This is a genomic window from Novacetimonas pomaceti (genome assembly GCF_003207955.1).
GTDB lineage: Bacteria > Pseudomonadota > Alphaproteobacteria > Acetobacterales > Acetobacteraceae > Novacetimonas > Novacetimonas pomaceti.
Map to the genome: position 1 here is coordinate 112912 of NZ_NOXG01000003.1, position 115343 is coordinate 228254.

At 64.7% G+C, this 115343-nt stretch carries 99 protein-coding genes, 1 tRNA gene, 1 other RNA gene and 2 pseudogenes (2 of these 103 only partly in view); 40 read left to right on the forward strand and 63 right to left on the reverse strand.

Features of this window, described 5'->3' with window-relative positions; translation table 11 throughout:
- The 3 genes from mdoH to CFR71_RS04905 all read right to left on the reverse strand — a co-directional run.
- On the reverse strand, positions 1-1093 hold the 5' portion of the coding sequence (gene mdoH, locus CFR71_RS04895) for a glucans biosynthesis glucosyltransferase MdoH (RefSeq protein ID WP_110527927.1). It extends 1106 nt beyond the left edge of the window; only the first 1093 of its 2199 coding nucleotides appear in the window; its start codon is at positions 1091-1093; the stop codon falls past the left edge of the window.
- Positions 1081-2565 carry a glucan biosynthesis protein gene (locus CFR71_RS04900; protein ID WP_239020282.1) on the reverse strand — a complete coding sequence of 495 codons (1485 nt, stop codon included), beginning with the start codon at positions 2563-2565 and terminating at the stop codon, positions 1081-1083. Before CFR71_RS04900 ends, mdoH begins: the two co-directional genes overlap by 13 nt.
- 200 nt (positions 2566-2765) lie before the next feature.
- Complete coding sequence (locus CFR71_RS04905) at positions 2766-3107, reverse strand: winged helix-turn-helix domain-containing protein (protein WP_110527933.1); 342 nt, start codon at positions 3105-3107, stop codon at positions 2766-2768.
- Positions 3108-3238: 131 nt separating this feature from the next.
- Here CFR71_RS04905 and CFR71_RS04910 point away from each other — a divergent pair, with 131 nt between their 5' ends.
- Positions 3239-3730, forward strand: coding sequence for a GNAT family N-acetyltransferase (locus CFR71_RS04910; protein ID WP_110528502.1), 492 nt, complete (start codon positions 3239-3241; stop codon positions 3728-3730).
- 213 nt (positions 3731-3943) lie between these two features.
- Here the strand turns inward: CFR71_RS04910 and CFR71_RS04915 are convergent, their stop codons facing one another.
- From CFR71_RS04915 to CFR71_RS04935, 5 genes are all read right to left on the reverse strand, one after another.
- Positions 3944-5407 (reverse strand): mannitol dehydrogenase family protein, encoded by a 1464-nt coding sequence (locus CFR71_RS04915; RefSeq protein ID WP_110527936.1) that lies wholly within the window; start codon positions 5405-5407, stop codon positions 3944-3946.
- Between the two features lie 166 nt (positions 5408-5573).
- Complete coding sequence (locus CFR71_RS04920; RefSeq protein WP_110527939.1) at positions 5574-6662, reverse strand: FUSC family protein; 1089 nt, start codon at positions 6660-6662, stop codon at positions 5574-5576.
- The gene (locus CFR71_RS04925; protein ID WP_110527942.1) at positions 6662-8269 is read right to left on the reverse strand and encodes a DegQ family serine endoprotease; all 1608 of its coding nucleotides are present in this window, start codon (positions 8267-8269) and stop codon (positions 6662-6664) included. Before CFR71_RS04925 ends, CFR71_RS04920 begins: the two co-directional genes overlap by 1 nt.
- Positions 8270-8337: 68 nt before the next feature.
- Complete coding sequence (locus tag CFR71_RS04930; protein ID WP_110527946.1) at positions 8338-9015, reverse strand: SGNH/GDSL hydrolase family protein; 678 nt, start codon at positions 9013-9015, stop codon at positions 8338-8340.
- A gap of 201 nt (positions 9016-9216) precedes the next feature.
- Complete coding sequence (locus CFR71_RS04935) at positions 9217-10416, reverse strand: OpgC family protein (protein WP_110528505.1); 1200 nt, start codon at positions 10414-10416, stop codon at positions 9217-9219.
- Between the two features lie 240 nt (positions 10417-10656).
- On the opposite strand from CFR71_RS04935, the gene CFR71_RS04940 reads away from it, so the two are divergent.
- Positions 10657-11793 carry an Mrp/NBP35 family ATP-binding protein gene (locus tag CFR71_RS04940; protein ID WP_110528508.1) on the forward strand — a complete coding sequence of 379 codons (1137 nt, stop codon included), beginning with the start codon at positions 10657-10659 and terminating at the stop codon, positions 11791-11793.
- Positions 11794-12095: 302 nt separating this feature from the next.
- Here CFR71_RS04940 and CFR71_RS04945 read toward each other — a convergent pair whose 3' ends face one another.
- From CFR71_RS04945 to queA, 5 genes are read right to left on the reverse strand one after another with little or no spacing between them, the layout of a single operon-like run.
- Complete coding sequence (locus tag CFR71_RS04945; protein WP_110527949.1) at positions 12096-12923, reverse strand: TerB family tellurite resistance protein; 828 nt, start codon at positions 12921-12923, stop codon at positions 12096-12098.
- Between the two features lie 35 nt (positions 12924-12958).
- Positions 12959-13234, reverse strand: a complete 276-nt coding sequence (locus tag CFR71_RS04950; RefSeq protein ID WP_408889727.1) for a ribbon-helix-helix domain-containing protein — start codon at positions 13232-13234, stop codon at positions 12959-12961.
- The gene (gene queG, locus CFR71_RS04955; protein WP_110528510.1) at positions 13231-14316 is read right to left on the reverse strand and encodes a tRNA epoxyqueuosine(34) reductase QueG; all 1086 of its coding nucleotides are present in this window, start codon (positions 14314-14316) and stop codon (positions 13231-13233) included. The genes CFR71_RS04950 and queG overlap by 4 nt, the downstream gene beginning before the upstream one ends.
- A 3-nt stretch (positions 14317-14319) precedes the next feature.
- Positions 14320-15480, reverse strand: coding sequence for a tRNA guanosine(34) transglycosylase Tgt (tgt, locus tag CFR71_RS04960; protein WP_110527954.1), 1161 nt, complete (start codon positions 15478-15480; stop codon positions 14320-14322).
- Entirely contained in the window at positions 15477-16535 is a 1059-nt protein-coding gene (gene queA / locus CFR71_RS04965) for a tRNA preQ1(34) S-adenosylmethionine ribosyltransferase-isomerase QueA (RefSeq protein ID WP_110528513.1), read from the reverse strand. Before queA ends, tgt begins: the two co-directional genes overlap by 4 nt.
- A 297-nt stretch (positions 16536-16832) precedes the next feature.
- Between queA and CFR71_RS04970 the strand changes: the two genes are divergently transcribed.
- Together CFR71_RS04970 and CFR71_RS04975 are read left to right on the forward strand one after the other, a co-directional pair.
- Positions 16833-17057: a hypothetical protein gene (locus CFR71_RS04970; RefSeq protein ID WP_110527957.1), complete on the forward strand. Its 225-nt coding sequence runs from the start codon at positions 16833-16835 to the stop codon at positions 17055-17057.
- A gap of 129 nt (positions 17058-17186) precedes the next feature.
- On the forward strand, positions 17187-17675 hold the full coding sequence (locus tag CFR71_RS04975) for a kinase inhibitor (RefSeq protein WP_110527960.1): 489 nt from the start codon (positions 17187-17189) through the stop codon (positions 17673-17675).
- 146 nt (positions 17676-17821) lie between these two features.
- Here the strand turns inward: CFR71_RS04975 and CFR71_RS04980 are convergent, their stop codons facing one another.
- The 4 genes from CFR71_RS04980 to ssrA form a co-directional block, all read right to left on the reverse strand.
- Complete coding sequence (locus tag CFR71_RS04980) at positions 17822-18214, reverse strand: VOC family protein (RefSeq protein WP_110527963.1); 393 nt, start codon at positions 18212-18214, stop codon at positions 17822-17824.
- 52 nt (positions 18215-18266) lie between these two features.
- The gene (locus CFR71_RS04985; protein WP_110527965.1) at positions 18267-19937 is read right to left on the reverse strand and encodes a fumarate hydratase; all 1671 of its coding nucleotides are present in this window, start codon (positions 19935-19937) and stop codon (positions 18267-18269) included.
- Positions 19938-20039: 102 nt separating this feature from the next.
- Complete coding sequence (locus CFR71_RS04990; protein WP_110527968.1) at positions 20040-20651, reverse strand: SspB family protein; 612 nt, start codon at positions 20649-20651, stop codon at positions 20040-20042.
- A 195-nt stretch (positions 20652-20846) separates the two neighbouring features.
- Positions 20847-21192: a transfer-messenger RNA gene (ssrA, locus tag CFR71_RS04995) on the reverse strand.
- A gap of 113 nt (positions 21193-21305) precedes the next feature.
- Here ssrA and thyX point away from each other — a divergent pair.
- The 4 genes from thyX (at position 21306) to CFR71_RS16395 (ending at position 24193) form a co-directional block, all read left to right on the forward strand.
- Entirely contained in the window at positions 21306-22259 is a 954-nt protein-coding gene (gene thyX, locus CFR71_RS05000; RefSeq protein WP_110527971.1) for an FAD-dependent thymidylate synthase, read from the forward strand.
- 428 nt (positions 22260-22687) lie between these two features.
- The gene (locus CFR71_RS05005) at positions 22688-23419 is read left to right on the forward strand and encodes an MlaA family lipoprotein (protein WP_110527974.1); all 732 of its coding nucleotides are present in this window, start codon (positions 22688-22690) and stop codon (positions 23417-23419) included.
- 20 nt (positions 23420-23439) lie between these two features.
- Entirely contained in the window at positions 23440-24057 is a 618-nt protein-coding gene (locus CFR71_RS05010; protein ID WP_110527978.1) for an MlaC/ttg2D family ABC transporter substrate-binding protein, read from the forward strand.
- On the forward strand, positions 24041-24193 hold the full coding sequence (locus tag CFR71_RS16395) for a hypothetical protein (protein WP_165832033.1): 153 nt from the start codon (positions 24041-24043) through the stop codon (positions 24191-24193). Before CFR71_RS05010 ends, CFR71_RS16395 begins: the two co-directional genes overlap by 17 nt.
- Positions 24194-24277: 84 nt before the next feature.
- Here the strand turns inward: CFR71_RS16395 and CFR71_RS05015 are convergent, their stop codons facing one another.
- Positions 24278-24805 (reverse strand): GNAT family N-acetyltransferase, encoded by a 528-nt coding sequence (locus CFR71_RS05015; protein WP_110527980.1) that lies wholly within the window; start codon positions 24803-24805, stop codon positions 24278-24280.
- A 358-nt stretch (positions 24806-25163) separates the two neighbouring features.
- On the opposite strand from CFR71_RS05015, the gene CFR71_RS05020 reads away from it, so the two are divergent.
- Together CFR71_RS05020 and CFR71_RS05025 are read left to right on the forward strand one after the other, a co-directional pair.
- Complete coding sequence (locus CFR71_RS05020; RefSeq protein ID WP_110527983.1) at positions 25164-25571, forward strand: DNA-binding protein; 408 nt, start codon at positions 25164-25166, stop codon at positions 25569-25571.
- Between the two features lie 244 nt (positions 25572-25815).
- Entirely contained in the window at positions 25816-26478 is a 663-nt protein-coding gene (locus tag CFR71_RS05025; RefSeq protein ID WP_408889733.1) for an OmpH family outer membrane protein, read from the forward strand.
- Positions 26479-26700: 222 nt separating this feature from the next.
- Here the strand turns inward: CFR71_RS05025 and ybaK are convergent, their stop codons facing one another.
- The 6 genes from ybaK to metH all read right to left on the reverse strand — a co-directional run bounded on the left by ybaK (position 26701) and on the right by metH (position 34576).
- The gene (gene ybaK, locus CFR71_RS05030; protein ID WP_110528516.1) at positions 26701-27174 is read right to left on the reverse strand and encodes a Cys-tRNA(Pro) deacylase; all 474 of its coding nucleotides are present in this window, start codon (positions 27172-27174) and stop codon (positions 26701-26703) included.
- Positions 27175-27401: 227 nt separating this feature from the next.
- Positions 27402-28130: an SDR family NAD(P)-dependent oxidoreductase gene (locus CFR71_RS05035; RefSeq protein ID WP_239020273.1), complete on the reverse strand. Its 729-nt coding sequence runs from the start codon at positions 28128-28130 to the stop codon at positions 27402-27404.
- A gap of 44 nt (positions 28131-28174) precedes the next feature.
- Positions 28175-29650, reverse strand: a complete 1476-nt coding sequence (gene purF / locus CFR71_RS05040) for an amidophosphoribosyltransferase (RefSeq protein ID WP_206057953.1) — start codon at positions 29648-29650, stop codon at positions 28175-28177.
- A gap of 91 nt (positions 29651-29741) precedes the next feature.
- On the reverse strand, positions 29742-30266 hold the full coding sequence (locus tag CFR71_RS05045) for a CvpA family protein (protein WP_110527992.1): 525 nt from the start codon (positions 30264-30266) through the stop codon (positions 29742-29744).
- A 265-nt stretch (positions 30267-30531) separates the two neighbouring features.
- The gene (locus tag CFR71_RS05050) at positions 30532-31011 is read right to left on the reverse strand and encodes a phosphoribosyl-ATP pyrophosphatase (RefSeq protein WP_239020274.1); all 480 of its coding nucleotides are present in this window, start codon (positions 31009-31011) and stop codon (positions 30532-30534) included.
- Between the two features lie 55 nt (positions 31012-31066).
- Positions 31067-34576 carry a methionine synthase gene (metH, locus tag CFR71_RS05055; RefSeq protein WP_110527998.1) on the reverse strand — a complete coding sequence of 1170 codons (3510 nt, stop codon included), beginning with the start codon at positions 34574-34576 and terminating at the stop codon, positions 31067-31069.
- A 234-nt stretch (positions 34577-34810) separates the two neighbouring features.
- Between metH and CFR71_RS05060 the strand changes: the two genes are divergently transcribed.
- The 7 genes from CFR71_RS05060 (at position 34811) to CFR71_RS05090 (ending at position 46534) form a co-directional block, all read left to right on the forward strand.
- The gene (locus CFR71_RS05060; RefSeq protein ID WP_110528001.1) at positions 34811-35206 is read left to right on the forward strand and encodes a hypothetical protein; all 396 of its coding nucleotides are present in this window, start codon (positions 34811-34813) and stop codon (positions 35204-35206) included.
- A 77-nt stretch (positions 35207-35283) separates the two neighbouring features.
- Positions 35284-37545, forward strand: a complete 2262-nt coding sequence (locus CFR71_RS05065) for a peptidase domain-containing ABC transporter (protein ID WP_110528004.1) — start codon at positions 35284-35286, stop codon at positions 37543-37545.
- Entirely contained in the window at positions 37542-39047 is a 1506-nt protein-coding gene (locus tag CFR71_RS05070) for an HlyD family type I secretion periplasmic adaptor subunit (RefSeq protein WP_110528007.1), read from the forward strand. The genes CFR71_RS05065 and CFR71_RS05070 overlap by 4 nt, the downstream gene beginning before the upstream one ends.
- A gap of 12 nt (positions 39048-39059) precedes the next feature.
- Positions 39060-40862 (forward strand): tetratricopeptide repeat protein, encoded by a 1803-nt coding sequence (locus CFR71_RS05075; RefSeq protein WP_110528010.1) that lies wholly within the window; start codon positions 39060-39062, stop codon positions 40860-40862.
- A complete protein-coding gene (locus CFR71_RS05080; protein ID WP_110528013.1) occupies positions 40849-43878 on the forward strand; it encodes a glycosyltransferase in 3030 nt (1009 codons plus the stop codon). The genes CFR71_RS05075 and CFR71_RS05080 overlap by 14 nt, the downstream gene beginning before the upstream one ends.
- A gap of 85 nt (positions 43879-43963) precedes the next feature.
- Positions 43964-45181 (forward strand): hypothetical protein, encoded by a 1218-nt coding sequence (locus CFR71_RS05085; protein ID WP_110528016.1) that lies wholly within the window; start codon positions 43964-43966, stop codon positions 45179-45181.
- 96 nt (positions 45182-45277) lie between these two features.
- The gene (locus tag CFR71_RS05090; RefSeq protein WP_110528522.1) at positions 45278-46534 is read left to right on the forward strand and encodes a glycosyltransferase family 4 protein; all 1257 of its coding nucleotides are present in this window, start codon (positions 45278-45280) and stop codon (positions 46532-46534) included.
- A gap of 67 nt (positions 46535-46601) precedes the next feature.
- Here CFR71_RS05090 and ppa read toward each other — a convergent pair whose 3' ends face one another.
- Positions 46602-47129, reverse strand: coding sequence for an inorganic diphosphatase (gene ppa, locus CFR71_RS05095; protein ID WP_110528018.1), 528 nt, complete (start codon positions 47127-47129; stop codon positions 46602-46604).
- A gap of 267 nt (positions 47130-47396) precedes the next feature.
- On the opposite strand from ppa, the gene CFR71_RS05100 reads away from it, so the two are divergent.
- Positions 47397-47470 (forward strand) — tRNA-Ile (locus CFR71_RS05100).
- Positions 47471-47567: 97 nt separating this feature from the next.
- A complete protein-coding gene (gene ettA / locus CFR71_RS05105) occupies positions 47568-49247 on the forward strand; it encodes an energy-dependent translational throttle protein EttA (RefSeq protein ID WP_110528022.1) in 1680 nt (559 codons plus the stop codon).
- A gap of 264 nt (positions 49248-49511) precedes the next feature.
- Here ettA and CFR71_RS05110 read toward each other — a convergent pair whose 3' ends face one another.
- Both CFR71_RS05110 and xseA read right to left on the reverse strand, forming a co-directional pair.
- Entirely contained in the window at positions 49512-49817 is a 306-nt protein-coding gene (locus tag CFR71_RS05110) for a BA14K family protein (RefSeq protein WP_206057954.1), read from the reverse strand.
- A gap of 74 nt (positions 49818-49891) precedes the next feature.
- Entirely contained in the window at positions 49892-51352 is a 1461-nt protein-coding gene (gene xseA / locus CFR71_RS05115) for an exodeoxyribonuclease VII large subunit (RefSeq protein ID WP_110528024.1), read from the reverse strand.
- 64 nt (positions 51353-51416) lie between these two features.
- Between xseA and purD the strand changes: the two genes are divergently transcribed.
- Together purD and CFR71_RS05125 are read left to right on the forward strand one after the other, a co-directional pair.
- A complete protein-coding gene (purD, locus tag CFR71_RS05120; protein ID WP_110528027.1) occupies positions 51417-52703 on the forward strand; it encodes a phosphoribosylamine--glycine ligase in 1287 nt (428 codons plus the stop codon).
- Positions 52704-52788: 85 nt separating this feature from the next.
- On the forward strand, positions 52789-54174 hold the full coding sequence (locus CFR71_RS05125) for an MFS transporter (RefSeq protein ID WP_110528029.1): 1386 nt from the start codon (positions 52789-52791) through the stop codon (positions 54172-54174).
- A 145-nt stretch (positions 54175-54319) separates the two neighbouring features.
- Here the strand turns inward: CFR71_RS05125 and CFR71_RS05130 are convergent, their stop codons facing one another.
- From CFR71_RS05130 to ade, 11 genes are all read right to left on the reverse strand, one after another.
- Positions 54320-54826 (reverse strand): nucleoside deaminase, encoded by a 507-nt coding sequence (locus CFR71_RS05130; protein WP_110528032.1) that lies wholly within the window; start codon positions 54824-54826, stop codon positions 54320-54322.
- Positions 54823-56133 (reverse strand): nucleobase:cation symporter-2 family protein, encoded by a 1311-nt coding sequence (locus tag CFR71_RS05135; RefSeq protein ID WP_110528528.1) that lies wholly within the window; start codon positions 56131-56133, stop codon positions 54823-54825. The genes CFR71_RS05130 and CFR71_RS05135 overlap by 4 nt, the downstream gene beginning before the upstream one ends.
- A gap of 323 nt (positions 56134-56456) precedes the next feature.
- Positions 56457-58892 (reverse strand): TonB-dependent receptor, encoded by a 2436-nt coding sequence (locus CFR71_RS05145; RefSeq protein WP_110528037.1) that lies wholly within the window; start codon positions 58890-58892, stop codon positions 56457-56459.
- A gap of 1165 nt (positions 58893-60057) precedes the next feature.
- Positions 60058-60495, reverse strand: a complete 438-nt coding sequence (locus tag CFR71_RS05160; RefSeq protein ID WP_110528047.1) for an ExbD/TolR family protein — start codon at positions 60493-60495, stop codon at positions 60058-60060.
- Positions 60496-60555: 60 nt separating this feature from the next.
- Positions 60556-60978, reverse strand: a complete 423-nt coding sequence (locus tag CFR71_RS05165; RefSeq protein ID WP_110528050.1) for an ExbD/TolR family protein — start codon at positions 60976-60978, stop codon at positions 60556-60558.
- 2 nt (positions 60979-60980) lie between these two features.
- The gene (locus CFR71_RS05170; protein WP_110528053.1) at positions 60981-62045 is read right to left on the reverse strand and encodes a MotA/TolQ/ExbB proton channel family protein; all 1065 of its coding nucleotides are present in this window, start codon (positions 62043-62045) and stop codon (positions 60981-60983) included.
- A gap of 92 nt (positions 62046-62137) precedes the next feature.
- Entirely contained in the window at positions 62138-62812 is a 675-nt protein-coding gene (locus tag CFR71_RS17120) for an energy transducer TonB (RefSeq protein ID WP_110528056.1), read from the reverse strand.
- 868 nt (positions 62813-63680) lie between these two features.
- The gene (locus tag CFR71_RS05180; RefSeq protein ID WP_110528059.1) at positions 63681-64466 is read right to left on the reverse strand and encodes a hypothetical protein; all 786 of its coding nucleotides are present in this window, start codon (positions 64464-64466) and stop codon (positions 63681-63683) included.
- Complete coding sequence (locus CFR71_RS05185) at positions 64466-65176, reverse strand: hypothetical protein (RefSeq protein WP_110528062.1); 711 nt, start codon at positions 65174-65176, stop codon at positions 64466-64468. The genes CFR71_RS05180 and CFR71_RS05185 overlap by 1 nt, the downstream gene beginning before the upstream one ends.
- Positions 65173-66102, reverse strand: a complete 930-nt coding sequence (locus CFR71_RS05190) for a tyrosine-type recombinase/integrase (protein WP_110528532.1) — start codon at positions 66100-66102, stop codon at positions 65173-65175. The genes CFR71_RS05185 and CFR71_RS05190 overlap by 4 nt, the downstream gene beginning before the upstream one ends.
- A 27-nt stretch (positions 66103-66129) precedes the next feature.
- Positions 66130-67830 carry an adenine deaminase gene (gene ade / locus CFR71_RS05195; RefSeq protein WP_110528065.1) on the reverse strand — a complete coding sequence of 567 codons (1701 nt, stop codon included), beginning with the start codon at positions 67828-67830 and terminating at the stop codon, positions 66130-66132.
- Between the two features lie 367 nt (positions 67831-68197).
- On the opposite strand from ade, the gene thiC reads away from it, so the two are divergent.
- Positions 68198-70054: a phosphomethylpyrimidine synthase ThiC gene (gene thiC / locus CFR71_RS05200; RefSeq protein ID WP_110528068.1), complete on the forward strand. Its 1857-nt coding sequence runs from the start codon at positions 68198-68200 to the stop codon at positions 70052-70054.
- Between the two features lie 194 nt (positions 70055-70248).
- Here thiC and CFR71_RS05205 read toward each other — a convergent pair whose 3' ends face one another.
- From CFR71_RS05205 to CFR71_RS05215, 3 genes are all read right to left on the reverse strand, one after another.
- A complete protein-coding gene (locus tag CFR71_RS05205) occupies positions 70249-71340 on the reverse strand; it encodes a branched-chain amino acid aminotransferase (protein ID WP_110528535.1) in 1092 nt (363 codons plus the stop codon).
- Positions 71341-71523: 183 nt separating this feature from the next.
- Entirely contained in the window at positions 71524-72357 is an 834-nt protein-coding gene (locus tag CFR71_RS05210; protein WP_110528539.1) for a nitroreductase family protein, read from the reverse strand.
- Between the two features lie 128 nt (positions 72358-72485).
- Positions 72486-73925, reverse strand: coding sequence for an NAD-dependent succinate-semialdehyde dehydrogenase (locus CFR71_RS05215; RefSeq protein ID WP_110528071.1), 1440 nt, complete (start codon positions 73923-73925; stop codon positions 72486-72488).
- Positions 73926-74278: 353 nt separating this feature from the next.
- Between CFR71_RS05215 and acuI the strand changes: the two are divergent.
- From acuI to CFR71_RS05245, 7 genes and pseudogenes are all read left to right on the forward strand, one after another.
- Positions 74279-75264: pseudogene (acuI, locus tag CFR71_RS05220) on the forward strand (acrylyl-CoA reductase (NADPH)).
- A 79-nt stretch (positions 75265-75343) separates the two neighbouring features.
- Positions 75344-75499, forward strand: coding sequence for a hypothetical protein (locus CFR71_RS16400; RefSeq protein ID WP_165832034.1), 156 nt, complete (start codon positions 75344-75346; stop codon positions 75497-75499).
- A 122-nt stretch (positions 75500-75621) separates the two neighbouring features.
- Entirely contained in the window at positions 75622-75885 is a 264-nt protein-coding gene (locus CFR71_RS05225; RefSeq protein ID WP_110528072.1) for a FeoA family protein, read from the forward strand.
- Complete coding sequence (gene feoB / locus CFR71_RS05230; RefSeq protein WP_110528076.1) at positions 75882-77732, forward strand: ferrous iron transporter B; 1851 nt, start codon at positions 75882-75884, stop codon at positions 77730-77732. The genes CFR71_RS05225 and feoB overlap by 4 nt, the downstream gene beginning before the upstream one ends.
- 11 nt (positions 77733-77743) lie before the next feature.
- Positions 77744-77989 carry a DUF6587 family protein gene (locus tag CFR71_RS05235; protein WP_110528079.1) on the forward strand — a complete coding sequence of 82 codons (246 nt, stop codon included), beginning with the start codon at positions 77744-77746 and terminating at the stop codon, positions 77987-77989.
- A gap of 391 nt (positions 77990-78380) precedes the next feature.
- On the forward strand, positions 78381-80606 hold the full coding sequence (locus CFR71_RS05240; protein WP_110528542.1) for an EAL domain-containing protein: 2226 nt from the start codon (positions 78381-78383) through the stop codon (positions 80604-80606).
- Between the two features lie 45 nt (positions 80607-80651).
- Complete coding sequence (locus tag CFR71_RS05245) at positions 80652-82379, forward strand: putative bifunctional diguanylate cyclase/phosphodiesterase (protein ID WP_110528082.1); 1728 nt, start codon at positions 80652-80654, stop codon at positions 82377-82379.
- A 259-nt stretch (positions 82380-82638) separates the two neighbouring features.
- On the opposite strand, the gene lpdA is transcribed toward CFR71_RS05245, so the two are convergent.
- The 5 genes from lpdA to zapE all read right to left on the reverse strand — a co-directional run bounded on the left by lpdA (position 82639) and on the right by zapE (position 90476).
- Positions 82639-84384 carry a dihydrolipoyl dehydrogenase gene (lpdA, locus tag CFR71_RS05250; RefSeq protein ID WP_110528085.1) on the reverse strand — a complete coding sequence of 582 codons (1746 nt, stop codon included), beginning with the start codon at positions 84382-84384 and terminating at the stop codon, positions 82639-82641.
- Between the two features lie 75 nt (positions 84385-84459).
- Positions 84460-85710, reverse strand: coding sequence for a 2-oxoglutarate dehydrogenase complex dihydrolipoyllysine-residue succinyltransferase (gene odhB, locus CFR71_RS05255; RefSeq protein ID WP_110528088.1), 1251 nt, complete (start codon positions 85708-85710; stop codon positions 84460-84462).
- A gap of 64 nt (positions 85711-85774) precedes the next feature.
- Positions 85775-85975 carry a hypothetical protein gene (locus CFR71_RS05260; protein ID WP_133251091.1) on the reverse strand — a complete coding sequence of 67 codons (201 nt, stop codon included), beginning with the start codon at positions 85973-85975 and terminating at the stop codon, positions 85775-85777.
- Between the two features lie 20 nt (positions 85976-85995).
- On the reverse strand, positions 85996-88860 hold the full coding sequence (locus tag CFR71_RS05265; RefSeq protein ID WP_110528095.1) for a 2-oxoglutarate dehydrogenase E1 component: 2865 nt from the start codon (positions 88858-88860) through the stop codon (positions 85996-85998).
- 404 nt (positions 88861-89264) lie between these two features.
- A complete protein-coding gene (zapE, locus tag CFR71_RS05270) occupies positions 89265-90476 on the reverse strand; it encodes a cell division protein ZapE (protein ID WP_110528098.1) in 1212 nt (403 codons plus the stop codon).
- A 275-nt stretch (positions 90477-90751) separates the two neighbouring features.
- Between zapE and CFR71_RS05275 the strand changes: the two genes are divergently transcribed.
- The 3 genes from CFR71_RS05275 to CFR71_RS05285 all read left to right on the forward strand — a co-directional run bounded on the left by CFR71_RS05275 (position 90752) and on the right by CFR71_RS05285 (position 92439).
- Positions 90752-91393, forward strand: coding sequence for a 2OG-Fe(II) oxygenase family protein (locus CFR71_RS05275; RefSeq protein WP_110528545.1), 642 nt, complete (start codon positions 90752-90754; stop codon positions 91391-91393).
- A 175-nt stretch (positions 91394-91568) separates the two neighbouring features.
- Complete coding sequence (locus CFR71_RS05280; protein ID WP_110560640.1) at positions 91569-91856, forward strand: hypothetical protein; 288 nt, start codon at positions 91569-91571, stop codon at positions 91854-91856.
- Between the two features lie 67 nt (positions 91857-91923).
- Positions 91924-92439 (forward strand): Spy/CpxP family protein refolding chaperone, encoded by a 516-nt coding sequence (locus tag CFR71_RS05285; protein WP_110528103.1) that lies wholly within the window; start codon positions 91924-91926, stop codon positions 92437-92439.
- A 123-nt stretch (positions 92440-92562) separates the two neighbouring features.
- On the opposite strand, the gene zwf is transcribed toward CFR71_RS05285, so the two are convergent.
- Positions 92563-94098: a glucose-6-phosphate dehydrogenase gene (zwf, locus tag CFR71_RS05290; protein ID WP_110528548.1), complete on the reverse strand. Its 1536-nt coding sequence runs from the start codon at positions 94096-94098 to the stop codon at positions 92563-92565.
- Between the two features lie 360 nt (positions 94099-94458).
- Between zwf and CFR71_RS05295 the strand changes: the two genes are divergently transcribed.
- The 6 genes from CFR71_RS05295 to CFR71_RS05320 all read left to right on the forward strand — a co-directional run bounded on the left by CFR71_RS05295 (position 94459) and on the right by CFR71_RS05320 (position 100061).
- Positions 94459-95490, forward strand: coding sequence for an aspartate-semialdehyde dehydrogenase (locus CFR71_RS05295; protein WP_110528106.1), 1032 nt, complete (start codon positions 94459-94461; stop codon positions 95488-95490).
- Positions 95491-95741: 251 nt separating this feature from the next.
- On the forward strand, positions 95742-96134 hold the full coding sequence (sdhC, locus tag CFR71_RS05300) for a succinate dehydrogenase, cytochrome b556 subunit (protein ID WP_239019471.1): 393 nt from the start codon (positions 95742-95744) through the stop codon (positions 96132-96134).
- Position 96135: 1 nt separating this feature from the next.
- The gene (gene sdhD / locus CFR71_RS05305; RefSeq protein WP_110528112.1) at positions 96136-96564 is read left to right on the forward strand and encodes a succinate dehydrogenase, hydrophobic membrane anchor protein; all 429 of its coding nucleotides are present in this window, start codon (positions 96136-96138) and stop codon (positions 96562-96564) included.
- 100 nt (positions 96565-96664) lie between these two features.
- Positions 96665-98476 carry a succinate dehydrogenase flavoprotein subunit gene (sdhA, locus tag CFR71_RS05310; RefSeq protein ID WP_110528115.1) on the forward strand — a complete coding sequence of 604 codons (1812 nt, stop codon included), beginning with the start codon at positions 96665-96667 and terminating at the stop codon, positions 98474-98476.
- Between the two features lie 26 nt (positions 98477-98502).
- Positions 98503-99285, forward strand: coding sequence for a succinate dehydrogenase iron-sulfur subunit (locus CFR71_RS05315; RefSeq protein ID WP_110528118.1), 783 nt, complete (start codon positions 98503-98505; stop codon positions 99283-99285).
- 113 nt (positions 99286-99398) lie between these two features.
- Complete coding sequence (locus CFR71_RS05320) at positions 99399-100061, forward strand: tyrosine-protein phosphatase (RefSeq protein ID WP_110528121.1); 663 nt, start codon at positions 99399-99401, stop codon at positions 100059-100061.
- Between the two features lie 6 nt (positions 100062-100067).
- Here the strand turns inward: CFR71_RS05320 and CFR71_RS05325 are convergent, their stop codons facing one another.
- The 5 genes from CFR71_RS05325 to CFR71_RS05345 form a co-directional block, all read right to left on the reverse strand.
- Positions 100068-100556 (reverse strand): helix-turn-helix domain-containing protein, encoded by a 489-nt coding sequence (locus CFR71_RS05325; RefSeq protein WP_110528551.1) that lies wholly within the window; start codon positions 100554-100556, stop codon positions 100068-100070.
- A gap of 308 nt (positions 100557-100864) precedes the next feature.
- Positions 100865-102430: an apolipoprotein N-acyltransferase gene (lnt, locus tag CFR71_RS05330; protein WP_110528124.1), complete on the reverse strand. Its 1566-nt coding sequence runs from the start codon at positions 102428-102430 to the stop codon at positions 100865-100867.
- Positions 102431-102472: 42 nt separating this feature from the next.
- Positions 102473-103318, reverse strand: a complete 846-nt coding sequence (locus CFR71_RS05335) for a GNAT family N-acetyltransferase (RefSeq protein WP_110528127.1) — start codon at positions 103316-103318, stop codon at positions 102473-102475.
- A complete protein-coding gene (locus tag CFR71_RS05340; protein ID WP_110528130.1) occupies positions 103315-103809 on the reverse strand; it encodes a Fur family transcriptional regulator in 495 nt (164 codons plus the stop codon). Before CFR71_RS05340 ends, CFR71_RS05335 begins: the two co-directional genes overlap by 4 nt.
- A 46-nt stretch (positions 103810-103855) precedes the next feature.
- Entirely contained in the window at positions 103856-104260 is a 405-nt protein-coding gene (locus CFR71_RS05345; protein WP_110528133.1) for a MucR family transcriptional regulator, read from the reverse strand.
- 90 nt (positions 104261-104350) lie between these two features.
- Between CFR71_RS05345 and CFR71_RS05350 the strand changes: the two genes are divergently transcribed.
- Entirely contained in the window at positions 104351-104608 is a 258-nt protein-coding gene (locus CFR71_RS05350) for a sulfurtransferase TusA family protein (protein ID WP_110528136.1), read from the forward strand.
- Between the two features lie 6 nt (positions 104609-104614).
- On the opposite strand, the gene rimI is transcribed toward CFR71_RS05350, so the two are convergent.
- The 6 genes from rimI to CFR71_RS05380 form a co-directional block, all read right to left on the reverse strand.
- Positions 104615-105100, reverse strand: coding sequence for a ribosomal protein S18-alanine N-acetyltransferase (rimI, locus tag CFR71_RS05355; protein WP_110528140.1), 486 nt, complete (start codon positions 105098-105100; stop codon positions 104615-104617).
- Between the two features lie 3 nt (positions 105101-105103).
- Complete coding sequence (tsaB, locus tag CFR71_RS05360; protein ID WP_110528143.1) at positions 105104-105838, reverse strand: tRNA (adenosine(37)-N6)-threonylcarbamoyltransferase complex dimerization subunit type 1 TsaB; 735 nt, start codon at positions 105836-105838, stop codon at positions 105104-105106.
- A 3-nt stretch (positions 105839-105841) separates the two neighbouring features.
- Positions 105842-106426: a malonic semialdehyde reductase gene (locus CFR71_RS05365; protein WP_110528146.1), complete on the reverse strand. Its 585-nt coding sequence runs from the start codon at positions 106424-106426 to the stop codon at positions 105842-105844.
- Positions 106427-106448: 22 nt separating this feature from the next.
- Positions 106449-107012 carry a NifU family protein gene (locus CFR71_RS05370; protein ID WP_110528554.1) on the reverse strand — a complete coding sequence of 188 codons (564 nt, stop codon included), beginning with the start codon at positions 107010-107012 and terminating at the stop codon, positions 106449-106451.
- Positions 107013-107209: 197 nt separating this feature from the next.
- Positions 107210-108595, reverse strand: coding sequence for an ATP-binding protein (locus tag CFR71_RS05375; RefSeq protein ID WP_110528148.1), 1386 nt, complete (start codon positions 108593-108595; stop codon positions 107210-107212).
- Positions 108596-108614: 19 nt separating this feature from the next.
- Entirely contained in the window at positions 108615-109391 is a 777-nt protein-coding gene (locus CFR71_RS05380) for a response regulator (RefSeq protein WP_110528557.1), read from the reverse strand.
- Between the two features lie 156 nt (positions 109392-109547).
- On the opposite strand from CFR71_RS05380, the gene CFR71_RS16110 reads away from it, so the two are divergent.
- Entirely contained in the window at positions 109548-109751 is a 204-nt protein-coding gene (locus CFR71_RS16110) for a hypothetical protein (protein ID WP_133251092.1), read from the forward strand.
- 2 nt (positions 109752-109753) lie between these two features.
- Here CFR71_RS16110 and CFR71_RS05385 read toward each other — a convergent pair.
- The 5 genes and pseudogenes from CFR71_RS05385 to CFR71_RS05405 form a co-directional block, all read right to left on the reverse strand.
- Positions 109754-111098, reverse strand: a pseudogene (locus CFR71_RS05385) (tetratricopeptide repeat protein).
- Positions 111099-111256: 158 nt separating this feature from the next.
- Positions 111257-112135: a MotA/TolQ/ExbB proton channel family protein gene (locus CFR71_RS05390; protein WP_408891669.1), complete on the reverse strand. Its 879-nt coding sequence runs from the start codon at positions 112133-112135 to the stop codon at positions 111257-111259.
- 1 nt (position 112136) lies between these two features.
- A complete protein-coding gene (locus CFR71_RS05395; RefSeq protein ID WP_133250316.1) occupies positions 112137-112439 on the reverse strand; it encodes a hypothetical protein in 303 nt (100 codons plus the stop codon).
- 286 nt (positions 112440-112725) lie between these two features.
- A protein-coding gene (gene prfB / locus CFR71_RS05400; protein WP_110528157.1) for a peptide chain release factor 2 occupies positions 112726-113857 on the reverse strand; the annotation gives its coding sequence in 2 pieces (ribosomal slippage) (positions 112726-113787 and positions 113789-113857; 1131 coding nt in all).
- Between the two features lie 81 nt (positions 113858-113938).
- On the reverse strand, positions 113939-115343 hold the 3' portion of the coding sequence (locus tag CFR71_RS05405) for a penicillin-binding protein 1A (protein WP_110528160.1). It continues 1235 nt past the right edge of the window; 1405 of the gene's 2640 nt are visible here — the last part of the coding sequence; its start codon lies beyond the right edge, outside the window — the gene reads right to left on this strand; the stop codon is at positions 113939-113941.

A 115343-nucleotide genomic window follows, 5' to 3' on the forward strand; every position in this document is an offset into this window, starting at 1 on the left:
GGCGCATCAGCGCGGCCTCGACGAAATCATGGCTCATGATAGCGCCGCCAAACGGCTTGCGCCCCGGCAGGTGCGGCAGCGCGGCCTGTTCGGCAAAGGCACGGGTGCGGATGACCGCGTTATGGCCCCAGTAATTCCCCTCCGACCCATGCCACCATGCGATGCCATGGGCGATCAGCGGGCCGTACACCCGTCCGGCGAACTGCTGCATGCGGGCGAACAGGGTCGTGCCATTGACGATCACCGGCAGGGACTGGATCAGTCCTACGCCCGGATTGGCCTCCATCGCGGCGGTCAGACGCACGATGGTGTCGCCCGCCATCACGCTGTCGGCGTCAAGCGTGATCATCTGTTCGTACGCCGCGCCGAAACGGCGGACCCATTCGGCGACATTTCCGGCCTTGCGGTCTATATTCTGCGCCCGACGACGGTAATAGATGCGTACGCCCCCACCCGCCGCGCGACGCAGGGCCATGTATGCCTCTTCCTCCGCCACCCAGACATCGGGGTCCGTGGTGTCCGACAGGATGAACAGGTCGAACGCCGCCGCCTGCCCGGTCGCGACCAGACTGTCGCAGATCGCGCGCAGGCCCGCCATCACACGGCCCGGGTCCTCGTTATAGGTCGGCATCAGGAGTGCCGTGCGCGTGCGCAGCGTGGGCAATGGCCCGTCGCGATGGATGCCCAGCCCCAGTCCGCCCTTCGCCATCAGGGAGCCAAACCCCGCCAGCGCCGAGGTAAAGGCCAGCGCGATCCACAGGAACAGCACCACGAACAGCACCAGCATGATGATACCGGCGATGGAGACGCTGATGGCATTGAACACGAGGTTCATTTCATAGGTGGCCCACCCCGTCAGCGCCAGCGCGCCGCCAAGGACAAGGCACCGGCGCGCAACGATACCCGACCACTGCGTGACGGGCGTGCCGGCATGCCCGCCCGGCGGCAGTTGCGACAGGGGATGGACCGGCATGTCCAGCGGGGCCGGCGGCGGCAGGGTGGCATACGTGCCGGCCGTCGCCGCGGCCTGCGGCTGCGGGGTGGACTGCACCCCGGAATGCCCCGTGGCCGCCCCGCGCGTCACGGCGTCCATCGATAGACCCAGTCCTCTGACACCGTGCCCTGATCGTTCGCCAGGGAACAGTCAAGTTCGGCGATACGGGCCTCCTTGGGGTCGAATTCGAACGTGGCGCGCCAGCCATGGATGTCGGGATTCGGCTCGACCACCACGTTGCGGATCTCGCCAGCCGAAGTCCGGTTCTGCAGATGGAATTTCGCATCCGGCGGCAGGTGTTCAAAGGGCGCGCCATCGAAATCTATGTCGAAAAAGCGGGTATGCGACCCATCGGTGGACGCCCCCACGCGCGTTGCGGCGACCCGCGCCAGATGGGTGGGCCATGGCGTGTCCCATCCCCAGTACATGCGATAGGTAAAGGCATATTCGTGCCCCGCCGCCATCGCGTCACGCGGCCGCCAGAACGCGACAATGTTGTCATTGACCTCGTTGGGGGTCGGGATTTCCACAAGGTCCACGCTGCCCGCGCCCCAGTCGCCGATCGGTTCGATCCACAGCGAGGGCCGCTTTTCGTAACTGAGGGACAGGTCCTCGAAATCGGTAAAGGCGCGCTTGCGCTGCATCAGGCCAAAGCCATGGGGACGGACATCGGCGAACGCCGAAAACTGGAGGTCCTGCGGGTTGCGCAACGGACGCCACAGCTGCTGGCCGCCGCCGGTCCACATCGACAGCGCCTCGCTATCATGGGCGGCGGGCCGCCAGTCATCGACATGGTTGCGGTCGTTCGCGTCGAAATAGAACATCCCCGTCAGCGGCGCGATGCCGGACTGGGAAATCTCCTTGCGCGGATAAAGATAGGTCTGCACATCAAAGACCGTCGTCTCGCCCGGGCGGATGGTGAAGCGGAAGGCCCCCGTCAGCGACGGACTGTCAAGCAGCGCATGCACGACCACGCTGTCCACGCCCGAACGTGGCTTTTCCAGCCAGTAGGCGCGGAACATGGCGAATTCCTCGCCCTTCGGGTCGCCCGTGCCGTCGGCGAATCCCCGCGCCGACAGGCCATAGTTCTGTCCCTTGGCCACGGCGCGGAAATAGGACGCGCCAAGGAAGACGCAGAATTCCTCCATCACGCCGGGCGTGTTGATCGGCGCGCGGATCCGCAGCCCGGAAAAGCCCAGATTGTCCTCCACCCGCAGCGCCGGGTTGCCATAGGTAAACAGGTCCGGGGAATAGGGCACCGGCGCCGCCTTGCCGTCGATGACCTCATACATCTCGATCCGGGGACGGTACAGGTAGCCGCGCGGGAAGAATTCCACGTCGAAACCCAGGTTCTCCCCATGCCACAGCGCCTGTTCGGAGCGATAGGCGATGGAGGTGAACTGATCGAAATTCATGTCCCGTATGGCGGCGGGCAATGTTTCCTCGGGCGCGTGATAGGACTGCTGCGACAGGCGATGCGCAAGCTGCCTTACGGTGGTGTCATCGAAAACCGTCGTGCCCGCGGGATCCGCCGCGCGTGCACCGCGAAGCGTGCCAACGCCCCCGAACATGGAAAGAACCGACAGGCTTGCCCCGGCTTTTACAATATCACGTCGCAACACTGAAAATATTCCCCGATCATTATCATTATCGGTCCGCCGCGGGCCAATGCCGCGATGGACATCTTTATCAATCGAACCCGCGTCACTTCAGCGCGGTGGCAGTATGGTCATTCTTTCCTATACATCACGTACATCACGGCATGGCTTTTTCACGGCACCTCGCACATCGCCGCCATTTCCGCCAGCGGCGCCTCGACCGCCTGGCGGGAAAGCCGTTCAATTTCCCTGTAAAGTGTCAGGACCCTGCGCCCGTCATCGGACAGGCCCGCGCCGCCGCCGCCGCCGGGACGCGCGGCGACAAGCGGCCTTACGAAAACGCCATTCATCGATTCCACCAGCAGCCACGCCCGACGATAGGACATGCCCATGGCCCGCGCCGCCGCCGAGATGGAGCCTGTCTCCTCGATCTGTTCCAGCAGGCGGATCTTGCCGTGTCCCAGAAGGGGCTTGCCATTGGCATCAATACGTAACGTAAGACGCAGATCCGTCATTCTGTCATGTGCTCCTGCACCGTGGGATAGGATGGCCATTCCGGACAGAAATAACCGGTATATGACTATATCGTCCAATAAAGCCGGGAAATGTTTTATTATATGTCCCGTCTATACGCACAGTGGTGAAAATGACAGCACAATGGCGCCCCATGTACCGTTCCGACCTGTCACGGATTCAGGCGCTGGCTGGCACGATTCATCCCGCCTATCCCGAAGATGACGCCGTTTTCGCACAGCGCCTGTCCCTGTGCCCCGCGGGCTGCCTTGTGCTCGGGACGCCTGATGCGACGGCGGGATATGTGCTGAGCCATCCGTGGCGACGCGGCGCGCCACCCCGGCTGAATACCCTGCTGGAAGGCCTGCCGCCACGACCGGAGTGCTGGTACGTGCATGACCTCGCCATCGCGCCTGCCTGGCGTGGGCAGGGGGCTGCCGGCATGGCGCTGGATCTGGTGGAACGGGTCGCGCGGCAGGCGGGATTCGGGCGCATGGAACTGGTCGCGACATCCGGGGCCGTCCCATTCTGGAAACGCCGTGGCTTCATGCCCGCGCCGGACGGCGCACTCCTTGCGGCCTCGTACGGGGACGGGGCACTCCTGATGGAACGCCCCGTCACGTGATCAGAAGACTGCCCCGAAAGTCAGTCCAGCAAAACCCTGAAGTCATGAAAGTTTTTGGTGAAGCTTTTTGCAAAAAGCTTCAGGGAACGTCGCCTTTTTGAAAAAAGGCGACACCCAAAAACTTCTGTCACTTTATCAGCCATGTTGTTTTCAGACACTCTCCCTTATGCCGCACCCGCCAGAAGGGGATGCGGCGCAAGGACGGTCCGCTCATCAGTCGGGAAGGCTGGCGCGCACGCCACGGCTGCGGATGGCCTGACGCGCCGCCACGATCGCCTGTGTCAGCTGCGGCGTCTGGACATCGCGCCACCCATCGAACGCCGGCAGTGCAAGGGCGGCGGCAAGGTCGGGATCACGGGCCAGCGCCACCTCCCCCTCGGTCAGGGTCGGCTCCAGCGGGGTATAGGTTCCCCCCTTTTCATCGACGCCACGCAGCATTTCCAGATAGGCGGCAAGGCCGAAGGCAATGCGTGACAGGTCATGTCCGGAGTGCAGCGACCGGCGCACCGTATCGGTCCAGAAAACCTGTGACTTCGACGCGCCATCGCTGCAGATGCGCAGCAGGGTATCCGCCACGGCGCGGTTGGAAAAGCGGCTGATGACCTTGCGGCGATAGGCGTCGGGATCCAGCCCCGCCGGCGCCTCGATCTGCGGCATGACATCCTTTTGCAGATAGGCATTGATGAAACGGCGCAAATCCTCATCCGCGATGGCGTCATGAACGTACCGGTATCCCAGCAGCAGGCCCAGCGCCCCCAGCGTCACGTGCGAGGCGTTGAGCATACGCACCTTCACCTGCTCGTATCCGGTCACGTCGCGGACGAATTCCACCCCGGCCTTTTCCAGCGGGGGGCGACCGGCGCAGAAACTGTCTTCGAGGACCCACTGACTGAAATCCTCCGCCAGTACCGGCAGCGCGTCATCCAGCCCGCTTTCGCGGTTCAGGATCGTGCGCGTCTGCGCATCCACGCTGGGGGTAATGCGATCGACCATGCTGCATGGAAAGGTCACGTTGGCCTCGATCCACCGCGCCAGTTCGGGATCGCGGGCACGCGCATATCCGACAAAGGCAGTGCGGGCCACGCGGCCATTATGACGCAGGTTGTCGCAGGACATGACCGTAAACGGCCCCGTCCCGGCCGCGCGGCGCCGGCGCAGGGCCTCCACCACGAACCCGAACACGGTGGAAGGGACCTCCGGATTGGCAAGGTCGGCCTGCACCCGGGGATTATCGACGCGGAATTCGCCGGTCTCCTCGTCAATGTTGTAACCGCCTTCGGTGATGGTCATGCTGACGATACGGATCGCGGGATCACACAGCCGCGCCAGCACCGCCTGCGGATCGTCCGGGGCCAGCAGGTAATCGCGCAGCACGCCGATCACCCTGACGCTGCGTCCCCCGTCGGCATCCACCTCCGTCAGGGAATACAGCCCGTCCTGCGCGCGAAAGGTTTCGGCCTTCTTCTCGCTGCGTGCGCCCGACGTCAGGCCAACGCCCACGATGCCCCATGGACCCGGATCGCCCGCATCAAGGCATCGTTCGACGTACCATGCCTCATGCGCGCGAAAGAAATTTCCCACACCGAAATGCACGATTCCTGGCGCAAGGGTTGCCGGATCATAGGCCGGGCCACGCACACCTTTGGGAAGATTTCCAAGAATCGCTTTATTCAGCATAACTTTTTCCAAACTCCTGACCAACGTGAACAGGTGCCAGTCATCACGTGATGACTGGCACACATCGTATCAACGCGCGAAAACGCCATTGGTGGCATGGAATGTTACACGGAATGTCATATCGGGCGGGGCATCGGGGCAACCTTGCGCCACCCGGCGGCCCATGTCAGGTGGAAGTAGGGACCGTGGCGTGGGCTTCACCAAGGCTCGAGGCCCCTTCGTCCGTGCGCCCGTCGGCCCAGACATTGCGGATGACGACCGTCAGATCGGTATGCAGCAGCCCCAGGGCGAAATGCATCACCGGGGTCCAGTGCGTTCCCGGCTGCGGCAGTTGCGCCAGCACGTCTTCCACCCCATCGTCGGGAAGCGGGTGGCGACGGCTGCGGCTGGCGGCCTGGTCGCAGCGATCGGCAATCAGCCCCAGGACGTGCTGCAGCACTTCGCGTTCGCTGCGCAGGGGATGGCCGGTACTCGCGGCCTCCCCTTCCACGGCGGCGCGCGCGATGAAGATCGCATCCGCGCGCAACCGGCGCAGAAGCCCCGGCAGGCGCAGCACCAGCGGGTCATGCCGCGCGAGGGATCCGGGATGCTCGACCTCCGCCTCCTTCACGCCGTCATTAAGGTCCTGCAACAGTGCGCGGCATGCATCGTCAATCGCGGAAACCGCGTCATTGTCCGGATGCTGGTGCAGCGCCAGCTGCAACAGGTCCGACAGCCGCCGCAGCAGGACCGCCGAATTGCGCAGCACCTCGCGCCGCGCCCCGTTGCGCAGGACGAAGAACGACACCACGAACGAGACCACCACGCCGATCATGATCGAGGCGATGCGGTCAAACGGGCGGGCGAACGGCGCGCCATTGCCGGGGAACAGCAGGACCACCATCAGCGTGATGACCGCCACGCGCATCTTGGGCCGCGCCGCCGCCAGAACCGCCACGGGCATCAGCATGACCCAGAACACGACATCCGTCGGCCAGTAGAGCCACTGTTCCATCGCGATGGCCGAAATCCCGGCGCTGGCCCCGATCAGGGTGCCCACCACCTGATCCTGCCCGGTCGACAGGGTCTGTGTCATGCGGCTTTGCGTAATCACGACCACGGACGTGATCAGCGCCCAGACAGGCTCCTGCAGGTGGACCAGATGGGCGACCACGCCCGACCCGATCAGCGAAACCAGCATGCGCACGACCTGCCGCCATGTTCCCCCGGCCAGCAAGAAGGAATCCTTCAGCGAAAGAAACGAAAGACCCGCCATCAATCGGAATGCGCGCCTGCTTCGGTCAGGGGGAAGGGCACCCAGCGCAGGCCGTCGCTGTTCTGCACCAGGAACAGCACGGTCCGGCGGTGCTGTCCGCGCACAAGGTCGATCTGGTGTTTCAGTTCCGCCGGGGTGTTGACGGCCGTCTGCTGCACTTCGGTAATGACATCGCCGTTGCGCAGTCCGCGTTCGGCGGCGGGACTGTCATCGGTGACGCCCGTCACGACAACACCTTTCTGCCCCTCGGCCATGTTGTATTTCTGGCGCGCGATATCGTCGATCGCGCCAACGGTGAAGCCAAGGCCCGCGACCGCCATGCTGCCCGTGGCGGGGGCCTTCTGGGCGGGCTTGCCATCCGCCTTGTCGGTTTTCTCCTCCGGCAGGGCGCCGATGGTGATCGCGACGTTCATCGGGTGGTCATGGCGCAGGATGCCCAGATGCGCGACGCTTCCCGCCGGAAGCTGTGCCACGAGACGCGGCAGCGCGCGCCCGTCAATGTCCTTGCCATCAAGGGTCAGGATCACGTCACCCGTCTGCAGGTGGGCGACCGCCGCCGGTCCCTTTGCCTCCACCCCGGCGATCAGGGCGCCATGCGCGCTTTTCAGGCCGAGCCCGTCGGCAATATCCTGCGTCACGTCCTGAATCCGCACGCCGATCCACCCGCGCGACACCTTGCCATGCTTGCGCAGCTGTTCGATGATTCCCTGCGCCTCGGCCGAGGGAATGGCGAACCCGATCCCGATCGACCCGCCCGAAGGGGAGAAGATGGCCGTGTTGATCCCGATCACGTCGCCATGCAGGTTGAACAGTGGCCCGCCGGAATTGCCCTTGTTGATCGGGGCGTCCGTCTGGATGAAATCGTCATACGGCCCCTGTTCGATATTACGCCCGCGCGAGGAGATGATGCCCGCCGTGACCGTGCCCGACAGGCCGAAGGGATTGCCGATCGCCAGCACCCAGTCCCCCACGCGCGCATGATCGCTGTCGCCAAAGGGCACGGCCGGCAGCGGTTTGGGGCTGTCCACCTTCAGCACCGCAAGGTCCGTGCGGTCGTCATGGCCCAGCAGGTGCGCCTTGAGCACCGTGTTGTCCTGCAGCGTCACCGTAATCTGTTCGGCATTGCGCACGACGTGGTTGTTGGTCACGACGATGCCGGAAGGGTCGATGATGAAGCCCGACCCCAGCGCCTGCATCTTGCGCGGCGGCGCGTTGGGGGAGTTCTGGCGGTTCATGAAGTCGTGGAAGAACTTCTCGAACGGGGAGCCTTCGGGGAAATTGGGGATCTGCGGGCTGTTGTCGCCCTCGTCCCCGTCGTCGTCCTCCTCGCCGGGGCGGACCATCTCGGTGGTGGAGACGTTGACCACCGCAGGCAGCAGCCGCGCGGCCAGGTCGGCGAAGCTGTCGGGCGTGTCATGGCCGGGCGCGGGCAGGCGCACGGGGTCGCTGACGGGGGTAACGTGTGGGGCGCCCGCCGTCGTCGGGACAGAGGCCGGCGGCACGGCTGGCGGCAGCGCATATGCCCGCGCCGTTACCATCGCCAGGAACGCGGCCCCCATCCCCATGACGGCGCTGGATCGGGAAAAAGCGGAAACGTGATCGGGCATGTGGCAGGTTGCTTCCTGATCTGGACGGGGCCTGAGGATCTACACCATTGCGGCGGACAGGGCGAATGTCACGCCCCGCCTCCCTGATAACATGACGCGACACCTCCCGGCAGCCCCGTCAGTTCAATAAGCCACGCCGCCAGCGCCTCGCCCAGCAGACGATACCCGTGATCGTTCAGATGCAGCCCGTCCGGCGACAGGTCCAGCGGGCTCAGGCCCAGTTCCGTGCACCACGACTTCATCCGGACATAACGCGTGAACAGCGGGACATGATCCTGCGCCGCGATATGATGCACCGCGTCGCGGAACGCGGGGAACGCCGGACAGGTTTCAAGAACCGGGCAATATTGCTGGTCCATCAGCACGACGTCCGCGCCCGATGCGCGCATCGTCGCCAGGTCGTCGCGGGTGCGCGCGACAAAGGCCGCGACATCATCGCCCTTGAGCGGATCGTTGCTGCCGGTCTGCCAGACGATCAGATCGGGACGGTCCGCCAGCATGGCGCCGACGCGCGCGTGCATCGCCTCCGCATCGTCGCCGCCCACCCCGTGGGCCACGACCTGCACCCCGCCGGATGCGAACGGGGCCAGCACCTTTTGCATGATGGCGGGCAGGGCATGCGCGGGCGTGCTGGCCCCCACCCCTTCGATCGTGGAAGACCCGAACAGGACGATGCGCACGCCCTGCCCCCCGCGCAGCATGCGCGTCAGGCGCGGCAGCACGTCCGCCGTAATATTGTCCGTCATGACCGTTCCTCCCTCATGAAACCTGCGCGCGTGAACCCGGCGCGCCCGTCCCCTGCGCATGGGCCCGGGGACAGGCGGCCATTCCATGCCCGTCCGAACGTATTTGCGATATGACGGACGTCAATCGGAAACCGTTTCGAAATCACGCGATGCCGGAAAACCACCTAAAAATGGCCGTGTGACGACCCGGCCACGGCCCCTTTACGCCCGCCGCGCGGCCCGGGCCAGCGCGCGCCTGCGGTCCAGTTCGCGCGTCATGCCCCACAGCAGCACGAACCCCGCCACGTTGATCGTGACCTGCATGCCCCAGCCAACGCCAAAGTTGGTGAAAATCAGCCGCCCGTACAGGTCGAGGATGGTGCCAAGGGTAAATACCTCCAGCGAATGGCGGCCGAACATCGCCATCAGCTGCCCCGCCCGCCCCTGCGACCAGCGCGTTGCCAGCCTGGAGGACTGCACGAGGTAGAACAGGCACAGCACATCCAGCAGCCGCAGGGGGGAAAGCACCATCTTGTCCGTCCATGGCGTGGCCATGGGGCGCATGTCCGGCAGACCCCATCCCGTCCACGGGAACGATTCCACCGCCGAAAACGCAAGATAGGCCCAGCACGCCGCCGCCAGCGGCCGCGACAGCGGCAGGCTGCCGCCATGCCGCCCGGCAAGGATGGCGGCACATGCCCCCAGCACGAACAGGAACTGCCACGCCAGCGGATCGAAATACCACCCGTCCGGATCCAGCCAGTTGGGGAAATTCAGCGACGGGTCGAAATTGACCACCGCCCACAGCGCGCCACTCGCCCCCAGGACCGGCCATGGCCCCACCCGGCGCAGCACCCAGCACAGCGGCGCGAACGCCAGAAGCAGCACGATATAGAGCGGCAGGATATTGAGGTTGCCCGGCAGCGCCTGCAGCAGCATCACCCGCCACAGCGAATCAAGCCCGTGGGCCAGTTCGGGTTCAAGGAAATCGACCGGGACGGGCCAGTAATGCCGCCATGTCCTGATGGTGAAGATCGTCACGACCGCCATCAGCGTCTGGAACACATACAGCCGCCCGCAACGCCGCAGCAGGCGTTCGACAACCTGCATCCATGGCTGGCGCGAAAACGCCCGGCCATAGGCCAGCCACGACGCATATCCCGCCAGCAGGACAAACACCTCCGCCGCGTCGGCGAAACCGACATTGCGCATGGTAAAGCGGTTCAGCACGTCCTGGGGGATATGGTCGATGCACATCATCAGCAGCGCAACACCACGCAGGGCGTCGACGCGATGGTCACGGACCCGGGGCGCGGCCTTTCCCGCCGTTACGCCGGAATCCGCCTTCACCGCGGCGGCACCTGTGTTCGCGCCGCTGGTCGCGGGCACGACGGACCCGCATGCCTGTGCATATGATGTCATGGCAACGCACCATTTCTTCTTCTTTTCCGGCATGCCCCCGTTCCAGGCCGCCGGCGGCGGATGGCGGAACAGCGGATTTCACATTCCCGATACGATATGGATAAAACCCCCGCCAAGGCCAATTTATGGCGCCGGCCATTCGCATTTTGCACAAGACGGCCTGCCCCGCCCCCTTCCGTCATCGCGCCATGCCCCCTATATCCCGGCTGCATCGGTTTTTTTCAGCGCGACAGGGGCAGCATGGCACAGATAACGCAGGCGGCAATCGAACGGGTGCTGCGCGACGTCCGCGATCCTGACACGGGGGCGTGCGCGCTGGACCTTGGCACGCTGGACGCCGCGACCGTGCGCGATGGCGTGGTGCATGTGGCCATCGCCACCGACCGCGACCGCGCCGAACGGATCCGCCCGCTGATCGCCGGGATCGAGGCACGGCTGACACACGAACTCGACGGGGCGAAGGGCGCGTCCGTCATCCTGACCTCCCACCGCGCGGCCGCCACGCCACCGTCCCCCGCGAACGCGCCAGGCGGCGGGGGGCACCGTCCGCTCAACCTTGGCGCGAAAGCCGGCGGCGCGCAGCCTGCCGGGCCACTGCCCCCCAACGTGGGACTGGTCATCGCCGTGGCATCGGGCAAGGGCGGGGTCGGAAAATCCACCACGGCGGTCAACCTTGCCGTCGGGCTGGGGCTGGAGGGGCTGCGCGTCGGCCTGCTGGACGCGGACGTCCACGGCCCGTCGCTGCCGCGCATGATGGGCATGACCAGCCAGCCCGAAGTCCGCGAAGGCCGCCTGCAGCCCCTGCATGGCCATGGCATCACCGCGATGTCGATCGGCATGCTGGTGGAGGAAAGCAAGGCGATGATCTGGCGCGGCCCCATGGTCATGGGCGCGATCGGGCAGCTGCTGGCGGATGTGGACTGGGGCGAACTTGACGTGCTGGTGGTGGACATGCCGCCGGGCACGGGCGACGCGCAGCTGACGCTGGCGCAGAAAACGGCGCTGGCCGGGGCGGTCATCGTCTCCACCCCGCAGGACATCGCCCTGCTTGATGCGCGGCGCGGTGTCGCGATGTTCGAACGGATGCGGGTGCCCGTCCTGGGCATCGTGGAAAACATGTCCTATTTCTGCTGCCCCAACTGCAACCACCGCACCGAACTGTTCGGGCATGGTGGCGCGCGGGCCGAGGCGGAAAAGACCGGCGTGCCCTTCCTTGGCGAAATCCCGCTGCTGGCGGATATCCGCGCCAGCGGCGATAACGGCGCGCCCATCGTCATTTCCGCCCCCGACAGCGCGGCGGGCAAGGCGTACCGCGCGCTGGCGCATACGGTGGGCGGCGCGTTGCGCAGGCTGCTGGACAAGAAACGCGGCGGCTGAACGTCCCCTGTTCCGCGATGGTGGGCCGGGGAATGCTCAAAAGACCGCCTGAAACCAGACTATGATTTAAAAGTTTTGGGTGCCGCCTTTTATCTAAAAAGGCGGCGTCTTCATGAAGCTTTTTAGATAAAAGCTTCACCAAAAACTTCTTCAGGATTTGCGGATCAGGTGATTGGATCTTCCCTTCCGCGGGACGACCCGACAGGCAAAGACCGACCTGCAAGGCGCGCAACGCGAATGCAGGAACATGGCGTGCCCTTCGGGAAAATCCGGCGCACGGCACCAAGGCAGCAGACCGGCCCCTAGATCCGGCGATCGCGCTTGATGCGGTCCCATGCGGCGTTGATCTGCGCGATGCGGGCCACGGCCTGCGCCATCTGCGCCTCGCTCGCGCCACGGGCGGCAAGGATGTCGGGATGGTGTTCGCGCACCAGACGCCGCCACATGGCCCGCACCTCGTCATTGCTGGCGGTGCGCGACAGGCCCAGCACGGCATAGGCGTCAACCTCGCTCACGCCGGGGCGGGCGCGCCCTTCGCTCGCGCGTTCCCACGCACCGGGGCTCAGGCCGAAGGCGCGATGCACGCGACGCAGGAATTCCTCCTCCTGCGCATTGATTTCGCCTGACGGACCGGCATCGGCACGCGCGATGACGAACAGGGAGGCAAGCCCTTCCTCCAGCATTTCGGTGCGGTTGGAAAATGCCTTGCCCAGTTCGCGGGCAAAGGCCTCGTAATCGTCGGTGCGCTGCCGGGCCATGTCAAACAGGCGCCCGACCTCCTTCATGTTTTCGGCGGGAACGTTGAACCGGCGCTTGAACGCGTCGATTTCCGCACGGTTGACCGCCCCGTCGCACTTCGCCAGCTTGGCCGACAGGATGATGATGACCAGTCCGTACATCTGGTCGCGCTTGCCCATCGCGGCGGCAAGCTTGGCCGCCATGAACGTGGCCGCGCCATTGGGATCGGCATTGGGACGGCCGCCCCAGCGATCGGTCCAGCCCCCGGCGGGCGTTTCCAGCAACGATCCGTTATCGGCGGCGTGCCCGAGGGCCGTCCCCACAAGGGCGCCAACGGGACCGCCAACCGCGAACCCCGCGACACCGCCAAACAGTTTTCCCCATATCGCCATGTGCAGAACCTAGCACGACGCGCGTGCCAACCCAACTATTCTTGCCTGTTTCCGCTCCCTGCTGGCGGCAGGGCAGGCATCCATTCCGAAAGGGCCGCAACCCGCAATGCCGAGGCCAGCGCACGCGCCGGATCGCGACCGGCGTCAATGCGCGCGATCAGGATCGTAAGGCCGATCCCCCGCGTGCGCGCCATGCGTTCCAGGGCGTCCCAGAACTCGGGCTCCAGCGCGACGCTGGTGCGATGGCCCGACAGCATCATGCTGCGCTTGCGCAGCATCGGGGCGGCCTGATCGGGACGCCCCCCCGTCACGCGGGCAGGCGTCCCACCGCCCAGCGCGCGGCATCGGCCACGACGGGGGCCGCATCGTCACACAGCCCCTGCGCCACGGGACGCAGTTCGGCGCGTCCGCTGTTGCCGATGGCGATCAGGACATTGCGCACGAAACGCGCCCGCCCGATCCGCTTGACGGGCGATCCGGAAAACAGGCGGCGAAATCCCGCGTCGTCCAGCACCGCAAGGTCGCGCAGCGCGGGCGCGACCAGATCCGCCCGCGCCCGCAGCTTCATCTGCCGCGTCGCGCGGGCAAAGCGGTTCCACGGGCACACGGCAAGGCAGTCATCGCAGCCATAGATGCGATTGCCCATCAGGGGACGCAGTTCAAGCGGAATGGGATCGGGATTTTCAATCGTCTGGTAGGAAATGCACCGCCGCGCGTCGATCCGTCCCGGCGCGGGAAAGGCGGCGGTCGGGCAGATATCGAGACAGCGCGTGCAGGTCCCGCATCCCCCCCCGGACGGGGCGGAGGGCGGCAGGTCGAGCGTGGTATAGATTTCACCAAGGAACAGCCAGCTGCCATGCTGGCGGGAGACGAGGTTGGTATGCTTCCCCTGCCATCCCAGCCCCGCGCTGGCCGCCAGCGACTTTTCCATGACGGGGGCCGTATCGACAAACACCTTCACGCCGGGGGGCGGCGTGTCGCCATTGGCCTGCCTGCGTCCCTCGGCCACGACGAACTGCGCCACCTGCTTGAGCATCCCCTTGACCACGTCATGATAGTCGCGATGCCGGGCATAGACCGAGATATTGCCCGCCACGGGATCGCGCAGCGTGGCCAGCGCGTCTCCATCGGGGGCATAGGACAGGCCCAGCGAAATCACGCTGCGGACCTCCGGCCATAGGGCGCGCGGGTCGCCCCGCCATGACATGCGCTGTGCCATCCATTCCATCGCGCCATGGCGTCCCTCCTCCACGAACTCGCGCAGGCGCAGGCGCGTGGCGTCATCCAGCATGGCGGGCGCGAATCCCACAGCATCGAACCCCACCGCCAGCGCGCGGTCGTAAATCCGCCGCGCGAGGGCACCCTGCGCGCCGGGGGAAGGGACGCGCGCCATCATTCAGGGCACGGGCGGGATGTCGGGAAAGGGCATCTCGTCAGGGGACCAGTCCTCCATCGCCCATTGCGCGCGCAGATGGGCGGCATGTTCGGGCAGCGTGCCATCGACGATCGCAGCACGGATCCCACGCATCAGCCGCTGGTAATAGGCCAGGTTGTGCCATGTCAGCAGCATGGGACCAAGGATCTCGTTCGTGCGGAACAGGTGATGCAGGTAGGCGCGGCTGTGGCGCGAACAGGCGGGGCAGTCGCAATCGGGCGAGATGGGGCGGCTGTCGGTGGCATGGCGCGCGTTACGCATGTTCAGCGTCCCGCGTTCGGTATAGGCACGCGCCGTACGCCCCGCCCGCGTGGGCATGACGCAGTCGAACATGTCCACGCCGCGTTCCACGGCACCCAGCAGGTCGTCGGGCGTGCCCACCCCCATCAGGTAGCGCGGCGCGTCGTCGGGGATCAGCCCGACCGTGACATCAAGGGTGGAGAACATGAGGTCCTGCCCCTCCCCCACAGCAAGGCCGCCGATGGCGTATCCCTCGAACCCGATATCCGTCAGGGCGCGCACGCTTTCGGCGCGCAGTTCGGGCTCCGTCCCGCCCTGGATGATGCCGTACTGGGCATAGCCGGGGCGCGGGACGAACGCCGCGCGACACCGCTCCGCCCAGCGCATGGACATGCGCATGGACCTCGCAATCGCCTCTGCCGGGGCCGGCAGGGCGGGACATTCGTCGAAACACATGCTGATGGTCGCATCCAGCGCATGCTGGATGTCGGTGGAACGTTCGGGCGTCAGACGGTGTTCCGAACCGTCGATATGCGACCGGAACGTCACGCCATCGGCGTCAAGCCTGCGCAGCGGGCCCAGCGACATGACCTGGAACCCGCCCGAATCCGTCAGGATCGGCCCCGGCCAGTCCATGAACCGGTGCAGCCCGCCCAGCGCGCGGACCCGCTCCGCCCCCGGACGCAGCATCAGGTGATAGGTATTGCCCAGCACGATGCCCGCCCCGGTGGAGCGCACCGCGTCCATCGTCATCGCCTTGACCGTGCCCACGGTGCCGACCGGCATGAAGGTGGGGGTTGCGACCGTGCCATGGGCGGTATCGAGGTATCCCGCGCGCGCGTGACCCGAACGGGCCTGCGCCCGCCAGCGAAAAGCGGTCATGCCGCACCTCCGTCATTACGGTGAAGCAGACATGCGTCACCATAGGAATAGAAGCGGTAGCCCGTCGCCATCGCATGTTCATATGCCGCGCGCATCCGGGCCCGGCCGGAAAATGCGCTGACCAGCATGAACAGGGTGGAGCGCGGGAGGTGAAAATTCGTCAGCAGCATGTCCACCGCGCGGAAACGGTATCCGGGGCGGATGAAAATCGACGTTTCCCCATGGAAGGGCCGCACGATCCCGTCCTCCCCCGTCGCGCTTTCCAGAAGGCGCAGCGATGTAGTGCCAACCGCCACCACGCGCCCCCCCGCCGCGCGCGCGTCATTGATGCGCTGCGCCGCATGAGGGGAAATCGTGCCGCGTTCGGCATGCATGCGGTGTTCGGAAATCTGTTCGCTGCGCATCGGCAGGAACGTGCCCGCCCCCACATGCAGCGTCAGCGTCTGGCGCAGGACGCCCGCATTTTCCAGCCCCGACAGCAGGGCGGGCGTGAAATGCAGCCCCGCCGTGGGGGCCGCGACCGCGCCGCGATGCTGGGCAAAGATGGTGCTGTAATCCCTGCGATCCTCTTCCGTCGGGCCATCGGGCCGCGCGATATAGGGCGGCAGGGCAAGGTGGCCGGTATCATGGAGGAACTGGTCGAATGCCTCGCCCTCCACGTCAAAGCGCAGGACGACGCCCCCTGCCTCCTCGCACACCACGACTTCCGCCGTGACGGCGCTGGGCGCGAAGGTCAGGGTATCGCCGGGCCGCAGGCGACGCGCGTTGCGCGCCAGCGCATGCCACGTGCCATCGGGCAGGATACGGTCCAGCGTGATCCCGATACGTGCCGCCCCGCGCATGGCCGAAAGCTGCGCCGGGATGACGGCGGTGTCGTTGGCCACAAGGATATCGCCCGCCCGCAGGCACCCCGGCAGGTCGCGCACATGGCGGTCGATGAACGCGCCGTGGGCCAGGACCTCCAGCATGCGGGCGCTGTCGCGCGGACGCGCCGGGTGATCGGCGATGAGGTCCGGCGGCAGGTCGAAGTCGAAATCAGAAACGAGATCCGTCATGAGCATCCCTTTACGGAATCCATGACGGCGTTGCCAGCGCGAACGTGCGCGACGCGGGCATTACGCGACCCTGACAAAGGTCCCACGGCAACCCGGACGGCCCGGAATCATCACCGGCCATGCGTGATGCGTGGTCAGGAGGCTGTCATGCATGACGCAGCGGCATATGACGCACGGACAAAGGGCGGGCAATGATTGGACACACACCGACAAGGCAGTAAAGAATACGGCCCGTGATTCGCGCGTGGGCCGGTCCCGCGCGTGCAACCTTACGCAGACATAAGGAAACTCCCGATCATGTCCTATGCCGCACTGGATGCCGCCCGCCTGGCCAAGGCCTGCAAGGCCGCGCTGATTGCGCTTGATGAAGTCACCGGGGAAAAGTCGGAAGCCCATCAGCGCAAGACCCTGATGATCCAGCGCATCGGCGCGCTGGCGCTGGCCGCCGCGGAATGCAAGCATGGAACCCCCGTCGTCACCCTGACGTCAGAGGAATTCTGGCTCATCAGCAACAACTGGTAGGATGCCACGGCGTTTGCATCGGCCGCGCAGGCAATGCGGACGGGGCGGCCACGGCAGGCCGCCTGCCCCTTTCTTTCATTCGCACGACGCCGCCCGTGATGGCGGCGTCGGCTGCAGGAAACCGGTATCATGACCTTTACACTGACCAGTCGCGCCTTTCATGAGGGCGACCGCCTGCCAGAGGCGCAGGTCTTCGACGGCATGGGCTATTGCGGGGGAAACATTTCCCCCCCGCTGGCATGGTCGGACGCGCCCGAAGGCACCAAAAGCTTCGCCATCACGATGTACGATCCCGACGCGCCGACCGGATCGGGATGGTGGCACTGGATCGTCATCAACATCCCCGCCAACGTGACCTCGCTGCCTGCGGGCGCGGGATCGGGGGATGCCAACCTGCCGGAACATGCCGTGATGACGCGCACCGATTTCGGGGGCAATGTCTATGGTGGCGCGGCCCCCCCGCCCGGGGCGGAGCATCATTACATCTTCACCGTCCACGCCCTTGATATCGAACGCCTCGACCTGCCGACCGATGCCAGCGGCGCAATGGTCGGCTTTGTCGTGGGCAAGCACAGCCTCGGCTCCGCCACGCTGACGGCCGTGTACGGCAAGAAGTAAGAGGCTGTTTGAAAAAGCTGGCCTGACAATCCCCTGAAATCACAAAGGTTTTTGGTGAAGCTTTTTTCAAAAAGCTTCGAAGAACGCCGCCTTTTTGAAAAAGGCGGCACCCAAAAACTTCTGTAATGGATTATGCCGTCCGCCGCTCAGCCCTGATAGGAAGCGATTTCGATCAGGTTTCCGTCCGGGTCCTCGCAGTAAACCGAGGTCACCGGACCCAGCGCGCCAAGGCGGGCCACCGGCCCTTCCGTCACCTGCACGCCACATTGCTGCAGGTGTTCCACCACGTCGGTACTGCTGACGGCGGTGATGAAGCACATGTCGTTCGTGCCGGGCAGGGCGTCCTGCGCCGTGGTCCAGCCCTGCGCCCCATGGGGACGCAGGTTGATCTTCTGTCCCCCGAATTTCAGGGCCGTGCGGTTGTTGCGGCCATACTCCTCCCGTTCCATGCCCAGGACGCGCTGATACCACGAAGACGAGATCTCCAGATCCCGCACGGTGACAACAAGATGGTCCAGTCGATCGACGGTAAAACGCATGGCGCGCAGTCTCCGGTTGTCAGCCCCAAAACGGGGCCGACGGACCGATTCTTCAGCCCGTCAGCCCATCGTAGAAATCATTACCCTTGTCGTCGATAACGATAAAGGCGGGAAAATTCTCCACCTCGATCTTCCATACCGCTTCCATGCCCAGTTCGGGATATTCCAGCACCTCGACCTTGCGGATGCAGTCCTGCGCCAGGCGCGCCGCCGGGCCGCCCACGGAACCGAGGTAGAAACCGCCATATTCCTTGCACGCGTCGCGCACGGCCTTGGAACGGTTGCCCTTGGCCAGCATCACGTACGATCCGCCCGCCTTCTGCAGCATGGCGACATAGCTGTCCATGCGGCCCGCCGTAGTGGGACCGAACGATCCTGTGGGCATCCCCTCGGGGGTCTTGGCCGGCCCCGCGTAATAGACGGGATGGTCCTTGAGGTACTGGGGCAGGCCCTCCCCCTTTTCCAGCCGCTCGCGGAATTTGGCATGCGCGATGTCGCGCGCCACCACCATCGTGCCCGTCAGCGACAGGCGGGTGCGCACCGGATACTGCGACAGCTTCTTGCGAATCTCGTCCATCGGCTGGTTCAGGTCGATGGCGACTTCCTCCCCGCCCAGATGCTCGTCCGTCATTTCGGGCAGGAAGCGCGCGGGATCGGTCTCCAGCTGTTCGAGGAAGACGCCATCGGCGGTGATGCGGGCCTTCACCTGGCGGTCGGCGGAGCATGACACCCCGATTCCCACCGGCAGGGACGCGCCGTGGCGCGGCAGGCGCACCACGCGCACGTCATGGCAGAAATACTTGCCCCCGAACTGCGCGCCGATGCCCAGACGCTGCGTCAGCTTGTGGATCTTTTCTTCCATCTCCAGATCGCGGAAGGCATGGCCCTGCGGGCTGCCTTCGGTCGGCAGGCTGTCGAGCCACTTGGTGGAGGCAAGCTTCACCGTCTCCAGCGTCTGTTCGGCCGACATGCCACCGATCACCACCGCAAGGTGATAGGGCGGACAGGCCGACGTCCCCAGCGAACGGATCTTGCCATCCAGCCACTTCAGCAGGTTTTCCTCGGTCGACAGCAGGGCGCGGGTTTCCTGGAACAGGAACGTCTTGTTGGCCGACCCGCCGCCCTTGGCGATGAACATCAGGTCCATCTGTTCGGCATGGTAATCGCCCGGCGTTGCCGAGATATGGAACTGCACCGGCAGGTTGGTGCCCGTGTTGACTTCCTGGAACATCGACAGGGGCGCCATCTGCGAATACCGCAGGCTGGTACGGGTATAGGTATCGTACACCCCGTGGGAGAACGCCTCTTCCTCGTTCCCGTCGACCCAGACGCGCTGGCCCTTCTTGCCATAGACGATGGCGGTGCCGGTATCCTGGCACATCGGCAGCACGCCGCCCGCCGCGATGCAGGCGTTCTTCAGCAGGTCGAGCGCCACGAAACGGTCATTGTCCGATGCCTCGGGATCCTTGAGGATCTTGGCCAGCTGCGCCAGATGGCCCGGACGCAGCAGGTGGGCCACGTCATTGAAGGCACGCGCGGCAAGCTCACGCAGTGCCTCGGGACGGACATGCACGACGGTGCGTCCGCCCAGGACCGATGTGGTGATCCCCTCGATCTCCAGCTTCTTCCATGGCGTGTCATCGTCATGAAGCGGGAAAAGCGGCCCATAGACAAAGGGCTTGAGGGCCGGTTTCGCGGCCTTGGTCGATGTAACGGTGTTCAACGGACGGTCTCCTGCCTTAATGGATGCCCCCGGATTGTTTCCAGGTGGCGGTTTATGGCAAAGGCGCCCGGTCCCACCCGGGCGCCCGGATGAAATCAGGGCTCAGCCCGGTTCTGTGCCCCGCTTGCGAAAGGCGGCCAGGCTTACGACCTGCGGCGAGGACTCGGGCGCGTCCCCGTCGGCGGGCGCATCACCCTCGGCGGCATGCCCGTCGGCGGCGTCCTTTTCGGAATCGCGGGCGCGGGTGGCATGCACCTGCGGGACGACGCTGTGGATTTCGGCCGACGGTGCGGCCTGCGGCGGCTGTTCTGGCACGTGGAAGGCAAGGTGCAGCTTGATGTGCGGATCGGCGAACGCCGATATCGCCGCCGCCGGAATCACGAGGGTCGCGGGAATGCCGCCAAAGGCAAGCTGGACCGAAATCGTTCCCGCCGCCCGATCGACCTTCAGCCCGTGGAACTGGTGCTGCAGGACGATGGTGATTTCATGCGGGTACTGCGCGCGCAGCCGGGCCGGCATTTCAACGCCGGGCCAGTCGGTCCGGAATGTCAGATAGAAATGATGATCACCCGGCAGCCCGCCCGCGGCCACGACATGTTCAAAGGCGCGCAGCATGACGTCGCGATATGCCTCCTGGATCCAGGTATCATAGGGCAGGAGACTGTCGGGGATACTGGCGTCAAAACCATTTTCCTCGTCGTGATCATCGGACATTTCGGGCTTCTCCGTAACGGCGGCGCCGGATTCGCGGGCCGACCTTATCAGACATGCGGGTTCAGACCACGCCGTGCCACAGCATGAAGCTGTGCGTCAAACCCTGCCTCAAGACAAGGGAACATCCGATCCGCCCGCCTTCACGAAGCAGATAGGCACCACGACGGAACCGACATCATTGGGGATCAGGGCAAGTGAGGGGGCTTCTGTTGCCCGGTGCCCCCTCGAACCGCGCTTATCGCTTATGCAGCGACAGCGAGCACCTCAGAGTTATCGTTGGCACTTGTAAGTTTAGCCCGATAACGGCGGTACAATGCCGGGCAAAAGGCGGGTCTTTACCATGCGTGTCGAGCCTGTTTCGTTCCCATCTTTCGGATGGGGTGGAATCCTGTTCCACCCATCGCGAAAAAACTGGTGGAAACGCCGGGTACCGCCCCCGGGTCCACAACACTTATTCCACGCGCCGTTTATCGCCATAGCCAAGGGGCAGGCCCCTCCGGCACCGACAGATATAGGGACGATGGGGGACGGGCGCAAGGTGATGCGAATGATCCGGCCGTGATGAAATCCGAAACCTGCAAGGAAACTGGCACGGATGGGGTCGGGCATGGTATGCGCGGCAACGCCTGAATCCCCTAGCACGAATGGTGGCCCATGTTTTCCAACGACCAGAAATCGGCAATCGACGCGGCGCGCGCCGCATGGACCCCAACCCGCCGCATGGTCGTCCCCGCCGTGGAAGAGGCGATGTACGAACCCATTCCCGTGCTCGACACGGGATTCGTGCGGCTGGTCGATTACATGGGGGGCGACGATGGCATCGTGCAGGGCGCGCGCGTGTCGTATGGCAAGGGCACGAAAAGCACGTCGGACGACCGTGGCCTGATCCGCTACCTGATGCGCAACCGCCATACCAGCCCGTTCGAACTGGCGGTCATCAAGCTGCATGTCCGCGCGCCGATTTTCGTCACCCGGCAGTGGTTCCGCCACCGTACCGCCAGCATCAATGAATATTCGGCCCGTTATTCCGTGCTGGAGAAGGAATTCTATTTCCCCCGCCCCGAGGACATCGCCATCCAGTCCGCCAGCAACAAGCAGGGGCGTGGCACGACCCTTCCGCCCGGGCAGGCGCAGCAGGTACTCGACATCCTGCGCGACGACGCGGCGCGGTGCTATGACCATTATCTTGAGCTACTGAACGAGGACGCGACCGGCGCGCCGGTTGACCCCACCCGCCCGTCGATTGCGCGCGAACTGGCGCGCATGAACCTGCCGGTCAACATCATGACCCAGTTCTACTGGCAGATTAACCTGTGGAACCTGCTGCATTTCCTGCGCCTGCGCGCCGACAGCCATGCCCAGTACGAAATCCGCGCCTATGCCGACGCCATCCTGGGACTTGTGGAAAAATGGGTGCCGCTGACGTTCGGGGCCTTCCGTGATTACATGCGCGACGCGGTGCTGCTGTCGGGGCCGGCGCTGCGGGTGCTGCGCGCCGTCATGGCGGGACAGCCTGTCGATCCCAAGGCGGAGGGCCTGTCGCGGCGTGAGATCACGGAACTGACGAACATGTTCCCCGAAATCGCGTCGCGCATCAGCGCGGGCTGACATCGGGCCTCAACATCGCGTGACCCGGATTCCCGGACGCGGCCCCGCCGGGCGGCGACCGGCCCAGATCGGGTGAAAGATGTGGATTCCCCGCCACACCTTTGGCACCAATCACATGATATGATGTCATTGCATGTCGATGCGAAAACCCGGTTTACTCCCATGCCGTCATTGCAATGCAGGCACAATATCCGTTCGATCCCCTGCTTGCGGATTGCACAACGGTCATCCCATGCTAGAGAGGGACGCAAGCGGGCATGGCCCATACAAGGTTTTATAAATACATAGCCTCCGGCGTTCTTCCGCCGGAACCTAGAAGACAGAGGGAAGCGGAAACGAGCATGCGCGCAGAGACAGGATCGAATTCTTCGTCGCCCCGCCCGTCCCCGCTTCCCTGTCGTCCGGCGCTGCGCCTGGCTGGTGCGTTCATGGGGCTGCTGGCGCTGGCGGGCTGCGCGACACCGCCGCCCAAGGATCCCGACGCGCTGGCGGAATACAAGGAAGCCAACGACCGGTACGAAAAGCTGAACCGCAAGGCGTTCGGCATCACCATGTGGGCCAACAAATATACGCTGCGTCCCGTCGCGAAAGCCTATATCTGGGCCGTGCCGCGTCCGCTGCGCAATTCGTTCGGCAGCCTGTACCAGACGATGAACGAACCCGTCGTCTTCTTCAACGATGTCGGGGCGGGCAAGCCGCGCCGCGCGGGCGATGCCTTCGTGCGGTGGTGCATCAACATGACGGTCGGGCTTGGCGGCCTGATCGATGTGGCCAATTACGCGGGTTACAAGCATCATGACAATGATGCCGGCCTGACGCTGGCGACATGGGGCGTCCCGTCGGGTCCATACCTGTTCCTGCCGGCGCTGGGTCCGTCATCCTTCCGCGACGGCCTCGGCTATGGCATCGACGTGGGCCTGTCGCCGTGGAACTACGTGCCGCGCGGCTATGGCCTGCTGACATTCAACTGGGCCTACAACATCATGGGCACCATCAACGGGATGGCGACCAATGTCGATGCGCTCGATCAGGTGATGAAGGATTCGCTTGATCCCTACGCAACGATCCGCAGTGCCTACCAGCAGCAGCGCAAGGCACAGGCCGCGGCCATCAAGGCGGACCACCGGGCAACGGTTCCGGACTGGTACAGCAACAGATAAGAACAAACAGGGACACAGCGATGCAGACATCCTTCACCCGTCGCCATGCACTGGGTCTTCTCACCATAGTCGGCACCCTGTCGGTGACAGCCCCCGTCCACGCCGTCGACAGCGGTGCGCAGGCCCGTACGTTCGTGCATGAATTCGGGAACAAGCTGGTCGCGATCGTCAACAACGATATCTCCCTCTCCCAGAAGAAGCAGCAGATCGAGCCGTTGCTGGACCAGAACGTGGATGTCGATGCCATCGGCCGGTACTGCATCGGGCGGTACTGGCGCGTCGCCACCCCCGAACAGCAGACCCATTACCTGCAGCTGTTCCATCAGGTGCTGGTCAACGCCATTACCGACAAGATCGGGGATTATCGTGGCGTTTCCTTCACCGTGGGGCAGAGTGCACCGTCAGGCGACGATATCGCGGTATCCACTGTCATCAACCGGCCGGGACAGCCGCCCGCCAATACGGAATGGGTCATCAGCAATTCCACCGGATCGCCCAAGGTCGTCGATGTCGTGGGCGAAGGCGCGAGCCTGCGCCTGACGCAGCGGCAGGATTACAGCTCCTACATCGCGCGCAATGGCGGCAATGTCGACGCGCTGCTCCACGCCCTGACGCGGCAGCTTGCCAACCATCACTGATGATGGTTGCCTGAAAAACAATATAAGGTTTCCGGACATCGCCTTTTTTCAAAAAGGCGATGTCTTTCAAGGCTTTCCCAAAAAAGCTTTGCCGGAAAGTTTCCTGATTTCAGGCCATTATCGGCCCCGCGCCTGACATGCGTCCCCTGGGTCGGCGGTGCAATGCCGCGCGGGCGGAATCGGAAGGGTCCCGCCCTTTCCACCTGCGATTCCCCGTCCCTCAGTGCAGGGTCCCTGCCGGCACCCCGCCGGGCACCCGCACGCTGTGGTAAAGCAGCATCGAACGTCCGTCTGGCGCGGCATAACGCTGGCAGACGGCCATTCCGCTGCCGCCGATGATCTTGCGCCCGACAATATCCGCGTCCTGCACATGGGCGACAATGCGGCGCACCCCGACATCATGGGCGAATGCCAGCGCGGCGCCCGCGGCCTCCCGCGTCAGGCCGCGCCCGGCGCGGGAGGGGAAAAGGGCATAGTCGAATTCGTATGTCCCATCTTCCCCTGCGGGCCAGACGCCCGCCATGCCGACAAACCGCCCACCCTCGCGCACCGCGAAGATGCCGACGCCATCGCGCCCCCAGCTGAAGATGTGCGCGGCCATGTCCGCCTCGCTCTGCCCGCGGGAGCGTATGCCCCCACCGCGCAGGCCCATCGCGCCAGCATTGGCCTTCAGCCGCGCGACATCGTCGATGTCCCGCCAGGACACGGGTTCCAGTTCCAGCCGTCCAGTGCGAATACGATGTTCCATACGTAACCTCACCTTGCCAGGCACTCCGTTGCAACCGCTTCCACGCGGGTATCCATGATGACGCAACCCCCGCCGGACCGGTTCCCGAAGACGCAGGTCGATCCGGTTTGATGATATCTGTTATGGAAACGGTTTGTCCCGTTTTTTCATCATGCCATGAAAATCCTGATGATATCAGGCAACTGGCGATCCAGCCCCGACAGATGTGCCATGCGTATCGGCATGCCGCATGGGTCGTATGTGCGCAGGCCCGGCGCCACGCCGATATTCCATTTGACACGTCGGCGAAGGATGGTCGATTTTACTGCATATCATGACCGGCCCAATAATCTCTGACGATCAGCAGGCTACGGTTCATATGTTCCCCCTCAAGCGCATGCTGTCGATGCCTGAGGCCGCCGAACATATCGGAATCACCCCCTTTCGCCTGCGCTGTCTGCGTCTGGTGCGGGCCGGACCCCATGTCGCCGTGAAGAACGCACGCGAACTCCTCTACCGAATCGAGGACTTGGATTCCTACGTCCTGTCGCTGTACGACCGGGTCAACATTTCCACCACCGAACAGCTGCGCCACCGCAATGAATGGCGCGGACGGATCGCGGGCCTGCCGGATACGCAGCGCGGACGGATATCGGACCCCTTCATGCAGGTCCTGACGCGTGACGAACTGCTGGAGGCCGGGGCCAATCGCGGGTTCCGCGTTGCGTTCCTCGGGGGGCTGTTCCTGATTTTCCTTTCACATACCCCCCTGCTGTGGCGCCTGTGACGCAGCCATGACGGGCCGGTCGCGCCTGACATGCCCCGCCTGTCCCGACCGGTATGGCCACAGGTTTCGCCGGACAGGTTTTTTATGGGGGCGGGGCTGTTAATTCGCCATATGATCCGCTACCCAAAGACATTCGATGGCGGAACAATCATGGATATGGATTATGACAGCTAAGCGCAATGCCGGGCTTGCCCCGACCCGTCAGCGGGCCGGGTTCGGACGATGGGTCACGCTGGCGCTGGCGATGACCCTGACGCCGGTCGTGGCAATGGCGCAAGGCGCGCCCACGGGCGCCGCACCGCAGCAGCCCCCGGTCCTGCCGATGCCGGCGGTGCCGGAATTCAAGCCGCTTCCCCCCGGCACACGTCCCGCAGCCCCGGTCATCGGCGTATTCAACACGCAGATGATCATGTCGCAGTCTGTGGCGGTGCAGAAAGTCGAAAAGGAACTCGGCACCCGCCGGGAGGCCCTGGTCAGCGACGTGCGGGCCGAGGAAACGCAGCTGCAGGGCATCCGCCAGACCATCCTCAAGAGCGGCAAGGCCCCCACGCCCGCGCAGCAGCAGGACCTTCAGAAGCGGGTGATGGCGGACCGGACCAAGTTCGGGAACCGCAGCCGCATCCTTGAGGAAGACGCTCAGGTCGGGCTAAACCAGGTCCAGCGCGAAATCCAGCAGATCGTCTCCGCCATTGCGCGGGCGCGTGGCATGACGATGGTCCTTCAGGCCGGGACTGCTGCCCTGCATGACAATACGCTCGATATCAGCAGTGAAGTGATCACCCACCTCAACTCCACGCTGCCGTCGGTCTATATCCCCGGACCGAACGAAGATCCGGAAGAAATCGCCAAGACGGGCAAGTACCCCGTCGCACCGTTCCAGATGAACGATCAGGGGGGCGACCAGTAAGGGACTGTTTGAAAGCAGCCTGCTGATAATAAATCATAAAAGTTTTTGGGTGCCGCCTTTTTCCAAAAAGGCGGCGTCTTTTTGAAGCTTTTTATAAAAAGCTTCACCAAAAACTTTTATGATTTCAGTTGGTTGTCAGGACCACTTTTTCAAACAGTCTCTTAAGTCGCCTTTCGTTCGCTCCCTGCCCCTCCTGACGGATGGCGCGGGGAAACGCATCGGTCAGGACAGCAGGTCGGCGGGAAATGCCCCGGACGCCTGCATGGCATCCGCGGGCGACAGGCGCACCAGAAGGCCGCGCCTGCCGCCATTGATGACCATATAGGGTTCGCCCTGCGCTTCCTGCGCCATGGCGGTGGGGACCTTTTTCTTCTGCCCGAAGGGGCTGATCCCCCCCACCCTGAACCCGGTGGCGCGTTCGGCATTGGTCGGCTTCATCATCTGCGCCGATTTCCCGCCAAAGGCCGCCGCGACCTTCTTCATGCTGATATTGCGCGCGACCGGCACCACGACGCAGGCCGGGCGACCATCGACCTCCACCATCAGGGTCTTGAAAACCCGTTCCGGCGGCTCCCCGATCGCTTCGGCGGCGTGATTGCCGACCTGCTCGGCCGTGGAATCATATTCGTACGTAACAACCGTATAGGCGACGCCAGCCCCGTCGAGGGCAACCGTCGCGGGCGTGCTCTTGCTCATGCCGCGCAGTATATGTCCAGACATGGCTGAATGCGAAACCGTAATACGGTTTCATGCCTGCGATCCGCCGACAGCATGCCGGATTCAAATTAGAGACCGTTTAAAAACAGCCTGCTGATTATAAATGACAAAAGTTTTTGGGTGCCGCCTTTTTCCAAAAAGGCGGCGTCTTCTTGAAGCTTTTTGGAAAAAGCTTCACCAAAAACTTTCATGATTTCAGTTGGTTGTCAGGCATTCCTTGTCAAACAGTCTCTCACCGGCTGCACGATGGGCCGGGCAACGATGCGCTGTCCCTGCCGGTTTTCGTCGGGCAGGCACAGGGGCAGGATCTGCCGCGCCACCTGATCGGGACGAGGCAGAGGCGCGAAATCCTCGCCCGGCATGGCCTGCCGCCGCATCCGCGTGGCCGCCACGCCCGGATCGAACAGATTGACACGCAGGGCGCATCCGGCAGGAAGCTCATTGGCCCATGTCAGGACAAGCGCATCCTGCGCCGCGCGCGACGCCGCCACCATCCCCCAGAAAGGGGCCGGTATCCGGGCATGCGGATCGCTGAGGAACACGGCACGTCCATGCGGCGCCTGTTCCAGCAGGGGCGCCGTCGTGCGGATCAGCCGCCATGCCGCCGTGGTATTCAGCGCAAGGCAGTCCTGCCACGCATCGGGGCGCATATGGGTCACGGGGGTCAGCACGCCAAGGGTCGCGGCACAGTGGACAAGGATGTCCAGACGGCCGAAACGCGCCATGATGGAAGGCCCGAGCATGTCGGCCGCGCTCCCGTCCACCAGATCCATCGGCAGCAGCGTCGCCCGTCCCGTCCCGCCATTGCAGGCGGCGATCAGGTCGTCCGTCCGTTCCAGCCCCCCCACCGTACGCGCCATCAGGATGCAGTGCGCCCCGGCACCGGCCAGGGCACAGGCCACGGCCTGCCCGATCCCCCGGCTTGCGCCGGTCACCAGTGCCACCGATCCTTCAGGCAGGCGGCGTGGCGATTGCGCGATCACGCCGGGGTGGTGGGATTTTCAGCGTTGTAATCGACCAGTTCGATGGGATAGTCGCCGGTAAAGCACGCATCGCAATAGCGGTTGCACGCCCCCTGCCGGTCCTTGTAGCCCAGTGCGCGGTACAGCCCGTCAAAGGAAATGAACGCCAGCGAATCCACGCCGATCAGTTCCGCCATTTCCTCAAGGTTATGCTGCGCCGCCAGAAGCTTGCTGCGTTCGGGCGTATCAATGCCGTAGAAGCACGAATGCATCGTGGGGGGGGAGGAGATGCGCATGTGCACCTCTTTCGCGCCCGCCGCGCGCACCATGTCCACGATCTTGCGCGAGGTGGTGCCACGCACGATCGAATCATCCACCAGGACGACCCGCTTGCCATCCAGCACCGGACGGTTGGTGGAATGCTTGAGCTTTACGCCAAGGTTGCGGATCTGGTCGGTGGGTTCGATGAAGGTGCGGCCCACATAATGGTTACGGATGATCCCCAGTTCGAAAGGAATGCCGCTGGCGACGGAATATCCCATGGCCGACGGCACGCCGGAATCGGGCACCGGCACGATCACGTCGGCCTCCACCGCGCTTTCGCGGGCCAGTTCGACGCCGATCTGCTTGCGCGTGTCATACACCGCCTTGCCATCCATGACGGAATCGGGCCGCGCGAAATAGATGTATTCAAATACGCAGAACCGCGACTGCTTGGAATCAAAGGGGCGGATCGAACGGATGCCCTCGTCATTGATGACGACGATCTCGCCCGGTTCGACATCGCGCACGAACTCGGCGCCGACGATATCAAGGGCGCAGGTCTCGCTCGCCAGCACCCATGTCGGGCCTTCGCCTTCCTCGCCGGGGATCTGCCCCAGGATCAGCGGACGCACGCCCAGCGGGTCACGCACGCCCATCAGTGCGTCGCGCGACAGGGCCACCAGCGAATACGCGCCCAGCACCTGCTTGAGCGCGTCGATCAGCCGGTCTTCCACGCTTGCATACAGCGAAATGGCGATCAGGTGGATGAACACCTCGCTGTCGGTCGTGGACTGGAAGATGCAGCCCCGGCGCACCAGCGCCTTGCGCAGGGTTTCGGCATTGGTCAGGTTGCCGTTATGCGCCACGGCAAGGCCGCCGAATTCGAAATCGGCGAACAGGGGCTGCACATTGCGGATCAGGGTCGCGCCGGTGGTGGCGTAACGGTTGTGCCCCACGGCGCTGTGGCCCGGCAGGGTCGCCATCACGCTCGCATCGCCAAAGACGTCGCCCACCAGGCCCAGTCCCTTGTGCGTATGGAAACGTTCCCCGTCATAAGACACGATGCCGGTGGCTTCCTGCCCGCGATGCTGCAGCGCATGCAGCCCCAGCGCGGTCAGCGCCGACGCCCCCTTGGTATTCCATACGCCAAAGACGCCGCATTCCTCATGCGGCTTGTCATCGTCATGCCACTGGGCGGGGACATCGTCGTTCGGCGCGCATGCCCCCATGGGAGAACCGGACGAGGCGGAGAAGCGGATACGGGACATGGATCAGCGATCTTTCCTTGACGGACAGCGGCGGCGGAGACCGATGGAAGGTTCAGACTGGCGCGTCATGACGTGTTCGCGCCGGTTGCGCAAGGTGTGGCGTGAGGGAATCGGAGGTAAAATGTGACAGATAGGCCGTGCTGTCGCCAATGACCGGGACAATCCGGCTGTCATTCATGGCGTCGGGCCACGTGTCGCGCGGCATGAGGAAACACACCGCCAGATACAGCACAAGCAGGCAGGCATACCCCCGCAGCACGCCGAACAGCAGCCCCAGCATCCTGTCGATTCCACCCAGGATGGAGCCACGCACGGCCTGACCCGACAGATGGGCGGTGGTGGTAAAGACGACAAGGAGCGCGATGAACATTATTCCCAGCGCCGCCCCCCGCGCCAGCAGCGGCGTATGGATCCACTGCGCCGCATAGGGGATGAGGAAACCATGCCAGCTGAAGGACAGGATGCCGGCCATGAGCCACGCGGCAACGCCCAGCACCTCGCGCGAGAAGCCGCGAACGGCCCCCACGACGGCCGACAGCCCGACAATGGACAGGCATGCGATGTCGATCCAGCTCATCTTTGGCCAGACACCCCGCGGGAGACCGGCCGATGCGGGATCATGCGTGCCGGGAATGTCTGCACGCTGCGGGCATGGACCCGATCCATGGATCGCGCTGTTCCTTCTGCTCCGGTGGGCGGCAGGGGCACAAGGTCACGACGACGCCCCGTCGCCGGGCCTGCTTATGCCATCTGCCCGCCATGGTTCATAGGGGGAAAACCATCAATCCCGGTCCCCGGCGTCCACATGGCCCCGGCATCTACATGGCTTCTTGCCGCATGGGTCACGGCAGCTTGGTCGTGCGGATCTTCCACGGACGCCGCCGCAGCGCGGGCGCGACGCTGGCGCGTTCGGCCGTGTTCAGCGCCAGCAGCAGGTTGCCCATGCGCGTGCGGCGATCCAGTTCGATCCAGATATCCTCCGGCTCCACACCACAGACCACCCATGTGCGCATCAGTTCCGACAGGACATCGGCGCTCTGCATCACAAGCTGGTCGTGATCCTCGCTCATCAGGGCGATCAGGCACTGTTCGGCATGGATGGTGAAACGGCGGGCGGCGGCGCGGATATGCGCCATCGCCTGCGCATCGGGCGGCTGGCCGGGATCAGGGATGCCCCGGTTGCCCAGCCGCGCCAGAAGGCGCTCGTACAGGCGCGTCATAATCTCCGCCGCCTGCAGGCGCGGCGTCGGATCGGCACTGTCATCGGCACTGTCGCGGGGGGGTGGCTGGCGCATGACACGATGATGGGGGGCATCGTGCACCGGGTCAACAACACGCGCGGGGACCTTGCCCCGCGCGTGGCCGGCCAGTGACCGGTCAGATGGAGAAATATTTCGCGTGGGGATTGAGGATCACCAGCGCGGAGGTCGACTGCTCCGGATGGAGCTGGAACCCGTCCGTCAGCGTCACGCCGATCTTCTCGGCATCCAGCAGCTTCAGAATTGGCTCCTGATCCTCCAGCCGGGGACAGGCGGGATAGCCGAAGGAATAGCGCGAGCCACGATAGCCCTGCTGCAGCAGTTTGTTCATGTCACGCGCATCTTCCGCAGCAAAGCCGAGTTCGGCGCGAATGCGCTTGTGGGTGTATTCGGCCATCGCCTCGGCCATCTCCACCGACAGGCCATGGAGGTAGAGATAGTCCTTGTAACGGTCGGCCTCGAACCACTGGCGCGCGATATCGGACGCCTTCTGCCCCACGGTGACGACCTGCATGCCGATCACGTCGCGCTGCGCGTCATCGATGTCGCGCACGAAATCGGCAATGCACTCCCCATCCTCGCGCGGCTGGCGCGGCAGGGTGAAACGGGCAAGCTGGGTCGTGCCGTCGGTGTCGAAGATGACAAGGTCATTGCCCTCCCCCGCCGCCTTCCAGTAGCCATAGGACGCCTGCGGACGCAGGATGTCGTCCTGCGCGCACATCGCCAGCATGCGGCGCATGACCGGGCGCAGTTCCTGTCGCGCCCATCCCATGAAATCCTCCAGCGAGCGGCCCTGCTTTCGAAATCCCCACTGGAACTGGTACAGCGAACGTTCATTGAGGAACGGCACCACGGCCTCCGGCGTGGCCTCCAGCACGCGCGGCCCCCAGAAGGGCGGGGTCACCGCCGGCTCGTCCCGGGTCAGGCGTTCGCGGCGCGCCCGCGCGGCGGCAATGTCCGGCGGGGCAAAACCACGGTTTTCCGCCTGTTCCGGATCGCGCGGCCTGGCACGCGTCGCCTTGGTGGCGCGGCGGGCCTGAATCGCGGCGAGGTAGGTGTCGAATTCCCCCTTCACCACCCTGTCCATCAGCGACAGCCCGTCGAACGCGTCGCGGGCATAGGCGACGCGCCCGTCCGTGCCATAGGCGGCGGCGCAGTCCTCCTCCACATAATTGCGGGTCAGCGCGGCCCCCCCCAGAAGAACCGGCGTCTCGATCCCCTGCCGGTTCATTTCCTCCAGGTTTTCACGCATGATGACGGTCGATTTCACCAGCAGGCCGGACATGCCGATCGCATCGGCAGCATGTTCGCGCACGGCGGAAATCATGTCCGCCACCGGCACCTTGATGCCCAGGTTGATGACGCGATAGCCATTGTTGGTCAGGATGATGTCCACAAGGTTCTTGCCGATGTCGTGCACGTCGCCCTTGACCGTCGCCAGCACCATGGTGCCGCGCGTCTGGCCTTCCTTGCGCTCCATGTGCGGCTCCAGCCACGCGACGGCGGCCTTCATCGTCTCGGCGGACTGCAGCACGAAGGGCAGCTGCATCTTGCCCGCCCCGAACAGTTCGCCCACCACCTTCATCCCGTCGAGCAGGACGGTATTGATGATGTCCAGCGGCGGCATGTCACGCATCGCCTCGGCCAGGTCATCCTCCAGCCCCTTGCGGTCGCCATCGACGATGCGGTCCTTCAGGCGTTCCGCCGCCGTTTCGGCGCGCACCTTCTTGACCGCGTCGGCGGCCTTGCGGTCGGCGAACAGTTCCAGCATGCGCTGCAGCGGGTCATAGCCTTCGGCGCGGCGGTCGAAGATCAGGTCCTCGGCCACCTTCACCTCTTCCTCGGCAATCAGGTGGAGCGGGCGGATCTTGGAGACATGGACGATCGCCGCCGTCATGCCCGCGCGTACCGCATGGTCAAGGAAAACGGAATTGAGCACCGCGCGCGCCGCCGGGTTCAGCCCGAAGGAAATGTTGGACAGGCCCAGCACGATCTGGATGTCGGGAAATTTCTCGTGGATCAGGCGGATGCCTTCCAGCGTCCACAGCCCCAGCTTGCGATCGTCCTCCACCCCCGTGCCGATGGTGAAGGTCAGCGGGTCGATCATCAGGTCGGACTGCGGCAGGCCATGCTTGTTGCAGGCATAATCCACCAGCCGTTCGGCAATCCGCAGCTTGTCCCCGGCGGTCTTGGCCATGCCGGTTTCGTCAATCGTCAGCGCGATGACCGCGGCACCGAACTTGCGCGCCAGTTTCAGGCGGTCGTTGGCCGCGCCCTCGCCATCCTCGAAATTGATCGAATTGATGATCGGCTTGCCGCCATGCAGCTTCAGCGCGGATTCGATGACCGGGGTTTCGGTGGAATCGATCACCAGCGGCGCATTGACCGACGAGGTGAAGCGGGTGATGACCTCGTCCATCTCGCGCATTTCGTCGCGCCCGACGAAGGCGGTGCAGATATCCAGCGCGTTCGACCCTTCGGCCGCCTGTTCGCGCCCGATGGCGACACAGCCGTCCCAGTCGCCCGCTTCCTGCAGCTGGCGCCATTTCTTCGACCCGTTGGCGTTGCAGCGTTCCCCGATGGAGAAGTAGCTGTTTTCCTGCCGCAGCGGGACCTGCGAATACAGGCTCGCGACCGAGGGAACCCACACGGGCCGGCGTGGCACGGGGGCAGGACGGATGTCGCGTCCCGTCTCACGCGCGCGACGGCGCAGCATCGCGTCAAGCGCCTCGGTATGCGGGGTGGAGGTGCCGCAGCATCCGCCGATCAGGTTCAGCCCGTCCTCGACAATGAAACGTTCGACCCACGTGGCCATGTCCTGCGGCGTCAGGGGATAATGCGTCTTGCCATTGACCAGCTCGGGCAGGCCGGCATTGGGCTGCACCGAAATCATGCCCGGCCAGTTTTCCGACAGCCAGCGCACGTGTTCGGCCATTTCCTGCGGCCCCGTGGCGCAGTTCAGCCCCATGACCGGCACATCGAGCGCATTGATCACGGTTGCCGCCGCCCCGATGTCGGGACCGACCAGCAGCGTGCCGGTGGTTTCCACCGTGACCTGCACGAAAATGGGGGTGTCGGTGCCCAGTTCGGCGCGCGCGATCTTGCCCGCATTGACCGCCGCCTTGATCTGCAGCGTATCCTGGCACGTCTCGATCAGCAGGCAGTCCACGCCACCTTCGATCAGGCCACGGCACTGTTCCGCAAGGCCGGCCTCAAGCGTGTCGTAATCGATATTGCCCAGCGACGGCAGCTTGGTCCCCGGCCCCACGGACCCCACGACATAGCGGTGCCGCCCGTCCGAAAACTGCTCCGCCGCCTCGCGGGCAAGGTGGGCGGCCGTGCGGTTGATTTCACGCGCACGGTCGGCCAGCCCGAATTCGCCCAGCGTAATGGGGGAGCCGCCAAAACTGTTGGTTTCCACCATGTCGGCCCCGGCCTCGAAATAGCCGCGATGGATTTCACGCACCAGTTCGGGCCGCGACAGGTTCAGGATTTCGGTGCAGTTTTCCTGCCCCCAGTAATCACGCTCCACCTCAAGGTCGAGAAGCTGGACACGCGATCCCATTCCGCCATCACACAGCAGAACCTGGTCACGAAGGGCGTCAAGAAGTGGCGGACGAGTGGTCATGGATATCCTGATCTGTCATATGCGCGAAACGCGCAATCGCACCGAAACCGGCCGGCATGCGTGGATGGCACCGGGCCGGGGCATCGCAAACATGTCGGTTCATGCCCACTTATTTCCTTACTCGCACATGCCTGTCCAGTTCCGGCGTGCGGGCATAACGCATTTCGCCGCCATAGGTCGCCACGCAATATGGTGCCATGATGGCCCAGAAGACGACCCGGAGGACCCACGCGCATGCACGAACCCGCGCGACATGATGACGGACGCATCGCCCTGGAACTGTGCGCCCGCGGCACCGCGCCCGTCGCGGACGCGAATGCCGTGCTGGTCACCGTCGGGCAGGACATGAGGGACATTGACGCGCACGCGAAATGGGGTGCTGTCGTGCCATTCACCCCCCTGCCCACCCCCTTTTCCCATGGCGGGGGATGCGCCTGCTGCACCGGGCGCGGCCAGGGACTGGCCGCCCTGCTGGGCGATCTGTTCCGCAGGCGCGCGACGGGCGGCCTTCCGTGGTTCGGACGGGTGGTCGTCATGGCGGACGCGGCGCGCCTGTCCGCGCTGCGGCGGGAAATGACGGCGGACCTTGTGGTGCGCGCCCGCTATCGCATGGAGAATGAAAAGGATTAGGCGTTAAGAAACATTTTGCTTTCTGGACCTAGGTTACAGCCTTCATCTGGCCAAAGTCTTGCAAGCAGGGGATCGCCGTGGGCTATCTGGACCCGAAGACAGATCCCGCCCTTCCCCCACCGGAGGAGACACGTCCCTCGCCCGTTACGATACGGCTGCAGGCGGTGGCGCGGGCGGCGAAATTTCATGGAACCAACCTCGACCCGCGCGATTACCGCGCGGAACCGGGCGAGGATGTTCCCTCCGTCGCGGCCCTTGCCCGCTGGCTTGAGGAAAACGGCCTGGATGCGCGTGGCATGCGCCTGCAATGGGCGACGCTGGTCCACATGCGCGACGTGCCGCCCATCGTGCTGATGTTCGGCGACGGATCGGCCGGGCTGATGGTCGGGGCGGACGATGTTGACGGGGTCGTCTGGCTGATCGATCCGTTCGCCCCCGATGGCGCGCCCCCGGTCGCGGTGGATGAACTGCGCCTGCAGCAGGCATGGACGGGCGATGTCCTGCTGGTGCGCGCCCATGCCGACAGCACCCGGGGCGAACCGCCCATCGACGCCACGTGGCTGTGGAACCTCGTGCGGGGGGAACGTTCCCTTCTGCGCAACATCATCCTGGGTTCGCTGGTCATCAGCGTGCTTGCGATTTTCCCGCCCCTGATCGTCATGCAGGTGATCGACCGGGTGGTGAACTACCATTCGATGGCGACGCTGGTGTCCATTACCGGGCTGCTCGTCGTCATGAGCTTCTATGAAATCGTGCTGACCTATGCGCGGCGGGAACTGACGCTGGTCATCAGCACGCGCCTCGATACCCGGATCTCGCTTGCCGTGTTCGACCGGCTCCTCGCCCTGCCTCTGGAATTCTTCGAGCGCGAGCAGACGGGCAGCGTCATCGGACGCGTTTCCGCCATCTACAAGGTGCGGCAGTTCATGACGGGGCGGCTGCTGTCCACCTTCCTGGACCTGTTCACGCTGGTGGTGGTCATGCCGCTGCTGTTCTGGCTCAGCCCGGCGCTGGCATGGATGACGATCGCGGCGGCGGGCGCGATCGGGCTGGTCGTCGTGATCGGCATGGCCCCGATGGGGCGGCTGCTGACGCGCCAGATCAACGCGGAGATGACGCGCAGTTCCACCATGTATGAAACGGTGGCGGGCATCCGCACCATCAAGACGCTGGCGCTGGAGCCCACCCGCCGCCACCTGTGGGACGAACGCACCGCCGAGGTGGTGCGCGCCACCCTGGCATCGGGACGGATGAGCAACTGGATCAGCATGATGGTGATGCCGCTGGACATGTTCATCAATCGCGGCGTCATCCTGATCGGGGCCTATCTCGCGATCACCTCGACTTCCTCGGGGCTGGAGGCGGGCGCGCTGATGGCGTTCACCATGCTGGGCGGGCGCGTGGCCGCCCCGCTGGTGGGCATGGCGCGCCTGATCGATGACATCAACGATGTCCGTGCCTCGCTGGGGGAGGCAGGGTCCGTCCTGAACCGCCCGACCGAAACGCAGGCCCTGACATCGGGCATGCGGCCCCCGATCCACGGCGCGCTGTCATTCGTCGATGTTTCCTTCACCTATCCCGGCGCGCCGTCGCCCGCCCTGTCGGACATCACGTTCGATGTCCCGGCCGGCACCATGCTGGGGCTGGTCGGGCGCAGCGGATCGGGCAAGTCGACGATCACCCGCCTGCTTCAGGGGGTCAGCCGTTCCTACACCGGTTTCCTGCGGCTTGACGGCATCGACCTGCGTGAAATCAACCTGACATACCTGCGCCGTTCCTGCGGCGTGGTGCTGCAGGACAATTTCCTGTTCCGTGGCACCATCCGCGACAACATCGTCGCAGGACGCCCCGGCCTGACGATGGAGGCAGTGGTCCGCGCCGCCCGCCTTGCCGGCGCGGAAGAGTTCATCGAACGCATGCCCGCAGGCTATGAAACATGGATCGAGGAAGGTTCGACCAACATTTCCGGCGGCCAGCGCCAGCGCCTGGCCATCGCGCGCGCGGTGATTTCCGACCCGCGCCTGATGATCCTCGACGAAGCCACCTCCGCCCTTGATCCCGAAAGCGAGGCACTGGTCAACGCCAACCTCCAGCGCCTCGCGCACGGGCGCACGATGGTCATCGTCTCGCACCGGCTGTCGTCACTGGTGGAATGCGACCAGATCTGCGTGATGGATCATGGGCACGTGGTCGATATCGCCCCGCACGCGATCCTGCTGGAACGCTGCGAAATCTATCGCACGCTGTGGACGCAGCAGAACCGCCACCCGTCCACCCCCGATAATCCCGACGCGCCGGCCGACGGCATGCTGACATCGAGCGAGGAGCCCGGGGCATGAGCGAGCGCGACATGAACTCCCACGATGAGTCCCACGATCATGATGGCGGCAACGGCGCCAACCCGTCCGGCGAGGCGGGCGGGAACGCGCGGCGCCAGCTTGCCCGCCTGCTTCCCGCCGCTGACGGGGCGCAAACGCCCGCGCCCATGCCGCCCGGCCTGCTGGAATTCTATTCCCCCAGCGCGGCGCTCATCGACATGCCGCCACAGGACGCGGCGCTGTATGTCACGTGGGTGATCGGCGGGCTTGCCCTGGCGGGGCTGCTTGTCATGATCTTTCTGCCGCTGGACCGGGTGGTGACGACGAACGGGAGGCTGGTCGCGGCCGATGGCACCATCGTGGTGCAGCCGCTGGAGACATCGATCATCCGGTCGATCAACGTGCATGAGGGCGACATCGTCCACAAGGGCGACATCCTGGCGCAGCTCGACCCCACGATCAGCGACGCCGACGTGGAGAACATGCGCAGGCAGGCCGCCGCCTACCGCGCGGAAATCGCCCGCCTGACGGCGGAGGCCGCGGGCCATGACTACGCGCCCGACATGTCCGATCCCGCCTCGGTGCAGGAAGCGGCGGATTTCATGCGGCGCAAATCCGAATATTCCGCCAAGGTCGCCAATTACGACCGCCAGATCGCGGGCCTGCAGAGCGACCTGCAGGGATATGAGGCCAGCACGGCCATGTATGCCGCCCGTGCGAAGGTCGCCACCGACGTGCGCGACATGCGCGTGCGCCTGCAGCACGAACAGGTCGGCAGCCGCCTGTCCACCCTCGCCTCCCAGGACAGCCTGATGGAAATCGTGCGATCCCAGATCACCGCGCGTCACGACGCCGACGCGACACGCGCGCGGCTGGACGCGATGAAGGCGCAGCGCGACGGCTATATCGGCAACTGGCAGGCGACGGTGTACCAGGACCTCAGCGCGGCGCAGCATCACCTTGCCGACGCCGACAGCAGTTACCGCAAGGCGCTCCTGCATCATACGCTGGTACAGATGCGCGCGCCCCAGGACGCCGTGGTACTGAGCATCGCGCGCCTGTCCACCGGATCGGTGCTTCAGGTGGCCTCCCCCCTCATGACGCTCATCCCCGTCGATGGCCGGCTGGAGGTGGAGGCGATGATGCGCGGGCTGGATGTCGGCTATGTCCGTCCGGGCGACAGGGCGCTGCTGAAGTTCGCGGCCTTTCCCTACACCCAGTATGGCGGCGCGGATGCAACCGTGCGCGTCATCAGCGCGGATTCCTTTGCCGAAGGCAATGGCGGCAATAACGGCGGCATGCTGGCGCAGCAGGGCGCCAGCGCCTCGGGCGATCCGCAGTCGGCCTATTACCGGGTGCGGCTGGTGATCGACCGTTATACCCTGCATGGGGTGCCGTCCTTCTTCCACCCGCAGCCCGGCATGCCGGTCGAGGCGGATATCCATGTCGGACGGCGGACCATGATGCAGTACCTGCTCAACCGCCTGATCCCGGCGATGACAGATGGCATGCGCGAACCCTGATCCGCTGACACCATGAAAATCTCACGCCTTTTCGACCGCTTTTTCACGGGCATCGCGCCAGAGGCCGCCTATGCCCGCGCCTGCCACCTGCTGGAACGCGGCGAACACGCGCGCGGGTTCGCCATGCTGGGACAGATGGCGCGCGATGGCATGCCGCAGGCGCAGTTCCGCGTGGCCCAGGCCTATCTGGATGGCACGGGGACACCGCTGAGCATATCAGAAGGCGCGCGATGGCTGCGACACGCGGCCGAAGCGGGACATGCGCAGTCATGCTTCACCCTTGGCGTGCTGATGCTGCTGGACATTCCCTGCATCGACGACCCGGCGGCGGCGGTCCTGCCCGGATCGTGCGGGCCGGATGCCGCCGCCCCGCACGATCCCGTCGCGGCCACGCGATGGGTGGGACGCGCGGCGGAAGCAGGGCTGGTGGAGGCACAGGCGCTGTATGGCTACCTGCTGGCCAACGGCCCCGAAGAGGTGCGCGACGACGCGGCGGCCCGTCACTGGAGCACCATTGCCGCCGGGGCGGGATGCGCGCAGGGGTATCTGGGGCTGGGCCTTGCCCGGCTGGAAACGGACACGGCCGCCGCGATATCCGCCCTGCGCCACGCGGCGCAGGAAGGACTGGGCAGCGCGTGCTACGTGCTGGGAATGCTGCACGAAAGCGGGCGCGGCGGGGAGGTCGACCTCGGGGCGGCGGCGCGGATGTATGCCCTCGCCGCCGAACAGGACATCCGCCCTGCCTGCGCGCGTTATGGCATGGCGCTGCTGCGCGGGCGCGGGGTGGCCCGCGACATCATGCGCGCCGAGACATGGCTGCGCCGCGCGGGACTGCGGGGGGATCTGGAGGCCGCCCTCGTCGTGGGGGACCTGCATGCCCGGGGCCTTGCCGAAATGGCGAGCGACCACGAAGCCGTGTCATGGTACCGGCGCGCGGCAATGGGGGGGCATGCCGATGGCTGCCGCATGATGGCGCTGATGTGCATGGCGGGGCGGGGCATCCCCGCGCCCGACCCGCATGCTGCGGCACACTGGCTGCGGCAGGCCGCGGCATGCGGCGATGACGCGGCGCTGACCGACCTTGCCGCCATACTGGACCGTAACGCGGAACACCCCGCCCCTGATGCCGATGCACGGGCCGGAACGGAACAGCGCACCCTGGCGGACGGGTTCGCCCGGGCCGCCCGCAATGGCGATCCCGTCGGCGCGTTCAATTACGCCAAATGCCTTCTCGACGGGTTTGGCCGCGCCCCCGATCCCGCGCAGGCCGCGCGGTGGATGCACGAGGCGGCGCGGGCGGGGGTCGTCAACGCGCAGTACTGGTATGGGCGCATGCTGCTGCGGGGACAGGGTGTCACCGCCGATCCCGCCATGGCGCGGCAGTGGATTGATGATGCCGCGAGAAGCGGAATGGCGGACGCGCAGGTCGCGGCGGCCCAGATGCGGATAACCGGGGTGGGCGGAACACGCGATCATGCGGGTGCCCTGTCGCTCTATCACCTCGCGGCGGATCAGGACCATGTGGATGCGATGTTTTCCCTTGGCGCGATGTATGGCGGCGGCCATGAGGTCCCACCCGACCGGCGGCAGGCGCAGCAATGGTTTGAAAAGGCCGCGGGACGGGGCAACGCGCTGGCGCAGCTGATGATGGGACGCTATCTCGGCCGGGGGCTGGCTGGCGTGACCGATATCGCGGCGGCGCGCAACTGGCTGCGCCGGGCACAGGCGCAGGGCGTGGCGCAGGCCGGCGAAGAACTCGGCCGCCTGCCGCCGATGGCCCCCGCCGCGGCGGAAGGCATGCATGCCGCCACATGATCCCCCCGCCATTACGGAAGGGGACGCACATGCCGCCCTGCGCCATGCCCAGGACCTGATCGCGCGCGCGCAGGACGCGACCGCACAGCCATGGCTGGAACGGGCATGGCGGCTGGCGCCACATGACGCGGACATCCAGTTCGCGCTGGCGATGGGCCGGATGGGCACCGGCGACCATGAAGGGGCCATCGACCTGCTGGCGCCATTGACCCGGCGCCACGATTTCCGCGAAGGCTGGACGCTGCTTGCCCTGGCGCATATCGCCCTTGCACGGTGGGAAGACGCGCGCGACGCCACGGCCCACGTCCTGTCCCGCCATGGCTTCGACCCCGCCATTGCCAACTGCGCCATGCAGGTCTGCCGTGCGCTGGACCTGCCCGGTTGGGTGGGGATGACGGGCGATGGCGTCCTGCACTGGGGGGGGCTTCGCGCCGGGACCCGGCCACGCGTCCTTGTGGGGAAACGGGCGCTGGACCTGCGCCGTCATCGCCTGACGGACACGACATCCGCCCTGCCGCCTGCCGCGCGACGGGCCGGAACCCTTACGGTCACGGACGCGCACGGCAATGCCCTGCTGGGCAGTCCCCTGCAACCGGCCCTCATCTGCCGCACCGTCGGGGCCGTCCGCCTTGACGACAGCGGGATCGAGGGATGGGCATGGCACCCCGCCGACCCACGGCATGAACCGCGCATCTTCGTCCGCGACGCGCATGCGCGCCTGATCCTGCCCCCCATCAGGGCGACGCAACAGCCGTTTTCCTGTCCCGGCCTGCCGCCACTGGCGCGGCCATGCCGCTTTCACATCCCACGCGCCCGCCTGCCCTCGACCGGCGCCATTCACGTGCGGACATCCGACGGGCGTGACCTTGCAGGCAGTCCGCTTCCACTCGGCCCGCTGCCCGCACCACACGCGGCAGGCACGATGCGCGCGGGGCGGCCGCGGCGTCGCATCCCGCAACGCAGCGGGACCATCCATGTCATCATTGCGGTTTATGGCGGTCGCGACCTGACGCTTGCATGTATCGAAAGCATCCTTCGCGCGGCACCACCCGCCAAAGCTGGTCCGGCAATGTCGGTCGTGGTGGTGGATGACGCGACCCCCGATCCCCTGCTGGCGGGTGATCTGGACCATCTGGCGCGAAAGGGCACGATCACGCTGCTGCGCCACGCGACGAACATGGGCTTCCCCCATGCGGTCAATACGGGACTGGAACATGCGGGGGACGGCGATGTCGTACTGCTCAACAGCGACACGCTTGTCGCGCCGGGATGGCTGGAGGAACTGGCGGACGTGGCCTATGGCCGGCCCGACACCGGCACGGTCACGCCCCTGTCCAACGATGCCACCATCCTGACATGGCCCGACCCGCACGCGCATGACAGCGCCGCGTCGCCCCCGGATGCGCGGCGGGTGCGCATGCTGATGGACGCGGCCCACACCGCAAATGCCGGGCGGGCGGTGGATATCCCGACCGCGCACGGTTTTTGCATGTTCATCCGCCATGACTGCCTGAAACGTACCGGAAGGCTGCGCACCGACCTGTTCGCGCAGGGATATGGGGAGGAGAATGATTTCTGCATGCGGGCCACCCGCCTGGGATGGCGGCACGTGGCCGCCCCCGGCGCGTTTGTCGGACATGTAGGGGGCGCATCGTTCGGGCTGGCGCGCCATACGCTGACGCGGCGCAACCTGTGGATGATCAACCGGCTTTATCCCGGTTATGACGCGTTGATCGCAGATCATGTAACGCGCGATCCGCTCGCCGCCGCGCGACGGCGCATGGGGATCGTGCTCTGGCGGGGCACGGCGCGCGCGCAGGGGCCTTCACGCGCGGTCCTCCTTGCCACCCATGCCATGACCGGCGGGGTGGAGCGCGTGATCACGCAGCGTGCGCGCATGTGGCGGACGCGCGGGGTGCGTCCGCTGATCCTGCGTCCCGCCCGCACGGGCACGGGATTCCGGATCGAGGACGGCGATCCTGATGGCACGGAGGCGGGGCTGCCGCCACTGGAATTCCAGTGGCCCGTGGAGCGCGGGGCGCTGGTGGCGTTCCTGCGCGCGGAGGGTGCGCGGGACATGGAATGGCACCATGCGCTGGGTCATGGGACGCGCCTGCGCGAACTGTGCGGCGCACTTGGCATCGCTTACGACATGTTCGTGCACGATTACGCCGGGATATGCCCGCGCATCGCGCTGGTCGGGCCATCAGGCCGGTATTGCGGCGAACCCGGCCCGGATGCCTGCGTCACCTGTGTTGCGACACTGGGTAGCCTGCTGGACCATGATGACACGACCGTAACAGGGCTGCGCCAGCGTTTCGGGAACGACATGGCGGCGGCGCGGCAGGTCATGGCGCCCTCGTCCGACGTGACGGGCCGGCTGGCGCGATATTTCCCCCATCAGAAGATGCATGTCCACCCGCCCGAGGACGACCGTCCCGCGCTTTCCCTGCGCAACCTGGTCGCGACCACGCCCCTGCCGCCCGGCATTCACGTCCCGCCCCGCCCGCGCACGCACCGGGTCCGGATACTGGTGGCCGGGGCGATCGGCCCCGAAAAGGGGTTCGACATCATTCGCGACGCCGCGCGCGACGCACAGGCGCACGACCTGCCGGTGGAATATGTCATCGCGGGATACAGCAGCGATGACGCGGAACTGCTGCGCACGGGCCATGTGTTCATCACCGGGCGTTACGATGACGCTGACGCGCTGGCGCTTGTCCGCGCGCAGCAGGCGGATGTGGGGTTCGTCCCGTCCGTCTGCCCCGAGACATGGTGCTTTACGCTGGGGCTGATCTGGCGGGCGGGGCTGGCCTGCGTGTCGTTCGACCTCGGGGCCGTGGCACGACGCATCCAGGCCACGCAACGCGGCGTCACCGTGCCGCTGTCGATGGGCGTTCACCAATTGAACATGTTTTTCATGTCTTATGCCCCGGTCACGCCCCCGTCCCGACCGGCGGACGTGGCCGCACGAGTACGAGACGCGACACAGCCAAGAGGGGAAATCCGGCCTTGATCCGTAATGCGGCATATGCCCGACCTTCGACATGCCCCATGGGCGGCAGCCCCGCCCCGCACCCCCGCCAGCGGGACCTCCACGCATGAGCGGACAGGCGGAGCGGATCGTCAATGTCGGCGTCGCGGCGCACCTGATGCTGCTGGAGCCCGGGACATTCTGCGTCTTTCACGCCCCCGGGCCCGCGCATCGGAAAACCGACGGCGGGACGGGCCTGTCGGGGGTGCGCGTTACGCGCGCGCCATCCGATCCCGACGCCGCCGTAATGATCCGCGCCCTTGATGACGATGGCTGGCTGGGTCCCGATCGCGGCGCGGCGCTGATCCGGGTGGACGGACGGCCGGCACGCGTGCTGGTCACGACCTATCACGATCCCGCCCGCCCAGAAACGCGGCCCAACCTGCAGGTCGCGCGGCTGTACGCACCGGCGAAACCGGCCGCCCCTTCCTTTCCCCCCTCCGCGCAGGTGCCCCCGGCCGCAACCGCCGCCATCACCCCGGCCCCCGCCGTCGGTGGCGTGATCGCCCATATCCAGCGCCGTGGCGACGTGCGCGTGCCCTGTGGCGCATGGATGGGCAAGGTCGGCAGCCGGGCATGGATCGAGGGATTTTCCATCCTGCCCGATGACACGATCCCCGCGAACGAGATCGAATATCAGGCTGTTCTGGGTCAGGGATGGTTTTCCCCATGGGTGGAAGGTGGTTCGTATTGCGGCAGTCGTGGCATGGCGCTGCCGCTGCTGGGGCTGCGGGTACACCTGCGGGGGGAAGCAGCGGAAAAATTCACCTGCCGCCTGACCGCCACCTTCGTCGATGGCAGCCGCGTGGGGCCGGTGGAAGACATCGCCGCCATGTCCGATGACCTCGCGCCGCTGGAAGCCTTCATGGTGGAGATCACGCCGCGCGCGCCACAGCCGGAAGACGCGGGCAAGGCCGTCGCGGACACGCGCGAGGTGCTGGAACTGCTGGATGCCACGGACACCCCCGCCACGGAGACGGGGCCGGTGGCCGAACGCCCACGCAGTACCCGTCGCAAGAAGCCCCCGGCGAAGGCGGCGGCATCAGGCCCCGCGCCGGTCGAGACGCCACCCCGCGCCAGCGATGCCGGGATGCCCCCACGCAAGACAGCCGCCGCGAAGGACGGCACGCGCAAACGGAATGCCCGCAAGAACGCCACGACCGAAACGGACCCCGCGTCCCTTACGCCCGATGAAATCCATCCCGGCCGTGGCCGCAAGGCCCCCGGGTCGCGGGTGGCGCTGCTCAAGGCCCGCAGGAAGGCCACCGCCCGACGCCGGGACTGAAGGCAGCGTCATGCCGTTCCATCAGGCGCCGACAGGTCCATGCCCTCGCCGCGCGGGGGCATGGGCCATCCCATGTGCCATCGGGGGGCGCGACAGGTGAAATACCTGTTCGTTCACCAGAATTTCCCCGGGCAGTTCCTTCACCTGCTGCGCCACCTCCACGCGCAGGGCGGCAACGAAATTGTCTTCGTCAGCGAAACGGGACACGGCGCGATGCCGGGCGTGCGACGCGTGGGATACCGCATGCCCCCGGCCGTGCCCATTGGCGGGCCGCCCCCCGTGGGGGAAATCGCCCGCGCGACGGAACGCGCGTCACACGTGGCGCGGGCCGCGCGCGCGCTGCGGGATCTGGGGTTCACGCCCGATATCATCATCGGCCATCATGGATGGGGCGAACTGCTGGATCTGGGCGATGTCTATCCGGACGTGCCGATGCTGGGATATTTCGAATTCTTCTACCATCCCAGCGGGCTGGATGTCGGATTCGACCCCGAATTCCCCTTTTCCCCCACATCCGCGCCGATGGTGCGGCTTCGCAATACCCTCAACCTGCAGGCGCTTGCGCTGCCGGGGTGGGGACATTCCCCCACGCGTTTCCAGCGCGATACCTATCCCCCATGGGCGCGCGAACGCATCACCCTGCTGCGTGAAGGGGTGGACCTGACCCGCTGCCGTCCCGATCCGCGGGTCATGGGACGTCCGTTCACGCTGGGCGATATCCATATCTCCCCGGACGAAAAACTGGTGACGTACGTGGCGCGCGACCTTGAACCCTATCGCGGGTTTCACGTCTTCATGCGCGCCCTGCCCCATATCCTGGCCGGCCGGCCCGACGCGCGGGTGATCGTGGTGGGCGGCGATGGCGTCAGTTATGGCACGCCACCCGCCCATGGCTGCTGGCGCGAGCACATGCTTGGGGAACTGGGAACATGGATCGATCCCGCCCGTGTCCATTTCGCCGGACGGTTGCCGTATGACCTGTTCCGCGCCCTGCTCCAGCGATCGGACGCGCATGTCTATCTGACATATCCGTTCGTGGTGTCATGGTCCCTGCGCGAGGCCATGGCGTGCGGGTGCGCCATTGTCGGCAGCGATACCCCGCCAGTGACGGAATTCCTCAGGGACGGGAAGACCGGTCGCCTTGTCCCCTTCCTTGAACCCCGGCGCATCGCGCAGGGCGTCCTGGAACTGCTGGAGGATCACAGGCTGGCGCGGCGGCTGCGCGCCAATGTCCGCGCGCAGGCCGTGCGCACGCTGGACATGGGGGATTACATGACGCGCTACATGACGCTGGTGGCGCGCCTGACCGGACGGGAAATACGCGCGCGCGACACGGGCCGCGACATGGGCTGAGCCATGGCGCGCGCGAACGGATGGGCCACGGGGCAGCGCGGGACATGCCGCGCCACCCCGTGCGGCCTCATTTCTTCTTGACGGCTTCGATGGAGTCCATGATGGCCTTGCCGGCTTCTTCCTTGCCGGCCCATCCGGACACCTTCACCCACTTGCCCTTTTCAAGGTCCTTGTAGCGGGTGAAGAAATGCTCGATCTCCTTCAGGGTGATCTCGGGCAGGTCCTCGAGCTTCTCGACCTTGGAATAGTACGGATGCACCTTGTCGTGGGGGACGCAGACGATCTTTTCGTCCTGGCCGCTTTCGTCTTCCATCTTCAGCATGCCGATGGGACGCGCGCGCACGACGCAGCCGGGAACCACGGCGGCGGGCAGCAGCACCAGCGCATCGGTCGGGTCGCCATCAGCGGCCAGCGTGTTGGGGATGAAACCATATGCCGCGGGATACACCATGGGCGTGAACAGGATACGGTCCACGACAATCGCACCGCTGTCCTTGTCGATTTCGTATTTCACGCCGGATCCCTGCGGGATCTCGATGACAACGTTGATGTCGTTGGGCACGTCCTTGCCCGGGGAAATCTTGGATACGTCCACTTTATGGCTCCTGCCATGCAAAGGATTGTTCTGTTACACTCAACACCCACGCGCGCGGCGGGGATATCGTCCCCGCTGCCGCGCGCGTCCTGCCCTGCCCGATACCGTCAATACGGCCCTCCGGACATGAGGCAGATCATGGAGGTTACACATATGTCATCTTGGCCGTGAGGGGGGCGGGCATGAAAAAAGATGTAAATTCGGCATAACCGATGTTCGTGGCATCTTGCAAAAAGATCGCACATGCGCGAATCAGGGCCTGCCTGCGCGCCCGTAGCTCAATTGGTTAGAGCGGGCCGCTCATAACGGCTTGGTTGCGGGTTCAAGTCCTGCCGGGCGCAGGCCCATGTTGCACGAACGCGGCCCTTTGCCGTAGGGGCCATCAACCATGTTCCTTGCACATTCCTATATCCTTCAGCTTTCGGGAGCCTGACCGTCATGGCCGCCACGCAATATGTCTATGTGATGAAGGACCTGACCAAGGCGTATCCGGGTGGGCGCGAGGTCTTCAAGGGCATCACCCTGTCCTTCCTGCCCGGCGCCAAGATCGGCGTCCTTGGTGTCAACGGCGCGGGCAAGTCCACGCTGCTGAAAATCATGGCGGGCATCGAAAAGGAATTCGGTGGCGAGGCCTGGGCCGCCGAGGGCGCGACCATCGGCTACCTCGAGCAGGAGCCCAAGCTCGACGAGAAGCTGACGGTGGGCGAGAACGTCGCCCAGGGCTTCGGGGAGCTGAAAAAGGCGGTCGACCGCTTCAACGAGATTTCGATGAAGTTCGCCGAGCCCATGTCCGACGAGGAGATGAACGCCCTGCTCGCCGAACAGGCGGAACTGCAGGAAGTCATCGACGCGGGCGACGGGTGGGAACTCGACCGCAAGCTTGAAATCGCGCTCGAGGCGCTGCGCTGCCCGCCGGCGGACAGCCCGGTGGACAAGCTGTCGGGCGGTGAACGCCGCCGCGTCGCGCTGTGCCGCCTGCTGCTGGAAAAGCCGGACCTGCTGCTGCTTGACGAACCGACCAACCACCTTGATGCCGAAAGCGTCTCGTGGCTGGAAAAGACCCTGCGCGATTACGAAGGCACCGTCATGGTCATCACCCATGACCGTTACTTCCTCGACAACGTGACCAACTGGATCCTCGAAATCGAACGCGGCCGTGGCTATCCGTTCGAGGGCAACTATTCCTCGTGGCTGACGCAGAAGCGCAAGCGCCTGGCGCAGGAAGAAAAAGAGGAAAGCGCGCGCCAGCGCGCCCTGGCCGCCGAACAGGAATGGATCGGATCCTCCCCCAAGGCCCGGCAGGCGAAAAGCAAGTCGCGTATCGCGCGGTACGAGGAAATGCTGGCCCAGAGCGGGGAGAAGGCAAATGGCGTCGCCGACATCGTCATCCCGCCCGGCCCGCGCCTGGGCAGCACGGTGATCGAGGCGGAGCACCTGCGCAAGGGCTTTGGCAACCGCCTGCTGATCGACGACCTCAACTTCAAGCTGCCGCCGGGGGGCATCGTGGGCGTGATCGGGCCGAACGGCGCGGGCAAGTCCACGCTGTTCAAGATGATCATGGGCCAGGAACAGCCCGATGGCGGCGAACTGAAGATCGGCGATACGGTCAAGCTGGGCTATGTCGATCAGTCGCGCTTCAGCCTCGATGACAACAAGACCGTGTGGGAAGAGATTTCCGGCGGCACGGATGTCATCTATCTGGGCAAGCGCGCGGTGCCGTCACGCGCCTATGTCGGGGCCTTCAACTTCAAGGGGCCGGACCAGCAGAAGAAGGTCGGCGTTCTGTCGGGGGGCGAGCGCAACCGCGTCCACCTTGCCAAGATGCTGCGGCAGGAAAGCAACGTCATCCTGCTTGACGAACCGACCAACGACCTTGACGTCGATACGCTGCGCGCGCTTGAGGAAGCACTGGCGGAATTCGCGGGCTGTGCTGTCATCATCAGCCATGACCGCTGGTTCCTCGACCGTCTTGCGACCCATATCCTCGCCTTTGAGGGCGACAGCCATGTCGAATGGTTCGAAGGCAACTTCCAGGCCTATGAAGAGGACAAGCGCCGCCGCCTCGGGCCGGACGCCACCGAACCGGGCCGCATCAAGTACCGCCCGATCGAACGCTGATCGCCTGCGCGGCAGGGGCGACATGCCCCTGTCGCGGGCGTCCCCTGCACGTTACCGACAGGGGGAAACGATCAGAGACCGTCTGGCAACAGACTGCTGATAAAAATTAAAAGTTTTTGGGTGTCGCCTTTTTTCAAAAAGGCGACGTCTTACGAAGCTTTTTGAAAAAAGCTTCACCAAAAACTTTTATGATTTCAGGATGTTATTGGATTACCCTGTTCCAAACGGCTTCCCCTCGGGCGCCGGGTTCAGCGTCCTTTCGTCCTATCGGCAGACATGGCGGTTGCCGTCCGCCCCGATATAGGTCCCGGTCTGCGGGTCGAAACAGGCATTGGCCGCGCAACTGCTCCGCAAGGGGGTGATGTCGGGATGGATCGACGCGCCAATGGCATTGGCCTCCCGCGCGGCATGGCCGCATAACGGCGTATCGGCGGGGGCGGACGGATCGTTCACCAGCACGGGTTCCGACGGGGTGACCGCCGCCGCCACGGGGGGCGTCGCCGGCGCCGGAGGATGGTGATGCGCCGCGCAGGCCGACAGCAGGCCGACGGATGCCACACGCGCCAGCATGCCCGTCAAGCCACGCCACGCCCCGCGCCGTTTCATGTTCACGCTCTGCCCTGGCACTGCTCTTTCCTTTATCATCACAGGTCCAGACGTCCCTGCATGCTCCGTGTATCACGCTCGGCACGGGCGGCGACCTCCCCATCGACAAAGGTCATGATGACCTGTGCGCCGGGGCGGACTTCCGCCGCCTGCGTCAGCGGCCGCCCCCCACGGTCGCGCACCAGCACGTAGCCACGTTCCAGCACCGCGCGTGGCGACAGGGACTCCAGCCGTCCGCCTTCCCCCTGGACGCGGGCGCGCTGTTCACGCAGCAGCGCCAGCACGGCGGACGCGGACGGACGCAGCGAGCCGACCCGGTTGCGCCGGTCCCGCAGGTATTGCGGCCCCCCGCGCGCCAGACCCGCGGATGCCAGCATCAGGCCGGAGCGTTTCAGCGCGATGATCGTGGCAGGCGTCGGCAGGCGGTCACATGCCGCCTGAAGCCGGGCGCGCCGCCGTTCCAGCAGGGCAGGCAACGCCATGTCGAGGCGATAGCTGCGATCGTCCAGACGGATGCGCGCGGTTTCCAGCAGCGAGGGCAGGTCCGGCAGTCCCGCCGCCGCCCGTCCCAGCCGCGCCCGCCCGAGCTGGAGCACGCGTTCCAGCCCGTTCGACAGGCGCGCCATGCGGTGCGACAGGTCGGCCTCCAGCTCCGCGCGGACCGGTACGGCCATTTCCGCTGCCGCCGTGGGGGTTGGCGCGCGCCGGTCGGACACGAAATCCACCAGCGTCGTGTCCGTTTCATGCCCGACCGCAGAAATGACCGGGATGGTGCATGCCGCCACCGCGCGCAGCACGGATTCGTCGTTGAAGGCCATCAGATCCTCGAGCGAGCCACCCCCACGCGCCACGATCAGGACATCCGGACGCGCCAGCCCCGATCGCCCATCGATCCGGTCGAATCCCGCCACAGCCTCGGCAATGCGCTGGGCCGCCCCCTCCCCCTGCACCGGCACGGGCCAGACCAGCAGGTCACGCGGGAAACGGCGGGCGATGGTGGTGCGGATATCGTGCAGCACCGCGCCCTGCGCCGATGTCACCACCCCGATGACACGCGGCAGGAAAGGCAGCGGACGCTTGCGGTCCGCATCGAACAGCCCTTCCTCCCCCAGACGCAGGCGCAGGCGTTCGATCCGCGCCAGAAGCGCGCCTTCGCCCGCATATTCCAGGCGGTCGATCACCATCTGGTAGGACGAACGCTCCCCATAGGAGGAAATCTTGCCCGTGGCGATGACCTCCACCCCGTTTTCGGGCTTCAGCCCAAGGCGCGAGACGCTGCCGCGCCAAACGACGGACGACAGCTTTCCCTTTTCGTCCTTGAGGGAGAAATACAGATGGCCGGATGAATATCGCTTGAATTCCGTGATTTCGCCGCGCACACGGATACGTCCGAAGGTATTTTCAAGCGTGCTCCGGATCGCACCCGATATTTCGGATACGGAATATTCCGCTATATTGCTGGCGCCGGGCGCGCCGGGTGGGAAGCTGGGTTCATGCATGCCCCGAAGGTATGATAGAGACGCGCATCCCGAAAGGGCGGATTGCAAACAGGAGAATTGATTCATGCGGGTGCTGCTGGTCGGATCGGGGGGGCGTGAACATGCCATGGCAGCGGCGATTGCCCGTTCACCCCTGCTGGATGCGCTGTTCATCGCGCCGGGCAACCCCGGCACCGCCGCGCTGGGCACCAATTGCGACGTCCGCGCGGACGATGTGGCGGGCCTGATCAAACTTGCGCGCGATGAACGCATCGACCTTGTGGTCCCCGGCCCCGAGGCCCCGCTGGTGGCCGGACTGGCCGATGCGTGCGCGCAGGCCGGCATCGCCTGCGCGGGGCCATCGCGCGCGGCGGCGGAGCTGGAGGGCAGCAAGACCTTCACCAAGGAAATCTGCGACGCTGCCGGCATCCCCACCGCGCGCTGGGCACGGTTCGACAATGCCGCCGACGCGCTGGCGCATGTGCGGGCCACGGGCGCGCCGATCGTGGTCAAGGCCGACGGCCTTGCGGCGGGCAAGGGCGTGATCGTCGCGCAGGACCTGGACGAAGCCGAAACCGCCATCCGCGACCTGATGACCGACGCCACGATGGGCGACGCGGGGCGCACGGTGGTGATCGAGGAATGCCTGGTGGGCGACGAGGTCTCGCTTTTCGCCTTCTGCGCGGGCGAGGACGCGGTGCTGATCGGCGCGGCGCAGGACCACAAGCGGATTGGCGATGGCGACACCGGCCCCAACACCGGCGGCATGGGCGCGGTTTCCCCGCCCACCGGATTTGACCGCGCGCGGCAGGAGGCGGCGCTGGATACGATGGTGCGTCCCATGCTGCGCGAGATGGCGCGGCGTGGCACGCCGTTCCACGGCATCATCTTCGCCGGGCTGATGCTTACGCCCACGGGCGAAAAGCTGATCGAATATAACGTGCGGCTGGGCGATCCCGAAGCGCAGGCCCTGCTGATCCGCCTGCAAAGCGACCTGCTGGCCGCCCTTGCCGCCGTTGCGAGGAACCGGCTGGCGGAAACGGACATCCGCTTTTCCGACGAAGCCTCCATCAGCGTGGTCATGGCCGCGCGCGGCTATCCGGGCAGGCCGGTGACCGGGGGCGTGATCGAAGGGATCGCGACGGCGGAGGAAATGCCGGGCGTGCGGGTGTTCCAGGCGGGCACGCGCCTTGATGCCGAAGGACGGCTGGTCGCCGCAGGCGGACGGGTGCTGGCGGTCTGCGCCACCGGCGACACGCTGCAACAGGCACGCGAACGCGCCTATGCCGGGGTGGGCGCGATCCGCTGGCAAGACGCGATCTGGCGCCATGATATCGGCGCGCGCGCGCTGGAACGCATGGCTGGCACCTGACGGGAAGGCTCCCTTTTCCCGTCCCCCCGCCCTTTCCACGAACGTCCCGATCCCGGCCCGCCGGCGCCCAGAATAGCGACATGTCATGCCCCGCGATAAAAAGATACTGATCGAAGGAGAGGGCCTGCATGGCGCGGCCCGGGTACAGGCGATGTGCGCGGTCGCGCTGTCGGTCCTGCTGGCGCTGCTGGATTACGCCATCGCCAACGTGGCACTGCCGACCATCGGGGCGGACCTGCACATCTCGGCCGCGTCGGCGGTCTGGATCATCAATTCGTACCAGCTGGCCAGCGTGATCGCGCTGCTGCCCACGGCGGCGCTGGGCGCGCGGATCGGGTTCGGCCGGCTGTGCCAGATCGGGCTGGTGCTGTTCATCGTCTCATCCCTGTTCTGCGGGCTGTCGCATTCGCTGCTGGCGCTGTCGCTGTCACGCGCGGTGCAGGGCATCGGTGGCGCATGCATCATGAGCGTCAGCATCGCGCTGATCCGTTTCATCTATCCCCATGAAATCATCGGGCGCGGCATCGCCCTGAACGGCGTCATGGTCGCCCTTGGCGTCGGGGCGGGGCCGACGGTGGCGTCCATCATCCTGTCGGTGGCGACATGGCCATGGCTGTTTTACATCAATATCCCGCTGGGCCTTGCCGCACTGGTGCTGGCGCTGATGTCCCTGCCGCGCACCCCCACGCAGAAGGGGACGTTCGACGGAGCCAGCGCGGTCCTCAACGCCCTCGCCTTTGGCGCGATCATCCTGGCGGGCGATTCCATTGCGCACCATGCAAGCACCCTGCAGGTGTGCGCCTTTGCCCTGACCGGCGTCGTGTCGGGCTGGCTGCTGGTCCGGCGGCAGAAGGGACAGGCCCACCCCATGTTTCCCGTCGACATGCTGCGCATCCCGCCTTTTCGCACCGGGGTCAGCATCGGGTTCCTGGCCTTTGTCTCCTCCAACCTGTTCATGGTTTCCTTCCCCTTCACGCTGCAGAACCTGTTCCATTGTCCGCCCGCGGTGGTCGGGCTGCTGATGACGCCATGGCCGGTGGGCATCATGCTGGTCGCACCCGTCATCAGCAGGCTGAGCGATCAGGTCCCCGCGACGATCCTGTCGTCGATCGGGCTGTTCACCACCTCGATGGGATTCCTTGCGCTGTACATGCTGCCCGCCGCGCCGCACTGGTTCGACATTGTCTGGCGGGTGGGGCTGGCGGGCATGGGATTCGGCATTTTCCAGCCCCCCAACAACCGCATCATGATGGTAACGGCGCCGGCCGGGCGTTCCGGCAGCGCCAGCGGCATGGTCCAGGTCTCCCGCCAGTGCGGACAGGCGACCGGGGCGATGCTGGTGGCGATGACCTTTGGCCTGATCGCGTGGCAGCCGTCCATGCGGTGCCTGCAGTTCGCGTGCGTTGTCGCCTTCCTCGGCATGCTGCTCAGCGCGTCGCGGCTGTTTTCCGGGCAGGAAGAACAGGCCTGAGAATATCGTGCAATTTTAAACGTTTTCGGATGTTGCCTTTCATTTGAAAAGGCGACGTCTTTCGAAGCTTTTTGCAAAAAGCTTCACCAAAAACTTTTGATTTTCATCAATCTCCGACGGGGGCTGACCGGCGTCGCGCGTCACCTCATGGGTTCGCGGCGCGGGTCCAGAACCCCGCATGCGCGCGCCCGGCTTCGTCCTCCAGCACGGGACCAACGACGCTGACCTTTCTCTGTCCCCGGGCGAAGACCTCGCGACACGGCAGGGAAAAGGTCGGGTTTTCCGGATGATCCCCGGTGCGGAGCAGAAGCCCGTGTTCCGACAGGGCATAGACGACGCGGCCGATCCCGGTCCAGTAAACCGCGCCCGCGCACATACAGCAGGGCTCGGCGCTGCTGTATAACGTGCATGCCGCCAGTTCGCCGGCCGTCATCCGCCGCGCGGCATCGGCCACCGCGACCAGTTCGGCATGACGCGTCGGATCACCCCCCGGCGGCACGGAATCATTAATCGCGCGGGTAACGACACGCCCGTCCGCATCCGCGACCAGCGCGCCAAACGGATGCCGCCCCATGGCGCGGGCGCGTTCGGACAGGGCAATCGCCTCGCGCAGCAACGCCATGTCCCGCGCGGACAGATCCGCCACCTTCATGAAAGCTGCTGCGCGTTATCGGGATCAAGCTCCTCCTCCAGCGTGGGAATCCGCTCCCCGATCACAAGGTTGAGCAGCACCGCCGAACAGACGCACAGGAACACCCCATTATCCAGGAACAGCCGCGTGACGCCGCTGGTATGGGCGAACAATGTGGGGCACGACATCGGCAGCATGCCAAGCCCCATGGATACCGCCGCGATCATGCCGTTGCGTGTCCCGGCAAAGCGCACATGCGACAGTTCACGGATACCCCCCACGGCCGTCATGCCGAACATCACCAGTGCGCAGCCCCCCAGAACCGGCGCGGGCATCGCCGCGATCACCGCCCCCAGTTTCGGAAACAGGCCCAGCACGATCAGCACGACGCCCGCCGCCGCCACGACAAAGCGGCTTTTGATATCCGTCATCGCGATCAGGCCGGTATTCTGCGTAAAGGCGTTATAGGGGAAGCTGTTGAAAATCCCGCCCAGCATGGTGGACAGCCCATCGGCGCGAAAGGCGGCGATCAGCGTATCCTCGTCCACCCGGCGGTCGATGATGCGGCCCACCGCGATGCAGTTGCCGGTCGTTTCGGCAAGGATCACCAGCATCGTCAGCGTCATGATGATGATGGGCATGACGTGGAAGGTCGGCACGCCAAAGGCCATCGGCATGCTCAGGGCGAACCACGGCGCGTCATGCACGGCCTGGAAGTGGCCCATCCCGCAGGCAATCGCCACGATGCTGCCCACCACCAGGCCAAGCAGCACGCTGATGTTGGAGACAAAACCCGAAAACCCGGCATAGACCGCAAGTGTCACCGCCATCGTCACACCGCCAAGCACGAGATTGGCGGGCGCGCCGAATCCCGGGTCCGATGGCGTCCCGCCCCCCAGCCACACCCCCGCGACCGGGATCAGGGTCAGGCCGATGACCGTCAGCAGGCAACCGGTCGCCACCGGCGGGAAAAACCGCATCAGCCGCCCCAGCGCCGGCGCCAGCAGGAGCGTGCATCCCCCCGCCCCGATGATGGCGCCGAAAATCGCGCTGTTCCCATAGGATTTCCCGATCATGATCATGGATGCCAGCGTCACGAAGGAAGATCCCTGCACGATCGGCAGGCGTGAGCCGATCCTGCCGATCCCGACCGTCTGGATGATCGTGGCGATGCCCGACGTCATCAGCCCTGAATTGATCAGGGTAATTGTCTGGTTCATGTCCAGACCCAGCGTCACGCTGAAAATCAGGGGTACGGCCACGGTGCCCGAATACATCACCAGCGCGTGCTGCAGCCCGAAAGTAAACAGTATGCCCAGCGGAAGGATTTCATCAACCGGATCGGGTTTACGGTGCTGCATGGTGATCCCTGCTTTCAGCATCACGGTAAAATACGACCTGCCCGCAATGGAGATGCGATACCCCAGGAACACGATGTGTCCGCCGGGGATCATGGCTGGTCATGGGAAATATGGCAGGCCGCCCCCTCAGGGGCTGTTTGAAAAGGCAGGCCCGACAATCCCCTGAAACCATAAGGGTTCCTGATGAGGCTTTTTCCCAAAAGCTTCGAAGGATGCCGCCTTCCTGAAAAAAGGCGGCACCCGGAACCCTTTTGTTATTTTCTGGCACGAGGCTGTTTTCAAACAATCTCTCAGAAAGAGGTCGAAATCGTTCCCGTCATGCTAAAGCGCGGCTCCACCATGAAGGAGTTGCCATTCGCGCTGCGTGCCGCGGCACTGCCGTAATTGACGTTGTATCCACCCTGGTTGCCCGCGGTATAGATCGCGCCCATCGCGCCGGTGCGCACGATCGACCCCGTCAGGTTGGAGAAGTTCAGGCGGAATGTCGGGGATTTCGCGTACATGAAGGGCTTGAAGTGATAACCCAGCGACAGCGTATCGGTGACATAGCCGGGGATGCGTTCGCTGTTATCCAGCGCCACCGACTGCGGACCGGTGTAATGCACGCTCGCATTCGCGAAGAAGCCCCGGTATTTGTACGTCAGGCCAAAGTTCGCCATGACATGCGGCGCCATGATCGCCTGCTGTCCCTTTGCCCGGATCAGGTTGCCATTGCCATCGGTCACGTTCGAATCCTGCGTCGCATGCAGGTACTCGAACGAGGCATAGGGGCTGAAGCCGTAATAGGACCGCCCCGCCACCATGACGTCAAAGCCACGCATGGTCTGGTTGCCGCCTTCGATCGGGGCGTACTGGTTCGCGCCGATATAGGTATCGAGGATACGGTTGGTCACGTTGTAATTGAACAGCGCAAGGTCAACCATGACGTACTTGTCGTGGTAACGGTATCCCAGCTCTTCCTTGATGGAATACTGGTTCTTCAGCATTTTCGAACCCGGCGTGGTCCAGCCAAGGTCAACGGCGCTCGGCTCACGGTAATCGCCCTCGGCGTTGACGTAGATCTGGTGATGTTCGTTGAACTGGTAACCGATCGACAGCTGCGGCAGCGGTTCGGTCGTGTTCGCCTCGGTCCGCGCGCCGGTATAGTTGGAGCTGTGGTTCATCCACTGCTTGTTCCATGCGTTGGACATCACGAACTTGAAGCCCGCATGGATCGTCAGCTTGTCGTTGAAATACTTCGCCGTGTCCTGAATGAACAGGGAGTGAAGCTCATACCCCGCCGTCTGGCCGAACACCTCGTTGCCATTGATCTGGTACTTCGACCAGTTGGGGCTGGGATCAGCACCGTTCGCCATCGTGGCGCTGAGTGGATAGGACTGGATGGTCTGGGCATTTTCATACCAGTAGCCCAGCGACAGATGGTTGTGCTGATCGACCTGGTAATTCAGCTTGGCCACCGCGCCGACCTGCCGCACCTCGTTCTGCAGGAAGTAGTTGGTCAGGTTCTGGTTACTGGCGATCGTGCCATTGCCGTAATAGGCCGTCGAATTTCCGAACAGGGTGCTATAGGATCCATCGGCCGCGGTCGTGCCGCCGGGCGATCCGTCCCATCCCTGTCCGAAACTGAAATATGGCTGCAGGTCCAGGCTGAATCGCGACGGTAGCACCACATGGATCGGCGCGGTCAGGAATATCTGGTTCCAGTGGTCGTTATTGTTTTTCCAGTAATTGTCGCTGCTGGGATTGGAATTGCGTCCATACCCCTCGCCCGTATGCTTGTAATTGTAGAACGCGGTCGCATCGGGATAGGAATCGATCGTGAAATCCTCGTAATTCCACGACAGGAACAGGCGCGCGGTCGAACCGTTTTCCCAGTCCTTCTGCAATCCGAAATCGATATGCCTGCGCTGGTTAATGCCCGATCCCATCCATGAACGCGCATGCGTGTTGGAGAACGAGAAATAGCTGCGCAGGCCCGTCTTGCCGATATCGCCGCTTTCCAGACGGATGAACTCACGCGACATGTTGTTCGTGCCGTACGAAAAATCCATCATGCCGCCCGCCTTGTGCGACGCGATATGCGATTTTTCGTTCATGACGCCACCTGCCGCCGACATGACCGGCAGGTCCGTGCCCGCGCTTCCGGGCGTGACCTCCACACTGTCGAGGTCTTCGGAATCGATGTTCTCCGCCAGGTATTTCGCCGCCGCCGCCGGCGCGCCATCAAGCATCAGGCCCATGTCCAGATCGGTCAGGCCGCGCACCTGAATCTGACCACCTTCCATCCCTTCTGAATCCGGTGTGGTCACATTCAGGCTTGGCAGGTTCTTGACCAGATCCAGCCCCGTGCTGGTGGGGCTGCGCATTTCGATATACTGCTTTCCCACCGTCTGGACCGCATGCGGCGCGGTCTCCAGACGCATCATGCCACCCCCGCCATCATTGGCGTCACGGGTGCGCAGAACGCGGATGACTTCGGGGGTATCGGGTATCGTCGCGGCAGGTGCGGCCGCTTTGGCAGTGGCCGGATGGGCGCCTGTCGCGCGACGGGCATGCGATGGCGCATGCGCCGCGGCATGATGCGACGTGGCGGTTGTCGTCGCGGTGGTGGACACGGGCGTTGCCGCATGCGCCCCCTCCATCATCCCCGCCGCTGCAAGTCCCGTCCCAACAAGACACGACACCGCGCACAGACGCGCGCGCAACCCTGTTCGATATTTTTCCATAATGCCCCTGTCCCCCCTCACGCGGATGCGTAATGACCCGCCATTCATCACGATGCCACCGTGTGCAGGGGCGAATGCCCCTGATTGCGTGGCGCGGTCAGGACAACGGCCGACAACATGGCTGACTTTGGCAAGACACCGTATTTCAGCGTAATCTTCATCCGTCCCCCCGAACAACGTTACTTTCCCGAACCGGTTTGCAGGATTCATGCCTCCCCCGAGGTTTTCCATCCGGCCGGCCATCCAACGGGCATTCCCCGTTATCATGCCCCGGTACTGCACGGGCGCCGCGCATCCGGTGACCTGACACATGATGGGATCGAATACCTGCGAACCTCTTGTTGAGGTAAAGGAAATGGGAGACGGGGGGAAAGGGTAAAAAAGGCAACAGGCTGTTCATGTACCCGCATGGACGGCAAACCGGCGCGATACGGAAGGACGGATATTTTTCCGATCGGTCCGGATCGAAAGGACCAGCCCGGAATCGGCGGATTTATAGGCCTGTTTTTACTGTGTTTGCAGGCAGTGATCCTGCATGGCACGGAGAAAACCGGTCTATTTTCACCAAAGGTTACCCATGCCCTTACATCCCTTTGCAAAACAGGCAACAGCGCGTTTCTTTTTTCCTTACACGGACTGAATCCTGGAATTCATCCGACCATGACCGATCTCGTCGTTGACTCGTAAAAACAGCGAATACATGCCCTCACAGGAACCATATCGCGTCAAAACCAGCCTGTTTCCGGTTATATGGACAGAGATCAGATTGAACGGGAAAGACGTTTCTATATGGAAACGAAACGGCAGAAACCGTCATCCCCGACCGGAATCATGGCGGGATCGGAAACATCCGCCCGATGATCATGAACGCGATTCCGTTTCGAATCGCGGTACGATATCCATGGCCTGTTCTCATTCGCGCACCTGATGCGCATCAGGAAAAGGAAGGATCCATTTCCATACGGGCGGACACGAAAGCGACCGCGACAGTCACCGCCGCCACGCGCTTCCCGCCCTTCCCCTGACCCGCACCGAAACCGGCCACCGCCCGCGTCTTTGCCGGCATGATGGGGCTGAAATACAAAAACGGCCCTTCACACTGTCCGGGAACAGGTGAAAGGCCGTTTTTCATATCCAGCCGTGACAACAGCCAGGCCAGAAAACCTTACTGCGCATCCATGAACTGGTCATTGCCAATGATACCCAGCTTGGTCACGCCCAGACGCTGCGCATCAGCCAGCACATGGGCCACCGTCTTGTAATTGGCCAGACGGTCGGGATGGATGTGCATTTCCGGCTGGACCGGCATGGAAGCCGCCTGGACGAAATGGGCCTGCAGCGCGGCTTCGTCCGGCACCGGTTCGCCATTCCAGGTAATCGTGTTGTCAAAATCGATCGCCACCGTATCAACCTCCGGGTCCGGTTCGGTGGTTGGCGGCGGATTGCCCTGCGGCAGATCCATTGAAACCGAATGGGTCTGCATCGGGATGGTGATGATCAGCATGATCAGCAGCACGAGCATGACGTCAATCAGGGGCGTGGTATTGATATCGACAATACCTTCGTCCTCTGTCGTGCTGCTGGACCCGACATTCATGCCCATGGCGCGTATTCTCCCAATAGTGGCCGGGAACCGATCCCGGCCGGGAATGGATACCGAGGATCAGCCGTGGGGCTGTTCGGTAATGAAGTCAATATGAATGATGCCCGCCTGCTGACAGGCCGCGATAACCTTGCCGACGGCCTCGTACTTGGCCGCCATGTCGCCACGGATCTGGATCTGCGGCTGCGGTTTCTGCATCGCGGCACGTTCCAGATGCGTTTCCAGGTCGGCATAGCTGGTAAGGGGAGTTTCCCCCCAGTATGCCTGTCCCTTCGACGTCACCGCGATCACGACGTTATCAAGCGCGGTGCGGGTCGGCTGGTTTGCATCCATCGGCAGTTTTACCGTGATGGTGTGCGTCGCGACTGGAATCGTGATCAGAAAGATGATCAGCAGCACCAGCATGACGTCGACAAGCGGTGTGGTGTTGATGGCCGACACCACCTCGTCTTCATCGCCGCCACCTCCAACTTGCATTCCCATGATCAGGCCACCCGATTGTCAATAGTCGTCGTTGTAGGAGAGTTGTCCGGACGAACCGCAATCGTGTCCTGCGGATCGGTGCCATGACGATAACCGCCCAGCAGGATGGACTGCAAGTCAGCAGCGAAGTTGCGGACCTGATCCATCGCGCCCTTGTTGCGGCGGACCAGCAGGTTGTAGCCCAGAACCGCCGGAACCGCGGTGCCCAGACCGATGGCCGTCATGATCAGCGATTCACCGACCGGACCCGCGACCTTGTCGATCGACGCGTTGCCCGCGATGCCGATCGCCGTCAGCGCGTGATAGATGCCCCACACCGTGCCGAACAGACCCACGAACGGGGAGGTCGAACCCACCGTCCCGAGGAAGGCGAGGCCACCCTGCAGGCGCGTCTGGATCAGGTCGACCGAACGCTGGATCGACATTGTCGTCCACGAATGCAGGTCGATGGATTCCTGCATCGTGCCTTCATGATGCTCGGCCGCCTTCACGCCGGTTTCGGCGATATAGCGGAAGGGCGAGCTTTCGGGCAGGGCGTCCGCGCCCTGACGGATCGTCGGCTTGGTCCAGAACTTCGCCGCCATGTCCTTCGCCGCGGCGAAAAGGCGGGCCTGCTCAAAGAACTTCTTGATCATGATGAACCAGGTGCCGACCGACATGAACACCATGATCAGCAGAACACCACGGGCGATGAAATCGCCATTGGCCCACAGGGCGCCCAGACCATACGGGTTCCCTTCGGGGGCGGGCGGTGCCTCCGGCGCGGGGGCGGGTGCCGCAGGTGCTGCATCCGGGGCCGGGGCGGCCGCGGTCGCGTCGGTGGGCGCCGCATCAGCCGGCGCCGCCGGTGCGGCATCCGCCGCGGGAGCGGCCGGGGCATCACCCGGGGCCGGGGTGGAAGCCGCGCCCGTCCCGTCGGTCGGCGGCGCGGAAACCGCCGGGGCCGCGGCGCCATCGGCGGGCTGGGCTGCGTCCTGCGCCATCGCCGCCAGCGGGGAAGAAACGCACAGCATGGCGGCGAAAGCTGCCGAGGTGATGAGAGCGTGTTTGCGATGCAGTCTGATCATTTACTCAGGATCCTCTAGACAGGACGTGTTGTTTTAGAAGGTGCGGGGGACTGCGAGCCCCCGCATCGCAACATGGGCTGATACCGCCACGATCAGTCGTTCAGGCTGAAGGTAATGGTATAAAGGTGATGGAATTCCTTGACCGGCACACCGTTTTTCACGGCCGGCGCGTAACGCGACTGACGCACGGCACGCAGTGCGGAATCGGCGAATGCCTGCCCACCCTTCACGCTCATGACCTGACAGTTGCTGGTGGCGCCGGTGGTTTCAACGTCGCAGGCAACCGTGACCACGCCTTCGCGACCCGCATCCGACATTTCTTCCGGATATTCGGGCACCACATGGTTCAGCGGCGAGGAACCGGCCATGTGATCGGCCACTGGCGGCGCGTCGGAAACCGGCGTGTTCGATGACGGCGGCGGCGTGACCTTTGCCGGCGGCATGGGCTTGGGCGGCTTCTCATGCGTCACGTGCTTGATCGGCGGCGGCGGCGCCTGCACCTGAATCTTGGGCGGCGGGATATAGGGCGGCGGCGGCTGCGTGATCACCGGCGGCGGCGGCGGCGGCGGCGGCGGTGGGGGCGGCGGCGGCGGCTCCTTGATGACACGGGCCTGCACGGGCGGACGCTGCGGCGGCGGCGAGGACTTGGGCGCGCCAAGGCCATACATCAACGCCATGACAAGAGCGCCCTCGAAAATTAAAACGACGCCAAATATTATGGCCTTCTGTAATCGATTATCACTCTGTTCCGCGTACGTCATACCCATACCTCATTCAGAACGGCATAGTTGATGGAGGTTATAGAAAAAGCTTCTGATGTTCTGATTTGACCAAACACTACGGGAGTATGACCAGATATCCACGAAACGCCTGACTGGATCGGACTGGGTCTCCCCGACATTCCTTCAGGCGGATAGCGTCATTTTCACAATTCCCAGGGATCGCCACCGATAACGGGCCAGAAGGGCTGGCAAACAGTCGCGAGGCCGGCAACCGGTTCCTCCTTGGCAAGGAAAGTCGCTTGTCCATCATGATTTATCCATAAACATCCATAAACATTATTAACTCCCCGAAATCAACCTTGTTCATGGCCGAAACGGCATGGGAGGACGCGTGCCATGTTCGTGTATCGATTACCGAAAATAACAAACCGGAAACGTCATCCCCACCCGATGAAAACTGATTTTGCCAGCTTGAGCAAAAACCCGCCGCAGTCAAGCTAAGGGATAACAATTAATGGAAAAAACACGCACGAGACATCCCCCGCAACCCACTTTCGCGCATCGTTGATCCCACCATGTCCGCGCATCGTCCTCCCGTCGGCGCGGGTACCCCGCAACGTTACCAGAGGCAGGCCCGCGCGGCCCCCGGCCTGCCATCACGTTTCTTGCACAGAATGACAACCTTACGGTTTTCAGTTTCGCTTACGAAACGATTCGTGAGACTTTTGCAGCTGATTCCCCATCACTTTTCGTTATTACACGATTTATTCAGGAATCCCCGTCACACTGTTCACGTCCATGGCCACTGGGGCACAGGGATGCGGTGTGAAACGCATCATACAGCAACTTTTATATTTACGGCCATCAAAATCATTACTGGATGCACCATCACAAACCGTTACATGCCCGTCCGTCAGGTGCGGCAGAAGGCCGGCAGTCGTTGCGGCTGGTCCTGCTCGGCGCTGGCCTCCCCCTGTTTCACCAGTTCCAGGCAGGCCGTGAACGTGCTTGTCCATGCCGACCTCCGGCGCATGGGCGGACATCCCCCCTCCTCCCGCGCGGGGAGGGGCAGCATCCGGTCCAGCGTAACGGGGCCCGATGCCGCCGCCAGGCTGTGCCGTACCCGCACGCGGGCGTCCTCCACCGAAAACAGGTCCAGTTGCACCGGCACGTAATGGGGTTCGGGCGGCGGTACGCCCCAGTTCCCGTCAAAGACCGCAAGGCATCCCCACAGGAACTCGATCCGGTCGATTTCCCATTCGGGCGGCTGATCGGCGATGGCGTCGGGCCCGGCCGCCCCGTAAACATGGATGTCATGTCCCAGCTGCGGCCGGGCCGACAGCCATGCGGCCGCGCGCGCCGCCTCTTCCGCCGCCAGCAGCCGGGCGCGCAGACGCGTCACCTCGTCCGTCGCCTCCTGCTGGCGCGGGTCGTCCGCCGGCAGCAGCAGGCGGGAGCGAAGCAGCAGCAGGCCCGACACCATGACCGCCCATTCCGCCCGGCGCCCCAGCGGAAGGGCGGGCGAGGTGCGGATCGCGACCGTCAGCTGGTCCACCAGCGCGACAAGATCCAGCGAACGGATGTCGATGCGCCGCGCCTGCGCCAGCGCCAGCAGATGGGTCAGCCCACCCTGATACGCGTCCAGGCGGATGATGGGGTCGGTACCGCCCTCCTCCCCGAACAGGTCGTACTGTCCCATTACGTCATGTCCTGCCGCGACAGCACGAAAGTCATGTCGGGCCACCGCGTCCGCAATGCCGCCACCAGCGGTTCCGGGACCTCCGCCCGCGGGGTGAAAAAGCCATATACGACCGGCCTGTGGCCACCGGGCAGGCGACGCCCGGCCTTCCGTCCCACCAGACGCCGCGCGTCGCGCGGGACCTCCGCCGTGCCCCAGTGCCGCAGCAGCCATGAAACCGCGTCGGGATGGGTCGCCCCCAGCCGCAGGATGGCGGGCGGGACCGGGACCAGAGCATGGAAATCAAGGACGCAGGGACGATCCGTGCGCATCAGGTTGCGGGCATGCCGGGTCTCGGCCGCGTCGCGGAACTGGCGCGCCAGTATCCGGCACCCCTCGATCGACAGGCCGCGACGGGTATGTTCGGACGCGCCATCGCCAATCGCCAGCGCGAACATGTCCTCTTCCACCCGTTCCCCGTCAAAGGGCCACGGCACCAGGCCGGGCCCGCGCGCGGCCGCCGCGAAATCGTCCACTGCCTGCCCCGGCCCATGGACCAGCAGGTGCCACCACTGCCACTGTCCCGCCTGCGTCGTCCCGCGCCACGCGGACAGGGGACGTCGCCCCCGCCGCCCGCGCGAAGGCTGCGGCTGGTCCGCGATGTCGTCCGGCGTTTCATCCACCCTGGCCGGTGGCAGGTCCGCCCACGGGAAACGCAGGTTTTCCGTCATGACGCGCTGATCCGGACATAGGCCATCATGCCGCGCGGATCACGGTGGCGGGTGTGGCGCCGTATCTCCTGCGCATCCACCCCGCGCGTCAGGGCGTCGACGATATATCCCGCCCGCAGGGCATGCGCGCTGAGGCGCGCGACGCATGACGGGTCGATATCGGCAAGTGCCGCGCGCCGCTGCAGGATACGGTTCACGGCAAAGGGCGTCAGCGCCCTGCCCCCCGCGCGGCCACCCTTGGAGATGGGACGAAACAGCGGCCCCGTCTGGCGATGCGCCACCTTCTGCCATGCCGCGAAGGCACGGGCGGGACACAGCAGCGGGTCATCCGGACGCTGCGGCATGGTCACCGCCGCCGCTCCCTCCACGTCGCCCTGGTCGCCATGATGGAGATGAAGGATTACGGCATCGTGCGTCACGCGTACGTCCTCCACCATCAGGCCCACCAGCTCGGAACGACGGAGCGCCCCGGCAAACCCGAAGATCAGCAGGCAGCGGTCCCTCAGGCCACGCGCGCTGGCATCACAACGTTCCACCATCACCCGTAACTGCGCCGCCGTCAGGATTTCCGGTTCCGCCGCGACCGGGGGCTGCGCCGCCTGCAGCGCCTCGTGCAGGGCGGCGCGGATCACGGGATCGCTGACTTTCCACGGCAGGTTGTTGAAACGATGCATCTTGCCAATGGCCGCCAGACGCCGCCGGATCGTCGCGGGGGCATATTCGCGCAGGGAGCGCAGATAGGCCGCGACATCGGCGGCGGCGGCCGGCACCGCCCGCACGTCGTGGCGTTCGCACCACGCCGCGAAATGGGTCCAGTCCGCGCGATAGGCACGCAGCGTCGCCAGCGCCTGTGGCCGTGCCCCGGGTGCCGGATCCGACGCGGGAGCCGACGCCGCGACCGTTGCGGGGGCGTCATGTGCGTTCATGTCGCGTTCCATCGACGACAGGACCGTTCAGACAAGCGCCATGCGATCGACATCCACCATCCCGAAATCCGTAATCTTGAGATGCGGTATCACGGGCAGCGGCAGGAACGCCAGTTGCAGGAACGGTTCATCCAGAACGCATCCCAGGCCACGCGCCGCGGCACGCAGGACCTCCAGCCGGGCCGCGACCTCCTCGAACGGGGCGTCGCTCATCAGGCCCGCGACCGGCAGGGGCAGGTCGGCGACCACGCGTCCGTCGCGCACGACGACAAACCCGCCGCCCGTCGTCTCCAGGTGATTGACGGCTGTGGCCATATCCTCCCCATTGATCCCCACGACACATATATTATGGCTGTCATGCCCGACCGAGGAGGCAAGCGCCCCCTCCTTCAGCCCGAATCCCTGCACCAGACCGCGACCGATATTGTCGTTACGCCCATGCCGCGCCACGACGCAGATCCGCGCGATGTCACGCCCGGGATCGGCCTGGACCACCCCATCGCGCACCGGCATGTCGGCACGCAGGAAACGGGTGATGATCTGGCCGGGGATAATGCCGATGACCGGCGCGTTCTTCCCGTCGCCCGCCTGCGCCATGTCGGCCGCGTCCACCGGGGCGGGCAGCGTGACACTGTTCATTCCCACCGGGGCGATGCATTCACGCGCCGCGAACAGGGCGTCATTGACCAGCCGTCCCGCCGCGATCACGTCGGACACGCGACATTCCCGCAGATCGTCAAGCAGCACGATATCCGCCCGCCATCCGGGCGCGATCATCCCGCGATCACGCAGCCCGAACGCCCGCGCGGCGCTGAGCGAGGCGCTGCGATAGGCGGCAAGCGGTTCGACCCCCTGGGCGATCGCAAGGCGGATCAGGTAATCCAGATGCCCCTCATGCGCGATTTCCAGCGGATTGCGGTCATCGGTGCAGAACGCGAAGAATGGCGACGTCGCGGGCGTCAGCAGCGGGGCGAGCGCGCGCAGGTCCTTGCACACCGATCCCTCGCGGATCAGGACCGTCATGCCCTTGCGCACTTTCTCCAGCGCCTCGGCAGCGGTCGTGGCCTCATGATCGGTTGAAATCCCCGCCGACAGGTACCCGTTCAGCGCCCTGCCGCGCAGCAGCGGCGCATGCCCGTCGATATGCCCCCCGGCAAAGGCCGCCAGCTTTTCCATGCAGCCGGGATCCGCGTTCAGCACCCCCGGCACATTCATGAATTCCGCCAGCCCGATCACACGCGGATGGTCACGGCAGGCCACGAGGTCCGCGGCACCCAGACACGCGCCAGAGGTTTCCAGCGCGGTTGACGGCACGCAGCTCGACAGGTTGACCCGCAGGTCCATCGCCACGCGCGACGCGGCCTCCATGAAATAGTCCAGCGCCGCGCGCCCCAGCACATTGGCCATTTCATGCGGGTCGCAGATGGCGGTCGTCACCCCGTGCGGCAGGACGCAGCGATCGAATTCGAACGGCGTGACAAGCGAGGATTCGACATGCAGGTGGGTGTCGATGAAGCCCGGCACCGCGATGCGGCCATGCGCGTCGATGACATGCCGGCCCTCGTAATGTTCCAGCGTGCCGACGATGGTGTCGCCACAGATGGCGATGTCGCCCTCCAGCAGTTCGCCCGTCACCAGATCGAACAGGCGCGCGTTACGGATGACCACATCGGCGGGTTCGCCACCACGGCCCTGCGCGATGCGCGCGGAGATCTGCGAAGATGCCATATTCCTGTCTTCCGTCCTGATTTTCCTGTCCTTTTATCCTACTCCGCCCCGATGCTGATACGGCGCGCGTGGATTTTTCACATCCTCTTGTCACCTGTCATTGGCGATTGACAATGACCGGGGCTTTGCCCGATCCTGCCCCTTACCAAGGGGAGTCCCGTCAAAGGGGCTGAGACACCGCTATCGCGCCATAAGGCGCGGATGCGGGGACCCTGCCGGGCGCATGCCGCGTCCGGGGAACCTGATCCGGTTCATACCGGCGGAGGGACTGGTCTGACATCGGAAAACACCCCTGTCGCGATCCGCGCATGCTGGCCTCCGGTTTCTCTCCTTTTCCCCTGTCGGAGAGAAACAGAGGTGTCCTGTCATGAACAAGATTGTACCGCCTTCCTCTCCCGACCATGTTACTACAGGCCCGATCCAGGGATCGGTCAAGGCCTGGTCCTCGCCCCCCGGTCGCGCGGATATCCGCGTGCCGTTCCGAGAAATCGCGCTGGATCCCTCGGCCAACGAACCGCCGGTGCGCGTGTACGACACGTCCGGCCCCTATACCGCTGCCCCGCCGCATGGCGACGTGCATCGCGGCCTGCCGCGCATCCGCGAAAAATGGATCGCGGCGCGCGATACGCACGACGTCACCCCGCGCGCCGTCCGGCCGGAGGATAACGGCTTTGCCACCGGCAGCCAGCTTGTCCCCCCCTGTCCCGCGCCCCATACCGTGCGCGAGGGACAGGCCGGGAAGCCGGTCACGCAGTTCGAATACGCCCGCGCCGGCATAATCACGGAAGAGATGATCTACGCCGCGCACCGCGAAAACCTCGGCCGTACGGAAATGGTGCCGGGGGCCGAGGAGCGCCGCGCCGATGGCGAGGATTTCGGCGCCAGCATTCCCGCCTTCATCACCCCTGAATTCGTGCGATCCGAAATCGCGGCGGGACGCGCGATCCTGCCTGCCAACATCAACCATCCCGAACTGGAACCGATGGTCATCGGGCGCAATTTCCTGGTGAAGGTCAATGCGAACATCGGCAATTCCGCCGTGACCTCTTCCGTGGCGGAAGAGGTGGAAAAGATGGTCTGGTCCATCCGCTGGGGCGCGGACACGGTGATGGACCTGTCCACGGGCCGCAACATCCACAACATCCGCGACTGGATCGTGCGCAACGCCCCGGTGCCGATCGGCACGGTGCCGCTGTACCAGGCGCTGGAAAAGGTCGGCGGCGTGCCGGAGAACCTGACATGGGAAGTGTTCCGCGACACCCTGATCGAACAGGCGGAACAGGGTGTGGACTATTTCACCATCCACGCCGGCGTGCGCCTGCGCCATGTGCCGCTGACGGCCAACCGCGTCACGGGCATCGTCTCACGCGGGGGATCGATCATGGCGGGATGGTGCCTGCATCATCACCGCGAAAGCTTCCTGTATGAACATTTCGCGGAAATCTGCGACATCATGCGCCGCTATGACGTCTCGTTCTCCCTTGGCGACGGGCTGCGTCCCGGCTCCATCGCCGATGCCAATGACGCGGCACAGTTCGCGGAGCTCGAGACATTGGGCGAACTGACGAAAATCGCGTGGGAACATGGTTGTCAGGTGATGATCGAGGGGCCGGGCCACGTCCCCATGCACAAGATAAAAGTCAATGTGGAAAAGCAGCTTCGCGAATGCGGGGAGGCCCCGTTCTATACCCTCGGCCCGCTGACGACGGACATCGCGCCGGGTTACGACCACATCACATCCGGCATCGGAGCCGCGATGATCGGGTGGTTCGGCACCGCGATGCTGTGTTACGTCACGCCCAAGGAACATCTGGGCCTGCCGGATCGCAACGACGTCAAGACCGGGGTCATCACCTATCGCATCGCAGCGCATGCGGCCGACCTTGCCAAGGGGCATCCGGCGGCACAGCTGCGCGATGACGCCATCAGCCGCGCACGTTTCGATTTCCGCTGGAACGATCAGTTCAAACTGTCGCTCGACCCCGACACGGCCTGCGCCTACCATGATGAAACCATGCCGCGCGAAGCCCATAAAAGCGCGCATTTCTGTTCGATGTGCGGCCCGAAATTCTGCTCCATGCGCATCAGCCATGACCTGCGCGAAAATGCCGCCCGGCAGGCGGGGCTGGAACAGAAAAAGGAAGAATTCCGCGAGGGGGGCAATCGCCTGTACGTGCCCCGCAGCCTGTGCGGCACGAACGCCGAAACGGAGCAGCCTTCGTAAAACAGCAAAAGTTTCTGGGTGCCGCCTTTTTTCAAAAAGGCGGCGTCCTTGCGAAGCTTTTTGCAAAAAGCTTCACCAAAAACTTCTTTATGATTACGGGCTGTCTTAAAGACGGCTTCCTTACATGAAAAATGCGCGTCCCCGGCCATCGTCGGCGGACGCGCATTCCTTCATTCCGATCGGAAAAAGCGGGGTCAGAGAACCTTGCGCACCCAGCCATAGGGATCGGGGCTGGTGCCGCGCTGGATGCCGATCAGGCTGGCACGCAGCTTTTCCGCCACCGGCCCGATGCTCATGCCATCGCCGATAACGACCTCTCCCTGCTTGCCCCGGAAACGCCCGATGGGCGAAATGACCGCCGCCGTCCCACAGGCGAACGCCTCCTTCAGGCGGCCGCTGGCGACATCGGCGTACATCTGCTCGATCGCATAGGGTTCCTCGCGCACCGTCAGGCCCTGGTCGCGCGCGATGCGCAGGATGGAATCGCGCGTGATCCCCCGCAGGATCGTGCCCGTCAGCGGCGGCGTAAGCAGCGATCCGTCATCAAGGACGAAAAACACGTTCATCCCGCCCATTTCCTCGATCCACCGGCGTTCCACCGCGTCGAGGAACAGCACCTGGGCGCAGCCGTGGCCCTTGGCTTCCTTCTGCGCCATCAGGCTGGCGGCGTAATTGCCGCCGCATTTCGCCTCGCCCGTGCCGCCGGGGGCCGCGCGGCAGTATTCGGACACCCAGACGCTGACGGCCTGTTCCCCGAAATAGGCCCCGACGGGCGAGGCAATGACCATGAACAGGTATTCGGACGCGGGCTTGACGCCAAGGAAAGCCTCGCTCGCGATCATGAAGGGACGGATATAGAGGCTTTCGTCCGGACGGGCGGGCACCCATTCACGATCCACCGTCACCAGCTGGCACACGGCCTCGACAAACAGGTCCTCGGGCAGTTCGGCCATCGCCATGCGCTCGGCCGACTTGCGGAAGCGCCGGGCATTGGCGTCGGGACGGAACAGGGTGATCCCGCCCTGCGCCGTGCGATAGGCCTTCATCCCCTCGAAGATTTCCTGCGCGTAATGCAGCACGGCCGCCGCCGGGTCGAGGCTGAGCGGCGCATAGGCGCGGATGACCGGGTCATGCCAGCCCTGCCCCGCCGTATAGCGGATGATGGCCATGTGGTCGGTAAAGACCTTCCCGAATCCGAGGTTGGCCAATACCTCCGCCCGACGCTCCGGCGAAACCGGGGAAGGATTCGGTGAAAGCGTGAAACGGGGCGTACTGACGCTGTCCATGACCATCATTCTCTTTCATCATGCGCCGCGACCTGCCGCGGCGCGCCGGGCCACCTGTGCATCCGGACGGAAAAAAAGACACAGGTTCCCCAGAATACCGCGCAGGTCAAGCCCGCGCACGAATCGCGCCCCGCGTCGCGCATGGCCGGCAAAACCATCCCCGGCGCGGGGAAACGGCCCGACCTATCGCAGTTCAAAGCCCCGGCGCACCAGTTCCATGCGCAGCCGGTCGCGCCCGTGCAGGGCCGCCGCGTCGCGCACCCGCCCGATGACCGAGGTGGACCAGTCCTGCGCCGACAGGCCCTGGTCGGTGCGAAAGCGCGTCATGCACGCGTCATAGGCGGGGATTTCCTCCTCCCCTCCGGCGTATTTTTCATGATGCAGCACCACCGACTGCGGCAGGCGTGGCTTGATCGCCGTCGGATGCCTGCGGTCGGGGTGGCCCACGCACATGCCAAAGACGGCGACGGTGCGCGGCGGCAGGCCCAGTTCACTGGCGATTTCCGAAGGGTGGTTGCGCACCGCGCCGACATAGACGATGCCAAGGCCAAAGGATTCGAACGCCGCGGCCGCGTTCTGTGCGGCGAACGACGTGTCGGCCACCGCCATGACGAAGCTTTCAAGGTAATCCAGCGCCACATGCGGCTGGGCCTGCGCCTCGGCCACGTGTTCCAGTCGCGACAGGTCCGCCACCCAGACCAGGAACAGCGGCGCCTGCGCGATGAAGGCCTGATCCCCCGCCAGCCTCGCCAGTCGCGCGCGGCGCTGCGGGTCGGTGACGGCCACCACGCTCCACGCCTGGAAATTGCAGGAGCTGGAGGCCGACTGCGCCGCCGCAATCGCGCTTTCCAGCACGCCCTGCGGCACGGGGGCCGTGGAAAATGACCGCACCGAACGATGGGCCATCAGGCTGCGCACGACGACATTTTCCGGCAGCGCCCCGTCCGGCGGCGGCTGGCGGTAACGCGCTTTCCACAGATCGGCCAGCGATGAAGACGAAGTGGGTGCATCCGTCATGACCATCCTCCCTTTTTTCCATGAACAAAGGAAGCGTCACCTCATCACGTTCCCCCCACGCGGCGGTAGCGGCGCGATGTCACACCAGCCCCTTTCGTGGCGCACGCCTCGGCCGGAACGTTCCGCCTTCAGTACGCGCGCACCGTGACAAAGCGGGTGTCCAGATACGCCTCCACCGCCTCGATCCCGCCTTCGGAGCCATAGCCCGAATCCCCGATCCCCCCGAACGGCACTTCCGGCAGGCCAAGACCGATATGGTTGATCGTCAGCATCCCCGCGCGCACCCCGTCACGCAGCAGCGCCGCCGAACGCCCGGACCCGGTAAAGGCATAGGACGCAAGCCCGTAGCTGAGGCGGTTGGCCTCCGCGATCGCGGCGTCGAGCGTATCGAACGGCGCCATCAGCGCGATCGGGCCAAAGGGTTCCTCATTCATGGCGCGCATGGCCGGGGTCGCGTCCGCCACGATGGTGGGTTCGAAGAAATAGCCGGTATTGCCCATGCGCTTTCCCCCCGTGACCAGACGCGCGCCCTTCGCCTGCGCGTCGGCCACCAGCGTTTCCATCATGTCCACCCGCCGCACATTGGCAAGCGGGCCGATCCGGGTTCCCTCCGCCAGGCCATCGCCCACGCGCAGGCCTGACGCGACATCGGCGAAGCGACTGACGAACGTGTCATAGACGGGACGTTCGACCAGAAAGCGGGTCGGCGCGATGCACACCTGCCCCGCGTTGCGGAACTTCGCCCCCGCCAGAAGCGAGACGGCGCGATCGAGGTCCGCATCGGCGCAGACGATGGCCGGCGCGTGACCGCCCAGTTCCATGGTCGCGCGCTTCATGTGCGATCCCGCCAGCGCGGCCAGATGCTTGCCCACGGCGGTGGAGCCGGTGAACGTCACCTTGCGGATGACGGGATCGGCGATCAGCGTCTCCGAAATTTCGGCGGGAACGCCATAGACCAGGTTCACGACCCCCGCCGGCACGCCCGCATCGGCCAGCGCGCGGATGAACTCCGCAGGCGAAGCGGGGGTTTCCTCCGCCGCCTTGACGATGATCGAACATCCCGCGGCAAGGGCCGATCCCACCTTGCGCGCCACCTGGTTGACGGGAAAATTCCACGGGGCGAACGCCGCGACCGGCCCGACCGGCGTGCGGATCACCTCCTGCATGATGCCCGGCGCGCGGGCGGGGACGATGCGGCCATAGGTCCGGCGTCCCTCCTCGGCCATCCAGTCAAGGACGTCGGCGGCGGCGGCAAGCTCCACCTGTGCCTCGCCCACGGGCTTGCCCTGCTCCATCGTCATCAGCGCGGCGATGCCCGGACTGCGTTCGCGCAGCAGGCCCGCCGCCCGGCGCAGGATGTCCGAACGTTCCAGCGGGGACGTGCGGCTCCATGTCACGAACCCCCGCGCCGCCGCGTCAAGCGCGCGCCGCAGGTCCGAGGCCTCCGCCCGGGCGACATGTCCGATCACCTCGGCCGTGGCGGGGTTGATCACGTCGATATGCCGCCCCTGCGCCCCGTCGGTCCAGGTTCCGTCGATATAGAGCTGTGTGTTGCGATAGGCTGTCATGGTTCGCGTATCCCTTACCCGATCTTGATGTCGCGCGTGTGCGTATGCGCGTTACAGTGCCACTGAGCGCGCCGGCACGGCATATCTTTCGATCAAAAAACAGACAGTTCACGCGGATGTCGCTGCACATGCGCCGCAAAACCTGCGCCTATCGCGCGTCCGCATGAGAGGCCGCGCCGTCCGCTGGCCACCATGGCGGTGGGGGCAGCCGTGCAGGGCACCTCACGAAATTGTACAAGTTTTTGATATCGGGGCAGTTTATCCTGACCCGCCGTACCGAATCTTATGGACCACATTCAGGATACAGGGGACCACATCCCCGGCTGTCCCCCGACATCCCGGAGAGCGCGCCGATGTTCAACGCCATCATGATCGACAAGACCCGCACAGGATCCCGTGCGGGGCTGCGCAGTGTTGATCCCGCCGACCTGCCCGAAGGCGAGATCACGGTGCGCGTCAGCTATTCATCCCTCAATTACAAGGACGCGCTTGCCATTACCGGGCGCGGCCCCGTGGTGCGGCAGTTCCCCATGATACCGGGGATCGACCTGGCGGGGAAATCATTTCCTCCGCCGATCCGGTCTACCGGCCCGGCGATCAGGTGATCGCCAACGGATGGGGACTGGGCGAGACACACTGGGGCGGCCTGTCGCAGATGGCGCGCGTGCACGGGAAATGGCTGCTTCCGCGCCCGCGCGCATTTTCCGCGCGGCAGTGCATGGCGATCGGGACGGCGGGCTATACCGCCATGCTGTGCATCATGGCCCTGGAAAAGGGGGGAATCGCGCCCGGCGATGGCGACATCGTGGTCACCGGGGCGGGCGGCGGCGTCGGCAGCATCGCCATCGCGCTGCTGGCGCGGCTGGGATATCGCGTGGTGGCGGTGACCGGGCGCGACAGCCTGACGGAATACCTGCGGCGGCTGGGCGCGGCCGAAGTGGTGGGACGTTCGGTCCTGACCCATACCGGCCGCCCGCTGCAGCCCGCGCGATGGAGCGGTGCCATCGACGTCGCGGGGGGAAAGATCCTTGCGGCCCTGTGTGCGACAATGCGCCCGGGCGGCGTCATCGCGGCCTGCGGGCTGGCGGCGGGAATGGACCTGCCGCTGACGGTCGCGCCGTTCATCCTGCGTGGCATCACCCTGCACGGGATCGACAGCGTGATGTGTCCCCGCGAACAGCGCATGGCGGCATGGGCGCGCCTTGAACGCGACCTCGACCCCGCGCTTGTTGATTCGATGTGCGAGGAGATTTCCCTGCGCCAGGCCATCACGACCGCGCCACAGCTGCTGGAGGGAAATATCCGCGGGCGGCTGGTGGTCAGCACGCACAACGCCTGAACCCCAGAGCCGTCCCCGGCCCCCGCCATTCCCGCCCGCGTCATGCCGGATGGCACGGACGGGGCGGCGACAGCAGACAATGACAGCAGGCGACGCGTGGCATCCACGCCACCTCATTCCCGGTGGCCGCAGCATGGCGACGGACGCGCCACGGGCCGCATCGTCCCGCCACCGCAGGCCGGGGATTCCCGCCGCGCGGGGCGTCCTTTTCCATGTGCTGGCGCATCATGGCTGAACTGCGGAAGAAGGGCTTCTCAATAAAGATGATAGACAATAGGACCGTGCAAAAATAAGATTAATTCTTATTATTTGTTTTTGGCGCGCCTTTCGCGACAATCGCGCGCTTGCAGGATACAGATGCGACTGAATGAACTTCCACGCGGGATGGAGGCCATCATCGATCGGGTGGAAGAGGCAGGCCAGCCCGATCCCGTGGCGGGACGCCTGCGCGAACTCGGCTTTGTTCCGGACGAACCCGTATGCGTGGTCGCCACGGCCCCGATGGGGGGCGACCCGATCGCCGTGCGCATCGGTTTCACCCGTTTCGCCCTGCGCCGTGACGAAGCCGCGCGCGTCATCGTCCATGTGGACAAGGCCCCGCTGGACAAAACCCCGTCATGAACGTGATGACCCCGCCAAGGACCCTGCGCATCGCGCTGGTGGGCAACCCGAACTGTGGCAAGACGGCCCTGTTCAACCTGCTGACCGGCAGCAGGCAGAAGGTCGCCAATTATGCCGGCGCGACGGTGGAACGCAAGGAAGGCCGCCTGACCACGCCGCATGGCCACGAATTGCGGGTGCTCGACCTGCCCGGCGCCTACAGCCTGGTCGCGACCAGCCCGGACGAGGCGGTCACGCGCGACATCTGCGCCGGGACCTATCGCGGCGAACCCGTGCCCGACCTTCTGGTATGCGTCGCCGATGCGACCAACCTGCGCCTGCACCTGCGTTTCGTGCTGGAAATGCGCCAGCTGGGCCGCCCGATGATGCTGGCGGTCAACATGATCGACGCCGCGCGCAGGAAGGGCGTGGAAATCGACCTGCCGCGCCTGCGCGCCGAACTGGGCATGCCGGTGGTCGCCACCGTGGGCATCCGCCGCGACGGGGCGGCGGACCTTCTGGCGCAGCTTGACGCGCCGCTTCCCCCGCCGCCGCCTCCACTGCCGGCGGATGCGGACCTGCATGCCATCGTGCGGCGCATCCTTGGCGACTGCGTCACCCGCACCCATCCCCTTTCCACCGGGCTGGAGGAACGCCTCGACCGCTGGGTCCTGCATCCCGTGTGGGGGCCGCTGATCCTGACGGTGCTGCTGTTCGTGATGTTCCAGGCCGTGTTTGCCTGGGCCCAGCCGCTGATGGACGGGATTGACGCGGGCATGGGCTGGCTGGGCGAGGCGGTGGGCCGCCTCCTGCCCGATGGCGTGCTGCGCAGCCTGCTGGTCACCGGCGTCATCGCCGGGGCCGGCAGCGTGGTGACCTTCCTGCCCCAGATCCTCATCCTGTTCCTGTGGATCCTGGTGCTGGAGGAATCGGGCTACCTGCCCCGCGCGGCCTTCCTGCTGGACCCGCTGATGTCGGTGGCGGGGCTGAGCGGACGCTCCTTCATCCCGCTGCTGTCGAGCTTCGCCTGCGCCGTGCCGGGCATCATGGCGACCCGCACCATCCAGAACCCGCGCGACCGGCTGGTGACCATCATGATCGCCCCGCTGATGACATGTTCGGCGCGGCTGCCGGTCTATACGCTGCTGATCGGGGCCTTCGTGCCGCACCGTGCCGTGGGTGGCTTCCTCAACCTTCAGGGGCTGGTGCTGTTCGGGCTGTATGCCGCGGGCATCCTGACGGCCCTGATCGTCGCGCGCGTGATGCGCCGGGGCGGGCGCGGGCAGGAAGCGGCGCTGCTGATGGAACTTCCGGCCTATCGCCTGCCCAACCCGCGCGACCTGCTGCTCGGCCTTACGGAACGGGCGCGGATCTTCCTCGTGCGGGTCGGGACAACCATCGTGTCGCTGACGGTCCTGCTCTGGGCGCTCTCCAGCTTTCCCGCGCCCCCGCCGGGGGCCACGGGACCGGCCATCGACTGGAGCCTGGCGGGGCGCATCGGCCATCTCATGCTGCCCATCTTCGCACCGCTGGGCTTCAACTGGCAGATCTGCGTCGCCCTGATCCCCGGCCTCGCCGCGCGTGAGGTGGCGGTCGGCGCGCTGGCCACCGTCTATGCCATCGGCGATGCGGGCGCCGATGCCGACCAGGCCGCGATGCTGGGCCAGCTCCTGCCCACGCACTGGAGTGTCGCGACCGCCCTGTCGCTGCTGGCGTGGTATGTCTATGCCCCGCAATGCGTCGCAACCCTTGCCGTCATCCGGCGCGAAACCGCGTCATGGCGGACCGTCGGCATCACGGCGGGATACCTGTTTGCCCTTGCCTACGTCGCGGCGTTCCTGACCTATCACCTCGCACTGCTGTTCTGAAGGAAGACTTCATGATCCAGTCGATTATGGTGGCCTGCGTCGTACTGATATGCGCCCTTTACTGGACAGGCCGGATGTTTCCGCGCATCGGCATGGCGGGGTGGCGCCTTCTTGCCACGGTGCTGCGCGGCATGGGCGCGCCCGCGGGCTGGACCCGCATCGCGACACGCCGCGCACTGCCCCGCGCCAAGGGCGGATGCGGGGGATGCGCCGGGTGCGCCGATACGCGCACCGGCTGCCAGCCGGGCCAAAAATAACCATTCATTAGTATCTGGTCATTACGCTTCGTCGATGCCTGTCGCATGTCATTACGGAGCGGCAAACCAGTCCTCCCTTTTCCAGATGGCATAAATTTTATCTGTTTTTCTCCGGGAAACTTCCCTATGACCCTGCGGCGTGAATTGACATCCCCCCCGGAGCCTGCATTTTCCCACTTCAAAAACAGAGCCTGTGGATACCGGCCCTTTCCTGACAAAAGGACCGTCGGGTTCCCTTTTGTATTTTCAGACCGGCACGCACCCGCAGCCATCGCACGCAATGGGCTGGGGCGCAGACCGGCCATCCCGCATATCAAGGTCGACCCCGGCGGCATGACTTTCGGGCCCACAGGCCTTATGATCCTTTTCCCTTTCTCCCCCGAGGTTGATGATGAGCAAGTCCCATCTAAGCGCTGAAGTCCTTTTATCGGCACTTGAGCAGGCCATTGATGCGACGGTGATTATCGATGACAAGAACAACGTCATCTTTTTCAACAAAGCTGCTGAAAACCTGTGGGGCCTGCCCAAGCAGGACGTGATTGGCAAGAATGTCAGCACCCTCGTGCCGCTGGTGCACCGCGCCGACCATGACAGCTTCATCGACAAGAACCGCCGCAGCGGCGTCAGCAAGATCGTCGGCACCTCGCGCGAGGTGGAATTCGCCCGCGCGGACGGGGAATATGTCTGCGGGGAACTGTCGCTTTCCAAGGTGCTGACCGGCGAAGGGCGCATCTACTACATGGGGGTGATGAAGAACGTCACCAACGAAAGCCAGCAGCGCAAGATCCTGATCCTGCAGAACGACGTGCTGCAGGCGCTCGCCAGCGACATGCTGATCCAGGACGTGGCCGACCTGCTGTGCCGCCGGGTGGAAGGTTTCGTGCCGGGGGCCGTGGCGGTCCTGATGCTCATCACGCCAGAGGGACGCCTGCGGGTCCTGTCGTCCCCCACCCTGCCCAAGCGGTACCGCGCGGCGCTGGAGACGATCCACCTGTCCTCCACCGCGATGGAAAAGCTGCGGGTGGACGCGTCGCAGGCCAACCGGCTGGTGTGGGACAGCTATCGCTCGCTGGGGATTTCGCTGGGGCTGCAGCAGTGCTTCTCCACGCCGGTCAAGACACAGACGGGCGAGGTTTCGGGCATTTTCGCGCTGTATTCGCGCGACAATGACCACAAGCGCAATTCCTGGCCGCAGCGCATCGTTGATTCCTGCCTTCCCTTCTGCGCCCTGGCGTTCGAGCAGAACGCAACCAAGCAGCATATTTCCCATCTGTCGAACTTCGATTCCCTGACGGGCCTGCTGAACCGTTCCTCCGTCCACAAGGTGCTGGAGGGCATGATCGCCAAGCAGGAAGGCAACCACCAGTTCGCGATCTTCATGCTCGACATCGACCGTTTCCGCGACATCAACGACGCGCTGGGCCATGTCTATGCCGACCAGTTCCTGGTGGAAATCGCCCATCGCATCCGCTCCATCGCCAAGGACGACTATATCGTCAGCCGCTCCGGCGGCGATGAATTCGTGGTGGCCGTGCCCAACTGCCGCAATGAAGACGCGATCAAGTTCGCGGAAATGCTGATCAACACCATCGCCAAGCCGATGCAGATCGGACAGAACACGCTGACCATTTCCTGCAGCGTCGGCATCAGCACCTTCCCCGACAACGGTCCCGACAGCGAATCCCTGCTCAGCAATGCCGACGTGGCGATGCGACAGGCCAAGGCGGAGGGGCGCGGGACCTACCGCTTCGCCAATTTCGAAAAGAACCAGGTGGCGCAGGACCGGCTGGTACTGGGATCCGCACTGCGCGATTCACTGGCGCGCGGGGCGCTGAACCTGCATTACCAGCCGCAGGTGCGCACCCATACGCTGGAACTGTGCGGGGTGGAGGCGCTGTCGCGCTGGCATCATCCACACCTTGGCAACATCTTCCCCTCCCGCTTCATCGCGGTGGCGGAGGAAACCGGACAGATCGAGGCCATCGGCCGCTGGTCCCTGCAGGAATCGTGCCGCCAGATGGTCCAGTGGGACCGCGACGGCATTCATGTCCCCACCGTGGCGGTCAACCTGTCGGCGGTGCATTTCCGCAACCGCGCCCTGCCGGAATACATCGCGAACCTGCTCAGGCACTATAACCTGACGCCCGACCGTCTGACGGTGGAAATCACCGAAAGCGTCATGATGGACAGCAGCAGCGATACCGAGGAAGTGCTGCAGGCCATCCGGACCCTTGGCGCGGGTCTGTCGATGGACGATTTCGGCACGGGCTATTCCTCGCTGTCGCGGCTGACGCGCCTGCCGCTGACGGAAATCAAGATCGACCGCAGCTTCATCAACGATTTCGAACATGACACCAATGCGCAGGCGGTGACGATGGCCGTCATCGGCATCGGGTCGCGCCTGGGCATGACGGTCGTGACCGAAGGGGTGGAGACCGAGCAGCAGCGACATCTGCTGGAGGAGCTGAAATGCGACGTGATGCAGGGCTACCTGTTCGCCAAACCGCTGGCGCCAAAGGACCTGGAACAGTGGGTGCGCCAGCGCCGCACGATCAGGGAACTGGCAGATCCCGCAAAAAAGCCAAAGACGGTATCGGAAAAAAATAAATCGAATTAAAGTTACGACATCATTTCAGCGTATTGTTCTGTTCCGAGGTTTCATATGTCCGCCAGACACGACGACCGGCTCCGGGCCCTTACACATGAAGATGCCGATTTCTGGGCTGATGTCGTCGATAATGTCCTGATTGTCGCCGTAACCGACAGGGCGGGCGTCATAACCTACGTCAACCAGAAATTCTGCGATGTCAGCCAGTACTCGCGCATGGAACTGCTGGGACAGACGCACCGGCTCCTGAATTCCGGAATGCACGACCGCGCGTTTTTCCGCGACATGTACCGCACCATCTATTCAGGGCGGACATGGCACGGCAACCTGTGCAACCGGGCCAAGGACGGCAGCCATTACTGGGTGGCGACCACGATCATTCCCCATCATGGTTCGGACGGGAACATCATCGGCTTTGTCGCCGCGCGCTTCGAAATCACCGAACTGATGAACACCAAGGAGCGGCTGAAGGTCCAGGCCGCCACCGACACGATGACCGGCCTGCTGAACCGTGGCGGGTTCAATGCCAGCCTGATCGCGACGCTGGAGCAGTGCAAGCTCACCCCCACCGAGGAACGGGTGCTGGTGATGTTCGACCTCGACGGGTTCAAGCAGATCAACGATATCCACGGCCATCACGCCGGCGACATGGTGCTGCGCACGATCGGACGGCGCATTGTCGAACTGGTCGGCACGGAAGAAGCCACCAGCCGCCTGGGCGGGGATGAATTCGCGATCATCCTGCACAAGAGCCTGCGTGAGAATTCGCTTGAAAGCATCCTCACGCGGCTGCAGGCGCTGCTGGAGGAACCGATCGAGCTGGAATCCGCCACGGTGCGCGTATCCGGCAGTATCGGGGCCACGCCGCTGACCGCGTCCGACACGCTGGAGGATGTGCAGAAGAACGCCGACGTGGCGCTGTATGCCGCCAAGCAGGCCGGGGGCAAGCAGGCCCGCATGTTCAGCGCCAGCCTGCATAAGACGGCGCTGGAACGTGCCAAGATCCTCAAGGAAGCGCGCGCCGGCGTAAAGCAGAACCAGTTCGAGGTGTATTACCAGCCGATCCTGAACTGCCGCACCGGACAGATCGAACAGGCCGAGGCCCTGATGCGGTGGCACCATCCGCAGCGCGGCCTGCTGTCGGCGGGGGCCTTTACCGATGTCTTCGCCGATTCGGGACTGGCGCAGGAGATGGAGACCCATCTGGTGCAGTCGTTCCATGACGACATCGCCATGTGGAAAAAGGCCGGCCTGCCGAACCTGCGGCTGGCGGTGAACCTGTCGCACCTCGACCTGCTCAGCCTGGACCAGCAGGTCGACCTGCTGAGTGAAATCCGGCACCTGAAGATGGATCCCGGCACCTTCATGCTGGAGGTCACCGAACACATGCTGCAGGGACGCCGCGCCGAAAAGAGCCAGCTGCGGCTCAAGAGCCTGGCCGAGGACGGCTTTGGCCTTGCGCTGGACAATTTCGGCCACGGGACCGTGCGCCTGGCCACGCTGAAGAACCTGCCGCTGAAATCGCTGAAGATCGACCGCAGTCTCGTGCGCTATATCGACACGCGCGAACAGGATCGCGACATCCTGGCCTCCCTGATCCGGCTGGGCCATGGCTTTGGCCTGTCGGTTACGGTCGAAGGGGTCGAAACGCGCAAGCAGTTCGACATCGCGACGAAGCTGGGGGTCGATTACATTCAGGGCTTCTTCATTTCCCACGCGGTGTCGGCCACGGAACTCGTCCGGGTCACGCGCGAACATGCATGGGAAAACGTGCTGAACTAAGAGGCTGCCTGAAAACAACAAAAGTTTTTGGGTGTCGCCTTTCATCCAAAAAGGCGGCGTCCTTGTGAAGCTTTTTGCAAAAAGCTTCACCAAAACTTTTGTCATTCCACGGTATTATTGGGCCTGCCTTTTGCTGACATGAAAAGCCTTCCGCATGGGCGGGGAAATCCCCGATCGTGCGGAAGGCTTTTTTCATGCGCCACGATGAGCATCCCCACCCGGGACAGGGCAGGCTGTCCCATCCCGGACGGAGCGCGGATCAGATATGGATGGCGCGCTTTTCCACGTCCAGCGCGGCTTCCTTGACAGCCTCGCTCAGCGTGGGATGCGCATGGCAGGTCCGGCCGATATCTTCCGACGATGCGCCGAATTCGATCGCCATGGTGCATTCGGCAATCAGTTCGCCCGCCATCGGGCCAATGATATGCACGCCCAGCACCGCATCGGTCTTGGCATCCGCCAGCACCTTGACGAAACCATCGGTCATGCCGATCGCGCGCGCGCGGCCATTGGCGGTGAAGGGGAACTTGCCAACCTTGTAGGTGACGCCTTCTTCCTTCAGCACTTCCTCGGTCTTGCCCACGGTCGCGACTTCCGGCCATGTGTAGACGACGGCCGGGATGGCGCCGTAATTGACATGCCCGGCCTGCCCGGCCAGCAGTTCGGCCACGGCAACGCCTTCTTCTTCCGCCTTGTGCGCCAGCATCGGCCCCGCAATCACGTCACCGATGGCATAAATGCCCGGCACGTTGGTCGCGTAATGGGCGTCCGTCACGATACGGCCACGCTTGTCCAGCGCGATCCCCGCTTCTTCCAGGCCCATGTTCTTGCTGGCGGCCGTGCGGCCGATCGCCACCAGGACGATATCCGCGTCGATCGTTTCAGCAGCGCCACCCGCCGACGGTTCCACCGTCAGGGTAACACCCTTCGCGCCCTTGACGGCCTTCGTCACCTTGTGACCCAGCTTCATCTGCAGACCCTGCTTGGTCAGGATCCGCTGGAACTGCTTGGCGATCTCGTTATCCGTGCCCGGCACCAGCCGGTCGAGATATTCGATCACCGTGACTTCCGCGCCAAGGCGATGCCACACGCTGCCCAGTTCAAGGCCGATCACGCCGCCGCCGATCACCACCATCTTTTTCGGCACGGCGGAGAGTTCCAGCGCGCCGGTGGAGGTCACGATCTGCTTTTCATCGACCTCGACACCCGGCAGGGTGGCGCTGTCGCTGCCGCTGGCGACGACGATATGCTTCGCTGTCACGGGCTTGCCATTGACGGTGATGCGACCCGTGCCCTCGACGCGGCCTTCGCCCTTCAGCCAGGTGATCTTGTTCTTCTTGAACAGGAACTCGACACCCTTGACGTTGGCGTCGACCACCGACTGCTTGCGCGCCATCATGCGGGCAAGGTCCAGCTTCACGCTGTCGATGATGATGCCCATGTCGGCATATTCATCCTTGGCGGCGTGGAAATTCTCGGACTGCTGCAGCAGTGCCTTCGACGGGATGCAGCCGACATTCAGGCACGTGCCGCCAAGGGTCGCGCGCTTTTCAACGCAGGCCACCTTGAAGCCCAGCTGTGCCGCACGAATGGCGCAGACATAGCCACCGGGACCCGCACCGATCACGATCACATCGTAATCCGTTTCGGCCGGGGCTTCGGCCGCGGGCTTCGCCGCCGGGGCGGACGTGGCGGCAGGGGCAGCGGGTGCCGAAGATGCTGCGGCCTTCGGGGCCGCCGCGGGGGCCGCAGGCCTGGCACCAGCGCCGCCGGGTTCCAGCGTGGTCAGGACCGCGCCGACCTCGACCTCGTCCCCTTCGGCCACCTTGTGCGCGCCCAGCACGCCCGCCTGCGGGGCGGGGACTTCCACGCTGACCTTGTCCGTTTCCAGTTCGACGATCGGGTCGTCGGCGGACACCGTATCACCCGGCTGCTTCAGCCACTTGCCGATTGTTGCGGTGGTGACGCTTTCACCCAGCGTCGGAACCTTGATTTCAATGGTCATTCTATCTCTGTCCTGCTTGCGGTGATCATGGAGGATCAGGCGGGAGACCGCAAACCGGCCATCCCGCCCGCCGCATCAGACCTGCAGCAGCAGACGGCGCGGATCTTCCACGTTCTGCTTGACCCGGACCAGGAAGCTGACGGCTTCCTTGCCATCGACGATGCGATGGTCATAGGTCAGCGCGATATACATCATCGGACGGATCACGACCTGTCCGTCCACGGCGACGGGGCGATCCTGGATGGAATGCATGCCAAGGATGGCCGACTGCGGCGCGTTGATGATGGGGGTGGACATCAGGGAGCCATAGATGCCGCCATTGGTGATGGAGAACGTGCCGCCCGACAGTTCGTCGATCTTCAGCGTGCCTTCGCGCGCCTTCTTGCCAAAGCCCGCGATCGCGCTTTCGATTTCGGCAAAGCTCTTCTGGTCCGCGTCACGGATCACCGGCACGACCAGGCCGTTCGGGCCGCCGACCGCGATGCCAAGGTTGACGAACTTGCGATAAATCACGTCATCGCCGTCGATTTCCGCGTTGATCGCGGGGAATTCCTGCAGCGCCGCGATGACCGCGCGGCTGAAGATCGACATGAAGCCCAGCTTGGCGCCGTTATGCTTCTTGGCGAACGCGTCCTTGTATTCCGCGCGCATCGCCTTGACGGCCGACATGTCCACCTCGTTGAAGGTGGTCAGCAGCGCCGCCGTGTTCTGCGCGTCCTTCAGGCGACGCGCGATGGTGCGGCGCAGGCGCGTCATCTTCACGCGTTCCTCACGCGGGTCGTCCTGACGCGGCGGACGCGGCGCGACGGGGGCGGCGGCCGTACGGGGCTGCGACAGGAACGCCTGCACGTCGCCCTTGGTGATACGACCGTCCTTGCCCGAACCGGTGCCGACCTGTGCCGCGGAAACACCCTGTTCCGTCATGATTTTCTGCGCGGCGGGGAACGGCGCGTGCGCGGCGCCCTGGGCCGCGACGTCAGACGCGGGCGTCGCGGGACGCGCGACGGGGCCGGTGCTCAGCGGCTGGGCCTGCACGCCAGCGGCGGGCGCGGGGGCCGGGGTCGCCTTCGGCGCGGGGGCCTTGCCCGTGCCCTTCTCGACGGTGGACAGGACGGTGCCGACCTCGACTTCCGCCCCTTCGGGAACCAGAAGCGGACCCAGCACGCCCGCCTGCGGGGCCGGAACCTCGACGCTGACCTTGTCGGTTTCCAGTTCGGCCACCGGGTCATCGGCGGACACGGCATCACCCGGCTGCTTCAGCCATTTCGCAACGGTTGCGGTAGTTACGCTTTCACCCAGCGTCGGCACCTTGATCTCGGCAGACATTCCTATTTTCCAATCCCTTTGCCGATCCATCGCGCATCCACGCTGTTTCGTGAACCCCGATGGATCAGCGTGACAGTTCCTGAACCAGACCTTGTTCGCATGGCGGGGTGACCGCCATCCGGCCTGTTAACCCTGCCCGGCCCATGGCGTGGACCGGACCCTGTTTCATGCCACGCGCCAGCATGTCCATGCGACGATGCCCATGCTGGCGCCCGGCGCAATACCTGACCGGCGCGACGGGAAGCATGCTCCTTGTGGGTGCCATGTTTCCCGCCCCATGGCGCGTTACGCCACGCCCAGCGCCTGATTGACCAACGCGGCCTGTTCCGCGAGGTGAACCTTCGCAAGGCCGGTGGCCGGGCTGGCGGCGGCGACGCGGCCGACATATTCGGGACGCGCGCTCTTGTGCTTGATGCTGCCCAGGACACCTTCGATGCGACGGTCCACGAAGTCCCAGCCCCCCATGTTGGCGGGTTCTTCCTGGCACCAGATGACCTTTGCATCGGGATAGCGCGCCAGTTCGTCGCCCAGCAGCTTTGCCGGGAACGGATAGAACTGCTCCAGCCGCACGATCGCGACCGTATCGAGCTTGCGCTCCCGACGTTCGGTCAGCAGGTCGTAATAGACCTTGCCCGAACAGATCACGACGCGCTCCACCTTCTTCGGGTCGGCGATGGGATCGATTTCCCCGATCACCGGCAGGAAGGTCGTATCCGGCCCGAAATCCTTCAGTTCCGACACCGCGAGCTTGTTCCGCAGCAGCGACTTCGGCGTCATGATGATCAGCGGCTTGCGATAGTCGAGGAACAGCTGCCGGCGCAGCGCGTGGTAATAGTTGGCCGGCGTGGTCAGGTTGCACACACGCAGGTTGTCCTCGGCGCAGAGCTGCAGATAGCGCTCCAGACGGGCGGAGGAGTGTTCCGGCCCCTGCCCTTCGTAACCGTGCGGCAGCAGCATGACGAGGCCCGACATACGCAGCCATTTCGTCTCGCCCGAGGCGATGAACTGGTCGATGATGACCTGCGCGCCGTTGGCGAAGTCACCGAACTGCGCTTCCCACAGGACCAGCGCGTTCGGGTCGGCCAGGGAGTAGCCGTATTCGAAGCCCAGCACCCCGAATTCGGAGAGCAGCGAGTTGTAGATCTCGATATGGGCCTGCTTGGGGTCGATATTGTTCAGCGGCACATAGGTGTTCTGGTTGATCTGGTCGATCAGCACGGCATGGCGCTGGCTGAAGGTGCCGCGCTGGCAGTCCTCGCCCGACAGGCGGACATGGTGCTTGTCCAGAAGCAGCGAGCCGAAGCCCAGCGCCTCGCCCGTGGCCCAGTCGATCCCCTCGCCCGTCTCGAACATCTTCGCCTTGGCCTTGAGCTGGCGCACGATCTTCGGGTTGGCGTTGAAATCATCGGGCACCTTGGCCAGCGCCGCGCCGATTTCACGCAGGCGATCGATGGCGATGCCCGTCTTGGGCATCGTGACGATGGCGTCGACCGGCGGCGGCTTGAGCCCCTGCCACGCGCCTTCCAGCCAGTCGGCCTTGTTCGGCTTGTAACCCTGCGCCGCCTGATACGCAGCTTCCAGCTTTTCGTGGAAGGCGTTCCATTCGCCCTCGACCTCGGCCTCGGTCATGACGCCTTCGCGCACCAGACGCTGGGAATACAGCGTGCGGATGGTCGGGCGCGCGGCGATGGCCTTGTACATGATCGGCTGCGTGAAGGACGGCTCGTCCGACTCGTTATGGCCGTGACGGCGATAGCCCACGATGTCGATGACGACGTCGGACGCGAACTTCTGGCGGAATTCCGCGGCAAGGCGCGCGCAATAGACAACGGCCTCGGGCTCGTCGCCGTTGACGTGGAAGATCGGCGCCTGGACCGCCTTGGCGATATCGGTGCAGTACAGCCCCGAAAACGCATGGATCGACACGGTGGTGAAACCGATCTGGTTGTTCACCACGACATGCACGGTGCCGCCGGTGCGATAGCCGATCAGCTGCGACATCGCCAGCGTTTCGTAAACGATGCCCTGTCCCGCGAACGCCGCGTCGCCATGCAGCAGGATGCCCATGTGGCGGCCGCGCTGGTGCGGGTCGTCATCGTCCTGCGTCGCGCGCACCTTGCCGATCACGACCGGATCGACCGCCTCGAGATGCGAAGGATTGGGCTGGAGCGAGATATGGACCGGCTTGCCGCCGATCTCCACGTCGGTGGAGGTGCCGAGATGGTATTTCACATCCCCCGACCCCTGCACGTCGTCCGGCTTGAACGATGCGCCGGCGAATTCGCTGAAGATCGCGGTATAGGGCTTGCGCACGATGTTGACGAGCGTATTGAGGCGCCCGCGATGCGGCATGCCGATCGCAACCGAACGCACGCCGCCGCTTGCGGCCTGGTCGATGACGGCATGCAGCGCGGGGATGGTGACGTCCTCGCCCTCGAGCCCGAAGCGCTTGGTGCCGACATAGCGTTTCTGGCAGAAAGATTCGAAACCTTCGGCCTGCGTCAGGTGTTCAAGGATGACCTTCTTTTCCTGCGCGCTGGCACCCTGGCGCCAGTTGTCGCCCTCCAGACGGGCCTGCACCCACATCCGCTGTTCGGGATCCTGGATATGCATGTATTCCGTGCCGATCGGTCCGCAGTAAACCGCGCGCAACGCGTCGAGCACCTGGTTGATGGTCGCGGTTTCCGAACCGATCAGGCTGGCGACGATACGCCCCAGATAGATGGGACGGTCCATGTCCTTGGGACCGAAGCCATAGGTCGCGGGATCAAGGTCGGCATGGGGCTTGGGCACCTGCAGGCCCAGCGGGTCCAGCCGCGCCTCCAGATGACCGCGCACGCGATAGGCGCGGATCAGCTGCGTCGCGCGCAGGCTGTCATCCGCCGCCGCATGCAGGCTTTCGGCGGAAACCTTGCCACCCGCCGGGGCGGGAGGGGGTTCGTCGCCGGTAATCATGGGCGCGCGCGGGGCCCACGACGCGCCTTCGGCATCATGTTCGATTTCCGCGCTCTGTTCATCCATTTCGGAGAACAGGGACGCGAAAGAGGGATCGACACTTTTGGGGTCCGCCGCCCAGCGTGCATACAATTCGGCCAGATAGGCCGTATTGGAGCCGCTGAATGCGGTCGAAAGAATATCTACGCCCGCCATCTTGAAGACATCTCCTCACTGACGACCTTGTCGGCCGCGTTATTTATCCGGTCCCGCGATGGGGAAAGCGTAACGATCTCCCCCTCCCGCAGGCCGGCTTATGGCCCTTACCCTAGCGACACCCGGCCATGGGTGTCGCCATCATTCATCAAGGTCAGGATTGCTGTGGACGCATGCTGACATTTTCGTTTACCGCCCGCGCGACGCGGGAAAACATGATGAAAACACAGCGCCACACGGCGCAATTCCGACACTGGGAACTTCCTTGACTACCCAAGCAAAGACCGGCTGCTTTGCCTACCGCCCCGCCAGTCACAGCCGCGCCATGGGCGTCACGATGGCGTGACCCCCACGCCGCCCACACGCCATCATGATGCCCATGGCGCGCGGCACCGTCGCGACGCCTACGCCGACAGATGGGGCAACTGCATGTAGGCCGCGCTCTGCATCTCCTCCAGGCGGGAGGCGGTGCGTTCGAACGCCTTGGCGCCCTGCCCGCGCTGGTAGAGGGAATCGGGCTGGTCCTCGGCCGAGGCGAACAGCTTCACGTTCTGTTCGTACACCGCGTCGATCAGCACGATGAAGCGCCGGGCCTCGTCGAAATTGTCAGGTCCCATGCGCGGCACGTTGTCGATGATCAGGTTGGGAAAGCGCGTCGAAAGCGCGAGGTAGTCCCCCGCCCCGAGGAAACGCCCGCACAGTTCGGAAAAGTCGAAGCGCGCCACCGGCCCCGCCGCGCGCGCGACATGCAGGATGCGGCCCATGATGTCGAGGTCGACCGGCTGCACCGGCGCGCCCGCGGCAAGATGGGTGAAGATGGTATCGAGTTCCGCCTTCGCCGCCGCGTCGGGGGGCACGATCCATGTCCGCATCCCCCGCACGCCGCCACGGCGGTAATCACGCGGGGAATCGAGGATGACGGTATCAACCTCGCGCATGATGATGTCGATGAAGGGCTTGAACGCATCCGCGCCGGGGCGGTCCTGGAACAGGTCCTCCGGTTTGGTGTTGGAGGTCGCGACCACCACCACGCCATCCGCGAACAGGAATTCGAACAGCCGCCCCAGGATCATCGCGTCGGCAATGTCATTGACCTGGAATTCGTCAAAACACAGCAGCCACGCCTCCTGCGCGATCTGGCGCGCCAGCGGCGGGATGGGATCGGCAATGTCGGGCTGCGCCACCTTCATGTCATGCAGGCGCTGGTGGACGTCCTGCATGAAGCGGTGGAAATGGACCCTGCGCTTGTGCTCCACCGGGGCAAGGTCGAAAAACAGGTCCATGAGCATCGTCTTGCCACGCCCGACCTGCCCGACCATATAGACGCCGCGCGGTCGCGTGGCCCCTGACTGCGCCCCGCGCCCCGCGCCCAGGCCCAGCCGCGCGCGCAGGCCGCTGAACAGGCCATGGCGCGCGGCCGTGCGCTGCATCACTACCGGGTGATAGTCGCGCAGTTCGCGCCACAGCTGGTCCAGGCGGCGGGCCGCCTTTTCCTGTTCCGGATCGCGGTCGAGCTTCCCCGCGGCAACGCGGGCCTCGTACACTGCGAAGGGGCCGGCATCGCCTTGCGGAACCGGCTGTAGGGGGGCGGAAGCGGTGCGAATTTCGGTATCCATGTCCAACGCCGATAATCCCTCCGCGCACCCCCCGCAAGGGCACAAAACCGCCATATGCCGCCGTTGCGGGGGTTCTCTCCATCTGGTGAACGCAAAGGGCGGGAAATGGAGCATTTGTGATGGGTCCGCCCCACCCCGCGCCGCGTTCATTTCCCATCATGGCCCATACCTGCGACACCAGCCCCGGCGACACCGGCATGACGCCAGCCTTGCGGGGCGGATCACTCAGCCGTAATCTCGATCCCCGTACCTTTGCCGTGGCCATACAGGATCGCATGACCATACCCATCACGCCCGACTATGCCGCGCTGGAAAACGCCGGGGTCATTACAGATCCGTTCCCCCATGTGGTCGTGCCCCATTTCATCGGGGCTGCGGACCTGCATGCGGCGGTGGCGTCGCTGCCGGCATTCCCGTCGGGCGGATCCTACCCCCCTGACGCGCTGAACCTTTCGCCGCTGATCCGCCAGCTGGTGGACCAGCTTGAAGGGCCGGGTCTGCGCGATATCATCGCGGCGAAATTCGGGCTGGACCTGCATGACGCGCCCACGATGCTGACCCTGCGGGGACGCACGCGGGCGCAGGACGGGCGCATCCATCGCGACTCGTCCTCCAAGCGGGTGACGGTGCTGCTGTACCTCAATACCGACGACGGCGCGTGGGGCCGCCACGAAGGCTGCCTGCGGCTGTTGCGCGGCGAACATGACATCGAGGATTACGCGGCGGAGATCCCGCCCGTGAACGGCACGCTGGTGGTCTTTCCCAACGGGGAGAACACATGGCATGGCCACCGCCGCTTTGTCGGGGTGCGCCACACCATACAGCTCAACTACATGACCAACGATTCGCGGGCGCGCAGCGAACTGCGCCGTCATCGCCTGTCGGCATTGACGAAACGCCTGGGGATTGCGGCATAAGGGAGGCCATCACAGCCATGATTTCGACATGCCGGATGCTATGATGATGATCGGCTGACACAACGATTATCCGGCTTTTTCCCTTTTTACGTACCATTGGATAAGGGTTCTCGCATTGAAGCGGTTTTCACGATTTCCCAGGTTCCTTGCCGTCGCGAGCGCAGCGCTGACGCTGATGACCGCGACCCTTCCCCTCGCACCCGCGCAGGCACAGGGATGGGGCAGGCGCGGCGGCCCGCCGCCGCCGCCACGTGGTGGATGGCATGACGGCCGGGGCCGGGGCGGTGGCGCCGGGCTTGCGATCGGCAGCGGCATCGCGGGCCTTGCAATCGGGACGATGATCGGCAGCACGCTGGCGGACCGCGCCGTGGCCCCGCCGCCTGCCTATTACCCGCCGCAGCCGGTCCCGCCGCCGCCGCCGCCGACCTACTATTCCCCTTCCCCTTATGGTTACGGATACTGAACCCCGGTCTTACCCGCCGCGTTTGCATCCCACCCGACCACCTGAACAGATCTGAAGGGATACTGTCATGATTCTTCGCCGTATTCTGCCTGTCGCCGCCCTCATGCTGCCGGGTATCGCCATGGCTGCCGTCCCCCCCACGCAGCCCGCGCCCGCCGCCGCGACGGCCCCCCTTGCCCATACGCCGCATGATCCCACGCCGGAACAGCTGGAAGAACATATCAGCACGCTGCATCAGCAGCTGCACATCACCAAGGCACAGGAAAAGCTGTGGGCGCCGTTCGCGCAGGACATGCGCGACAACGCCAGCCGCCTGCATGACGCGATCGAAAACCGTCGCTCGTCCCTCGCCACGCTGAGCGCGACCGACAACATGCAGTCCTATGCCGCCCTGGTGGCCGAACGCGCGCAGGACATGCAGACGCTGAGCCAGGCGTTCGTGCCGCTTTATGCCTCCTTCTCCAAGAAGCAGAAGAAGAATGCCGACGCCCTGTTCCGGATGGGCGACGAACAGCATGGCGAACACCAGGCTGCGGCACAGGACGGACAGGCCGCGTCCGACGCCTCCACCGCAGCGAAATAACGCGCAGCCTGCCCCACGCGGGGGCAGGATACCGGACGGCGGACAGCCGTCCATATGAGGTTGTGGCCGGATGACGGCCACAACCTTTTTTTATCCGTTCCCGTTCAGGGAACGCCGTGCGGATCAGGCCCCGTCAAGCGGATACCATTCCCGTCCGTCACGTTCGAGCAGTTCGTCCGCCCCTTTCGGCCCGGTCGCGCCGGCGGGATAGATTTCAAGGCCGGTGCCATTGCCCGCCCATGCCTGAAGCACGGGATCAACCGCGCGCCACGCCGCCTCGATATTGTCGGCGCGCTGGAACAGGGTGGCATCGCCCATCAGGCAGTCATACAGCAGGGTTTCATACCCGACGTTCGGAGACTGCGCGAAAACGTCCTCGTACCGGAAACGCACCTGCACGTCGGCAAGGTCCATCCGTGGCCCGGGACGCTTGGCCCCCATTTCCATCGTCAGTCCCTGCGCGGGCTGGATATTGAGGATGATGCGGTTGGGCGGCAGTTCGTGCGTTTCGGTGTCGCGGAACATCATCATCGGCGGCTTCTTGAACTGGACCACCACCTCCGTCCGGCGGCCACCCAGCGACTTGCCGGTGCGCAGGTAGAACGGAACCCCGGCCCAGCGCCAGTTATCGACATGCAGTTTCAGCGCGACATAGGTTTCCGTCGTGCTGTCGGCCGCGACGCCCGGACTGTCGCGATAGGCGATGACCGGCTTGCCTTCCACCGTGCCCGCCGCGTACTGCCCGCGCACCGCGTCGGTGGGGGAAATGGGGCGCACCGCCTCGAACAGCTGTTCCTTGCTGGTGCGCACCGTGTCGGCGGAGAAGGAATTCGGCGGCTCCATCGCCACCATGCCGAAAAGCTGGAACAGGTGGTTGGGGATCATGTCGCGCAGCGCGCCGGTGGGTTCATAGAACGCGCCGCGCTGTTCCACGCCGATCGTCTCTGCCGCGGTGATCTGGACATGGTCGATGAATTCGTTGCGCCACAGCGGTTCGAACAGCAGGTTGCCAAACCGCATGGCGAGGATGTTCTGCACCGTTTCCTTACCCAGGAAATGGTCGATGCGATAAACCTGGCTTTCCTGCAGCACCGCCAGGATCCGGCGGTTGAGTTCACGCGCGCTGCGCAGGTCGGCGCCGAACGGCTTTTCGACCACCACGCGGCGGAAGTGGCCGCCCGTTTCGGTCACGAGTCCCGCGCGGCCCAGCATTTCGATCACCGGGGCGAAAAAGCGCGAGGACACGGCGAGGTAGAAGATCGCATTGCCATCGATTTTTTCCCCCAGCGCGCGGATCTGCGCCAGGTCGCCGAAATCGGCCTGGACATAGTCCAGCCGGTCGCACACCCATTTCCACTGCGTGGCGTTGATGCTGGGGGCATGGAATTCGGCGTTGGGGTCGTGGGTGAAGGATTGCATCATCTCCGTCAGGCCATCGCGCCACTGCGCGGTGGTGCTGGCGACATGGTCCACGCCGATGATGCGGAAGGCGGGATCCAGAAGCCCGCTCCCCGCGAGGTTGTACAGCGCCGGCATCAGCAAACGCTTGGTAAGGTCACCATGCGCGCCGAAAATCACCAGCGTGCAGGCCGGGGCCGGCCGGACGCCCGCAGGCGCGCGCGGCGTCGGAGAGGCAGGGTTGGCGTCAGGTAAAGACATGATCCGTGACAGTCCTTTGTCTGTGTTTTCGCGCGGGGGAGGCCGTCTGCCGTGACAACGCGCCGCCCACGCAGAAAATCCGCCCGGGCGCGGGAACACGCCACCGGACATGACGGACCATACCACCATGTCGGGACCGCGCGCCTTGCGCCTGCTCAAACAGCATCATGTGCAAAGACAGGAAGGATGTCCCGGCAATAGATAAAAAGATTCGGGAAAAATATCGTGTTGCTTGCACCACCCGCACGCAGGCTCTAGGTGTCGGGACGCTTAACGACTGTCTGCAAATCCGCGTCGGCGCGTCCTTATCTGATCTGGATATGCTCCAGGGACACCGGCGCATCATCAGGGGATTATCCAATGGGTTACCGCGTTGCGGTGGTGGGTGCCACCGGTGCCGTCGGGCGTGAAATACTCAAGACACTGGCCGAACGGCGCTTTCCGGTGGACGACATCGTGGCGCTGGCCTCCGCCCGGTCGGCCGGGCAGGAAGTCTCGTTCGGGGAAAACCGGGTGCTCAAGGTGCGCAACCTTGAACATTTCGACTTCACCGGATGGGATGTCGCGCTGTTTTCGCCCGGCGGGAAGGTTTCCGCCACGTACGCCCCCCGCGCGGCCAGGGCCGGATGCGTGGTGATCGACAATACCTCCCATTTCCGCATGGAACCCGACGTTCCGCTGGTGGTGCCGGAGGTCAATCCCAATGATGTGAAAAAGGCGAAGCGCAACATCATCGCCAACCCCAACTGTTCCACCATCCAGATGGTCGTGGCGCTCAAGCCGCTGCATGACCTGTTCACGATCCGGCGCGTGGTCGTCGCGACGTACCAGGCCGTCGCGGGCGCGGGCAAGGGCGGGATGGACGAACTGTTCACCCAGACGCGCGGCAGTTTCGTGGGCGACCCGGCGCAGGCCGAGCAGTTCACCAAGCAGATCGCCTTCAACTGCATTCCCCATATCGACCGTTTCATGGATGACGGCGCGACGAAGGAGGAATGGAAGATGGCGGTGGAGACGCGCAAGATCCTCGACCCCGATATCGCCGTCTTTGCCACATGCGTGCGCGTGCCGGTGTTCATCGGCCATGCCGAGGCCGTCAGCGTGGAGTTCGAGGAGCCTGTCGATCTCGAGCGCGCGCGCGCGGCCCTGCGCGAGGCGCCCGGAGTCGTGCTCCACGACAAGCGCGAGGATGGCGGTTATGTCACCCCGGTCGAGGCGGTGGGAGAGGACGCGACCTATGTCTCGCGCCTGCGGGTCGACCCGACCGTCCCCAACGGACTCGGCTTCTGGTGCGTGTCGGACAACCTGCGCAAGGGGGCCGCGCTGAACGCGGTTCAAATCGCGGAAACAATGATTGCGCTCGACCTGCTGGGACCCGGCAGGCGCGCCTGAATACATGCCTTTTTGGCGCGGATCAGCCATGCGTCCGCGCCAATGCTTGGATCAATACATTCGGGGCGTCTCTCAACCTCGTGTTCCGGGCCTGCGTTGACCACACCCATCGGGGGGCGTAGGACCGAATAATACAAGGCAACGGAACAAACCGAAGCCATAACAGGGAAATTGACGAGACGACCATGCAGGATGTCCGTGATGCGCTCTATGTAGGGCACCGAAGCGACGGAACTCTGACCAGGCGGCCAATGTCCCCGCACCTCCAGGTCTACCGCTTCCGTCTTTCCATGTTCCTTTCAATCGCGAACCGCGCGGCCGGCGTTGCCGCCACCGTGGGGTCCGCGCTTGGCATCTGCTGGATCAGCGCTGCCGCAAAGGGACCGAAATCATTTGCCAAGGTCCGCAAGGTGACCGGCCATCCGCTGGGCAAGCTTGCCCTGGCTGGCTGGGCCCTGGCCTTGGTCTATCACTTTGTGGCGGGGATTCGCCACCTGATGTGGGACAGCGGCGCCCGCTTCGAAAAGAAGGAAATCAACGAGGACGGTCCCGTGGCCGCAGGTGTGACCGTGGGCGTCACGCTGGCGCTGGTTGCCAGCATCCTTGGCGTCGCAGCCTGTCGCTCGAAGAAGAGGGCCTCCTGACATGAGTACTCAGCACAAACCGCATATCACCGTCATGCGTTCGCAGCTGTCGCGCGCGCGCGGGCTGGGTTCCGGCAAGAGCGGCGTCGCCCACTGGTGGGCGGAACGCGTGTCGGCCGTGGCGCTGGTGCCGCTGTCGGGCTGGTTCGTGATCCAGGTCTTCCGCCTTGCCGGGGCATCCCAGCCGGAAGTCGCGAAGTGGGGCGGCAGGCCTGTCAACGCCACCATGATGATGGCGCTGGTGATCCTGACATTCTACCACACGCAGCTGGGCCTGCAGGTCATCATCGATGACTATGTGCATGGCAAGGCGCATGTCCCGGCAAGCCTGCTGATGAAAAGCGTGATTTTCCTGCTGGGCGTGTTCGGCGCGATTTCCGTTCTGAAGCTGGCGCTTGCCACCACGCGCGGGCGAATCGCCGCGAGCTGACGCGCGCGCCACGCCACCGGCAAGACAGAGACATTCGCGGACTGGCGGTCCGGTCAACCCCGCCCGGCAGTCCGAACGAGCATCGGGACACGTCCAAACAATGAATGCGATCACATCCCCAATCCCCGGCAATTACAAGATCGTCGATCACGCCTATGACGTGGTCGTGGTCGGTGCCGGCGGTTCCGGCCTTCGGGCCACACTTGGCATGGGTGCGGCCGGCCTGAAGACCGCCTGCATCACCAAGGTTTTCCCCACACGCAGCCACACCGTCGCCGCACAGGGCGGCATTGGCGCGTCGCTTGGCAACATGGCCGAGGACAACTGGCGCTGGCACATGTACGATACCGTCAAGGGATCGGACTGGCTGGGTGACCAGGACGCCATCGAATACATGTGCCGCGAGGCCGTCCCCGCCGTGTACGAGCTGGAACACATGGGTGTTCCCTTCTCCCGCACGGAAGAGGGCAAGATCTACCAGCGCCCCTTCGGCGGGCACATGCGCAATTATGGCGAGGCCCCCGTGCCCCGCGCCTGCGCCGCGGCCGACCGCACGGGCCATGCCATCCTGCATACGCTGTACCAGCAGTGCCTGAAGCATAACGTCGAATTCTTCGTCGAATATTTCGCCATCGACCTGATCATGGACGAAAAGGGCGCGTGCAAGGGCGTTGTCGCATGGTGCCTCGACGATGGCACGCTGCACCGTTTCCGCGCGCAGATGGTCGTCCTGGCGACCGGCGGCTATGGCCGTGCCTACAACTCGTGCACATCGGCCCATACCTGCACCGGCGACGGCGGCGGCATGGCGGTGCGCGCGGGCATCCCGCTGCAGGATATGGAATTCGTGCAGTTCCACCCCACGGGCATCTTCCCGGCAGGCTGCCTGCTGACCGAAGGCTGCCGTGGCGAAGGTGGCTACCTCACCAATTCCGAAGGCGAGCGTTTCATGGAACGCTATGCCCCGACGGCCAAGGATCTCGCATCGCGCGACGTCGTTTCACGCGCCATGACGATCGAGATCAACGAAGGGCGCGGCTGTGGTCCGAAAAAGGACTATATCCTGCTGCATCTGGAACATCTCGGCGCGGACCTGCTGCATGAACGCCTGCCGGGCATTTCGGAAACGGCGCGCATCTTTGCCGGCGTGGACGTGACCAAGGAACCGGTTCCGGTCCTGCCGACGGTGCATTACAACATGGGCGGCATCCCCACCAATTACCATGGCGAGGTCATCCGCCCCACCGCCGACGATGTCGATGCCGTGGTGCCCGGCCTGATGGCCGTGGGCGAGGCCGCGTGCGTGTCCGTGCATGGCGCGAACCGCCTTGGCACGAATTCCCTGCTGGACCTGGTTGTCTTCGGCCGTGCCGCAGCCCAGCGCGCGGCCCAGATCATCAAGACCGAGGAAACCATCCCGCCGCTGCCGCCCGGGGCAGGCGACAAGGCCATCGAGCGTTTCGACCGCCTGCGCAATGCCAAGGGCAAGACGCATGTCGCCGCGATGCGCGCCAACCTGCAGCGCACGATGCAAAAGCATGCCGCCGTGTTCCGCAATACCAAGAGCCTTGCGGAAGGCGTGGAAAAGATCGCGGAAATCTGGAAGGAACTTCCCGACATCTCCATTTCCGACCGTTCGCTGATCTGGAACAGCGACCTGATGGAAGCCCTGGAGTTCGAGAACCTTCTGGCGAACGCGACCGTAACGATGGCCGGGGCCGAAGCCCGTCACGAAAGCCGTGGCGCACAGGCGCACGACGATTATCCCGAACGTGACGACAAGAACTGGATGAAGCACACCGTCGCCCACATGGACGACAAGGGACAGGTCACGCTGACCTATCGCCCCGTGCATATGAAGACCCTGACTGACGACGTTCAGGTCTTCCCCCCCAAGAAACGCGTTTACTAAGCGCACGGCGGAAAGGGAACGAGACGATGGTCGAATTCAGACTGCCAAGAAACAGCACGGTGGGCAAAGGGCGGATCTTTACCGCCCCCGCCGGCGCCAAGAACGTCAAGTCATTCCGGATCTATCGCTGGAGCCCGGATAACAACGACAACCCCGTGATCGATACGTACGAGATCGATCTGGACCATATTGGTCCGATGGTCCTTGATGCGCTGATCCACATCAAGAACGATATCGATCCCACCCTGACCTTCCGGCGTTCCTGCCGCGAGGGGATCTGCGGGTCGTGCGCGATGAACATCGCGGGTGAAAACACGCTCGCCTGCCTCAAGCCGATCCGTGACCTTGATGGCGACGTGGCGATCTATCCGCTGCCGCACATGCCGATCGTCAAGGATCTGGTGCCCGACCTGGACGGTGCGTACGCGCAGCTGCGCTCCATCGATCCGTGGCTGAAGTCCGACACGCTGCCCCCGCCCGACGGGGAACGCCTGCAGAGCATCGAGGAACGCGCGGAACTGGACGGCATGTGGGAGTGCATCCTGTGCTTCTGCTGCTCCACCTCCTGCCCGTCCTACTGGTGGAATGGCGACCGCTATCTTGGTCCGGCCACGCTGCTTGCGGCGTATCGCTGGATCGCGGACAGCCGCGACGAATATGCGGGCGCGCGTCTGGATGCGCTTGAAGATCCGATGAAGCTGTATGCCTGCCGCACCATCATGAACTGCACCCAGACCTGCCCCAAGGGTCTGAACCCGGCCAAGGCGATCGGGCGGCTGAAGGAACTTCAGCTGGAACGCAAGGGCTGATCCCCAACGCCTTGATCCCACGGCGCATGGACCGTGACGGATTGACGAACGAAGCGCCGGATGGGACATATCCGGCGCTTTTTTCGTATCTGCACCCATGAAAGGATGCGCCCGTGTTCGATGGAACCCTGTCCAGCGCGTCAGGACGTGGACGTGCCTGGATCGACAGCCTGTTCGTGGATCATGCCATCCTGCGCATGACATGGACGAATTTCCGCACCGTCATTCCCGGACGGGTCTATCGCTGCAATCACCCCACCCCCTGGCGGCTGGCCATGGCGACCCGGCGGCTGCGCCTGAAAACGCTGGTCAACCTGCGCGGGCACCGCAAATGCGGTTCCGACGCGCTTTCGCGGGACGCCGCGCGACGGCTGGGGCTGAAGCATATCGACATGGCGTTCGAAAGCCGTAACGCCCCCCATCGCGACCGGATCGAACGGTTCGAGGCGATCTACCGCTCCGTCACGTTCCCCATGCTGATGCATTGCAAGTCGGGGGCGGACCGGACGGGCCTTGCCGCCGGGCTTGTCATCCTGTTCGAAGGCGGAACCGCGCGCGAGGCGCTGCGTCAGCTTTCATGGAAGAACGGGCATTTCAACAGTTCGCGCACCGGCGTGCTGGATGCGTTCTTCCTGCGCTACCAGGCCGAGGCGGAAGGACGCATTCCCTTCATGCAATGGGTCCGGACCGAATATGACGAAGACCGCCTGCGCCATGATTTCCGCGCGGGAAAAATTGCCGCCTTCCTCAATGACAGTGTCCTGCGCCGGGAATAGCGCGGATCAGGCGGCCATCGAACGCACCAGTTCAAGCACGCGCCTGCGCACGGCCGGATCGCTGATGCGATAGTACGAACGCACCAGGTCGATCGTCTCCCGCCGCGACAGCAGGGCCAGTTCATTGCTGGCGAAACGGTCCTCCGTACCTTCCGGCTGGCTTGCGACCGGCACGCCGCCAAAGGATTCGCGCGATTCGGCAAAAGAGGATGGCGTCGCCGCGCCGGCCGGGACCTCTGGCTGGGCCGCATTGTCCTGCGGCATGCCGTCAAAAAAGAACGCGATCGGAACATCAAGGACACGCGCAAGATCGTACAGGCGCGAAGCCCCCACACGGTTGGCGCCACGTTCATATTTCTGGACCTGCTGGAATGTCAGGCCAAGCGCCGTCCCGAGCCGTTCCTGCGACATGCCGAGCAATGTACGGCGCAGTCTGATGCGACTGCCCACATACACATCTACAGGACTGGGAGAACTAGACAGCTTGCTATTCACAACAAATGTCCTATGCCAGAAATACAATTTATTGATAAATTATCAGTTAGTTATATATTAAACAAAACAGTTATAGGGTTCATCGTTAACCTTTTGTAAAGGGAGAATTTATATCATCCTCCCAAGGCTTGCGATAATTCTTTTCATTTACAACATCTTAACCATAAGGTCACAAACAAGACTTTTTTTGTGCCCTTTTATTTCCTTATGTAATTTCGTTTCATATATCGGAATTTTACAGACTATCCGCAGTGGCGATCCTAACGGGACATATGGCGAATCGTTCCTCCGCCCAGTCCCCGGACATGTCAGGACCGGCGGGTCACGCCCCGGCCACGCAGTCCCGCCACCAAAGCGGATGCCAGCGTCAGCAATGCCAGCAGCAACGGCACCAGCCGTCCCCACCGTGCAAAGAATGGGGGGGACAGTGCCTCTGGCATGGGCTGGACTATAGTACCCGTACGATCCCAGCCCAGCCATGCCGTTTCATGGCCGTAACCATCAAATATGGCGGAAATGCCGGTATTCGCGGCACGGGCGACAGGCAGCCCTTCTTCCACCGCGCGCATCCTGACGGCGGCAAGATGCTGACGCGGTCCCGCGCTATTTCCGTACCAGCCGTCGTTTGTGCTGTTGAGCAGCCACGAGGGACGGTCATGGGGATCGACCGTCTGTCCTGAAAAAATGACTTCGTAACAGATCAGCGGACCAAACGGGGACACGCCCGGCACGTGCCATGTCCGCACGCCACCGCCTGCCGCCATGCCATCGCCCGGCACGACATGAAACGGCAGCAGGGCGGGCTGGTATTCGCCAAAAGGCACCAGATGCGACTTGTCATAGATATCGGCAACCCGCCCGTCGGGCGGCACGAGCATCACCATGCTGTTGCGCCAGCGATCCTGGTCATCCTGTCGCAGGGTGCCGATCACGCCCGCGGCCGCCCCCTGCCCGGCCTGCATGATCATGCGCCGCGCGATCGCATCTTCCAGCAACAGGCCGGGAAAGGCGGATTCAGGCCAGGCGAACACGATGGGCCGTCCCTGCGTGCCCTGATGCAGGGCCTGTTCCACTCCCTGGCGGGTCAGGCCCAGATAACGGCGAAAAATCGCCACATCCTCGTTCCCCGCCATCTTTTCCGCTTCCGGCACGTTTCCCTGCACCAGCACCACAACGGGATTGTGCCCCGAAACAGCGCTGTCCGAACGCAGGGACAGCCGCGTGATCCCTGCCGTCACCCACAGCGCCAGGGTGGCCGACATGAATATCCACCCGCGCCGGCCCCATAATGGCGCCAGCGCCAGAAGCACCGTCAGCAGCGTCAGACCATCCACGCCAATCCATGCCGCGGGCTGGATCATCACGTCCCCCGCATGGCCGGGGAATTCCCATACGCTGCCTGGCGGATTCCATGGAAATCCGCTGAATATGAAAACGCGCATCATATCGGCGATCGTCCACGCGGACGCCAGCACAAGGCAGCGCGCCATTCCTGCGGGGACAATCCGCGCCAGCGCCGCCGGCACGGCAGTAGTAGGCGTAAGGATCAGCGCGCATCCGGGCGAGGCCAGCGGCACCAGCCACCAGAACGAATCCATGCGCAGCATGATCGCATCCGTCAGCCAGTACAGACCCGCCGTATGGAACCCAAGGCCGAACATGAACCCGCATCGCGCCGCGCCGCGCCAGTCCGGGGCGGCGTCGATCATGCGCATCAGCACCGGGAAGCACAGCGCCAGCACCACGACCACATGCACCGGCGGCAGCGCCAGCGCCGCCAGCGCGCCCGTCAGCAGCAGCGCGACATCCGCGCGCCATCCCCGCAGACGCACCAGCGCGTCGTATCTTGCGCGCAGAACAGCGGGGATCGTCATTCCGGCGCGAATATCCGCGGGCTGCCGCCCCGGCCCGTTCCCTTAATCAAGGGCGTCACGCAGGCGACGTTCGTAATGACGGTAATATTTGTCCGCCAGCAGTTCGCTTTTGACCAGCACGGCGACATCGGTCGTATTGAACTGCGTATCGATCACCGCGCCATCGCCGACATAACCACCCAGACGCAGGTACCCCTTGATCAGCGGCGGCAGCCCCGCAAGGCAGCGGCGATGGTCCAGCGTCTGCGGATCACGGCGCAGCATTTCCACCCGGCGTTCCGGCAGGGCGCGCACACGCAGCGCCGGCGGCGCGAGGTGGTTATGATACAGGTAGGTCAGTTCGTTGCTTAACGGTTCGGGATCGGTGCCCGGCAGGCTGGCGCACCCGAACAGCACGTCGATACGGTGCAGGAAGATGTAGGACGCAATGCCGCGCCACAGAAGCTGCATCGCCGCGCGCCCGCGATAGGCGCGATCAACGCACGAACGCCCCACCTCCAGCAGGCGTCCGGGGAATTCCGTCAGCGGCGAAATGTCATATTCGCCCGAAGAGTAGAAACGGCCAAGCCTGCGCCCCGCATCGCCCTGCATCAGGCGATACGTGCCGACCACCCCCTTCGCGCCAGAGGAAATGGCATGGTCGATGACCAGCAGATGGTCGGCATATTCATCGAATTCATCGACGTCGCGACGCAGCCGCCGGGTACGCTCATCGGGCCGCGCGCCCATTTCCTCGTAAAAGACGCGATAACGCAGGGCCTGCGCGGCGTCGCGTTCCTCGTCCGTGCAGGCGATACGGACCCCGAGGTTGCCACCCCGCAGTTCGGGAAAGCCGTTACGCTCCAGATCCAGCGTGGAAAGGGAGTGCATGCTTTTCTCCACACTCATCGTTTTGACCTGCCTGTCGGACGCGCCGTCGTCGTGCGGGGGGGGGATTCGTCCTTTGTATCCGCAGCCCGCTTGCGGGCGAAAAGTTCCAGCCGGTGCGATACGAGATCGAAACCAAGGTCGTTGGCGATCCGGCGCAGCAGCCGGGCATGCTCCTCGTCCTCGAACTCGATCACCTTGCCCGTATCGACATCGATCAGGTGATAATGGTCGCCTTCCTCCGTGGCCTCGTACCGGGCGCGGCCACCGCCGAAATCACGGCGTTCGAGGATCCCCTTTTCCTCCAGCAGGCGCACGGTGCGATAGACCGTGGCAACCGAAATACGCGAATCAAGCGTCGCCGCGCGGCGGTACAGTTCTTCCACATCGGGATGATCCTGCGCTTCGGACAGGACGCGCGCGATCACCCGCCGCTGCCCTGTCATCTTCAGGCCCCGTTCGATACACATGCGCCCGATGCGCGATTCCATTACGTCATTACCTGCTGCCATGATTACAGGCGTAGCCTATCATCAGATCGATTGTCCAACGACACCGTTATTCTTCGCGCTTGGTTCCCAACCCGATCTTCCGCGCCAGGGACGAGCGGTGGCTGGCATAGCTGGGCGCGACCATGGGGTAATCATGCGGCAGTCCCCAGCGTTCGCGATATTCCTCCGGCGTCATGTTATAGGCCGTCTTCAGATGCCGCTTGAGCATCTTCAGCTTCTTCCCATCCTCGAGACAGACGATGTAATCGGGAAAGACCGACTTCTTCAGCGGGACTGCCGGGACCGGTTTTTCAGGCGCGGCCTCCACCTTCCCAAGCGCGGCCATCGTTTCATATACCTGATGAATCAGATCCGGCAGGGTTTCGGCATCCAGCGTATTACGTGCGACATAGGCAGACACGATTTCAGCGGTCAGTTCCCGCAGTTCCACATCCGCTGTTTCATCAGCCATCAACTTGATCCTGTCAGTAGAAATACATGCGTCTTATATAAATAATCCAGACAAGACCGCAACCATACTCATGAAAGAATGTCAGGTAACATGGCCGATACTGGTATGACGGAAATAGATATCACGCATGAGGTCTGCCCCATGACATTCGTGCGCACCCGGCTTGCGCTGGACCGGCTGCCGCCGGGGGGGCACCTGCGGGTGCGGCTGCGTGGTGCCGAACCGCTGGACAATGTCAGCCGCAGCGTCCGCCTGCTGGGTCATGACATCGCGCGGCACGAGACACTGTCCGATGGTGTGACGCACGTCCTGCTCATCATCAAAAAAACGTCATCGCCCGCCGGATGATCCCACCTATGCCGTCGATGGCGCAATGTCGCAGGCCATGACCAGCGCGTCCGACCCGTCCGGGTAATACCGGCGACGCTGCCCCACCGTAAAAAATCCCGCACCCTGATACAGCGCGATGGCGGCGGCGTTATGCGTTCCCACCTCCAGGAACAGGCGGGTTGCGCCATGGCCGGACGCCACGTGCCGCAACCATGCCAGCAGCGCGCGCGCCATCCCCCGCCGCCGGAAGGCGGGGTCCACCGCCAGCGTCAGGATTTCGGCCTCATCGACGACATGCCGGGCCATGAGGAACCCGGCAGGCACCTGCGCGCCATCGACCACGGTCATGACCACGCCCAGCCATGTGCCGGGCATGCCCAGGACCGTCCGCAATGCCTGCGCGTTCCATTGCTGGTCGGCGGAAAAGGCCGCCGCGTGAATCCGCGCCAGAACAGGCAGGTCCGCCGCATCGGCCGACAGGGCCACGACATGACGGCTCCCTTCGGCCATGCCCTAGCCTTCCGCCCTGCGCGGGGGCGGGCGCAGTCCTGCCGCGGGCAGTCTGGCCTCCGGCGGATCGACATAGAGGGGCTGCACGTCGCGCGGCGGCAGCACGCCCTCGCGACGCAGCAGGGCGGCATGGACGATCTGGCATGCATCCGGCCCCGTCAGGGCGGACAGGATCATGTCGTCACGCCCCGGCCTGTCATGCCCTTGCCCGCAGGCATCGAAGACCTGTTGCGCCGCATTGCCCGCCAGCAGGACGGGACCGGGGGGAATGGCGTCGGGATCCTCCAGCATGACGGCACGGATATCGCCACTTCCCGTCCCGGCGGGAATGGATTCGACAAAGGCGCGGCCACGGCGCGCGACGGAACAGCACAGGATGCGCGTGCCCGGCAGGATGGCCTGCGCACGCAATGCATCGGCCATGGCCTCGCCCGTCGTAACACCGATCACGTCACACCCCAGTCCCAGCGAAAGGCCCTGCGCGAACGCGACCGAGGCACGCAGCCCGGTAAACGATCCCGGCCCCACCACCACGGCCACCATGTCCAGAGTCGCGACAGGCCAGCCACATTCGGCGATCAGTTCACGCGCCAGCAGGGGAAACGCCTCCGACCCGCCCCGGCCTTCCACCTCGCGCGCCTGTTCAACCCGGCATCCCCCGGGCGTGACCTCCACACAGGCGATCAGCGCGCGCGCCTGCGCCCCGGCCGAAGCCCCGTCAAGAACCAGAACCCGCATGCGTCAGGCCATCACGCAGGCATCGTCGAATTCAAGCCTCGGGGCGCGGGGCGTGTCGAACGCATGATCGGCGTAACCGAGGCTGACCAGGAAATTGGCCCGCCAGCCATGGGCCTGCAGGAACGTTTCCTCCACCATCAGGGAATCGAATCCCGACATCGGCAGCGCATCCAGACCCAGCGCGCGGGCGGCCATGATAAGGTAGCCCCCCTGCAGCGTGCTGTTGCGCACGGCGGTTTCTTCCGCCAGCCCCACGTCGGCGGCAAACCATGACCGTACCCCCGGCGTGGGGTTGAGGACATCCATGCGGTCGAAGAACAGCGGGTCATAGGCCACGATGACCGTGACAGGCGCGCTCATCACCCGTGCGACATTCCCTTCCGACAGGGCGGGACGAAGGCGTTCGCGGCTGTCATGCGTGCGCAGGAAGACAAAGCGCGCGGGACAGCAGTTGCCCGATGTCGGCCCCAGCCGCACCAGATCGTACAGACGCCGCAGCGTCTCCTCCGTTACGGGACTGTCATTCCATGCCGCGGGCGTCCGCGCGGCACGAAACAGCAGGTCCAGTCCGGCATCCTCAAGAACCATGAAACTTTCCCACTCCGGCGTATCAGGCTTCGACCTGCTCTACCGATACCACTTCGGGGATATAATGGCGCAGCATGTTTTCCACGCCATGCTTCAGCGTCGCGCGCGACGACGGACAGCCGGAACACGCGCCCTGCATCGTCAGGCGCACGATCCCGTCGTGATAGCCGCGAAAGACGATATCGCCACCATCGCCCGCGACCGCGGGGCGCACGCGCGTATCCAGCAGTTCCTTGATCTGCTTGACGATTTCCTCGTCCCCCGGGGCGACGGCGTCCTCGATCACCACGGCTTCCTGCTCCACCGGGGCCTGCCCGGTGGCGAGGTAGTCGGCGATGGCTGAAAGGACCTGCGGCTTCAGGTCATCCCATTCCACCGCATCGGCCTTGGTTACGGCGATGAAATCACCGCCAAAAAATACCCGCGCCACGCCATCGAGGTCGAACAGGACCTCCGCCAGGCGGGAACGTCCGGCCACCGAATCCGCGTCGATGAAGTCCGCCGTGGCGCCATTGGGCATGATATCCCGCCCCGGCAGGAACTTCAGGGTGGCGGGGTTGGGGGTATCTTCGGTTTCTATGAACATGCTGCGGTCTTTCCCGACAGGTAAAGGAAGGCGGATCTCTCCGGTCCTGTTAGCATCCACATGTGCCATGGTCCACGCCCGCACAAGCCCCTGTCGCAGGATAAGCCGGACGTGAAGGCGCCGAAGCCGGAAGACGGGCGTGCCATGGGCATGACCGGACATGCCATGGACGGCGCCTTCCATCACACCGTCCCATCTCAGGACGCGGTGGTTTTACGTTCCGCCGCGCCGATGGCCTGCGTGGCGCGCGGCAGCACGATTTCAGCGCACAGGCCCCCGCCCTCCCGGTTGTAAAGGCGGAAACTGCCACCCTCGCGCATGATTTCGCGGTTGACGATCGCAAGGCCCAGCCCCATGCCGCCGGTCGCGCGCGAGCGTGATCCCTCCACCCGGTAAAAGGGCGTGGAAACCCGCGACAGTTCCGCCTCCGGCAGGCCCGGCCCGTCATCCTCCACGCGGATATGGATGCCATCGGCCGCCACCAGCAGCACGACATGGGCATTGCCACCGTAATTCAGGGCATTGTCGATCAGGTTGCCGATCACCCGCTTCATCGCCAGCGGCCGCACGACCGCATGGGCCTGATGCGGTCCTTCATACGTCACGGGTCGCCCCTGGTCGGCGTTGTCATCGACACGGGTCGCGATGATGGAGGCAAGGTTGACCGAACGCGCGGGTTCGGGGTCATTTTCCCCGGCAAGATAGGCCAGAACGCCCGCGATCATGGCCTCCATCTCGCTCACGTCGGCCTCTATTTCCGCCTGCACCGCCGTATCTTCCAGAAACCCCGCCCGCAGGCGCAGGCGCGCCAGCGGCGTGCGCAGATCGTGCGACACGGCGGCCAGGGCCTCCGTCCGGTCGGCGATCAGGCGGCCGATACGTTCCTGCATCGCATTGATGGCGCGTGCGAGGTAGCGGACCTCGCGCGGGCCCTTGTCCTCCAGCGGGACCCACTGGCCGGATCCCACCGTATCCGCCACCTGCGCCAGCGCGCGCAACGGCATGCTGAGCGCGCGGACAAGCATCCCCGCCGCCAGCAGCACCGCCCCCGCCAGGACGGCGGCGGAAACGATGCCCCGGCGCATATGGTGCGGCTGCAGCAGGTCGGGGGCGCTGAATCCCATGAAGCTGCCATCGGGCAGGCGCAGGACGCCACGGATATCCGATGTGGCCCGCACCGTGTCGGACAGGTTGAGCACGTTGCCCTGCAACGCGGGCACCGTCCCGGCCACGCGTTCATGCAGTCCCCTCAGCCCGCCGGGTTCGGGACGCACGACGCCTTCCTGCGCGCTGGTACGCCAATCGATGGTCAGGTCGGGGGTGGACAGCATCGCCGCCAGCACCATGCGCTGCGACGTGGGCGTGGCGGCCAGCACGCGCGCGTCGATGACCAGCCGTTCGCTCACCTGATCGAGCTGCGCATCGTCAATGGTATAGGTCTCGGCCTCTTCATAGAAAACCGAACTGCCGACAAAGACGAGCGCCACCGCCGCCAGCAGGACGAACATGACGCGCCCCACCAGACCACGCGGCCACAGCGTGATGCGGCGGGAGGCCGGGGGGGCGGGAAGGGCGTTTTTCATGCCCCCGATCCGCCGCCGGTCAGACCCGCTCCACCTCTGACGTGAAGATGTATCCCATGCCGCGCACCGTGCGGATCAGGTTGTCGGCATCCGGGCCCAGCTTGCGCCGCAGGCGGCTGACCAGCACGTCAACGCTGCGGTCCGACACATCCCCCAGACGCGTGCGCGACAGTTCCAGCAGGCGGTCGCGCCCGATCACGCGCTGCGGATTATCCAGAAAGCTGGTCAGCAGGTCATGTTCGGCACCCGAAATCTCCACCGCCGCGCCGGACGGGTCGGTCAGTTCGCGCCGGCGCAGATCCAGCGTCCATCCCGCGAAGCGCAGCGTTTCCTTGCGCGGCCGACCGGCACTCGGCATCGTGATGCCCCCGCCCCGCCGCCGCAGGACGGCCCGCACGCGCGCCAGCAGTTCCTTCTGTCCAAACGGCTTGGGCACGTAGTCATCCGCCCCGAGTTCAAGGCCAAGCACCCGGTCCAGTTCCTCCCCCCGGGCGGAGACCATGATGATCGGCACCTCGTTCGTATCGGCGCGGTTGGCGGGATCCCCCCCCTCGCCCGAGCGCAGGGCGCGGCACAGGTCCAGCCCGTTCGTGCCGGGCAGCATGACATCAAGGATGATGAGGTCCGCGGGCTGCGCCGCCAGCGCGTCCCACATTTCCGAAGCATCCTGCACCCCGCGCACGCGATAGCCATCGCCTTGCAACGCCCGCACGATCAGGGTGCGCATGCCGGCATCGTCCTCGACAACCACGATGCGGGCGGGAAGATCAGGATCAACAGATGGATGTGTGGTCATGCCTGGCAGTATTTCCCCGAAATTCACAAATGATCGCTGAAAGTCCGGCTTTCACCATATCCAACGTATGGAAAGGGCAAAAGGGTGCGTCATATGTCATAAAATGTCAGGGACATGTCCTGTCGCAATCGCGGCAGGAAACGGCGGGAAAGGCCCATGCCCTTGCCCGCCGGATATGCCCGCCCAGGGGCGGACTGGCCTCAACTTAAAGACCGCTTGAAAAGCTCGGGCCGACAACACCCTGAAATCATAAAGGTTTTTGGTGAAGCTTTTTGCAAAAAGCTTCAAGGAGCGTCGCCTTTCCAGATGAAAGGCGACCCCCAAAAACTTTTGTCGTTTTTGTCAAAAGGCCTCTTGTGATTTCAGGACTGGGAGCCCAGCTTGACCACCCAGAACTGCGCAAGGTCACGCGCGCCATTGTCGCCGCCAACGCTCTTCAGCGTGGCGATCGCAGCGGCCTTCTGCCCCGCCGCCGCCTGCGCCAGACCCAGATGCAGCTTGGCGATATTGACGTCGGTCGGCCCCTTGGCAATGCCAGCGTTCATCAGCTGCAGGCCCTTGTCCGCCTGTCCGAACGTCACGTAGTTGTAACCGACCGTCAGCAGGGCGTTCCCGTTGGGCGCGGCCTGCGCCTGCGTTTCCGCCGTGGCGATGTTGGCCTTGCGGTCCGCGACCGTCTGGACAATCATCTGCTTCAGGCGATCCTCGCGCGCGGCGCCCGCGTCATGGCCCAGCACGTTCGTGCTGTAACCCTCGTTCATCACGTCAAGGGCGATCTGCGGCAGGCCCGCCTGCATCGCCAGTTCCGCAATGTCGATATATTCCGCCGGCGTCTTCACCAGTCCCGCAGCCACGCGCACCCGGTCCACGTCCAGACGCAGCGCCGGGGCCATATGCGGGTTGCTCAGCGCGGAATGCACCACCTGCGCCCAGTAATCCGGCTTGGGATAATACGTCGCCAGCAGGACATAGGTCTGCATCAGGGCCGACTGGTCATGCAGCTGCGCCTGGCATGCCGCCAGCAGCTGCAGCTGGTTTTCCGTCGGCTTCGTGCCCGCCTTGGACTGCGCATCGATCTGCATCTGCTGCGCGCGCGCCGCGTTGGCGTAATCCTTCTGCAGGTAATAGGCCTGGATCAGGATCGTGTACATCTGCGGGTTCGTGCCCCCCGCCTTGATGTATTTTTCCGCCACCTGCGCCGCACGCGTGTAATCCTTGGCGGTATAGGCCATGCCGGCTTCGGCCTGGACCATCTGTTCCTTGGTCGCGGCCGGCGTGCGCGGGGAGGCGATCAGCTTGTCATACGCGGAAATCGCTTCGGGGACATTGCCCGACTGCGCCGCGACGGCCGCGCGCATCTGGTCGATCGTATAGGATTCGTAATCCGTCTTGCCCGGTACCGCCTCGGCCGCGTTCACGGCGGCCATCGCCTCGGGATATTTATGCGCCGCAAGGGCACTCTGCGCGGTCTGGAGGTTCTTGCCCACCTTCTCGCCCAGCATATCGGCGGCCTGCGCGGGCTGCGTCATCAGGAACACGGACAACGGCAATGCCGTCACCGCCCCGGCAAACAGCATGCCACGCGACAGGAACGACGATTTCAACTTACTGCTTTTCAACTCATTGTCCTTTCCATGAATCGGTCATGACCCGTGATCGCAGATCATGCCGCGCCAGTCTGCGACAGGGCGGCGCGGCACTGATCATCCCGCAGGCGGGAGGCAGCCGTGGTGACACGTAACGTATGGCATCCCATGGGTGCGACAGGAACCGGCATTGCGATCAACGCCGGCGCCGCGCTCCGGATGCCCGGCCCGATGCCCCGCGCGGGCAGCGGGCCTGCCAGCCTTATTTCTCGTCCAGTCTTATTTCTCGTTGGGGTCAAGGTGACGGTAACCACCCAGCAGCACCGACTGCACGTCGGCGGCGAAGTTGCGGACCTCGTCCATCGCGCCCTTGTTGCGACGCACCAGCAGGTTATAGCCCAGAACCGCCGGAACCGCGGTGCCCAGGCCGATGGCCGTCATGATCAGCGATTCACCGACCGGACCCGCGACCTTGTCGATCGACGCGTTGCCCGCGATGCCGATCGCCGTCAGCGCGTGATAGATGCCCCACACCGTGCCGAACAGACCCACGAACGGGGAGGTCGAACCCACCGTCCCGAGGAAGGCGAGGCCACCCTGCAGGCGCGTCTGGACCAGCTCGACAGAGCGGATGATCGACATCGTCGTCCATGTATGCAGGTCGATGGCTTCCTGCATCGTGCCTTCGTGATGTTCGGCCGCCGTGATCCCGGTTTCAGCGATATAGCGGAAGGGCGAGGCCTCGGGCATCGCGTCCGAACCGGCCTGGATGGTCGGCTTGTTCCAGAACTCGCTCTTCATGATCTTGGCATCCTTGAGGATGCGGGCCTGTTCGATGAACTTGCTGATCATGATGTACCAGGTGCCGACCGACATGACGACCATGATCAGCAGGACGGTACGGGCAATGAAATCACCGTTCGACCACAGGGCGCCCAGACCATACGGATTGGATTCCGCCCCCCCTCCGCCTGCGGCGAAGGCCATGGCCGGCGCGGCCGTCATCAGCACAACGGCCGCGGTAAGAAGGGTACGATGCTGTCGGGTCATTGTAATCAAGATCCTCTGACGGGAAAAAAACGGTGCGGGGCCCCGGCGACACGAGGGACCGGCTGGCGACTGGGCCGGGACTGGCCCGTCATGGGGTAAAACGGCCATTTCAATGAACCGGGCGGTCGCGCGCCTGCATCATGCGCGCGATATCGGGCGGGGCGATACGCGGCACGACCGGGGTCACGAGAACGGGACCACGCTGCGGCGCGGCGGCGGGCAGGAAGGACGGCGCGTCCCTGACGATCCGCAGCGGGATCAGCTGCGCGCGCGGGGGGGCGGGGAACATGTTCCATGATTTGGGGTGCAGGCCATAGGCAAGAACGCCGAGCGCAAGGACATGCAGACCCGCGACACCCGCGATTACCCGCCCGAATGGCGTCTGGCGGCGCTGCAGCCTTACATAATCCATTCCCGGAACCATATCCCTATCCCAATCAATGCCCGTGGCATCGCTGCGCGTATCCATCCCCCCGGAAGATGAAGGGATGATGCATGGTGGATGCCGGTTCCTGAATTGGGCGGCTTCCGCCGCCGCATGTCAAGGCGGTTATACACCGGGAACGGAACAATTTTACCCACAACCCCTTCATACCCCGGCGGAAAAGGCATCCTGAGGAGGCCATTTTCAACCGATGGAGGTATCGTGAATATGAATGGATGGCCGGCCCGCCACATCACTGCGGCGGGCCGGATGGTCACTGCGCCTGCGCGCTTGCTTCCGAACGGGTGGCGCCCACCTGCGCGGCAAGGGCGGCCGCCATGAAGTCATCAAGGTCGCCATCAAGGACGGCGCCCGGGTTTGTCTTTTCCACGTTTGTCCGCAGGTCCTTGACCAGCTGATACGGCGCCAAGACATAGGAGCGGATCTGGTGTCCCCAGCCGATATCCGTCTTGGCGGCCTCGGTCTGGGCGGCGGCGGCCTCCCGCCGCTGGAGTTCCTGTTCGTACATCCGCGCCTTGAGCATCGCCATCGCGGTCGCCCTGTTGCGGTGCTGCGAACGGTCGGTCTGGCAGGCCACGACGATGCCGGTGGGAATGTGCGTGATGCGGATGGCCGATTCCGTCTTGTTGACGTGCTGCCCGCCCGCGCCGGACGCGCGGAAGGTATCGACGCGCAGGTCGGCCTCGTTGATGTCGATTTCGATGGAATCGTCAATCACGGGATAGACCCACACCGATGCGAACGATGTCTGTCGCCGCGCCGCCGCGTCAAAGGGGGAAATGCGCACAAGGCGGTGGACCCCCGCCTCCGTCTTCAGCCAGCCATAGGCATTCGGGCCGCTGACCTGGATGGTGGCGGATTTCAGCCCGGCCTGTTCCCCTTCGGAACTTTCCATCATGGTCACCTTGTAGCCGTGCTGCTCCGCCCAGCGGGTGTACATGCGCAGCAGCATTTCGGCCCAGTCCTGCGCCTCCGTCCCGCCCGCGCCGGCATTCACCTCGAGGTAGCAGTCATTGCCATCCGCCTCGCCCGAAAGCAGGCTTTCGGTCTCGCGCCGCTTGGCTTCCTCGGCAAGGGCGCGCAGGGCCTGCACCCCTTCGGCGACGACATCGCCGTCGCCTTCCATTTCCGCCAGCTCCACGAGTTCGAGCGTATCGCGTACCTCACCCTCGAGCTTCTGCACACCCTCGACCTGGTTCGCCAGCAGCGTCCGCTCGCGCATCAGCTTCTGCGCGGCCTCGGCGTCGTTCCACAGGTCGGGATCCTCGACGCGGTTGTTCAGTTCCGCCAGTCGTTCGATTGCGACATCCCAGTCAAAGATGCCTCCTCAGCAGCGCCACGGACTGCTTGATCTGGTCATTCAGGGCCTCGGTCTCGGCAGACATCGGGGCTTACTCCTAAGCTCATCGTGATAAGAACACGCATGGCCGATGGACATGCGCGCATGTCCGCCGACCCGTCACGCGTCAATACAGGCCACCCATCCCGATGTCACCCCCGGAAGGCGTGGACGCGGCCGATGGCGCGGCGGCAGGCTGCCCCCCCGTCCCCGGCACGCCATTGCCCACCGGGCCATGCCCCGGCATCGTGGCCATGTCGCTTTCGGAATCGGGCATGTTCTCGGCGCCCGTGTCGGCGGCGGTCAGGGTGCCGATCGCGCCAGCACCCATGTCAATGCTGATGCCGGGCTGCTGATCAGGCTTGAAGGCGTCGATCGCCATACCCATTCCGGTATTGTACTGCGCCAGACGCATGCCGGGCGGGGTGCGGAAATCCAGCCGGGGACGATCCGCCAGCGCCGCCTTCATCACCTCGTTCCAGATCGGCCCGGCGATCACACCGCCGGTCTCGTTGCGGCCCAGGCTCTGCGGCGTGTCGAAACCGACCCAGACCACCGTCACCAGATCGGGGGAGAACCCGGCAAACCACGCATCGTTGAAGTCCTGGCTGGTGCCGGTCTTGCCCGCTATGGGCCGGTCGATGCCCGCGCCCGCGCGCACGCCGGTGCCCCGGCGGATCACGTCGCGCATCATGGTCACGACCTGATACGCGCTGTCGGCGGAAACCACCTGCGGGCGCGTATCCTCCAGCACCGGGCCGTCATCGGGGGCGGGTGCTGGCGTCTGCGTTTCCCCTGCCGCGGCTGCGGGGCGAAGCTGCAGGCCCGGCGCGCGCCAGATGACGTTGCCGTTGCGGTCCTTGATGTCGTCAATCAGCGTCGGCGCGACCAGATGTCCGCCCGCCGCGATGGTGGCATAGGCCCCGGCCTCGCGCATCACGGTGGTTTCCACCGCGCCAAGGGCGGCAGGCAGGACCAGCGGCATGGAATGCACGAGGTCGAGTTTCTGGGCCATGTCGGCCACCGACTTCATCCCGATCTGCGCGGCGAGGCGGATGGTGACAAGGTTGCGCGACTCCCTCAGGGCGTCATGCAGCATCGTCGGGCCCCAGAAATCCTTCTCGTAATTGTTGGGATGCCATTCGCCGTAGGAAACCGGGGAGTCGTCGAATTTCTGCGACGGGGAAATCCCCTGCTCCATCGCGGCGAGGTACACGAATGGCTTGAACGACGAACCGGGCTGGCGGGCGGCCTGCGTCACGCGGTTGAACTGCGACGCACGAAAGGACCATCCCCCCACCATCGCCAGCACGCGCCCGGTGCGCACGTCGATGGTCGTCAGCGCCCCTTCGACACGAGGCACCTGCCGCAGGGCCACGCCATTGCTGTCGGCCATGGGTTCGACCATCACGACATCGCCGGTCGCGATTCCCTTGCCCGCGCGCATCCATGAACGGTCACGCGCCGGAAGCTCGCCGGTATGGGGAATGGCGGGCGCCGTGCCCTCCAGCCAGCCGACCTGCCCCGTCGTG

Excerpts from the sequence above, each read along its gene's own strand:
- CFR71_RS04900 (WP_239020282.1), bottom strand. The coding sequence starts at position 2,565 with ATGTTCGGGGGCGTTGGCACGCTTCGCGGTGCACGCGCGGCGGATCCC.
- CFR71_RS04905 (WP_110527933.1), bottom strand. The coding sequence starts at position 3,107 with ATGACGGATCTGCGTCTTACGTTACGTATTGATGCCAATGGCAAGCCC.
- CFR71_RS04910 (WP_110528502.1), top strand. The coding sequence starts at position 3,239 with ATGACAGCACAATGGCGCCCCATGTACCGTTCCGACCTGTCACGGATT.
- CFR71_RS04915 (WP_110527936.1), bottom strand. The coding sequence starts at position 5,407 with ATGCTGAATAAAGCGATTCTTGGAAATCTTCCCAAAGGTGTGCGTGGC.
- CFR71_RS04920 (WP_110527939.1), bottom strand. The coding sequence starts at position 6,662 with ATGGCGGGTCTTTCGTTTCTTTCGCTGAAGGATTCCTTCTTGCTGGCC.
- CFR71_RS04925 (WP_110527942.1), bottom strand. The coding sequence starts at position 8,269 with ATGCCCGATCACGTTTCCGCTTTTTCCCGATCCAGCGCCGTCATGGGG.
- CFR71_RS04930 (WP_110527946.1), bottom strand. The coding sequence starts at position 9,015 with ATGACGGACAATATTACGGCGGACGTGCTGCCGCGCCTGACGCGCATG.
- CFR71_RS04935 (WP_110528505.1), bottom strand. The coding sequence starts at position 10,416 with ATGACATCATATGCACAGGCATGCGGGTCCGTCGTGCCCGCGACCAGC.
- CFR71_RS04940 (WP_110528508.1), top strand. The coding sequence starts at position 10,657 with ATGGCACAGATAACGCAGGCGGCAATCGAACGGGTGCTGCGCGACGTC.
- CFR71_RS04945 (WP_110527949.1), bottom strand. The coding sequence starts at position 12,923 with ATGGCGATATGGGGAAAACTGTTTGGCGGTGTCGCGGGGTTCGCGGTT.
- queG (WP_110528510.1), bottom strand. The coding sequence starts at position 14,316 with ATGGCGCGCGTCCCTTCCCCCGGCGCGCAGGGTGCCCTCGCGCGGCGG.
- tgt (WP_110527954.1), bottom strand. The coding sequence starts at position 15,480 with ATGACCGCTTTTCGCTGGCGGGCGCAGGCCCGTTCGGGTCACGCGCGC.
- queA (WP_110528513.1), bottom strand. The coding sequence starts at position 16,535 with ATGACGGATCTCGTTTCTGATTTCGACTTCGACCTGCCGCCGGACCTC.
- CFR71_RS04970 (WP_110527957.1), top strand. The coding sequence starts at position 16,833 with ATGTCCTATGCCGCACTGGATGCCGCCCGCCTGGCCAAGGCCTGCAAG.
- CFR71_RS04975 (WP_110527960.1), top strand. The coding sequence starts at position 17,187 with ATGACCTTTACACTGACCAGTCGCGCCTTTCATGAGGGCGACCGCCTG.
- CFR71_RS04980 (WP_110527963.1), bottom strand. The coding sequence starts at position 18,214 with ATGCGTTTTACCGTCGATCGACTGGACCATCTTGTTGTCACCGTGCGG.
- CFR71_RS04990 (WP_110527968.1), bottom strand. The coding sequence starts at position 20,651 with ATGTCCGATGATCACGACGAGGAAAATGGTTTTGACGCCAGTATCCCC.
- thyX (WP_110527971.1), top strand. The coding sequence starts at position 21,306 with ATGTTTTCCAACGACCAGAAATCGGCAATCGACGCGGCGCGCGCCGCA.
- CFR71_RS05005 (WP_110527974.1), top strand. The coding sequence starts at position 22,688 with ATGGGGCTGCTGGCGCTGGCGGGCTGCGCGACACCGCCGCCCAAGGAT.
- CFR71_RS05010 (WP_110527978.1), top strand. The coding sequence starts at position 23,440 with ATGCAGACATCCTTCACCCGTCGCCATGCACTGGGTCTTCTCACCATA.
- CFR71_RS05015 (WP_110527980.1), bottom strand. The coding sequence starts at position 24,805 with ATGGAACATCGTATTCGCACTGGACGGCTGGAACTGGAACCCGTGTCC.
- CFR71_RS05020 (WP_110527983.1), top strand. The coding sequence starts at position 25,164 with ATGTTCCCCCTCAAGCGCATGCTGTCGATGCCTGAGGCCGCCGAACAT.
- CFR71_RS05025 (WP_408889733.1), top strand. The coding sequence starts at position 25,816 with ATGACCCTGACGCCGGTCGTGGCAATGGCGCAAGGCGCGCCCACGGGC.
- ybaK (WP_110528516.1), bottom strand. The coding sequence starts at position 27,174 with ATGAGCAAGAGCACGCCCGCGACGGTTGCCCTCGACGGGGCTGGCGTC.
- purF (WP_206057953.1), bottom strand. The coding sequence starts at position 29,650 with ATGGGGGCATGCGCGCCGAACGACGATGTCCCCGCCCAGTGGCATGAC.
- CFR71_RS05045 (WP_110527992.1), bottom strand. The coding sequence starts at position 30,266 with ATGAGCTGGATCGACATCGCATGCCTGTCCATTGTCGGGCTGTCGGCC.
- metH (WP_110527998.1), bottom strand. The coding sequence starts at position 34,576 with ATGACCACTCGTCCGCCACTTCTTGACGCCCTTCGTGACCAGGTTCTG.
- CFR71_RS05060 (WP_110528001.1), top strand. The coding sequence starts at position 34,811 with ATGCACGAACCCGCGCGACATGATGACGGACGCATCGCCCTGGAACTG.
- CFR71_RS05070 (WP_110528007.1), top strand. The coding sequence starts at position 37,542 with ATGAGCGAGCGCGACATGAACTCCCACGATGAGTCCCACGATCATGAT.
- CFR71_RS05075 (WP_110528010.1), top strand. The coding sequence starts at position 39,060 with ATGAAAATCTCACGCCTTTTCGACCGCTTTTTCACGGGCATCGCGCCA.
- CFR71_RS05080 (WP_110528013.1), top strand. The coding sequence starts at position 40,849 with ATGCCGCCACATGATCCCCCCGCCATTACGGAAGGGGACGCACATGCC.
- CFR71_RS05085 (WP_110528016.1), top strand. The coding sequence starts at position 43,964 with ATGAGCGGACAGGCGGAGCGGATCGTCAATGTCGGCGTCGCGGCGCAC.
- ettA (WP_110528022.1), top strand. The coding sequence starts at position 47,568 with ATGGCCGCCACGCAATATGTCTATGTGATGAAGGACCTGACCAAGGCG.
- CFR71_RS05110 (WP_206057954.1), bottom strand. The coding sequence starts at position 49,817 with ATGCTGGCGCGTGTGGCATCCGTCGGCCTGCTGTCGGCCTGCGCGGCG.
- xseA (WP_110528024.1), bottom strand. The coding sequence starts at position 51,352 with ATGCATGAACCCAGCTTCCCACCCGGCGCGCCCGGCGCCAGCAATATA.
- purD (WP_110528027.1), top strand. The coding sequence starts at position 51,417 with ATGCGGGTGCTGCTGGTCGGATCGGGGGGGCGTGAACATGCCATGGCA.
- CFR71_RS05125 (WP_110528029.1), top strand. The coding sequence starts at position 52,789 with ATGCCCCGCGATAAAAAGATACTGATCGAAGGAGAGGGCCTGCATGGC.
- CFR71_RS05130 (WP_110528032.1), bottom strand. The coding sequence starts at position 54,826 with ATGAAGGTGGCGGATCTGTCCGCGCGGGACATGGCGTTGCTGCGCGAG.
- CFR71_RS05145 (WP_110528037.1), bottom strand. The coding sequence starts at position 58,892 with ATGGAAAAATATCGAACAGGGTTGCGCGCGCGTCTGTGCGCGGTGTCG.
- CFR71_RS05160 (WP_110528047.1), bottom strand. The coding sequence starts at position 60,495 with ATGGGCATGAATGTCGGGTCCAGCAGCACGACAGAGGACGAAGGTATT.
- CFR71_RS05165 (WP_110528050.1), bottom strand. The coding sequence starts at position 60,978 with ATGGGAATGCAAGTTGGAGGTGGCGGCGATGAAGACGAGGTGGTGTCG.
- CFR71_RS05170 (WP_110528053.1), bottom strand. The coding sequence starts at position 62,045 with ATGATCAGACTGCATCGCAAACACGCTCTCATCACCTCGGCAGCTTTC.
- CFR71_RS17120 (WP_110528056.1), bottom strand. The coding sequence starts at position 62,812 with ATGGGTATGACGTACGCGGAACAGAGTGATAATCGATTACAGAAGGCC.
- CFR71_RS05180 (WP_110528059.1), bottom strand. The coding sequence starts at position 64,466 with ATGGGACAGTACGACCTGTTCGGGGAGGAGGGCGGTACCGACCCCATC.
- CFR71_RS05185 (WP_110528062.1), bottom strand. The coding sequence starts at position 65,176 with ATGACGGAAAACCTGCGTTTCCCGTGGGCGGACCTGCCACCGGCCAGG.
- CFR71_RS05190 (WP_110528532.1), bottom strand. The coding sequence starts at position 66,102 with ATGAACGCACATGACGCCCCCGCAACGGTCGCGGCGTCGGCTCCCGCG.
- ade (WP_110528065.1), bottom strand. The coding sequence starts at position 67,830 with ATGGCATCTTCGCAGATCTCCGCGCGCATCGCGCAGGGCCGTGGTGGC.
- thiC (WP_110528068.1), top strand. The coding sequence starts at position 68,198 with ATGAACAAGATTGTACCGCCTTCCTCTCCCGACCATGTTACTACAGGC.
- CFR71_RS05205 (WP_110528535.1), bottom strand. The coding sequence starts at position 71,340 with ATGGACAGCGTCAGTACGCCCCGTTTCACGCTTTCACCGAATCCTTCC.
- CFR71_RS05210 (WP_110528539.1), bottom strand. The coding sequence starts at position 72,357 with ATGACGGATGCACCCACTTCGTCTTCATCGCTGGCCGATCTGTGGAAA.
- CFR71_RS05215 (WP_110528071.1), bottom strand. The coding sequence starts at position 73,925 with ATGACAGCCTATCGCAACACACAGCTCTATATCGACGGAACCTGGACC.
- CFR71_RS16400 (WP_165832034.1), top strand. The coding sequence starts at position 75,344 with ATGACAGCAGGCGACGCGTGGCATCCACGCCACCTCATTCCCGGTGGC.
- CFR71_RS05225 (WP_110528072.1), top strand. The coding sequence starts at position 75,622 with ATGCGACTGAATGAACTTCCACGCGGGATGGAGGCCATCATCGATCGG.
- feoB (WP_110528076.1), top strand. The coding sequence starts at position 75,882 with ATGAACGTGATGACCCCGCCAAGGACCCTGCGCATCGCGCTGGTGGGC.
- CFR71_RS05235 (WP_110528079.1), top strand. The coding sequence starts at position 77,744 with ATGATCCAGTCGATTATGGTGGCCTGCGTCGTACTGATATGCGCCCTT.
- CFR71_RS05240 (WP_110528542.1), top strand. The coding sequence starts at position 78,381 with ATGAGCAAGTCCCATCTAAGCGCTGAAGTCCTTTTATCGGCACTTGAG.
- CFR71_RS05245 (WP_110528082.1), top strand. The coding sequence starts at position 80,652 with ATGTCCGCCAGACACGACGACCGGCTCCGGGCCCTTACACATGAAGAT.
- lpdA (WP_110528085.1), bottom strand. The coding sequence starts at position 84,384 with ATGACCATTGAAATCAAGGTTCCGACGCTGGGTGAAAGCGTCACCACC.
- odhB (WP_110528088.1), bottom strand. The coding sequence starts at position 85,710 with ATGTCTGCCGAGATCAAGGTGCCGACGCTGGGTGAAAGCGTAACTACC.
- CFR71_RS05260 (WP_133251091.1), bottom strand. The coding sequence starts at position 85,975 with ATGGCACCCACAAGGAGCATGCTTCCCGTCGCGCCGGTCAGGTATTGC.
- CFR71_RS05265 (WP_110528095.1), bottom strand. The coding sequence starts at position 88,860 with ATGGCGGGCGTAGATATTCTTTCGACCGCATTCAGCGGCTCCAATACG.
- zapE (WP_110528098.1), bottom strand. The coding sequence starts at position 90,476 with ATGGATACCGAAATTCGCACCGCTTCCGCCCCCCTACAGCCGGTTCCG.
- CFR71_RS05275 (WP_110528545.1), top strand. The coding sequence starts at position 90,752 with ATGACCATACCCATCACGCCCGACTATGCCGCGCTGGAAAACGCCGGG.
- CFR71_RS05280 (WP_110560640.1), top strand. The coding sequence starts at position 91,569 with ATGACCGCGACCCTTCCCCTCGCACCCGCGCAGGCACAGGGATGGGGC.
- CFR71_RS05285 (WP_110528103.1), top strand. The coding sequence starts at position 91,924 with ATGATTCTTCGCCGTATTCTGCCTGTCGCCGCCCTCATGCTGCCGGGT.
- zwf (WP_110528548.1), bottom strand. The coding sequence starts at position 94,098 with ATGTCTTTACCTGACGCCAACCCTGCCTCTCCGACGCCGCGCGCGCCT.
- CFR71_RS05295 (WP_110528106.1), top strand. The coding sequence starts at position 94,459 with ATGGGTTACCGCGTTGCGGTGGTGGGTGCCACCGGTGCCGTCGGGCGT.
- sdhC (WP_239019471.1), top strand. The coding sequence starts at position 95,742 with ATGTCCCCGCACCTCCAGGTCTACCGCTTCCGTCTTTCCATGTTCCTT.
- sdhD (WP_110528112.1), top strand. The coding sequence starts at position 96,136 with ATGAGTACTCAGCACAAACCGCATATCACCGTCATGCGTTCGCAGCTG.
- sdhA (WP_110528115.1), top strand. The coding sequence starts at position 96,665 with ATGAATGCGATCACATCCCCAATCCCCGGCAATTACAAGATCGTCGAT.
- CFR71_RS05315 (WP_110528118.1), top strand. The coding sequence starts at position 98,503 with ATGGTCGAATTCAGACTGCCAAGAAACAGCACGGTGGGCAAAGGGCGG.
- lnt (WP_110528124.1), bottom strand. The coding sequence starts at position 102,430 with ATGACGATCCCCGCTGTTCTGCGCGCAAGATACGACGCGCTGGTGCGT.
- CFR71_RS05335 (WP_110528127.1), bottom strand. The coding sequence starts at position 103,318 with ATGAGTGTGGAGAAAAGCATGCACTCCCTTTCCACGCTGGATCTGGAG.
- CFR71_RS05340 (WP_110528130.1), bottom strand. The coding sequence starts at position 103,809 with ATGGCAGCAGGTAATGACGTAATGGAATCGCGCATCGGGCGCATGTGT.
- CFR71_RS05345 (WP_110528133.1), bottom strand. The coding sequence starts at position 104,260 with ATGGCTGATGAAACAGCGGATGTGGAACTGCGGGAACTGACCGCTGAA.
- CFR71_RS05350 (WP_110528136.1), top strand. The coding sequence starts at position 104,351 with ATGGCCGATACTGGTATGACGGAAATAGATATCACGCATGAGGTCTGC.
- rimI (WP_110528140.1), bottom strand. The coding sequence starts at position 105,100 with ATGGCCGAAGGGAGCCGTCATGTCGTGGCCCTGTCGGCCGATGCGGCG.
- tsaB (WP_110528143.1), bottom strand. The coding sequence starts at position 105,838 with ATGCGGGTTCTGGTTCTTGACGGGGCTTCGGCCGGGGCGCAGGCGCGC.
- CFR71_RS05365 (WP_110528146.1), bottom strand. The coding sequence starts at position 106,426 with ATGGTTCTTGAGGATGCCGGACTGGACCTGCTGTTTCGTGCCGCGCGG.
- CFR71_RS05370 (WP_110528554.1), bottom strand. The coding sequence starts at position 107,012 with ATGTTCATAGAAACCGAAGATACCCCCAACCCCGCCACCCTGAAGTTC.
- CFR71_RS05375 (WP_110528148.1), bottom strand. The coding sequence starts at position 108,595 with ATGAAAAACGCCCTTCCCGCCCCCCCGGCCTCCCGCCGCATCACGCTG.
- CFR71_RS05380 (WP_110528557.1), bottom strand. The coding sequence starts at position 109,391 with ATGACCACACATCCATCTGTTGATCCTGATCTTCCCGCCCGCATCGTG.
- CFR71_RS16110 (WP_133251092.1), top strand. The coding sequence starts at position 109,548 with ATGCCCTTGCCCGCCGGATATGCCCGCCCAGGGGCGGACTGGCCTCAA.
- CFR71_RS05390 (WP_408891669.1), bottom strand. The coding sequence starts at position 112,135 with ATGGCCGTTTTACCCCATGACGGGCCAGTCCCGGCCCAGTCGCCAGCC.
- CFR71_RS05395 (WP_133250316.1), bottom strand. The coding sequence starts at position 112,439 with ATGGATTATGTAAGGCTGCAGCGCCGCCAGACGCCATTCGGGCGGGTA.